The 115,343-nt window shown below is 52.8% G+C and carries 99 protein-coding genes, 1 other RNA gene and 2 pseudogenes (2 of these 102 cut by a window edge); 41 read left to right on the top strand and 61 right to left on the bottom strand.

What is annotated here, in order from left to right:
* The 6 genes from CBE72_RS17985 to CBE72_RS17960 form a co-directional block, all read right to left on the bottom strand.
* Positions 1-145, bottom strand: partial view of a hypothetical protein gene (locus CBE72_RS17985; RefSeq protein WP_045282675.1) — the 5' portion only. The gene continues 74 nt to the left of window position 1, outside the view; 145 of the gene's 219 nt are visible here — the first part of the coding sequence; the start codon lies at positions 143-145; the stop codon falls past the left edge of the window.
* Positions 146-271: 126 nt separating this feature from the next.
* Positions 272-586: a Rha family transcriptional regulator gene (locus tag CBE72_RS17980; protein ID WP_100145514.1), complete on the bottom strand. Its 315-nt coding sequence runs from the start codon at positions 584-586 to the stop codon at positions 272-274.
* Between the two features lie 40 nt (positions 587-626).
* Positions 627-983, bottom strand: a complete 357-nt coding sequence (locus tag CBE72_RS17975; RefSeq protein WP_100145512.1) for a BRO-N domain-containing protein — start codon at positions 981-983, stop codon at positions 627-629.
* Between the two features lie 56 nt (positions 984-1,039).
* Entirely contained in the window at positions 1,040-2,281 is a 1,242-nt protein-coding gene (locus CBE72_RS17970; protein WP_157929110.1) for a site-specific integrase, read from the bottom strand.
* A 71-nt stretch (positions 2,282-2,352) separates the two neighbouring features.
* Positions 2,353-2,449, bottom strand: an RNA gene (gene ffs, locus CBE72_RS17965) — signal recognition particle sRNA small type.
* A gap of 142 nt (positions 2,450-2,591) precedes the next feature.
* A complete protein-coding gene (locus tag CBE72_RS17960; RefSeq protein ID WP_100145508.1) occupies positions 2,592-2,900 on the bottom strand; it encodes a ComEA family DNA-binding protein in 309 nt (102 codons plus the stop codon).
* Between the two features lie 373 nt (positions 2,901-3,273).
* Here CBE72_RS17960 and CBE72_RS17955 point away from each other — a divergent pair, with 373 nt between their 5' ends.
* Positions 3,274-4,668: a DASS family sodium-coupled anion symporter gene (locus tag CBE72_RS17955; protein WP_100145506.1), complete on the top strand. Its 1,395-nt coding sequence runs from the start codon at positions 3,274-3,276 to the stop codon at positions 4,666-4,668.
* Positions 4,669-4,716: 48 nt separating this feature from the next.
* Here CBE72_RS17955 and CBE72_RS17950 read toward each other — a convergent pair whose 3' ends face one another.
* The 6 genes from CBE72_RS17950 to pspA all read right to left on the bottom strand — a co-directional run bounded on the left by CBE72_RS17950 (position 4,717) and on the right by pspA (position 9,987).
* A complete protein-coding gene (locus CBE72_RS17950; protein WP_100145504.1) occupies positions 4,717-5,910 on the bottom strand; it encodes a trans-sulfuration enzyme family protein in 1,194 nt (397 codons plus the stop codon).
* Between the two features lie 129 nt (positions 5,911-6,039).
* Positions 6,040-7,173 carry a TIGR01620 family protein gene (locus CBE72_RS17945; protein ID WP_100145502.1) on the bottom strand — a complete coding sequence of 378 codons (1,134 nt, stop codon included), beginning with the start codon at positions 7,171-7,173 and terminating at the stop codon, positions 6,040-6,042.
* A 3-nt stretch (positions 7,174-7,176) separates the two neighbouring features.
* Positions 7,177-8,613: a YcjX family GTP-binding protein gene (locus CBE72_RS17940; protein ID WP_100145500.1), complete on the bottom strand. Its 1,437-nt coding sequence runs from the start codon at positions 8,611-8,613 to the stop codon at positions 7,177-7,179.
* A gap of 54 nt (positions 8,614-8,667) precedes the next feature.
* Complete coding sequence (pspC, locus tag CBE72_RS17935) at positions 8,668-9,057, bottom strand: envelope stress response membrane protein PspC (RefSeq protein WP_100145498.1); 390 nt, start codon at positions 9,055-9,057, stop codon at positions 8,668-8,670.
* Positions 9,050-9,283, bottom strand: coding sequence for an envelope stress response membrane protein PspB (gene pspB, locus CBE72_RS17930; RefSeq protein WP_025011223.1), 234 nt, complete (start codon positions 9,281-9,283; stop codon positions 9,050-9,052). The genes pspC and pspB overlap by 8 nt, the downstream gene beginning before the upstream one ends.
* A 20-nt stretch (positions 9,284-9,303) precedes the next feature.
* Complete coding sequence (pspA, locus tag CBE72_RS17925; protein ID WP_039033897.1) at positions 9,304-9,987, bottom strand: phage shock protein PspA; 684 nt, start codon at positions 9,985-9,987, stop codon at positions 9,304-9,306.
* A 179-nt stretch (positions 9,988-10,166) separates the two neighbouring features.
* On the opposite strand from pspA, the gene pspF reads away from it, so the two are divergent.
* The 7 genes from pspF to fabV all read left to right on the top strand — a co-directional run bounded on the left by pspF (position 10,167) and on the right by fabV (position 18,083).
* Positions 10,167-11,249, top strand: coding sequence for a phage shock protein operon transcriptional activator (gene pspF, locus CBE72_RS17920; protein ID WP_100145496.1), 1,083 nt, complete (start codon positions 10,167-10,169; stop codon positions 11,247-11,249).
* Positions 11,250-11,475: 226 nt separating this feature from the next.
* A complete protein-coding gene (locus CBE72_RS17915; protein ID WP_229671960.1) occupies positions 11,476-13,080 on the top strand; it encodes an ABC transporter substrate-binding protein in 1,605 nt (534 codons plus the stop codon).
* On the top strand, positions 13,080-14,111 hold the full coding sequence (locus CBE72_RS17910; protein ID WP_100145810.1) for an ABC transporter permease: 1,032 nt from the start codon (positions 13,080-13,082) through the stop codon (positions 14,109-14,111). Before CBE72_RS17915 ends, CBE72_RS17910 begins: the two co-directional genes overlap by 1 nt.
* Positions 14,098-14,988 (top strand): ABC transporter permease subunit, encoded by an 891-nt coding sequence (locus CBE72_RS17905; protein ID WP_100145492.1) that lies wholly within the window; start codon positions 14,098-14,100, stop codon positions 14,986-14,988. Before CBE72_RS17910 ends, CBE72_RS17905 begins: the two co-directional genes overlap by 14 nt.
* 2 nt (positions 14,989-14,990) lie before the next feature.
* Complete coding sequence (locus tag CBE72_RS17900) at positions 14,991-15,998, top strand: peptide ABC transporter ATP-binding protein (RefSeq protein ID WP_100145490.1); 1,008 nt, start codon at positions 14,991-14,993, stop codon at positions 15,996-15,998.
* Positions 15,979-16,764, top strand: coding sequence for a peptide ABC transporter ATP-binding protein (locus tag CBE72_RS17895; protein ID WP_100145488.1), 786 nt, complete (start codon positions 15,979-15,981; stop codon positions 16,762-16,764). The genes CBE72_RS17900 and CBE72_RS17895 overlap by 20 nt, the downstream gene beginning before the upstream one ends.
* Positions 16,765-16,880: 116 nt before the next feature.
* Positions 16,881-18,083, top strand: a complete 1,203-nt coding sequence (gene fabV / locus CBE72_RS17890) for an enoyl-ACP reductase FabV (RefSeq protein ID WP_100145486.1) — start codon at positions 16,881-16,883, stop codon at positions 18,081-18,083.
* Positions 18,084-18,247: 164 nt separating this feature from the next.
* On the opposite strand, the gene cysS is transcribed toward fabV, so the two are convergent.
* On the bottom strand, positions 18,248-19,627 hold the full coding sequence (gene cysS, locus CBE72_RS17885; protein WP_100145484.1) for a cysteine--tRNA ligase: 1,380 nt from the start codon (positions 19,625-19,627) through the stop codon (positions 18,248-18,250).
* A gap of 144 nt (positions 19,628-19,771) precedes the next feature.
* Between cysS and CBE72_RS17880 the strand changes: the two genes are divergently transcribed.
* Complete coding sequence (locus tag CBE72_RS17880) at positions 19,772-20,266, top strand: peptidylprolyl isomerase (RefSeq protein ID WP_100145482.1); 495 nt, start codon at positions 19,772-19,774, stop codon at positions 20,264-20,266.
* 10 nt (positions 20,267-20,276) lie between these two features.
* On the top strand, positions 20,277-21,014 hold the full coding sequence (locus CBE72_RS17875; RefSeq protein WP_100145480.1) for a UDP-2,3-diacylglucosamine diphosphatase: 738 nt from the start codon (positions 20,277-20,279) through the stop codon (positions 21,012-21,014).
* Between the two features lie 153 nt (positions 21,015-21,167).
* On the opposite strand, the gene miaE is transcribed toward CBE72_RS17875, so the two are convergent.
* The gene (gene miaE, locus CBE72_RS17870; RefSeq protein WP_100145478.1) at positions 21,168-21,932 is read right to left on the bottom strand and encodes a tRNA isopentenyl-2-thiomethyl-A-37 hydroxylase MiaE; all 765 of its coding nucleotides are present in this window, start codon (positions 21,930-21,932) and stop codon (positions 21,168-21,170) included.
* A 187-nt stretch (positions 21,933-22,119) separates the two neighbouring features.
* Here miaE and CBE72_RS17865 point away from each other — a divergent pair, with 187 nt between their 5' ends.
* A complete protein-coding gene (locus tag CBE72_RS17865) occupies positions 22,120-22,716 on the top strand; it encodes a Yip1 family protein (protein WP_100145476.1) in 597 nt (198 codons plus the stop codon).
* A 60-nt stretch (positions 22,717-22,776) separates the two neighbouring features.
* Here the strand turns inward: CBE72_RS17865 and glnS are convergent, their stop codons facing one another.
* The 3 genes from glnS to CBE72_RS17850 form a co-directional block, all read right to left on the bottom strand.
* Positions 22,777-24,447 carry a glutamine--tRNA ligase gene (gene glnS, locus CBE72_RS17860; protein ID WP_100145474.1) on the bottom strand — a complete coding sequence of 557 codons (1,671 nt, stop codon included), beginning with the start codon at positions 24,445-24,447 and terminating at the stop codon, positions 22,777-22,779.
* Between the two features lie 163 nt (positions 24,448-24,610).
* Positions 24,611-26,905: a Fe(2+) transporter permease subunit FeoB gene (feoB, locus tag CBE72_RS17855; RefSeq protein WP_100145472.1), complete on the bottom strand. Its 2,295-nt coding sequence runs from the start codon at positions 26,903-26,905 to the stop codon at positions 24,611-24,613.
* Positions 26,898-27,137: a FeoA family protein gene (locus CBE72_RS17850; RefSeq protein WP_039033911.1), complete on the bottom strand. Its 240-nt coding sequence runs from the start codon at positions 27,135-27,137 to the stop codon at positions 26,898-26,900. The genes feoB and CBE72_RS17850 overlap by 8 nt, the downstream gene beginning before the upstream one ends.
* A gap of 429 nt (positions 27,138-27,566) precedes the next feature.
* Here CBE72_RS17850 and CBE72_RS17845 point away from each other — a divergent pair, with 429 nt between their 5' ends.
* The 15 genes from CBE72_RS17845 to panP all read left to right on the top strand — a co-directional run bounded on the left by CBE72_RS17845 (position 27,567) and on the right by panP (position 51,627).
* Positions 27,567-28,550: a DmsE family decaheme c-type cytochrome gene (locus tag CBE72_RS17845; RefSeq protein WP_100145470.1), complete on the top strand. Its 984-nt coding sequence runs from the start codon at positions 27,567-27,569 to the stop codon at positions 28,548-28,550.
* Between the two features lie 10 nt (positions 28,551-28,560).
* A complete protein-coding gene (locus tag CBE72_RS17840) occupies positions 28,561-30,672 on the top strand; it encodes an MtrB/PioB family decaheme-associated outer membrane protein (RefSeq protein WP_100145467.1) in 2,112 nt (703 codons plus the stop codon).
* Between the two features lie 19 nt (positions 30,673-30,691).
* Positions 30,692-32,623: an OmcA/MtrC family decaheme c-type cytochrome gene (locus CBE72_RS17835; RefSeq protein ID WP_100145465.1), complete on the top strand. Its 1,932-nt coding sequence runs from the start codon at positions 30,692-30,694 to the stop codon at positions 32,621-32,623.
* 95 nt (positions 32,624-32,718) lie between these two features.
* Complete coding sequence (locus CBE72_RS17830; protein ID WP_167387695.1) at positions 32,719-34,905, top strand: OmcA/MtrC family decaheme c-type cytochrome; 2,187 nt, start codon at positions 32,719-32,721, stop codon at positions 34,903-34,905.
* Between the two features lie 713 nt (positions 34,906-35,618).
* Complete coding sequence (locus tag CBE72_RS17825) at positions 35,619-37,751, top strand: OmcA/MtrC family decaheme c-type cytochrome (protein WP_100145462.1); 2,133 nt, start codon at positions 35,619-35,621, stop codon at positions 37,749-37,751.
* Between the two features lie 308 nt (positions 37,752-38,059).
* Positions 38,060-40,042, top strand: coding sequence for an OmcA/MtrC family decaheme c-type cytochrome (locus tag CBE72_RS17820; protein WP_100145460.1), 1,983 nt, complete (start codon positions 38,060-38,062; stop codon positions 40,040-40,042).
* A 67-nt stretch (positions 40,043-40,109) separates the two neighbouring features.
* Positions 40,110-41,099: a DmsE family decaheme c-type cytochrome gene (locus tag CBE72_RS17815; RefSeq protein ID WP_100145458.1), complete on the top strand. Its 990-nt coding sequence runs from the start codon at positions 40,110-40,112 to the stop codon at positions 41,097-41,099.
* Positions 41,100-41,111: 12 nt separating this feature from the next.
* Positions 41,112-43,199, top strand: coding sequence for an MtrB/PioB family decaheme-associated outer membrane protein (locus CBE72_RS17810; protein WP_100145456.1), 2,088 nt, complete (start codon positions 41,112-41,114; stop codon positions 43,197-43,199).
* Between the two features lie 188 nt (positions 43,200-43,387).
* A complete protein-coding gene (locus CBE72_RS17805; protein WP_100145454.1) occupies positions 43,388-44,476 on the top strand; it encodes a M35 family metalloendopeptidase in 1,089 nt (362 codons plus the stop codon).
* A 199-nt stretch (positions 44,477-44,675) separates the two neighbouring features.
* Positions 44,676-45,254, top strand: coding sequence for a hypothetical protein (locus CBE72_RS17800; protein WP_100145452.1), 579 nt, complete (start codon positions 44,676-44,678; stop codon positions 45,252-45,254).
* 78 nt (positions 45,255-45,332) lie between these two features.
* Positions 45,333-45,953 carry a uracil-DNA glycosylase family protein gene (locus CBE72_RS17795; RefSeq protein WP_100145450.1) on the top strand — a complete coding sequence of 207 codons (621 nt, stop codon included), beginning with the start codon at positions 45,333-45,335 and terminating at the stop codon, positions 45,951-45,953.
* An 8-nt stretch (positions 45,954-45,961) separates the two neighbouring features.
* Positions 45,962-47,110 (top strand): sugar diacid recognition domain-containing protein, encoded by a 1,149-nt coding sequence (locus tag CBE72_RS17790; protein ID WP_039033869.1) that lies wholly within the window; start codon positions 45,962-45,964, stop codon positions 47,108-47,110.
* A gap of 156 nt (positions 47,111-47,266) precedes the next feature.
* Positions 47,267-48,625: a GntP family permease gene (locus tag CBE72_RS17785; protein ID WP_025886739.1), complete on the top strand. Its 1,359-nt coding sequence runs from the start codon at positions 47,267-47,269 to the stop codon at positions 48,623-48,625.
* A gap of 54 nt (positions 48,626-48,679) precedes the next feature.
* The gene (locus tag CBE72_RS17780) at positions 48,680-49,840 is read left to right on the top strand and encodes a glycerate kinase (RefSeq protein WP_100145448.1); all 1,161 of its coding nucleotides are present in this window, start codon (positions 48,680-48,682) and stop codon (positions 49,838-49,840) included.
* A gap of 140 nt (positions 49,841-49,980) precedes the next feature.
* The gene (panP, locus tag CBE72_RS17775) at positions 49,981-51,627 is read left to right on the top strand and encodes a pyridoxal-dependent aspartate 1-decarboxylase PanP (RefSeq protein WP_100145446.1); all 1,647 of its coding nucleotides are present in this window, start codon (positions 49,981-49,983) and stop codon (positions 51,625-51,627) included.
* Positions 51,628-51,631: 4 nt separating this feature from the next.
* On the opposite strand, the gene CBE72_RS17770 is transcribed toward panP, so the two are convergent.
* The 8 genes from CBE72_RS17770 to CBE72_RS17735 all read right to left on the bottom strand — a co-directional run bounded on the left by CBE72_RS17770 (position 51,632) and on the right by CBE72_RS17735 (position 59,644).
* A complete protein-coding gene (locus CBE72_RS17770; protein ID WP_157929109.1) occupies positions 51,632-52,681 on the bottom strand; it encodes a hypothetical protein in 1,050 nt (349 codons plus the stop codon).
* Positions 52,682-52,816: 135 nt separating this feature from the next.
* Positions 52,817-53,914, bottom strand: a complete 1,098-nt coding sequence (locus CBE72_RS17765) for a hypothetical protein (protein WP_100145442.1) — start codon at positions 53,912-53,914, stop codon at positions 52,817-52,819.
* 2 nt (positions 53,915-53,916) lie between these two features.
* Positions 53,917-55,716, bottom strand: coding sequence for a lipase family protein (locus CBE72_RS17760; protein ID WP_100145440.1), 1,800 nt, complete (start codon positions 55,714-55,716; stop codon positions 53,917-53,919).
* On the bottom strand, positions 55,706-56,062 hold the full coding sequence (locus tag CBE72_RS17755; protein WP_096141319.1) for a hypothetical protein: 357 nt from the start codon (positions 56,060-56,062) through the stop codon (positions 55,706-55,708). The genes CBE72_RS17760 and CBE72_RS17755 overlap by 11 nt, the downstream gene beginning before the upstream one ends.
* A gap of 10 nt (positions 56,063-56,072) precedes the next feature.
* A complete protein-coding gene (locus CBE72_RS17750) occupies positions 56,073-56,363 on the bottom strand; it encodes a PAAR domain-containing protein (protein ID WP_025012114.1) in 291 nt (96 codons plus the stop codon).
* 1 nt (position 56,364) lies between these two features.
* Positions 56,365-56,892, bottom strand: a complete 528-nt coding sequence (locus CBE72_RS17745; RefSeq protein ID WP_093982729.1) for a DUF4123 domain-containing protein — start codon at positions 56,890-56,892, stop codon at positions 56,365-56,367.
* A gap of 4 nt (positions 56,893-56,896) precedes the next feature.
* Positions 56,897-58,969: a type VI secretion system Vgr family protein gene (locus CBE72_RS17740; RefSeq protein WP_100145438.1), complete on the bottom strand. Its 2,073-nt coding sequence runs from the start codon at positions 58,967-58,969 to the stop codon at positions 56,897-56,899.
* A gap of 156 nt (positions 58,970-59,125) precedes the next feature.
* The gene (locus CBE72_RS17735) at positions 59,126-59,644 is read right to left on the bottom strand and encodes an Hcp family type VI secretion system effector (RefSeq protein ID WP_025009852.1); all 519 of its coding nucleotides are present in this window, start codon (positions 59,642-59,644) and stop codon (positions 59,126-59,128) included.
* Positions 59,645-60,311: 667 nt separating this feature from the next.
* On the opposite strand from CBE72_RS17735, the gene CBE72_RS17730 reads away from it, so the two are divergent.
* The 5 genes from CBE72_RS17730 to CBE72_RS17710 all read left to right on the top strand — a co-directional run bounded on the left by CBE72_RS17730 (position 60,312) and on the right by CBE72_RS17710 (position 62,696).
* Complete coding sequence (locus CBE72_RS17730) at positions 60,312-60,776, top strand: hypothetical protein (protein ID WP_100145436.1); 465 nt, start codon at positions 60,312-60,314, stop codon at positions 60,774-60,776.
* Between the two features lie 308 nt (positions 60,777-61,084).
* Complete coding sequence (locus CBE72_RS17725; RefSeq protein ID WP_308419683.1) at positions 61,085-61,207, top strand: helix-turn-helix domain-containing protein; 123 nt, start codon at positions 61,085-61,087, stop codon at positions 61,205-61,207.
* Positions 61,204-61,974, top strand: coding sequence for an AzlC family ABC transporter permease (locus CBE72_RS17720; RefSeq protein WP_243891476.1), 771 nt, complete (start codon positions 61,204-61,206; stop codon positions 61,972-61,974). Before CBE72_RS17725 ends, CBE72_RS17720 begins: the two co-directional genes overlap by 4 nt.
* Positions 61,971-62,279: an AzlD domain-containing protein gene (locus tag CBE72_RS17715; protein ID WP_100145430.1), complete on the top strand. Its 309-nt coding sequence runs from the start codon at positions 61,971-61,973 to the stop codon at positions 62,277-62,279. The genes CBE72_RS17720 and CBE72_RS17715 overlap by 4 nt, the downstream gene beginning before the upstream one ends.
* A gap of 27 nt (positions 62,280-62,306) precedes the next feature.
* Positions 62,307-62,696 carry a hypothetical protein gene (locus tag CBE72_RS17710; protein ID WP_167387694.1) on the top strand — a complete coding sequence of 130 codons (390 nt, stop codon included), beginning with the start codon at positions 62,307-62,309 and terminating at the stop codon, positions 62,694-62,696.
* Positions 62,697-62,767: 71 nt separating this feature from the next.
* Here CBE72_RS17710 and CBE72_RS17705 read toward each other — a convergent pair whose 3' ends face one another.
* The 11 genes and pseudogenes from CBE72_RS17705 to CBE72_RS17660 all read right to left on the bottom strand — a co-directional run bounded on the left by CBE72_RS17705 (position 62,768) and on the right by CBE72_RS17660 (position 74,315).
* Positions 62,768-63,475: a helix-turn-helix transcriptional regulator gene (locus tag CBE72_RS17705; RefSeq protein ID WP_100145426.1), complete on the bottom strand. Its 708-nt coding sequence runs from the start codon at positions 63,473-63,475 to the stop codon at positions 62,768-62,770.
* A 228-nt stretch (positions 63,476-63,703) separates the two neighbouring features.
* Positions 63,704-63,979, bottom strand: a complete 276-nt coding sequence (locus CBE72_RS17700; RefSeq protein ID WP_229671932.1) for a VOC family protein — start codon at positions 63,977-63,979, stop codon at positions 63,704-63,706.
* Complete coding sequence (locus tag CBE72_RS20475) at positions 63,916-64,077, bottom strand: VOC family protein (protein WP_229671930.1); 162 nt, start codon at positions 64,075-64,077, stop codon at positions 63,916-63,918. The genes CBE72_RS17700 and CBE72_RS20475 overlap by 64 nt, the downstream gene beginning before the upstream one ends.
* A gap of 508 nt (positions 64,078-64,585) precedes the next feature.
* Positions 64,586-66,307, bottom strand: a complete 1,722-nt coding sequence (locus CBE72_RS17695; RefSeq protein WP_100145424.1) for a phospho-sugar mutase — start codon at positions 66,305-66,307, stop codon at positions 64,586-64,588.
* Between the two features lie 228 nt (positions 66,308-66,535).
* The gene (locus CBE72_RS17690; protein WP_025009827.1) at positions 66,536-66,841 is read right to left on the bottom strand and encodes a hypothetical protein; all 306 of its coding nucleotides are present in this window, start codon (positions 66,839-66,841) and stop codon (positions 66,536-66,538) included.
* A gap of 478 nt (positions 66,842-67,319) precedes the next feature.
* Positions 67,320-67,474, bottom strand: a pseudogene (locus CBE72_RS17685) (ATP-binding cassette domain-containing protein); the annotation flags it as partial.
* Positions 67,475-67,637: 163 nt separating this feature from the next.
* Positions 67,638-68,708 (bottom strand): 2-alkyl-3-oxoalkanoate reductase, encoded by a 1,071-nt coding sequence (gene oleD / locus CBE72_RS17680; protein ID WP_373289256.1) that lies wholly within the window; start codon positions 68,706-68,708, stop codon positions 67,638-67,640.
* 112 nt (positions 68,709-68,820) lie between these two features.
* Positions 68,821-70,647: an olefin beta-lactone synthetase gene (oleC, locus tag CBE72_RS17675; protein ID WP_100145420.1), complete on the bottom strand. Its 1,827-nt coding sequence runs from the start codon at positions 70,645-70,647 to the stop codon at positions 68,821-68,823.
* Position 70,648: 1 nt separating this feature from the next.
* Positions 70,649-71,635, bottom strand: a complete 987-nt coding sequence (locus CBE72_RS17670; RefSeq protein ID WP_100145418.1) for an alpha/beta fold hydrolase — start codon at positions 71,633-71,635, stop codon at positions 70,649-70,651.
* 88 nt (positions 71,636-71,723) lie between these two features.
* Positions 71,724-72,773, bottom strand: coding sequence for a 3-oxoacyl-ACP synthase III (locus CBE72_RS17665; RefSeq protein WP_100145416.1), 1,050 nt, complete (start codon positions 72,771-72,773; stop codon positions 71,724-71,726).
* 195 nt (positions 72,774-72,968) lie between these two features.
* Positions 72,969-74,315, bottom strand: coding sequence for a class I SAM-dependent methyltransferase (locus tag CBE72_RS17660; RefSeq protein ID WP_100145414.1), 1,347 nt, complete (start codon positions 74,313-74,315; stop codon positions 72,969-72,971).
* Between the two features lie 465 nt (positions 74,316-74,780).
* Between CBE72_RS17660 and CBE72_RS17655 the strand changes: the two genes are divergently transcribed.
* Positions 74,781-75,041 (top strand): DUF1289 domain-containing protein, encoded by a 261-nt coding sequence (locus tag CBE72_RS17655; protein ID WP_100145412.1) that lies wholly within the window; start codon positions 74,781-74,783, stop codon positions 75,039-75,041.
* 89 nt (positions 75,042-75,130) lie between these two features.
* Here CBE72_RS17655 and CBE72_RS17650 read toward each other — a convergent pair whose 3' ends face one another.
* The 4 genes from CBE72_RS17650 to CBE72_RS17635 all read right to left on the bottom strand — a co-directional run bounded on the left by CBE72_RS17650 (position 75,131) and on the right by CBE72_RS17635 (position 80,334).
* The gene (locus CBE72_RS17650; protein WP_100145410.1) at positions 75,131-76,657 is read right to left on the bottom strand and encodes a peptide MFS transporter; all 1,527 of its coding nucleotides are present in this window, start codon (positions 76,655-76,657) and stop codon (positions 75,131-75,133) included.
* A 361-nt stretch (positions 76,658-77,018) separates the two neighbouring features.
* Positions 77,019-77,378 (bottom strand): YajD family HNH nuclease, encoded by a 360-nt coding sequence (locus tag CBE72_RS17645; RefSeq protein ID WP_025009816.1) that lies wholly within the window; start codon positions 77,376-77,378, stop codon positions 77,019-77,021.
* A gap of 24 nt (positions 77,379-77,402) precedes the next feature.
* Positions 77,403-79,388, bottom strand: a complete 1,986-nt coding sequence (locus tag CBE72_RS17640; protein WP_221049453.1) for a BCCT family transporter — start codon at positions 79,386-79,388, stop codon at positions 77,403-77,405.
* 346 nt (positions 79,389-79,734) lie between these two features.
* Positions 79,735-80,334, bottom strand: coding sequence for a DUF502 domain-containing protein (locus CBE72_RS17635; RefSeq protein WP_100145409.1), 600 nt, complete (start codon positions 80,332-80,334; stop codon positions 79,735-79,737).
* 189 nt (positions 80,335-80,523) lie between these two features.
* Between CBE72_RS17635 and CBE72_RS17630 the strand changes: the two genes are divergently transcribed.
* Complete coding sequence (locus tag CBE72_RS17630) at positions 80,524-80,907, top strand: VOC family protein (protein WP_025009814.1); 384 nt, start codon at positions 80,524-80,526, stop codon at positions 80,905-80,907.
* 188 nt (positions 80,908-81,095) lie between these two features.
* Here the strand turns inward: CBE72_RS17630 and phoU are convergent, their stop codons facing one another.
* The 4 genes from phoU to CBE72_RS17610 form a co-directional block, all read right to left on the bottom strand.
* On the bottom strand, positions 81,096-81,800 hold the full coding sequence (gene phoU / locus CBE72_RS17625; protein ID WP_100145407.1) for a phosphate signaling complex protein PhoU: 705 nt from the start codon (positions 81,798-81,800) through the stop codon (positions 81,096-81,098).
* Between the two features lie 30 nt (positions 81,801-81,830).
* Complete coding sequence (gene pstB / locus CBE72_RS17620) at positions 81,831-82,649, bottom strand: phosphate ABC transporter ATP-binding protein PstB (RefSeq protein WP_025009812.1); 819 nt, start codon at positions 82,647-82,649, stop codon at positions 81,831-81,833.
* A 32-nt stretch (positions 82,650-82,681) separates the two neighbouring features.
* Positions 82,682-84,337 (bottom strand): phosphate ABC transporter permease PstA, encoded by a 1,656-nt coding sequence (pstA, locus tag CBE72_RS17615; RefSeq protein ID WP_039033926.1) that lies wholly within the window; start codon positions 84,335-84,337, stop codon positions 82,682-82,684.
* A gap of 62 nt (positions 84,338-84,399) precedes the next feature.
* Positions 84,400-86,658 carry an ABC transporter permease subunit gene (locus CBE72_RS17610; protein ID WP_100145405.1) on the bottom strand — a complete coding sequence of 753 codons (2,259 nt, stop codon included), beginning with the start codon at positions 86,656-86,658 and terminating at the stop codon, positions 84,400-84,402.
* Between the two features lie 175 nt (positions 86,659-86,833).
* On the opposite strand from CBE72_RS17610, the gene CBE72_RS17605 reads away from it, so the two are divergent.
* The 3 genes from CBE72_RS17605 to CBE72_RS17595 all read left to right on the top strand — a co-directional run bounded on the left by CBE72_RS17605 (position 86,834) and on the right by CBE72_RS17595 (position 88,997).
* Positions 86,834-87,337 carry a glycine cleavage system transcriptional repressor gene (locus CBE72_RS17605; protein ID WP_025009810.1) on the top strand — a complete coding sequence of 168 codons (504 nt, stop codon included), beginning with the start codon at positions 86,834-86,836 and terminating at the stop codon, positions 87,335-87,337.
* Between the two features lie 130 nt (positions 87,338-87,467).
* A complete protein-coding gene (locus tag CBE72_RS17600; protein ID WP_100145403.1) occupies positions 87,468-88,286 on the top strand; it encodes a DUF2797 domain-containing protein in 819 nt (272 codons plus the stop codon).
* A 141-nt stretch (positions 88,287-88,427) separates the two neighbouring features.
* On the top strand, positions 88,428-88,997 hold the full coding sequence (locus CBE72_RS17595) for a DUF1415 domain-containing protein (RefSeq protein ID WP_093982697.1): 570 nt from the start codon (positions 88,428-88,430) through the stop codon (positions 88,995-88,997).
* Positions 88,998-89,076: 79 nt separating this feature from the next.
* Here CBE72_RS17595 and CBE72_RS17590 read toward each other — a convergent pair whose 3' ends face one another.
* Positions 89,077-90,048, bottom strand: coding sequence for a nucleoside hydrolase (locus tag CBE72_RS17590; RefSeq protein ID WP_100145401.1), 972 nt, complete (start codon positions 90,046-90,048; stop codon positions 89,077-89,079).
* Positions 90,049-90,462: 414 nt separating this feature from the next.
* Between CBE72_RS17590 and CBE72_RS17585 the strand changes: the two genes are divergently transcribed.
* From CBE72_RS17585 to CBE72_RS17575, 3 genes are read left to right on the top strand one after another with little or no spacing between them, the layout of a single operon-like run.
* Positions 90,463-92,142: a carbon starvation CstA family protein gene (locus tag CBE72_RS17585; RefSeq protein ID WP_100145399.1), complete on the top strand. Its 1,680-nt coding sequence runs from the start codon at positions 90,463-90,465 to the stop codon at positions 92,140-92,142.
* On the top strand, positions 92,142-92,414 hold the full coding sequence (locus CBE72_RS17580) for a cory-CC-star protein (RefSeq protein ID WP_025009799.1): 273 nt from the start codon (positions 92,142-92,144) through the stop codon (positions 92,412-92,414). Before CBE72_RS17585 ends, CBE72_RS17580 begins: the two co-directional genes overlap by 1 nt.
* Before the next feature lie 26 nt (positions 92,415-92,440).
* A complete protein-coding gene (locus CBE72_RS17575; protein WP_100145397.1) occupies positions 92,441-93,448 on the top strand; it encodes an ArsA family ATPase in 1,008 nt (335 codons plus the stop codon).
* Between the two features lie 1,360 nt (positions 93,449-94,808).
* On the opposite strand, the gene CBE72_RS17565 is transcribed toward CBE72_RS17575, so the two are convergent.
* The 3 genes from CBE72_RS17565 to CBE72_RS17555 form a co-directional block, all read right to left on the bottom strand.
* A complete protein-coding gene (locus CBE72_RS17565; protein ID WP_100145395.1) occupies positions 94,809-95,021 on the bottom strand; it encodes a Blp family class II bacteriocin in 213 nt (70 codons plus the stop codon).
* A gap of 154 nt (positions 95,022-95,175) precedes the next feature.
* Complete coding sequence (locus tag CBE72_RS17560) at positions 95,176-97,323, bottom strand: peptidase domain-containing ABC transporter (RefSeq protein ID WP_100145393.1); 2,148 nt, start codon at positions 97,321-97,323, stop codon at positions 95,176-95,178.
* Between the two features lies 1 nt (position 97,324).
* A complete protein-coding gene (locus CBE72_RS17555; protein WP_100145391.1) occupies positions 97,325-98,572 on the bottom strand; it encodes an HlyD family secretion protein in 1,248 nt (415 codons plus the stop codon).
* Positions 98,573-99,150: 578 nt separating this feature from the next.
* On the opposite strand from CBE72_RS17555, the gene CBE72_RS20595 reads away from it, so the two are divergent.
* Positions 99,151-99,549 (top strand): RICIN domain-containing protein, encoded by a 399-nt coding sequence (locus tag CBE72_RS20595; protein ID WP_157929115.1) that lies wholly within the window; start codon positions 99,151-99,153, stop codon positions 99,547-99,549.
* Between the two features lie 97 nt (positions 99,550-99,646).
* Here the strand turns inward: CBE72_RS20595 and CBE72_RS17545 are convergent, their stop codons facing one another.
* The 4 genes and pseudogenes from CBE72_RS17545 to CBE72_RS20570 form a co-directional block, all read right to left on the bottom strand.
* Complete coding sequence (locus CBE72_RS17545; protein WP_025009796.1) at positions 99,647-101,239, bottom strand: ABC-F family ATPase; 1,593 nt, start codon at positions 101,237-101,239, stop codon at positions 99,647-99,649.
* 204 nt (positions 101,240-101,443) lie between these two features.
* Positions 101,444-101,830, bottom strand: coding sequence for a hypothetical protein (locus CBE72_RS17540; RefSeq protein ID WP_100145387.1), 387 nt, complete (start codon positions 101,828-101,830; stop codon positions 101,444-101,446).
* A 244-nt stretch (positions 101,831-102,074) separates the two neighbouring features.
* Entirely contained in the window at positions 102,075-104,264 is a 2,190-nt protein-coding gene (locus CBE72_RS17535; protein WP_229671953.1) for a heavy metal translocating P-type ATPase, read from the bottom strand.
* Between the two features lie 249 nt (positions 104,265-104,513).
* Positions 104,514-105,167: pseudogene (locus CBE72_RS20570) on the bottom strand (heavy-metal-associated domain-containing protein); the annotation flags it as partial.
* Between the two features lie 190 nt (positions 105,168-105,357).
* On the opposite strand from CBE72_RS20570, the gene CBE72_RS17530 reads away from it, so the two are divergent.
* Positions 105,358-105,756, top strand: coding sequence for a MerR family DNA-binding protein (locus tag CBE72_RS17530; protein WP_100145383.1), 399 nt, complete (start codon positions 105,358-105,360; stop codon positions 105,754-105,756).
* 3 nt (positions 105,757-105,759) lie between these two features.
* On the opposite strand, the gene CBE72_RS17525 is transcribed toward CBE72_RS17530, so the two are convergent.
* From CBE72_RS17525 to CBE72_RS17485, 9 genes are all read right to left on the bottom strand, one after another.
* On the bottom strand, positions 105,760-107,787 hold the full coding sequence (locus tag CBE72_RS17525) for a S9 family peptidase (RefSeq protein WP_167387701.1): 2,028 nt from the start codon (positions 107,785-107,787) through the stop codon (positions 105,760-105,762).
* Positions 107,788-107,896: 109 nt separating this feature from the next.
* The gene (locus CBE72_RS20460; protein WP_100145379.1) at positions 107,897-108,118 is read right to left on the bottom strand and encodes a hypothetical protein; all 222 of its coding nucleotides are present in this window, start codon (positions 108,116-108,118) and stop codon (positions 107,897-107,899) included.
* A gap of 153 nt (positions 108,119-108,271) precedes the next feature.
* The gene (locus tag CBE72_RS17515; RefSeq protein WP_157929108.1) at positions 108,272-109,165 is read right to left on the bottom strand and encodes a hypothetical protein; all 894 of its coding nucleotides are present in this window, start codon (positions 109,163-109,165) and stop codon (positions 108,272-108,274) included.
* A 162-nt stretch (positions 109,166-109,327) separates the two neighbouring features.
* Positions 109,328-110,083 (bottom strand): SDR family oxidoreductase, encoded by a 756-nt coding sequence (locus tag CBE72_RS17510; RefSeq protein WP_039032781.1) that lies wholly within the window; start codon positions 110,081-110,083, stop codon positions 109,328-109,330.
* Between the two features lie 10 nt (positions 110,084-110,093).
* Positions 110,094-110,993 (bottom strand): 3-hydroxyisobutyrate dehydrogenase, encoded by a 900-nt coding sequence (gene mmsB, locus CBE72_RS17505; protein WP_100145375.1) that lies wholly within the window; start codon positions 110,991-110,993, stop codon positions 110,094-110,096.
* Positions 110,994-111,034: 41 nt separating this feature from the next.
* Positions 111,035-112,147, bottom strand: a complete 1,113-nt coding sequence (locus CBE72_RS17500) for an enoyl-CoA hydratase/isomerase family protein (protein WP_100145373.1) — start codon at positions 112,145-112,147, stop codon at positions 111,035-111,037.
* A gap of 12 nt (positions 112,148-112,159) precedes the next feature.
* Positions 112,160-112,933, bottom strand: coding sequence for an enoyl-CoA hydratase (locus tag CBE72_RS17495; RefSeq protein ID WP_039032778.1), 774 nt, complete (start codon positions 112,931-112,933; stop codon positions 112,160-112,162).
* 37 nt (positions 112,934-112,970) lie between these two features.
* Positions 112,971-114,128: an acyl-CoA dehydrogenase family protein gene (locus CBE72_RS17490; protein ID WP_025009787.1), complete on the bottom strand. Its 1,158-nt coding sequence runs from the start codon at positions 114,126-114,128 to the stop codon at positions 112,971-112,973.
* Between the two features lie 123 nt (positions 114,129-114,251).
* A protein-coding gene (locus tag CBE72_RS17485; protein ID WP_025009786.1) for a CoA-acylating methylmalonate-semialdehyde dehydrogenase crosses the window boundary here: on the bottom strand, positions 114,252-115,343 show its 3' portion. Its footprint extends 402 nt past the window's final position; the window shows 1,092 of its 1,494 coding nt (coding positions 403-1,494); its start codon lies off the right edge, out of view; the stop codon is at positions 114,252-114,254.

The following is a 115,343-nucleotide window of genomic DNA, read 5'->3' as shown; positions in this document are numbered from 1 at the left end:
CTTCTTCTCGAGTGACCTCTTTCCAGTCCATGGCGGCTGGGTCTTTCTGTTTGACGTTGTGGGCCTCAGAGGTAAGCAAAGCTGGTAGCAGCTCGACCTCAGCAGCTAGTGGATGGGATTCATTAAAGATGTAGACCATAGTCATTGATTACCTCCTGTGTGTGTCTGTGGTGTTCATCTGGGCGGCAAACATACCACCGCAAGATCTCACCTGAGACAATCAAGTCGTATACGCATGGATTTTTCGTGACGGTCATCACGGGTATTCCGATCAACCGATCATCCCTTGATCGACAGTAAACCTTAGCAGCCCCGGGGTCATGTTGGGCAATTGGCGTTGCTTGGTCTCCAGCTCCAGCCAGCGGTCGATTACAGCAGCTCTGCGAACTACGTCATAGCCACATACCAGAATCTCGCACTCGCGGCGTGGCAGAAGATACTCGGTACGCTGTTGGTTATTGGCGTCAAAATAGCCCGATTCAAAACTGATTTGGGCTACACCCAGTTGTGTCAGCATGTTGCGAATATCGCGGCACACGTTGTCATGGCGCTTGCCTGTCAGTTCGGCAATCTCGCGGCTTGACATAGTTGGTACGTTGTTGGTTGTCTAGACCCGTGGACGGTCATCAGCCCCCCCTCATTTCCCGTTTATTCCCTTCTCCCATGATGTAGGCACCGTCCTTACGGATTGCAGGCAGCACTGTGCCACAGACCCAGTCTTGGAAGGCTTGGGCAGATGGGAGAGTGGAACACATTACCAGTCGGTAGACATCTGACTCTGGGATGAGGGTTATGGTGGCTTGGGTAGCAGAGGTGAACAGAGTACGTTCCATTTCGGAGCTTACTTCTCGCTTCTTCAAGGTCATCTTATCCTGACAGTGGGCATTATAGGCTCGTTGCGGGCTTCGGAAGCCCAGAGTCTCAGCGACATCTTTAGCCACGAAGTATGGCTGTCCGTCTTTGAAGTCTGGGACGACACGGATAGTTGTTACTTCCCTATTTTTTACTCAGGATGAGCTCAGCTTTGAGTCTACAGCCCTCACTCCCAATCCAGAGCCTCAACCACTCTGAGCAGGTTGTTTACCTTGTACTCCTTCCCGTAGCGGTCGAAGGTAATTGAACCATGGGAATGCCCCAATAACCCGGCGACCAAATCAGAGCTAAACTCCTTGCGTTTCAACTGGGTTGCCACCGCATGGCGTATACCGTGCAAGGTCTCTCGCTCTCCCCAGTCCAGTTTCCTTTTGAAGTTGTGGAACCACTTAGAAACAGCATGGGAGTAACCCCGAGCCTCCTGTTTAGGCAACTCAGGGAACAGGCGCTGATGACCTAGGCTTCGCTGTCTCTCAACAAAGTGCAGGAAGCCCAGAGCTATCAGCTTAGGGTGAATGGGGATGGCCCTCTCGCTGCTTGGGGTCTTAATTGATTGGTCTGGGTGACTGGCTCGGATAAGGATGCACGGATGACCATCAATTACCGTGAAATCATCCAGATACAACTGAGCCAACTCCCCGACTCTGGCCCCAGTGTACGCCGCAAGCCGAGGCACCCAGTACCTGTAGGCATACCTTTTGGCGTTGCCTATGGGCAGTGCTTGGAATAACTGCTTGATTTGGAATGGAGTCAGCGCCTCCCGCTCTTTAGACACCTTCACCTTTGCCGACACACGAATGCTCATTCCGGCCATGGGATTGGGTGTCCCATAGTGAGCTGAGGCCCACTGCAACAAGGCAGTGACCCGAGTCAGGTACTTGTTGATTGTCGCGACAGACAGGTCAGTCTTGGCACTGTAGTGCTGCTTATACCTCTGAGCCTGCTCCTTGGTGAACTGGTCAATCCTAAGGTCGCCCAGCAAGGCAATCATGTCTCTGAATGTCTTGCGGTTGACGCTCTCAGTATGTTTCGACCATGCACCACCCAAAACCTTTTCCCGGCTGTATTCATCCGCTATCTGACTCAACTTAGGTAACTGGGGGGATACGGGGGGAATCTCAGGAGGGACTGGAGCCGATACCACAGCACGGCCTTGAGAAGACTCCAAGCTGGCTGATGGGGATTGTATCGCCGATGCTTTGCCTTTAGCCAAGGCATGCAGAGCCTTAAGCACATCCCAAGACCTCAGGACAGCCTCGCGCTTGTCTTTAGTGGCAAGTGTCTTGCGGAGTTCACGTTTCCCTATGGCATCTCTACGATCTTCAGGAACGACTACACGGGCATACCAGACACCATGTCGGGATCGATACAGATAAGGAGCTGGATTAGAGGCTTTAGCTAGACTCAAAGTGGACCACCTTGTGGACCCCTTAGGTACTTTCAGAGCTAACCATTTGAAAAGGTTTGGAATTGGAGGTTCCCCCAGAGCCACACCCCGGCACATGAGTCACTTGCTACGGTTGCTCCCTTCCGGGCCTGGCCGGGTTCACAAGTTATCATTGCGGGGGGACCCTGGGGTCACCACAGATTTGCAGCCTTACTGCAACGCCGGGGATTATCCATCATGGTTCCGCTGGGATCAAGGGGAATTACCTCAGCTTCCCCTCAATAACGGCCAATTGACCATAAGATAAACAAAAACTTGCTTATCTTTATTTTCAAAGCACCAACAGATGCTTATTCTGCTCGACCAGTTTGGCGCCGATACCCGTGACCTGGGTCAACTCATCAATGGATTTGAATTTGCCTTGGCTGCTGCGATATTCAACAATCGCTTTGGCCTTGGCCTCACCTATCCCTTTCAGTAACTGCAGCTCAGATTCCGAAGCGGTATTAATGTTGATTTTATGAACCTGTGCTTGGCTGGCTTGCGGCGTTTGTGGGGTTTTGTCTTTAGTGGGCTCTCCGGCGTATAGGGGAGAACTCAGAGAGGCTGCGAGTAGCAAAGCATAGAATGGTGTTTTCATATAAGACTCCTTGTCATTGGTTAAGGCCGGTATTCCCTGGCCTTAAAGAAATGTAGCCCAGCGCACGAATATTGCCAAAATTATTACAATCAGACACCAAGACAATAACTAAATGTGACACACATCACCGTTTTAAACTTTCATTCTCTTTCAGTAATATAAAGAGCAAGCCTCAATGTTAACCGTTTGAAACAAAAAAACACATCAACGAGATCACGCCTGAGTGATCGCTCTCTCAATTTTCCAGCTTTCGTGATATGGTTCTAATACAAGCATGATGTACCAGGTAGTTAAGTTACCCAAAAAAGCCCTTTGATAAATGTGAGCCATGCCATAAATTGCTTGCCATAATAACAAGACGAGGAAGTTGAAAATGTCTTTAGAACAAACGGAAAGCTTACCCCCTTCGCAGACAGAGAAGAGCACCCAACAACGTAACATGTTGATCTTGGTGGCAGATATTCTGCTGCTTTTTGTACTGCACAACTTTTTACCCTTTGAACCCGGAGTGAATACCGGCCTGTCTATTTTGGTATTTGCCGCAGTGCTCTGGCTTACCGAAGCCATTCACCTGAGTATCACAGCGATACTCATTCCGGTTTTGGCAGTGACTTTTGGTGTGTTTGAAACCAAAGCTGCCATGAGCAACTTTGCTAACCCAATTATCTATTTGTTTTTTGGTGGCTTTGTCTTGGCCGCTGCCCTGCACCATCAAAAAATCGATACCCTTATCGCCCAAAAAGTATTACTGGCTTCCAAAGGCAAACTCAGCATCGCCTGTATGATGCTGTTCGGGGTAACCGCATTGCTGTCTATGTGGATCAGCAACACGGCCACAGCGGCCATGATGTTGCCTCTGGCACTGGGGATCTTGCAGCAACTGGATAAAGAGAGCCAGCACAACACCTATGTCTTTATGCTGCTGGGTATCGCTTATTCGGCCAACATTGGTGGCATAGGTACTCTGGTAGGCAGTCCGCCAAACGCCATTGCCGCTGCCCAGGCCGGCTTGAGCTTCAGCGACTGGCTGGAGTTTGGCCTCTTGACCGTGGCTTTGATGTTGCCAACCATGCTTATCGCCCTGTATCTGTATTTCAAACCGGATCTGTCGGTGGAATGTAAGCTAGATATCGAAGATCAAAAACTGAATTTCCAAGGAAAACTGACTCTGTTTATCTTCCTGGCCACAGTTTGCTGCTGGATCTTCAGTAAGCCCCTGTCAGAGGCGCTCGGTGGTATCAGCCAGTTTGACACCATAGTCGCGCTTTCTGCAGTGGTTTTGCTGGCAGGGCTTGGCTTGGTTGGCTGGAAGAAGATAGAAAAAACCACCGATTGGGGGGTACTGATACTGTTCGGCGGTGGTCTGACCCTGAGTGCCGTACTGAAAGCCACGGGTACCAGCGTCTTCATGGCCCACTGGATGACGGACATCTTCGGCAGTACCCATATGTCGTTGTTCGTGTTCGCGGTCATTTTCTTTGTGGTGATGCTGACCGAGTTTGCCAGTAACACCGCCAGTGCCGCCCTGCTGGTACCTGTGTTTGCCGCTATCGCCGAAGCATTGGGGCTATCGCCCGTAATGCTGTCGGTGCTCATAGGTATTTCGGCATCCTGCGCCTTTATGCTGCCGGTGGCCACACCACCCAATGCCATTGTCTATGGTTCCGGTTATATCAAACAATCTGAAATGATGCGCGTAGGCTTAATCATCAACGTCATCAGTATGTTGGTGCTCTATATCATAGCTCACACCTTCTGGGGCATTTGATTCTCGCAAGCCCGAAAAACAAGGCGAGCCATGCTCGCCTTGTCTCTTTTAACTGATCACTGTCAGTGCCTGCTCCAGATCGGCTATCAGGTCATCCACATCCTCGAGCCCGGCCGATATTCGCAGCAAGCTGTCACTAATGCCGGCTTTAAGACGCGCCTCTTGGGTATAGGGTGAATGGGTCATGGACGCCGGGTGCTGAATGAGCGACTCACAATCCCCCAGACTCACAGCAATTTTGAACAGTGCCAGTCGATTGACAAAGGCCATGGACTGCTCCAAATCAGCCTTAAGCTCAAACGCCAACACCCCACCGGCCCTGCGCATCTGCGAGCCGATAAACTGATGGCCCGGATGGGAAACCAACCCGGGATAATGTACCTTGGCCACGGCTTGATGGGATTCGAGATACTGCGCCAGGCGCTCGGCGTTATCACAATGACGTTCGAGTCGCACCGAGAGGGTTTTCAGGCCTCGCAAAATCAACCAGGCATCGAAAGGCGATAGCACGGCGCCAATATCTTTTAGCTGTTGTTGCTTGATGGCCGTTATCGCCGCCTGTGAGCCACAGATGATACCGGCAATAACATCGCCGTGGCCATTGAGATACTTGGTGGCGCTGTGAACCACAAGATCGATTCCCAACTGCAGAGGCTGTTGCAGCAGCGGGGTCATAAAGGTGTTGTCCACTATGCTGGTCAGTTGATGGCGCTTGGCGATAGCAGCTATGGCACGGATATCATATACGGCCAGATGCGGATTCACCGGGGTTTCGCAAAAAATCACCCGAGTGTTGGGACGAATAGCCGCCTCGACCGCCGCGAGATCGGCAAAATCCACCAGAGAAACTTCAATACCGAAGCGGGCAAACTGCTCTGTCATCAATGAAAAAGTGCAACCATAGACGGCCGAGGAAGCCAACAGATGGTCGCCACAGCTCAAGTATGCCAGCAAGGCCGCCGATACCGCGCCCATGCCGGACGCGGCAGCAGCAGCGGCTTCAGCGCCTTCAAGCAGCGCCAGACGCCGCTCAAGCTCGGCAACTGTCGGGTTACCCAAGCGGGTGTAGATATAGCCCTCTTCTTCACCGGCAAAGCGGCGACCACCGCTTTGGGCGGTATCAAAACAGAAGGTGGCACTCTGATATAAAGGCGACACCAATGCCCCGGAAGGCTCGCCCGAGTGGTCGCCATGAATAGCCAGTGTGGCTGAGTGCAGTGCTTTTGGTTGCTTGTGTTGCATGCTTAACTCCCCATGTCAGTCCGACCATCCCTTATATTATTATTCGGCTTCTCGCCCGGGATGATTCAGTTGTCCCGGCACCAACATACTGAGTCAGCAAGACTTGCCCAAATCGGCAAGCAAAAATCATTACTCCTTGGTTGTAAAATCTTTGTTACGCTCTGATTTCCTCACCAGCACAGAAGCGGAAAAATCCTTCAGCTCCAACAGGAGTTCTTTGTGGATCCGCGACAGTTTGGGCTTGCTGGCACTGGAAAATGCCAGCGGCCGACAAAGCGCCATCGCCTGATAGCCAAGTCTCGCCGTCAACAAACCGCCCCCCAGTCCCTGACCGAGCCGCGCCGAAAGCTTGCCGGACATCTCTACCGACAGCAATTGGGTGCCCAAGTCGGTGGCAAGCTCTGTGGTGCCGGCATAGAGAATATTAACCAGGATCCCGCGGATCAGCCGAATACGGCTCCAATAACCCAGCTCTACCCCATAACAGCGGGCGATATCCTGGATCATCTTCTGATTACGCCAGAGGATCAGCGCCATATCCAGTACCGCCAGCGGGCTGGCCGCCAACAATAGGGCCGATTCGGCCGCATAACGGCGCACCAGCTTCATACCAACCTTGTCACGCTCGGTCAGCACTACCTGATCAAACAGCTGCAACTGCTCGGCGTCATTCTGCTCCGGATTCAGCAGCGACTGCAGCCTGTCCTGTTCCGGCCCCTTGGGCATCTGCTTGCAAATACCATAGATAAAATCGCGCGCTTCGCCCATCTGCATACTGCCGAGCAGGCGTTGCCCGGTTTGCTGGGTATCTTCCACCTGGCGCAGGCGTTTGAGTTTGCGCCATTCCCCGAAACAAAGCTTGCCTACCCAGGCCAGCACCAAAGCAAGCACCAGGCTGTAAAAACCAAACAGCCAAGGGCTGTCGCGCCAGGCATCGACAAGACCGAGCAGTGTCTGCACCACGACCGCCGCCATCACGCCCAACAAGGCCAAACGCGCCAACCAAGACCAGCGTTTGGGCTTGAGGGAGATGAGTTGATCCGCCTTGGGCTGTGCACTCAGCACTTGTTCCAGTTCGGCTTCTGTGGGGTATTCAACAAAACCATCGCCTTGGAAATCCTTGGCCGCGGCCAATTCGGCGGCGGATTCCGGCTGATGACTGAAAATTCTTTGCGGCGCCAACTCTGTGGTTAGCGCCTCATCAGCGTGACTGCCGTTGCCGGCAGCATTATCAACATGCTTTTCTGAACTGTGTTTTGCCACGACTTACCTCAACTTGTCGCCCAAAAGAAACTCCAGCAGATGATCGAGCCGGATATGTTCATAGCCTTGTTCAGGTTGGCTGTCGGGCGGCGCAAACTCACAGAAATGAAATCCCTGCCTTTGCCAGAACGCTTTTTCAGGCAAGGCTCTTGGCACCTCGCCCGGATACAGGGTCACCTTCTGACCATCGCTCATGCGCCGGCCACAGACCACTTCCACCTCCACGCCATCGGCATCTTTGACCATACCGTGACGAGTCGCCTTGATGGCGCTGATAGCCATGGTTTCCACCCGACTGCCGGCAAATCCGGCCTGCTGCCGACTGGGTGCCAACATGGCGCTGAGCAGTGACAACACATTGCCCTGCTGATCCCGGGTCACCTGATCGACTTTACTGGCGGCAAACAGCAGAGTATCTATTCGGGGAGCAAACAAACGTCGCAGCAAATTGGACTGCCCATACTGGAAGCTGGCGCTGATGGCATTGAGAGCTTCGGCCATATCTTCAAACTGCGCCTTGCCACGATTAAGGGCGCTGAAACAATCCACCAGAATTAACTGACGATCGAAACCGGCAAAATACTCCTGGTAGAAGGGCTTGACCACCTTGGCCAGATATTGCTGATATCTGTGCCTGAGCACCTGATAATTACTGCGACGTCCGGCCGATGCCAGTTGCTGCTTGTCTTTGAGTTGCTCAGGTAACAGGGGAAAAAAGGCCAAAAGTGGCGTACCGGCCAGCTCTCCGGGCAGCAACATTCTCCCCGGCTGTGCCTGATAAAACCCCTGTTGATGCACCAGATCCAGCAGTAGTAACCGATAACTTTCGGCAATGGCGGCCAGCGCCTGATCGTCGGCATCGGCGTACAAATCCAGCGTCGCCAGCGCCGCAGCAAATTTAGGGTAAAGAGGCGAGGATTCCAGGGTTGATTGCCGGGCAAAGCGGGTTTCAGACCAGCGGTTAAAGTCCTGGCTCAACATGGGCAAATCCAGCAACCACTCCCCGGGATAATCGACTATGTCCAGATGCAGCTTGGCGCTGTCGGCCAATTTTGCCAACATCCCTTTGGTAGGCACATATTTGAGCGTCAGCCGCAGCTCACTGATGCTGCGGGTCGATGCCGGCCAACAGGGCCTAGCCGCGGTCAAACTGGCAATCGCCGCATCAAAATCAAAACTGGCTATGGTCAAATCCGGCTGCAGCTCCCGCCTTACCCCGAGTAACCGTCCGTCGCGGCACACCTGAAATAGGGGTAAGCCCCTGCCATCAGGCTCGGTGCCTGCGCGCAACAGTCTATCCACCAGCGCGGTAATGAAGGCCGTCTTGCCGGCGCCGGAAAGGCCGGTAACCGCCAACCTAAGATGCCTGTCTGTGGTGCGCTGTGCCAACTCACGAGTTTTGTGTTTGAGTTTGCCGAACTCTTGCCTGACGCTTGCCATAATTCTCCTGATACAAACAAACGGGGCGGTAAGCACCGCCCCTTGAACAAGGATTTATAGGTTGTTGAACTGTCTTTTCAACTCGAATTGCTCAGAGGTGACATGTTGTTCGAGTGCCCTGAGCCTATGCTCCAGCGATTGAAAGCGATTGCTTACATCTCTGAGCGCTTGCCCGGCGGGCTCCCCGGCTTGCCAGACCTTTTTCTTGACCCCAATGTCCTTATGGGTGTCTTTGGCTGTCCAAGGTTTGACATCCAGTATCATCCACAGCAGCAGATAGGTGATAATCACCATTCCATAGCCACCGAGTAAAAGGATTGAAACTGTAGCGACCCGAACCAACCAAGGTTCCAGATTAAAGTACTCGGCTACCCCGGCACAGACCCCGGCTATCTTCCTTTGCTGGGGAATGCGGTAAAGAGTACGCTTGCCTGATTCAGTCATGACGTTGCCTCCATTCCGGGGACTCGGCATCCAGGATGGCTTCCAGTGTTTCAATCCTTTGGCCCATCTTGTCAGCTGTGTCTATCAAGTCGTTAAGCTGTTTGAACTCTGCCTCGGTAAGCCCCTGGCTCACCTGACGTTTACTGCGGTAATGCAGAATCAACCAGATTGGCGCCACAAAGATCATGAAGATAATCAGGGGTGCCAGCAGTAAGTCCATATCCATAAATCACCTCTGAGTCTGTATTATTTTTTGGTTTTGGCGCTATCGCCCTTCACCTTGGCCTTCAAGGCTTCCAGCTCGGCGCTGACAGAATCTTCGGCCTTGAGTGCCGCAAATTCCTCTTCCAGACTGGACTTCTTGCCACCCAGATCATAGGACTCAACTTCAGCCTCCAGCCCTTCGATGCGACGCTCATACTGTTCAAACTTGAGCATGGCATTGTCGATTTTGCTGGAATCCAGCTGCTTTTTCACTTCCAGGCGTGAAGAAGCGGTTTGCTTGCGCATTATGATGGTCTTCTGGCGAGCCTTGGCATCGGCCAGCTTTTCCTGCAGTTGACCCACTTCCTCTTTCAGGCGGGCGATATGCTCTTCAACTACCTCGAGCTCTTGCTCCAAAGTTTGCGCCAGCGCTGCGGCTTTTTGCTTTTCAACCAACGCGGCCTTGGCCAGATCTTCCCTGTCTTTGGTCAGTGCCAGCTCGGCCTTTTCCTGCCAATCCTGCACCTGAAGCTGCACTTTGCCAATACGGCGGAGCAACTCTTTCTTCTCTGCCAATACTTTAGCCGAAGTAGAACGTACTTCAACCAGGGTATCTTCCATTTCCTGAATGATCAGGCGCACCATTTTTTCCGGATCTTCCGCCTTGTCCAGCAAGGCACTGATGTTGGCATTAATGATGTCGGCAAAACGTGTGAAAATTCCCATAATCCTGTCCTCTACATTTATTGTGGGTCTCGGTTCTTGTAATACAGATCCCGTGCCAACTTTTAATTTATCAACATTATCAATGATATAATATAAAACTTAACTTTTACTTTATTTATTTAACCTACCCGCATATTATGATTTTCACCAATTATTAGCGTTTAAGACTAACTGTTATCGTGGCCAATCCCTATCAACAAGACAACCTTATCGGTCAATCCAATGCCCTGTTGGAGGTGTTGGAGCACGTTTCCCAAATCGCACCTCTGTCCAAACCTGTGCTTATCATAGGCGAGCGGGGGACGGGTAAAGAGCTGATAGCCGAACGTCTGCACTATCTTTCCCAGCGCTGGGATCAGAGTTTTATCAAACTCAATTGTTCCTCTCTAAGTGAAAATCTACTGGAAAGTGAACTGTTTGGCCATGAGTCCGGCGCATTTACCGGCGCCAAGGGGCGTCATGAAGGCCGCTTCGAGCGCGCCGACGGCGGCACCCTGTTTCTCGATGAACTGGCCAATACGTCCGGCCTCATTCAGGAGAAGCTGCTGCGGGTCATTGAATATGGTGAATATGAAAGGGTGGGCGGCAGCAAGACCCTCAATGCCGATGTCCGCCTAATCTGCGCCGCCAATGAAGACTTACCCAGTCTGGCGGAAGCTGGCGAGTTTCGAGCCGATCTGCTCGACCGTTTGGCGTTTGATGTGATCACCCTGCCGCCGCTGCGCTGCCGCCGGGAAGATATTCTGCCATTGGCCGAATACTTTGCCGTGGGGATGGCGCGTCAGCTCAAGCTGGAGCTGTTTACCGGTTTTGCCGCCGCAGCCGTGGCGACCATGATGGATCACAACTGGCCGGGTAATATTCGGGAGCTTAAAAATGCCATAGAGCGCAGCGTCTATCGCCATGGTCATAACCCCGAACCGATTGAGAACATAGTGCTCGACCCTTTTGCCTCGCCCTACCGACCCACCAAGCGGGTCAAGACTCATAATCGCCAGTTAGCGACTGCTGAAGAAGTTGACAATCAAGTCCTTGCCGGCAGTGCCGCCGCACCGACAAACGATAGTCCGGAACCTTCGGCAAACCAGATACAGTTCCCGGTGGACTTCAAACAGTGCTGTGAAGACTTCGAGACCGACCTGATTCAACGTGCGCTCAGTGCCAGCCAGTTCAATCAAAAGAAAACCGCCGAACTACTGGGACTTAGCTACCATCAGCTCAGAGGCATACTGAAAAAATACAATTTGCTCGATAAGGCATAAGCCGATTGCCCAGGTAACGGCTGCACTGCTAAAATGTTCGGTCAACATCTGAATAACTAACGATTTTGCAATGAATCTGCTGACGTTACGCCCCGGGCGAGTCTCTGATGCAATGGCGCAAGTCTCCAGGAGCAAGCTCTACGGAAGCCTTGCCACTGGGCGTTTATTCCGCTCATGCCGGCGCCTGACGCTGACCGGAAGCATACTGACCGGCCTGGCTCTGACAATGCTGCTTGGCGGCTGTGGTCAACAGAAAGTGCCGTCCGGCCTGGTATACTGCTCCGAGGGCAATCCCGAGTCGTTTAACCCGCAGCTGGTGACCTCGGGAACCACTATCGATGCCACCTCGCACCAGATTTACAGTCGTCTGGTGGATTATGATCCTGAGAGCGGCGATATCATCCCGGCACTGGCAACCGAGTGGCAAATAAGTGAAGACGGCCTCAGTTATGAGTTTGAGCTGCGCCAAGGCACCCAGTTTCACGATCTGCCCTACTTTCACCCCAGTCGGCATTTCAATGCGGATGATGTGCTGTTCAGCTTCAATCGCATCATAGACAAACAGCACCCTTTCCATGAGGTAGCTCAGGATGGTTATCCCTTCTTCCAAAGCATAGACCTTGCCGGGCTGATAAAATCCATCAGTAAACTGAGCGAATACCGAGTCAGGTTTGAACTCACCCAGCCCGATGCCTCATTCCTGTCCAACTTGGCCACCGACTTTGCGGTGATCCTCTCCAAAGAGTATGCCGATCAGCTTCTCGCCAAAGGCAGCCCACAACAGTTAGACAACCAGCCGGTAGGAACAGGCCCCTTCATGCTGGTGCAATACGTTAAGAATGAATATATCCGCTATCGGCGCCACCCCGGTTACTGGGGCAATATGCCGCAGTCTGAAATGCTGGTGTTCGATATCACACCGCGAAGCACCACCCGTCTGGCCAAGCTGATCACCGGTGATTGCAGCGTCTCGGCCTTGCCCAAGGCCGGTGAGTTACCGGTTATTGAACAGCATGACAACCTGGTTTTGGAGAGCCGCCCGGGAATGAACGTGGCCTATTGGGCCTTCAACACCCAAAAACCGCCGTTTAATGATGTCAGGGTCAGACGGGCGCTGGCCTACGCCATCGACAAACAAAATCTGCTCAGAGCGGTTTATCAGGATACGGCCATCGAGGCAACGGGGATTTTACCCCCCTCCTCCTGGGCCTATTCCGACTCGGCCAAGAGCTATGAATATGCTCCTGATAAAGCCAGGGCGCTGCTGGATGAAGCCGGTATAGATAAATTGGAACTGGATATCTGGGCTATGCCCGTGGCACGAATATACAACCCCAATGCGCTAAAGACCGCCGAGCTGATCCAGGCCGATTTAGCGACCATAGGTGTCAAGGTCAATATCGTCAACTACGATTGGAGTGTGTTCACTCAAAAACTGGCGCGCAGTGACTATGACTCTGTGCTTATCGGCTGGAACGCCGACAACAGCGATCCGGATAACTTCTTCACCCCCTTGCTCAGTTGTGGTTCCATCGCCTCCAACAACAACCGTTCCCGCTGGTGTAACCCCAAGTTTGACGCCCTGCTCAACCAAGCCAGAAGCGTGACAGACAGAGAAAGCCGCAGTTTGCTGTACCACCAGGCCGAGGCGATTTTGGCACAGGATATGCCGTTGGTGAGTCTGGCCCATGCCAAACGTATGGCGCTGAAAAATGCCAGCGTGACCGAAACCAGCCTGACGCCTTTCGGCGGTATCGCCTTTGCCAACATAGGCCACAGCAATAAAGCGGCTGTTGATGCCCCAACGCCACCCGCCAAGGAGCAAGAATGATGGCTGCTTACCTATTGCGCAGACTAAACCTCTTTGTCGCCACCTCTTTGTTGCTGATTGGTGTGCTCTTCTATGCCACCAGTTTGTTTCCGGTCGACCGTATCTACGCCCTGACCGGGATCCAGGCACCGAGTGATGCCCAAGAGGCGCAAATCATTGCCGATTATCATCTCGATGGCGGCTCTTTGGCCCAGTTTATGGGTTATTTGACCCAGAGGCTCAGCGGCGATCTGGGTATTTCGGTAACCTCTCAAAAACCGGTAATGGAAGAGCTGCTGGCAGTATTGCCGGCGTCTTTCGAACTGGCCACTGTATCCGGTTTGTTCGCCATCATTCTAGGGGTACCGCTGGGGGTGCTGGCCTCGTTGAGTAAGCAAAAGCTGACCCAAAACGCCATTATGGCCATGACACTGACAGGATATTCAATTCCGGTATTCTGGCTCGGGCTGTCACTGTCTCTCTGGTTCGGCGTCAGGCTGGGTTGGCTGCCGATATCCGGGCAGATAAACCTGCTCTATGAAATCAAGCCCGTGACCGGCTTTATGCTGATAGATACCCTGCTGTCAGATTCACAATATCGCTTATCTGCCTTTAAGGATGCCGCTCTGCATATCATTCTACCGGCGCTGACACTTTCTATACTGCCCTTTACCGTGGTAGTTCGCATTACCCGCTCGGCGATGATGAATGTGATGAACCAGACCTATATCCGCGCCGCCGAAGCCAGAGGCTTGCCAACCAGCAAAATTGTATTGCGTCATGCCCTGCCCAACGCCTTGATCCCCTTGCTCAAACACCTGGGATTAATGTTGGGGCCCTTTGCCAGCTATGGCATAGTGGTGGAAGTGATCTTCAGCTGGCCAGGTCTGGGGTCCTGGCTGGTATCTGGCATCTACCAACGGGATTACACTGTGATCCAGGGCGGTACGCTGGCGGTGGCGCTGCTGATTATCTTTCTGAGCATACTGATTGAAGTGCTGCACACGGCCAGCAACCCTATCAGCAGGAAGGAACTCTATGCCTCAAATTAAAACTTACCAGGAAGACAACATCCCGTCTCCCAGCCTCAAGCTTTGGCGTACCTTTGCCGCCAACCCCTTTGCGCTTGCCGGGCTTTGGGGCGTACTCTGCCTGCTATTGCTGACGCTGTTCGGGCCGATGATTGCCCCTTATCCAACCAATTTCCAGGATCCGAATGCCCTACTATTGCCCCCTTCTTGGGACGACCTCGGCACGGTTGAGCACTTTCTCGGCACTGATGATCTTGGCCGGGATATTTTTTCCCGCCTATTGCATGGTGCACGCTATACCTTCGGCATGGCACTGGCGATTGTCGCCACCGCGCTCTTGGTCGGTTTTATTATCGGTTCAATCTCAGGGATGATGCGCGGCCTCAAGTCGAGTATCCTCGGGCACCTGCTCGATGCCTTACTGTCGATTCCATCACTCTTGATGGCCATCTTGGTGGTGGCGGTAATGGGCCCCGGGCTGATGAACGTATTCTGGGCCGTGGGTATCGCACTCACGCCTCAGTTTGTGCGCGCCATACATCAGGCCGTGCATGAAGAGTTGCAGAAAGAATATGTCACCGCCGCCAAGTTGGATGGCGCCAATGGTCTGCAAATATTCTGGTTTGTGATTATGCCTAATGTCTGGGAAACTGTGATTATTCAAACCACGCTGGCAATATCTGCGGCCATTTTGGATATTGCCGCATTGGGATTTCTCAATCTCGGCGCTCAGGCGCCCAAATCTGAATGGGGCGCCATGGTTTTTCAGGGGCTGGATAACCTGCTGACCGCCCCCTGGACTGTGACTATTCCGGGAGCCGCTATCCTACTGAGTGTGTTGGCCGTCAACCTGGTCGGCGATGGACTGAGATCGGCGCTTGCGCCCATCAGAAACTGATTATGCCGTTACTCGATATACGAAATCTCACCATAGAGTTAGACACGCCCCAAGGGCGAGTCAAGGCGTTGGAAAAAGTTAGCCTGACTGTCAATGCCGGTGAAATCCATGGTCTGGTCGGTGAATCCGGCTCGGGCCGTTCTCTTATGGCGCGGGCCATTCTCGGAATTCCCGGCCCCAACTGGACTGTCACCGCCGATCGCATGATGTGGGATGGCCGTAACCTGATGGAAATGACCCATGCAGAACGCCGTAGTCTGATGGGCTCTGATATGTCGATGATATTTCAGGACCCCTCCGGCAGTTTCGACCCGGCGCTGACCGTGGGCAGTCAGTTGATCGAAGCCATGCCGCTAAACAAGCAAGTCCCGTTCTGGCGCCGCAGTAAAGAACGACGTCTTACAGCACAAAAATGGTTGCACAAGGTGGGCGTCAAAGAGCCGCGGCGTGTACTGGCCAGCTATGCTTGGGAGCTCTCCGAAGGCGAATGCCAAAAAGTGATGATCGCCATGGCACTGGCCAACCGTCCCAAGCTGCTGATCGCCGATGAACCCACGGCTTCGATGGAACCCAGCACCCAGGCGCAGATATTCCGCCTATTGACCCAGCTCAATCAGCTGCAGAACGTCGCCATCTTGCTGATCAGTCACGAGCTGGACACACTGTCGAACTGGTGTAACCGGCTGACGGTGCTCTACAGCGGTCAGGTGATGGAGTCCGGCCCCACCACTGAATTGCTTGAACAGCCTTATCATCCCTATACCAAGGCGATGCTGGACAACATGCCGGACTATTCTAATCCGGCCGCCCACAAAACATTGATGCCGACCCTTCCGGGCTCGGTGCCGGCGCTGCAACATCTGCCGATAGGCTGTCGCCTGGGGCCTCGCTGCCCGGAAGCCCGTAAACAATGTGTGGTGCAACCTCAGCTGAGCCATCATAAAGACAGATATTACGCCTGCCATTTCCCCTACCAGAGTGAGCCTATTGATGACGACTCCCTTGCTTAAAGTCACAGACCTGAGCAAACGCTATTTCAGCGGTTACAAGGGCTTTCGCCGCCAATATACAGAGGCCTTGGCGCCCATCTCGTTTGAGCTTAACAGCGGTGAAACGCTGGCCATTGCCGGTGAAGCCGGTTCGGGCAAGAGCACTCTGGCCCGTATTTTGGTCGGTGCCGAATGCCGCAGCGGCGGACAAATACTGTTCAATGGCGAGCCACTCGACAGCCATGATCTGAAACAGCGCTGCAGACTTATCCGGATGATATTCCAGGATCCCAACACCTCACTCAACCCAAGGCTGACCATAGGGGAGCTGCTCAATGAGCCGCTGAGGTTCAATACCCGGCTGTCGGCCCATGCCCGCAGCGAGCAGGTGGTTGAGACTTTGCGTAAAGTCGGCTTGCTGCCGGAACATGTGGAGTTTTACCCTCATATGATTTCCGAAGGACAGAAGCAGCGGGTAGCTGTGGCTCGGGCCTTAATGCTCAACCCGAGGATCATTATCGCCGATGAAGCCCTGACGGCCCTGGATCTCTCGGTGCGAGCCCAGATCCTCAACCTGCTGCTCAAGCTGCAAAAAGAGATGGGACTTTCCTATATATTTGTGTCCCACAATCTCAATGTTATTCGTCATGTCAGCGACAAGATCATGGTGCTACACAAGGGGGTGATGGTGGAAAAGGCCGCTACCGAGACCCTGTTTAATGATCCGCAGCATGAATACACCCAAAGGTTGCTGCAAGAGCAGGCACAATTGACCCGCAAGCGTTGAGAATGAGTCAAACTGCTCCAACCACTACCCTGTTGGCAGGCTTTTTGAAAAAATCAGTACCAATTCAAGTTGAAATACTTATCCTAATGACAGTTTTCGGAAGAAGAAGCTAAGACATGATTATTAAACCTAAAATTCGTGGTTTCATTTGTACCACTACTCATCCTCTGGGCTGTGAAGCCAACGTGCTGGAACAGATCAACACCACCAAAGCCAAAGGCAAGATAGCCAACGGCCCCAAGAAAGTACTGGTGGTAGGTTCTTCCAGTGGTTATGGTCTCTCCTCCCGTATTGCCGCCGCCTTTGGTTCCGACGCTGCCACTATCGGGGTCTTTTTTGAAAAGCCCGGCACTGAGACCAAACCAGGCACAGCCGGTTGGTACAACTCGGCGGCGTTTGACAAGTTTGCCAAGGCTGAAGGCCTGTATTCCAAGAGCATCAACTGTGATGCCTTCAGCCATGAAGCCAAAGCCAAGGTGATTGAGCTGATCAAGGCCGATCTGGGCCAGATAGACATGATAGTTTATTCACTGGCCTCACCCGTGCGTAAACTGCCTGACAGCGGCGAAGTGATCCGCTCTGCCCTCAAGCCTATCGGCGAGTCATATCGCTCTACAGCGGTAGACACCAACAAAGACACCATCATTGAAGCCTCGGTTGAACCGGCGACAGAGCAGGAAATCAACGACACTGTGACTGTGATGGGTGGTCAGGATTGGGAACTGTGGGTAGATGCCCTCGACAAGGCAGGTGTGCTGGCCGATGGCTGCAAGACAGTTGCTTACAGCTATATAGGTACAGAGCTGACCTGGCCTATCTACTGGCATGGTGCTTTGGGTAAAGCCAAGATGGATCTCGACCGCGCCGCCGGCGAACTGAACCAAAGACTGGCCGCCAAGGGTGGCAGTGCCAATGTCGCTGTGCTCAAGAGTGTGATCACTCAGGCCAGCTCGGCTATTCCGGTAATGCCACTGTATATCGCCATGGTATTCAAGAAGATGCGCGAAGAAGGCCTGCATGAAGGCTGCATGGAACAGATTTACCGTATGTTCAGTGAGCGCCTTTACAAGGCAGATGGCAGTAAACCAGAAGTAGATGATGCCAACCGCCTGCGCCTGGACGATTGGGAGCTGAGAGAAGATATCCAGCAGCATTGCCGCGATCTCTGGCCACAAATCACCACAGAAAACCTCAGTGAGCTGACCGACTACCGTGAGTACAAGGCCGAATTCCTCAAGCTGTTTGGCTTTGGTATCGAAGGCATAGACTACGAAACCGATGTTAATCCAGCCGTCGAATTTGATGTGATGGAGCTCTAAGCAAGCTTTGCCGAACACCAAGTGCTGCTGCATCCAAGCCGCAGCATTTAAACCTGGCGTTCAAAGCATTGACTCAATAAAAACGCCGCTTAATCGCGGCGTTTTTATTGGTATTTAACTCCCAGAGCAACGCGTCATATGTTAAACCGTGCTCTGTTGCAGAATTACTTCTTGCGCCAACTGGTACCCTGTGGGCCATCTTCCAGCACCACACCCAGCTCATTCAGTCTGTCGCGAGCAACGTCAGCCGCCGCCCAATCCTTCTCGGCGCGGGCACGGTTGCGCTCGGCAATAAGCGCTTCGATCTCAGCCACCTCATCATCGCTGCCCTCACCTTTGAAGAAGGCTTCAGGTGTAGAGCTGACAATTCCCAAAACATCGGCCAGTTGTTTCAGTGACACGCCAAGGGCCGAGGCGGCCGCCATATCCACGCCCTTGAGGCGGTTGATTTCACGCACCATCTCAAACAGCACAGAGTAGGCTTCGGGAGTATTGAAGTCATCATCCATCGCCGCCTTGAAGCGCTCAACATACTCTTCGGCAGGCGCGGCTGTAACACTCAGGTCAAGGTCTTTGAGCGCTGTGTAAATTCGCTCAAGCGCGGCTCTGGCCTGTTTGAGGTTGTCTTCCGAATAGTTCAGTTGACTGCGGTAGTGGCCGGACAACAGGAAGTAACGCACTGTTTCGGCATCATAATGCGCCAACACATCGCGAATGGTGAAGAAGTTACCCAGCGACTTGGACATCTTCTCTTTGTCGACCATCACCATGCCGGTATGCATCCAGTAGTTAACATAAGGCGTGTCATGAGCGCAGCAAGACTGGGCGATTTCATTTTCATGATGCGGGAACTGCAGATCGCTGCCGCCGCCATGGATATCGAAATGCAATCCCAGGTGTTTGCTGTTCATGGCAGAGCACTCAATGTGCCAACCGGGGCGACCCGGGCCCCAAGGTGAATCCCAGGTAGGTTCACCGGGCTTGGACATCTTCCACAGCACAAAGTCCATGGGATCGCGCTTGTGCTCGTCCACCTCGACCCGGGCACCGGCCTGCAACTGCTCCAGGTTCTGCCCGGAAAGTTTGCCGTATTCAGGGAAAGAAGCGACGCTGAACAGCACATCGCCATCATCGGCCACATAGGCGTGACCACGGGCAATCAGCGCCTCCACCATTTCGATAATCTCGGCAATATGCAGAGTCGCCCTTGGCTCCATATCGGGGCGCAGCATGTTCAGGGCATCAAAGTCTTGGTGCATCTGGCCGATGAGACGCTCGGTAAGGCTATCGCAGCTCTCGCCATTTTCATTGGCGCGCTTGATGATTTTGTCATCCACGTCAGTGATATTGCGCAGGAAGTTAACCTGGTAACCTGCGTAACGCAGGTAGCGTACTATCATGTCAAAGGAAACAAAGGTCCGGCCATGACCGATATGACACAAGTCGTATATGGTGACACCACACACATACATACCCACTTTACCTGGGTTAATCGGTTTAAATTCCTCTTTTTGGCGGCTCAGACTGTTGTATATCTTCAACATCGACTTTCTCTTCAACAATATAGGATTAGTGGGTAAAACGAATCTGGCAGTTTAGCATTGCCACAAGCTCTTGAATACTGCCCTTTATAGCCGGAGTCGGATAAGTTAGAATCCGCCAACAAAATTTATCCTGAGGATCTAATCATGATTACATTGCACACCAACCACGGCGACATCAAACTGGCGCTGGATAGTGAAAAAGCCCCTCTGACTGTGGCGAACTTCATCAAGTACGCTCAAGAAGGCTTCTATGATGGCACTATCTTCCACCGCGTTATCGATGGCTTTATGGTTCAGGGTGGCGGCTTTACCGAGCAGATGTCACAAAAACCTACCAATGCCCCTGTGCGTAACGAAGCCAACAATGGCCTGTCAAACAAGACAGGTACCATAGCCATGGCCCGCACTTCCGATCCTCACTCCGCCACCGCGCAGTTCTTTATCAACGTCAACGACAACACCTTCCTGGATTTCAAAAACGAGTCAATCCAAGGCTGGGGTTACTGTGTATTCGGTGAAGTGGTAGAAGGTATGGACGTGGTTAATGCCATCAAAGGCGTAAGCACTGGCAACCGCGGGATGCACCAGGATGTGCCTCTGGAAGCCGTGATCATCGAGAAAGTGACCATAGCTGACTGACAACTTCTGAATGCGCACTCTCTTTATCGGCGATCTGCACCTCAGTGCCGATCGCCAAGATATTCTCAACGCCTTCTATCACTTCCTCGATACCGGTCTTGAACAGGTCGACGCCCTCTATATTTTGGGGGATCTGTTTGAGGTTTGGGTCAGTGATGATCTGGCCGAGCCCTTTGCCCTGGCGCTGGCCGAGCGTCTCTATGAAGTCAGCCGCAGCCTGCCGGTGTACTTTATCCACGGCAACCGCGACTTTATGTTGGGGAAAGAATACGCCGCCAAAGCGGGGATAACCTTACTGCCTGAGGTGTATCGACTGGATCTCTATGGCCACAAGACAGTGCTGCTGCATGGCGACAGCCTCTGCACCCTGGACAAGGCCTACCAGCGTTTTCGGCGGTTTCGCAATATGGCATTACCCCGCTGGATATATCGCCATCTGCCGAAAAAGACCCGCAGCAATATTGCCGCCAAGCTCAGGCAAAACAGCCAGATGCAGAATCAGCTGAAAAGCATTGAGATAATGGATGTTGAGCCAAGTGCGGTTGATGAACTGTTTGCCAGTACGGACGCCGAGTTGATGATCCACGGTCACACCCATAGACCGGATATCCATCAATTAGCGGGAAATAAGCAGCGCTTGGTGGTGGGAGACTGGTATGAGCAGGGAAGTGTCTTGAGTATCAGCGCCGATAACGTAGCACTGACTAGCCTGCCTTTCATAGAGAAAAGCCCGCAGACCCGGCTGTAACTGAGCTTATTCGGTTCGGGTTTTATCTGTTTGGCTGTGTCGGCCCGTATTGAATCTGACCAGCCCTGATAACCGATAAAACCCTCCCAATCCAGCAGTTGCCGACACTGTCGGCATCTGCATTTACCTAGTATTGGCGCAACATCGAGTAGCTTAAAGCGGCGCGCCGCTGTGAAACCTGAATTCATCATCCGGCGCTAGAATAAGCTCGGCTTCCACCTTGGCAAAATAAGCCACTCTGGCGCTGATATCCTCGCCGGCAATCGCCTCGGCCAATGAAAGATAATCCTGATAGTGGCGCGCTTCAGAACGCAGCAGTGAAATATAGAAACGTTTAAGCTCATCATCGAGCCAAGGCGCCAGCTTGGCAAAACGTTCACAGGAGCGAGCCTCGATAAAGGCGCCCACTATGAGTTTATCTATCAGAGTCGCAGGCTCATGGGTGCGAACATGCTTCATCATCCCCTTGGCATAACGACCGGCGCGGATGTTGCTGTATGGGATATTGCGCGCCAACATCAGCTCCAGCACCTGTTCAAAGTGGTGGAACTCCTCTTTGATAAGGCGGATCATCTTGGCGATGAGCTCAAAGCCATGGGGGAACCCCGCCCTGGGTGTCAACTCACCAAGCAACTCGTTCTTCTTCACCTCTCTGGCCAGAAAAGCCGCCATATCCCTGTCGTTGTGATAAACAAACTCTTCGTAGGGCTTGGCCCAGGTTAGCAACTGCTCGCCACTTTGCTTGTCCACCGCATACTTGCGTACCAAAAACATTGCCGTCTGTGCCGCCTTAAGCTCACAATTACAGTGATCTATCAGCAATTCGGCCAGTCTATGCTCCTCTTTGGCAGCTGCTATCCAGCTGTCAGGGGTTTCACAGGCCAGGAATTCTTTTACAGGGGCGAGTAACTGCTGCATTGAGGTCAAGCTTCCACAAGAGTTTTCAAGGCCGCCAAGTCTACCAGCAAGCCAATGCTATGCCCACAACCTCTCGGAGCGCAAACTTGACGCCCCGCTGTTTTTGTTCAATAAATAAACGCAGAGCGGTAAAACGCTCGTCTGCAGTTTGGCGAGCAAAAGTCAAAGCGGAATAAGGATAATTATAATGGTATTGAATCACTTAATGGGATTGTATACCCATCCTAAACAGGAATGGCAAACCATAGAACAAAACCATGAGGCATTGAAAAGTTGTCTCAGTCACCTGCTACTCATTGCGCTCATCCCTTCTATCTGCAGTTATATCGCCGCTGTGCATATCGGCTGGAATCCTGGTGCCGGAGAACCCTTGTTTCTAACGGCTCAAAGCGGCTTCATCATGTGCGCCGGCATGTATTGCGGCCTGGTTTTCGGTGTGTTCGCCCTCGCCTACCTAGCCTATTGGATGGGACAAACTTTTGATGCCCATCCGGACTTTACCCAGTGCCTGGAACTGGCTTCCTACACTGCCACCCCACTGTTTATGGTGGGACTGGCGGCGCTTTACCCTGAACTCTGGTTTATTATGGTGATAGGCCTGATAGGTCTTAGCTACTCGGTATACCTGCTGTATACCGGGGTCCCTATCATAATGAACATTCCCGAGGAAAAAGGCTTTATCTATGCCAGCTCTGTGGTGACTGCAGGTTTAGTACTCCTGGTCGCTCTGATGGCCGGCAGCGTGATCCTCTGGAGCATGGGACTCGGCCCAATACTGCAATAGTAAGCGCTGACATGAAAAAGGCGCTCAATGAGCGCCTTTTCTATCTGTATCCTCGAAGCATTAAGCGAATGAATCTCTTAATGCCACTGTGCGGTTAAATACCAGCTTATCTGGGCTTGAGTCCTTGCTGTCAGCGCAGAAGTAACCTTCACGCTCAAACTGATAAGCCTTCTCGGCCTCAGCTTGTACCAAACCGGCTTCAACCAGACCATGCTTAACCACCAAAGATTCCGGGTTCAGCACTTCATCCACAGTTTCTGCCGCGGCCGGATTGGCATCGACAAACAGGCGATCATAGAGACGGAACTCGGCAGGCACAGCGCTGGTGGCTTCGACCCAGTGGATCACGCCCTTGACTTTGCGGCCATCGGCAGGGTTTTTACCCAGAGTCTCAGGGTCATAACTGCAGTAAATGGTGGTGACCTTACCGTCGGCATCCTTGTCGCAACGCTCGGCTTTGATCACATAGGCGTTGCGCAAACGCACCTCTTTGCCCATCACCAGACGCTTGTAGTGCTTGTTAGCTTCTTCACGGAAGTCGGCCGCATCGATATAAAGTTCACGGCCAAAGGCCAGCTCACGATTACCCAGCTCTTCCTTGTTGGGATGCACCGGCGCACTGACATGCTCCAACTGCCCTTCTGGATAGTTCTCAATGATCACCTTAACCGGGTCAATAACCGCCATGGCTCTCGGGGCATTGTCGTTGAGCTCTTCGCGAATGCAGGCTTCGAGCATACCCACTTCCACCAGGTTATCCTGTTTGGTCACGCCGATGCGATCACAGAACTCTCGGATGGAGGCCGGGGTGTAACCGCGGCGGCGCAGACCGGCGATAGTCGGCATGCGAGGATCATCCCAGCCATTGACCAACTGACGTACCACCAGCTCGTTGAGCTTACGCTTGGACATCAGGGTATATTCCAGATTCAGGCGTGAAAACTCATACTGACGGGTACGGTTGGGGATCTTGAAATCATCCAGATTATCCAGTACCCAGTCATAGAGGCGACGGTTATCCTGGAACTCCAGCGTACAAAGGCTGTGAGTGATATTTTCCAGCGCATCAGAGATACAATGGGTAAAGTCGTACATGGGATAGATGCACCACTTATCACCCGTCTGATGGTGATGAGCGAACTTGATCCGGTAGATCACCGGGTCGCGCATACACATGAAAGGTGATGCCATGTCTATCTTGGCCCGCAGTGAACACTCGCCTTCTTTAAACTCACCGGCGCGCATCTTTTCAAACAGCGCCAGGTTTTCTTCAACGCTGGTATCACGATAAGGGCTATTCTTGCCGGGCTCTTTCAGAGTGCCACGATACTCGCGCGTCTGCTCGCCATTGAGAAAACACACATAAGCCAGACCTTTTTTGATCAACTCAACGGCATAACCGTAGAGGCTATCAAAGTAGTCTGACGAGTAATGAATATCACCGGCCCACTGGAAGCCCAGCCATTGCACGTCCGCTTTAATGGAATTTACATAGTCAATGTTTTCTTTTTCCGGGTTGGTATCGTCAAAGCGCAGGTTGCACTGGCCCTGATAGTCCCTGGCAATACCGAAATTCAAGCAGATAGACTTAGCGTGGCCTATGTGCAGGAAGCCATTAGGCTCCGGTGGGAAACGGGTGTGCACATTGGTGTGCTTACCGCTCGCCAAATCTTCATCTATGATATTGCGAATGAAGTTACTTGGACGTACTTCGGTGTCCACATGACTCATGAAATTCCTCTTTGCGAACAATGGCTGTCTAACGAAAAGAGGCATGATCCTACAGATCATGCCCGGTTACAATCCTTCTAGAATAAAAACTGCGGCGCACTTCGTCAAACCCGGCGCCATGATCAAAAAAGCAGCCACAAGAGCTGCTTTTTTATCTGCAACCTTACTCGGTCACTATCTTAATGCCTGGAATAATCTCCTGGGTCTTGCGGCCTTTGCGCTTCAGCCACATATAGAAACCAATCAGGGCGAGGACAAAGAAGCTTATCCAGGCGCTGGACTGCAATGGATGCTCGGCAAAAGTCGCGCCTTGGTAGACCACAGTGGCGCTACCGTAAGCCAGAGCAAAGGTCCAGGTAGCGGCAAAGGTAGCCCAACGACTGCCAAACTCATTCACCAGTGCACCCATAGCGGCCACGCAAGGGGTATAGAGCAGAATAAACAACAGATAGGAGAAGGCCGCCAATTGTCCGCTGAATCCTGCCTGCAGCGCACCGAATGTAGACTTATCAACCCCCTGTTCTTCGGCAGCCAGGTTTTTATCTTCAACATGACCCACAGACAACTTAAGCGGATCTTCCATCACTATGCCGAACAGGTTAGCTGGAATGGTCGCCAGCGCCTCGGAGAAGCTGTCCATCAAAGGCGTAAGCTCGCCATCACCACTGGAGGTTGTGCTATACAGGCTATTGAGTGTGCCAACAACCGCTTCTTTGGCGAAGATCCCTGTCACTATCCCAACCGTAGCCGGCCAGTTATCTTCCTCTATCCCCATGGGCGAAAACACCGGGGTGATCTTCTGACTGGCGACACTGAGCAGCGACTCCTGGCTGTCTTCATGGCCAAAACTACCATCAACCCCTATGGCATTGATAAAGTTGAGCAGTGTTACTACCACAACAATGGTCTTGCCGGCGCCGAGAATAAAGCTCTTGGTGCGCTTACCTGTGCGGGAAGCCACCGCTTTAAGTTTGGGCATTTCATAGCTTGGCAGTTCCATCACCACGGCACTGCTGTTTCCTGGCAACAAGGTCTTGCGCAGCAGTAGGCCTGTGCCTATCGCCGCAACAATCCCGATGAGATAGAGACCGAATACTAGGTTCTGACCTGAATCAGGAAAAAAAGCCGCCGCAAACAAGGCATATACCGGTAGTCTGGCACCGCAGGACATAAAGGGCGCCATCATACCTGTGACGATACGTTCACGCTCACTGCCCAGTGTGCGGGTCGCCATGATGGCAGGCACTGAGCAGCCGAAACCGACAATCATGGGCACAAAGGCCTTGCCGGGCAGGCCGATGCGACGCATCAAACCGTCAACCACAAAGGCGGCTCGGGCCATATAGCCAGAGCCTTCCAGTACAGACAAAGCCAAAAACAGCGCCGCGATAACCGGAATAAAGGTCGATACCGTCTGGATCCCCTGACCTATACCACCGGCCAGCAGAGTCACCAACCAGGCTGGAGCGCCTATGTTAGCCAACCAAGCTCCGAAGTGATCAACAAACAGCGCGCCGACACTGATATCGAAGAAGTCGATAAAGGCACTGCCCACGTTGATGGCAAACATGAACATCAGGTACATCACCAGTAAAAATACCGGGATACCCAGCACAGGATGCAATACCAATTTATCGAGCTTATCACTCAGCGTCAGTTGGCCATCGGCATTGACCGAGCCCTTGTAAACGCACTCAACAAAGTCAAATCGAGTGGTGGCGACCATGATCTCTATGTCTTTGCCCTCAAGTGCCAGTTTATCTGTCACTCTGGAGACTTGTTCATCGAGTGAGTTGTTCTGGCAAGAACCACAGCCCAGACCATTGGCCAACATGGCCAAGGCACGGCCACGACTCAGTTGAGCGTCACTGCTCATAATCGCTGCCACGCCGGTTTCAATGGTGGCATCATACTGCAGCATCAAAGGCGACTCGGAAACCCGCCCTTCCAGCAGCGCTATCACTTGCTCCTTGACCCGCTCGACATCCTTGGCTTCTCTAGAAGTCACTCCTATCACAGGGCAACCCAGCTCACGGCTCATGGCTTGAATATCGACTCGAATGCCGCGCTTGACCGCCGCATCCATTTTGTTGAGCACCACAACCATGGGAATACCCAGCTCGCGTAGTTGTACCGTCAGGTACAAGTGACGCTCGATATTGGTGGCGTCCACCAGGTTGATAATGCCATCTACTTTCTGGTTGGCCAGATACTGCTGAGCAATCTGCTCATCTAGCGAGCAATCGCAATTGCTACCGGCGGGAAGCAGATCATAAATGCCGGGTAAATCGGTTAGAAATACGTCATCGCCGTTAAGCGAAAAATGGCCGGTCTTCTTTTCGACTGTCACCCCGGACCAATTGCCCACCTGTTGATTGGCACCTGTCAGGGCATTGAATAATGTCGACTTACCGGCATTAGGGTTGCCGACAGTGACGCAATGAAACTGCTTAGTCATTGGCCTTTTCCACCTCTATAATCTGTGCCAGGTCTTGACGCATGCACAACTTGCTGCCACGAATATCCAGCTCAAGGCCAGATCCCATAGGGGCCCTGCGGATCAAAGAAAAACGGGTATTTGGGGTGATCCCCATGGACAGGAGCTTGCGCTTAACCACTGCGGGCAGATCCAGGTGACCCACTTCGGAAATCATGGCGCGATCACCGGGTTTCAATTCACTTAACTTCATTGCCTCTACCACAGAAAACGGCATGTAAACATGCGGGTAATGTTCCGATTCTACCTGAAACCGTCAAATAATAACTTTATCTGGATCAAGCTTTTCAACTGGTAACGATAATAGTTTTCAATTGTGTTGGGTATTATGGGACAAAAGTTCGCGCGAATAAACCGTTTGGCCGCAAATAAAGGTGTTCAAAGTCACTGTTTTTAAATCCGGTACATCGATTGTACCGCCGGGGGGCAATCCACTCAAAATGAGGTAAAGATCACAATTTATAGGTTTTCTATTTTAAATCAGTCTTTTTCTCCCCGCATGTCATCAAAAAGTTAGCATCTTGTCATTTTTTTGCTCTATTCTTATTCATTAGTAATTTAATAAATTACTGAAAGATACATATAACTATAAGTCGGCATAGACTGTGCTCAGGATGGAATGATGAAAATGGATAACTCGAGTAGACCAAACCTTTGGAGGTTGGGTTGTGCTCTCCCCTTATTGTTTTTGTTAGCATTTGTGGCCGAAGCCACCCCTTGGGACAACCAGGATCCGGCCGAAGTTGAAGCCACTCTGGATGCCAAGTTTGCCGAAGGCAAATACTCCCCCAAGGGCGCCGACAGCTGCCTGATGTGTCACAAAAAGAATCAGAAGGTGATGGCGCTTTTTGATGGTGTCCACGGCAACCCTAATCTCTCTCAGTCTCCGATGGCCGATCTGCAATGCGAAGCCTGCCACGGTCCCATGGGAAAACACAACCGCGGTGGCAAAGAGCCGATGATTACCTTCGGTGCCGACTCGCCGGTACCGGCCGACAAGCAGAACAGCGTCTGCCTCAGTTGTCATCAGGATGAACAGCGCCTGGGCTGGAGTGCCAGCCATCACGACACCGCCGGAGTTGCCTGTGCCAGTTGTCACCAGGTACACACAGGCCAGGATCCCATCCAGAGCCGTGAAACCGAAGTCGCCGTTTGCAGCAGCTGTCACTCAGAGCAACGTGCCGACATTCATAAGCGCTCCGCTCACCCGATACGCACAGAGCAGATGGTTTGCAGCGACTGCCACAATCCTCACGGCAGTCTGGGCGACGCCAGCTTGAAACAGATGACGGTCAACGAAAACTGTTACAGCTGCCACGCCGAAAAGCGCGGACCCAAGCTGTGGGAACACGCCCCGGTTACAGATAACTGCGCCAGCTGTCACAACCCTCATGGCAGCGTCAACGAAGCCATGTTGCTGGCCAAACCACCTCAATTGTGTCAGCAGTGCCATGCCTCCGATGGCCATGCAGCCAGAGCCTACTTCCCGGCCAATGAGCAAACCGGCTTGATGCCCAACGCCTATAACGCCGGCAACTCCTGCCTGAACTGCCACACCCAGGTGCATGGTTCCAACCATCCATCCGGCAAACTCTTGCAGCGATAAGGAGCTGAGTATGGTTATCGAGAAACAGACACAGATGAAGCTGTCACTGCTGACGCTCACCATAGCCTGCGTGATGCAGCCTGCCTGGGCCGGTGGCTATTCGCTGCAACAGGTCAATCGCACCGAGCTCAAACAGGACAAGTGGAGTTGCGGCCAGTGCAAGTTGCCACAGGAAAGCCGCGGCACGCTCGAAGCCGGTGTGGCCTACAATGATGGCGACAATGCAGTGTTTGCCAACACTAGTGGCACAGATGCCGATGGCGCCACCGGGCACCTTGGCGGCGATGTCGTCTTTTATGGTAAGCAGGGTTATCGCACTCACATTGAAGCCGATAAACTGGGCTATGACACCGGCAGTGCCAGCCTGAGCATGGGAAGACCCGGCCACTTTGATATCCGTCTGGGTTATCGCGCCTTGGCCAACTTCGGCCCGGACAATGGCATGAGCCCCTATACCAATCAGGCCAACAGATTGATGTTGCCAGACAACTGGCAAGCAGCTGCCCTCACCTCACAAATGCCTGGGCTTGATGACAGCCTGACAAGCCAGCGACTGGAAATGAAGCGGGATCGCTTCACGCTGGATGCCCATTACCTGGGCAGCTTTTATAAGGCGGGGCTCAATTACCGTCACGAGCAACGCGATGGCACCCGCCAAACCAACGGCAACTTTCTTACCAACTCCACGGCATTGGCCACCCGAGTGGATGACAGTACCGACGAGCTTGAAGCCAAACTCTATTTCAAAGGAAAAGGCTGGCTGGCCGGATTCAATTCGACCCTAAGCCAATACAGTAACGACTATCAGGCACTCTATTGGGAAAACGCCTTCTTTCCCACATTCGGGGCCGCCTATAATGGCCAACTCGCCGACAATCCGGATAACAAGGCATTGAGGGTCGGCGCCGATCTGCAGTTATCCGAGGCCGGACATCAAATATTGATGCACACGGCATTCACCCGCATGACTCAGGATCAGGCGCTGTTACCGGCCACCATCAATGGTCCTTCACCTCAGTTGCCCGCAATCGATGGCGACATGCAGGTCGATGTGCTGGAACTCAAACTCAAGTATGCCGCTCGCCTCAGCAGAGGCTTGTCGGTTCGCGGTGGTTATGACTATCGCGATCGGGAAAACAAGACACAACTTAAAGAGTGGCCACTGGTGAGCAGTGACAGCTGGCACCAGGGCAGTGCCACACCCGCGGCCTATGACCACACCCGCCAAAGCGCCGATATCGCCTTCAACTACCGTTTTACCCGCGCCCTGTCTCTTGACGCAGGTTACGAGTATGAACACCACAGCTATAGCGATCTGGCGCGCGAATCCCTGTTCCAATCCAGCGTGTTTGCCAAGCTGAACCTGCGTGCCAGCCGCGATTGGCAGTTGTGGTTAAAAGGTGAACTCAGTGAGCGCAGTGGCGGCAGTTATCAAGCATCCGAGCTGAGCCAAAGCCCCAATAATCCCTGGATGCGTCAGTATTGGCTGGCGGATCGCAAGCAAACCCTGTTGCGACTGCAAAACGATTACCGCTTCAGCGAGGCCCTGTCGTTCAGCCTGGCGCTGAATCACAAGCAGCAAGACTATGATGAAACGTTTATCGGCCTGGATGAAGTCAACAGTTGGGGCTACAGCCTCAGTGGCAACTATCAATTCTCAGCCCAGTTTGGCCTCAATGCTTGGCTCAATCAGGACTGGCAGGATACAGATCAAACCGGCTCAGCCTCTTTCGGCCCCAGCGGTTGGTACAGCCGTGCCAGCGACAGCAGCACAGTCGCCGGGTTCGGCATCTACTATAACGAGTTGCTGGATAAACAACTGGATCTGGGCTTCGACTGGCAATATTCAAAAGGCGAAAGTGAGACGGACGTCAGCCAGGGGCTCACTCTGGATTACGGCGATTACTATTCACGTCGTCATACCTTCAACGCCTTTGCCAAGTATCACTTCAGCGACAAGATGGCATTGAGGCTGGATTGGTTGTTTGAACACTATCAGGACAGTGACTGGCTCAATCAGGGATTAACCCCGGATAGCATCCCCAACGTACTCAGCTTTGGAGATCTTGGCCAGGACTATAACGCCCACTATCTGGGGCTGACACTGAGTTACTCCCTATAAGAGCAAGAGGCGAAGAGCGATGTCAAAGGAATACACCCCAAAAACTCCCCTGTTTTACCTAGGCGCGCCCCTGCTGACCGCCATGTTGGCTCTCTCAGGTTGCGGTGGTGATGATGGCAACCCGGGAACCCCCGGCGAACCGGGCGGCGAGCCGGCGATGAATATCAGTAAGCTCAATATTGAGGTCAAGGAAACGGCCCTCGAAGAGGGCATTACCCGGGTAGATTACCGGGTCACCAATCAGGATGACGAGCCGGTAGTCGGTATCCCCTCAGGGCGCTTCATTGCCGCACAGCTGTTGCCGGAAGGCAGCAGTGGGGCCGGCAACAGCAGTGAGTGGCAGTATTTCACTTCAGAGACCTGCTCCAGCAGCTGTCCGGGCACCTATGTTGACCATAAAAATGGCAACTACTCCTACAGTTTCAGTGCCCCTTTCGACGGTATGAATGAGATAGCTGAAATCACCGGTGCCACTCACAGAGTAGTGATCAAACTCGGTGGTGATACGCTGGCAGATGGCACCGCATTGCCGGTAACCAATGACCATTACGACTGGCAGCCACCTGCGGGTGCTCCGGCCTACAGCCGCAACATTGTCTCCATCGACACCTGTAACAGCTGTCACAATGACCTGGCATTTCACGGCGGTAACTATAACCAGGTGGAAACCTGTGTCACCTGCCACAATGCCACTCGGGTTAGCAATCCGGAAAACATCTTCCCGCAAATGATCCATGCCAAGCACCTGGCCGGATTCCCCAAACCCTTGTCTGACTGTCAGACCTGTCATAAAGAGGACGAAACCCTCAGCGAACAACACAACTGGTTCCGGGTGCCAACCATGGAGTCCTGTGGCAGCTGTCATAACGATATCGACTTCGTCAAAGGCGAAGGTCACCCGGCGCAAGCGGATAACAGCAATTGTGTCGCCTGCCACAATCCGGATTGGACCCGAGAAGTCCACGCCAATCAGGAGAACCTGGCGGCCCTTGGGCAATTCAAGGCCGAGGTCACCAACGCCAGTGTCAGCGGCAGCAGTTTGAGCTTCTCGCTCAAGCTGAGTAACCCGCAGACAGGTGCAGCCTATAACGACAGCGCCGAAAAACAGGTGTTTGTCAGCGATCTCAGGGTCTACGCCAACTGGGGCACCAGCTTTGATTACGCCACCCGCTCTGCCCGCTCAATTAGGGTACATGAAGTGGCGCCGCTGTCCGGCAGTAATGGTGTCTATCAGTATCAGTTGGATGGACTGACCATTCCCGCCGGCAGTGAAGCCGATGCAGGTACCCTGGCGATTCAGGGTCGCGTCTGTGCCAGCCAAGGCATGCTGGTCGACTGCAGTGACAGCGCCGCCAGTGTGCTGGTTATCAAGTCGAGCCACCAGTCATTCAACATGGCCGGGCTCACCACGGCCGGGAGGCGCCAGGTGGTCAGCAATGAAACCTGTGGCAGCTGTCATGGCGATCAGCAATTGAACTTCCACGGTGCTCGCAACGACTTGGCCGGTCAGTGTCAGCTGTGCCACAACCCCAATATGCAAGCCGATGCCACTGCTGCCAATCCATCAGCGAGCAGCGCCGACTTCAAACAGCTGATCCATGCGTTGCACTCGGCACGCTACGAAGGATTCGAGACGCTGCAGTTCCCGGGGAACATAGGCAACTGTGCTCACTGCCACAGCAAAGATGAAAATGGCGTGTTGAGTATGGCGCTGCCGCTCAAATCGGCAGTGCAACCCTTGAGCCTGAATGACGGCAGCTTCACCAGCCCCACGGCGGCAATCTGCAGTAACTGCCACCAGAGCGACAGTGCCCGCAACCATATGACACAACAAGGGGCCGTGTTCCAAGGCACTGAAGCCGATGCCAAGGCAGGAACGGAAAGCTGCGCCACCTGTCATGGGCAGGGTGGCCTGGCCGATGTCACCAAGGTGCATCCTATCGCGCAGTAACAACAATAAGCCGCCCTTTGAGGGCGGCAATAACAGGAAAGAGCCGGTCTTTAAACACTGGCTCAGTCGTGCAATCAAAGCAATGCAGGGAAATAATGATGAAAAGCTCAAGACTGGTTAAAGGGCATACCCGCCTGGCATTGGCCACTCTGATGTCGCTGACGCTCATGGCATGTGGCAGTGACGGCAAAGATGGCGAAGACGGTAAGGACGGCGTGATCGGAGTGAATATCGATGCCACTCCCACACTCAAGGTCAAGTTTACCGACGCCAAAGTGGAAGCAGGCAAGGTCACGGTCGACTTTATGTTGACCAACGCCAATGGTGTGGCAGTGCTGGGTCTGAACAAAGATTATGACCTCAGATTTGGTATCGCTCAGCTGACTCATGTGACCGAAACCATAGGTGAAGGTGAGGAAGCCAGAGAAGCCGACTGGGGATTCCAATGGCAAGCCTATATCAATAGCCTCAAACAACCATCATCGGTTCCCGATGGGGTGGACAACCTCATTCCATCGCCTCAGTATCAGGCTGGAGTCGAAGCCGCCAGCGCCTGCGAGACCTGCCTGGTCGACAATGGTGACGGCAGTTATAGCTATAGTTATCAGGTCAATATTGCCGAAGTCACAGAGCCGCTGGCCATAGCTTATGATGCCGATGCCACTCAAAGGGCCACGCTGGAACTGAAACTGCCTCAAATTACCGCCAATGCCCATTATGATTGGCAACCGTCCAGCGGCAAGACAGAAGGCATTCAGACCCGCAATGTAGTCACCATAGATGCCTGTTACACCTGTCACCAACCGGACAGCCTGGAGCTGCACGGCGGACGGCGGATAGCGCTGGAAAACTGCGCCTCCTGCCATACTGCGACCTCAGGAGATCCTGAGTCCGGTAACAGCGTGGAGTTCACCTATCTGATCCACGCCATTCACCGCGGCGCAGAACGTCACACCTATGATGCCGACGGCAACGAAGTGCCGGCGCCATACAAGATTGTCGGTTATGGCGGCAGCGTCCACGACTATGGTGTGGTCGGCTTCCCCCGTAAGCCGGCTTCAGACTGTAGCGTCTGTCACCAGGAAGGCAGTGGCGCTCCGGACAATGCCGACCTATTCAAGGCCGAGAAGAGCAATACTGCCTGTGTCGCCTGTCACACAGAAAAACCTTCATCCCACCACTCCAGCACTGATTGTATGGCTTGCCACAACACTGACAATACCTATCACGGTACCGGCAGCGCAGCCAAACGCCACGGTGATGTGATGCAAGCTTACACTCTGGCGGCAGAGCTGAGCGTCAAGGTGTTGGAGGTCAGCAGCAACGCCGGCAAGATGACCTTTAAAGTGCAGGTGTTGGATAAAGACGGTAACGCCATGGAGCAGAGTTTTATCGATCAGAGCAGCCGTATGATAGTCGGCTGGGATATAGACAAGGACTACCCTGCCTATAACGAAGCCTCCTACAGCCAGCGCCGTATTCGTCTCAGTGAAGGCAGCTTTGATGCCACCAGCAAGAGCTATACTCTGACTCCGGCGTTTGATATGCCGACAAGTCCGGATGGCAAGAGCTTTGAAATCTGGTCGGCACTGGAAGCTTGCTTCAATAACGGCGGTTATGGTGTTGCCGATATTCAATTGACAGACTGCGCAACCGATGGAGTTCGCTCTGTGGCTATCCAGCAGGAACCCTATCGCTTTGTCTGGGGTAACAATGGTGTCGACAGCGGTATGGATGCCGTGGCCCGCCGCGCCATTATAGATCCGACCAAGTGCCAAAGTTGTCATGGCAAGGAGATCCATCACTATGACAATGGTGTCAACTGCCAAACCTGCCATACACCGGATAAGACACTGCGTAATGACGCCGATTATCCCGGTGGCAAGATCCCCTCAAGCTTTGCCTGGAAGGCACACGAGCGTGAAGGCCACTTCCTCAAGTATGCAGGGCTTAAGTCCGGCACTGTGTTGAAAACCGATTGTGCCACCTGTCATGCCGAGTCCTCCGGCAGCGTCACAGGTATCACTCTGGGTCGGTCAGCGGATCGCGTCTGGCGTTATGGTGACATCAGCAATGGCGGCGCGGATATCTGGGTATCCTCAGATGCCGGCTCCTGTTTAAGTTGTCACCAAAAATACCTGAGTGATGCCGCCAAATCGCATATTCAAGCCAACGGCGGTATTCTGGATGGCATGGATGAGGCCGATGTCCGTAATCGTGCCAAAGAGGCCTGTGCCACCTGTCATACCCCGGCTCAGCTGATGCAAGTACACGGAAACTAACAATCTGCGGTGGCTAAGAGCTAACTATTGTTTGATACCTTGGACTCAGGAAGAATAAGAGTTAACCACCAGAGTCCATGCATCAAACACTTCATAAAAAAAACATTCCCGCTTTAAGGCGGGAATGGTTTTTTATGCCAAAAGAGCCAAGGCATACACCTTTATGTATAGAAGTTTGGCGATTATCACAGGCTTAAAAGACCAACAATGAAAACCGGAGGTTACCAACAAGTTGCCACTATTCTTCCGGGAAGAGTTTCTTTATGTGCGTAAACTTTCTACTTAGGTGTTATCCAATGGTTCGACTTTAGCTCAGTGACGTACAAAACGCGCTACACCATGCATTTCGACTCATTATCCAGCCTATCCTAAAAAAGATGTTTCCAATATAATGGCATACCCCCGTCCGATGAAGGCTGGTAATTTCAGTTACACGAGACTGAAATAGTTCACTTTTCCCAAGCCATTAAGCTGTAACAATTTGCAACATAACCAAAATTCAACCAAATTTACATAGTAAAAACCAAGTTAACTACCACTTAAGAAATAGTCCGATCTCAGTCACATATCCGAGTGAAAGCGGCTGCTTATTCCTTAACTCTTGATTAGCCTTGCCTTGGAAACATAATTCCACACATTAGCCAAGGTTAATGACATTTGTTTTTATTTAACCGTTGGTTAGTGATAATTAAAAACACTTGCAGGGAAATATCATGATGAAACGGTTTAATTTCAATGCCGCAACCACGGCAATGCTGGGAGCCGGTTTACTATCGTTAATGCTGACCGGTTGTGGCAGCGATGGAAAGGATGGCGAGCCAGGAAAACCAGGCCCGGTTGGAACCCCCATAAGTAAAGTCAATACGCTAAAATCCAATATTAATTCAGCATCTGTCGACACCGATGGTTTCCTGACTATCAACTTCAGTTTGTCTGATGCCAACGGCGCCGCCGTATTTGGTCTGAAGAACACTGATATTGGTGCAGTCTCCTTCGGCCGCGTCGGCAGCGAAGATGAGATTGAAGGCCTGACTGATGTAGAAGGCCAAGCCAGAGAGATCTGGCTAAGCTACTTTAACAAAGACAAAGGCGACGGTCTCTACACAGGTTCTTCCTACTTCCAGGGAAAAAACTGTGAAGATTGCCTGACTGACAATCAGGACGGCACCTACACACTAAAACTGAACAAAGCCATAGATACTCTGGGTAAATACGACTATAAGGCCGATATGGTCAATGGTATTTATCTGGGTATCAAGACAGCCAACGCGGCCAACGTCAATCTGGTTAACAACAGCTTCTTCTACTGGCAGCCCTCCTCTGATACCACTCAGGCCAAACCCAAGCCGGTTATCGCCGATGAAACTTGCCAAAGCTGTCACAGACCCGGTCATGATGGTGAACTGGCATTCCACGGCGGCAAACACGTCACGCTGGAAAGCTGTACCTTCTGTCACACCGATTACAACAGTTACATGAAGGAAGACAAGGACGAAAATGGCCAGGTGATTAGCAGTCACAAATTCGATGGTTCCATCAAGGGAATGGCACACGAAATTCACAGCCATGCCTTCTACAACGGTATCTATCCGCAATCAGCCAGCAATTGTCAGACCTGTCACCAGCCAGATGACAACCTGGCCCTGGCCGATGCTTGGAAAGGCGACAAAGATTCCGCAACTTGTCTGAATTGTCACAACAGCCCATTTGCCGTACCTTCCTGGCACTGGGATGCAGAAAACAACCAGATCCAGGAGAAAAAACAAAACTGCGTTTCCTGCCACAATGACCCTGATGGAGCCCGTGGTGCCGAGCGCGCTCACTACAGCAACAACGACAGTGCCCAAGCCGCCAAGACCCGCGTCATTTTCAATAGCATGACCTATGATGAGACGAACAAGGCAGTCACGGCCAATATGACAGTCAAGCATGGCGACACCAATGTGACGCTGGCGCAGATTGACTCCAGCCCATATAAATATGGTGGTGACACCAGCGCCATCGTCTTCAACGGCGTAGTCAAAGACGACTTCCTGGTTAATTACCAAAAAGTGGGCTATCGCTATTTCAGTGCAGGCGCCGACGGCAGCATTAATGTCACCTTCAGCGATGGCGCTTTCAAAGTCGCCGAAGTCATGGCTACGCCAGAAGTGAAAGTGGCTCTGAGCAGCCAGTTGCATGTCTGTTTTGACGGCACAGGAACCGTGGCCGATTGCGAATTTGATGCTGATGGAAAAATTACCAACTCCGGCCCTTATGTACCATCCGATACGACTTACTTCAATATCGATGGCAGCAAAGTCGATGCGACACCAAGGGTTCAACATGCCGAAATGGCTGCATGTCAGCAGTGTCACACCACGGCTATTACACACCGTTTCTCCAACGACATCGATGGCTGTGCCTCCTGCCACAATGGTACCCGTGACAAGAAGGGTGACGGTTCATCCAACCTGGCGTATATAGTGCATTCCAAGCACTATCTGTATGACAGCTCAGGCAGCGGCTTCTTCAAGAAGACAGACTGTCAAACCTGTCACGGTAAAGACGGCTTCTCACTGAAGAAAATTGCCGCCGATGCCGCGCCGGTAGCCTTCGGTAAGACTCAAGATGGCACAGAGCAGACTCTGGTATCGCCACAGACTGCCGCTTGCGCCAGCTGTCATCAACCGCCATACGGCCTGAATGAAACCACTATCAACCACATAGTTTCCAACGGTGGTGTGATAGGTACAGGCCACGGTGTACCTGCAAGTGAATACCCACAAGTCAAGGAAGCCTGCTCTACTTGTCATACGGATTCACAACTGTTGGAAGCACACGCCAACTGGAGATTCGGTTACTAATTCCTTCCCTTTGAAGAGAGGCTTCGGCCTCTCTTTTTCAGTATTTCAAATTCTTGAAATTGGATGAATAAAACAACATTTTTTGATCCAGATCTTGTTTTGTGAGCCACTCGAAAAACCATAGTATTAACATGGAGATCCATATCACACATTAGTGCCCGTTATACAGCTTTTCGGCACCGCTTGGGGTAGCCTTTGCGCAGGAAATGCTATTTCCGGTGTCGGGTTAAGGGCCAATTACATAATCAATGCGGTTGAGACAACTCAACCCACCATAACCAGGTACTTAAACTATTGCAGGGAACAAGATGATGAACGCACAAAAAACCAGACTCGCACTGCTGCTGGCAGCCAGTGCAGCCACTCTGGCCTTAGGCGGCTGCGGTGGCGATGATGGCAACGATGGTAATCCAGGTAACCCTGGCGGCGAGCCCGCAGGGGAGATCAAAGCGCTGCATTTCAACTTTGAGCAGGCCATTGTCAAAGGCGGAATCCCAACGGTTGAATTTACCGTGACCAATGAAGAGGATATGCCGGTAGTTGGCCTGCAGCGGTTCCGCTTCGCCGCCGCTCAGTTGTTACCAGAAGGCGCAACCGGTGCCGGGAATGCCTCTCAGTGGCAATATTTCGGCAACGAAGACTGCACAGTAAACAGCAGCTGTGCAGGCACTTTCATCGACCACAAGAACGGCAGCTACAGCTACACCTTTAGCAAGACCTTGAGCGAGCTGAGTAACGGCACAATCAACTTCAATCCTGAGTTGGCTCAGCGGGTGTTGCTGCGTGCTTACAACACACCACTGCCTGACGGCACTCTGGTCCCCAACAGCAACGCCTTCGTCGACTTCAATGCCAACTCAGGTGCTGCCGCCGATTATAGCCGCAAGCTAGTGAGCACAGAGAGCTGTAATACCTGTCACGGTGATTTAGCTGATGTCATACACCGCGGTGGCTACCCTGATGTCAACTATTGCGCCACTTGCCACACTCTTGGTCGGGTTGGTGAAGGAAAAGAGTTCAATGTCCTTATTCACGCCAAGCACAAGGACCTAGGGCTGGATGCGCTTAACAGCTGCCAATCCTGTCACAACGACACCAATGTCGAGCTGACGCCCGATTGGGGCAACTGGTCCAAAGTGCCTACTGCGGCAAGTTGCGGTAGCTGCCATAGCAACATCGACTTTGCTGCCGGCCAGGGCCACAGCCAACAAACCGACAACTCCAACTGTATCGCCTGTCACAATAGCCAGTGGACTGAAGAGCTGCACACAGGTGTAACCGCTGATAAGCGCGCCGTTATCGCTCAGCGCGGTCTGGCCGCAGAGATGACAGGCAACGCCGACAACAGTGCCACTCTGACTGTGACCCTGTTGGACAAGGCTGGCAATGCTCTGGATGCCAACAAGGATCTGGCCAAGATCAAGCGTCTGGAAACCATCACCAACGTGGGCCCTAACTTCCCTGTCATGGGCTACAACAAAAGCCCTGGCAGCGATAAAGCCAAGGTCGCCAAAGATCTGGTTAAAGACGGCCAGCTGCAAGATGCCGTGACCCTGGTTGACGGCAAGCTGCAATTCACCGTTCAGGACCTGCCTTTCGGTGCCGGTGATACCGATACCGCCTTTAGCTTTATCGGTCTGGAAATGTGCAGCCAGGGCAGCGAACTGATCGCCTGTGCCGATGGCGTTGCCACCACCAGCATGAAAGCTCAACTGGCCTTTGCAACCAAGTCAGGTGATGCGCCTAGCTACCGTCATATCGACTCAGTGGACTTTGCCACCTGTGAAGGCTGCCACAGCGACACCTTCGAACTGCACAAGGGCCACCATGCCGGCTTTGTGATGACAGACCAGCTTGCTCGCGAAGTGAATGGCAAGCTCACCGTCGGTGTGGATGCTTGTGTGACTTGTCATACTCCAGATGGGACATATGCCAGCGGTGCCAACAAGGGCGCACTGGAGATGAAGCTACACAAGACCCACAGTGAGAAAGCCTATTCGCTCATCGGCGGTAACTGTTCAGCCTGTCACAGTAAGCTGAATCTGGACGCCTTCAAGAACAAGGGCGCTCTGGCAACCGCAAAAGAAATGTACACCACGCCTATCACGGCCACTTGTACCTCCTGCCACGTTGTGGGTAGTGACTACATGGTACATACCAAGGAGCAACTGGAAGCCTACGGCGCTGTGGTAGATGGTGATTACACCGCTGCCAACCAGGCTGCGCAGCTGGAAACCTGTTTCTACTGCCACAAGCCAACCGCCGCAGATCACACTCAGGTGAAGATGTAATTTGCCCAGGCCGGGGGAGTTATCTCCCCCGTCTTTCAAGGGTTTGGACAAATTAAGGATGCCTAATATGAGAATCAGCAAAAACCTACCTTCACTGCTAAACGCCCTGCTGGCGACGGCAGTGTTATCTTTTGGCGCCACCCAGGCGGCCCATGCCGCAAAGTGGGACGCCCAAATGACTCCGGAAGAAGTGGAAGCCACCTTGGATAAGAAGTTTGCCGAAGGCAGCTACTCTCCCAAAGGCGCCGACTCCTGCTTGATGTGCCACAAAAAGTCAGAAAAAGTCATGGACCTGTTCAAAGGGGTTCATGGCGCCATCGACTCCAGCAAGAGTCCCATGGCAGGACTCCAATGCGAAGCCTGTCACGGCCCCATGGGTAGCCACAACCGCGGCGGAAAAGAACCCATGATTACCTTCGGTAAGGGTTCTACCCTGGCAGCAGACAAGCAGAACAGCGTCTGTCTTTCCTGTCACCAGGATGACGAGCGTATGTCCTGGAACGGCGGTCACCACGACAACGCCGATGTTGCCTGTGCTTCTTGCCACAGCGTGCATACCGCCAAGGATCCTGTGCTCTCCAAGAACACTGAGATGGAAGTCTGTACCAGCTGTCACACCAAGCAAAAGGCTGATATGAACAAGCGTTCCAGCCACCCGCTGAAGTGGGCACAGATGGTGTGCAGCGACTGTCACAACCCTCACGGCAGCACCACAGACGCCGATCTGAACAAGGCATCAGTCAATGACACTTGTTACAGCTGTCATGCGGAGAAGCGCGGCCCAAAACTCTGGGAGCATGCACCGGTCACAGAGAACTGTGTCACTTGCCACAATCCCCACGGCAGTGTAAACGATGGCATGCTTAAGACCCGCGCTCCGCAACTGTGTCAACAGTGTCACGCCAGCGATGGCCACGCCAGCCGTGCCTATCTGGGTAACACTGGCATGGGTTCTCAGGTCAACGACAACGCCTTTACCGGTGGTCGCAGCTGCCTGAACTGTCACAGCCAGATCCATGGTTCCAACCATCCATCCGGCAAGTTGTTCCAACGCTAAGGAGGCGGGAAGATGAAATTCAAACTTAATTTGATCACCCTGGCTCTGCTGGCTCCTGCCAGCCTGGCGATGGCCGCTGACGGTTATGACTTGGCCAACGCCAATACCGAAAAGGTCAAGTTTTCGGCCTGGAGCTGTAAGGGTTGCGTCAGTGAAACCGGTGTATCCGGCACTATTGGCGCCGGAGTTGGCTATAACGACTCTGACGATATCCGTTCTGCCAACGCCTTTGCCGCCGAAGATGACTTTGCCGGCAAGGTGGACGCTGACCTGAGCTATCGCGGTGAAAACGGCTATCGAGCCAGTATCGAAGCCGATAACCTGGGTATGGAAAACGGCCGGGTCGATATCAATGCCGGTAAACTCGGGCAGTACAACATCAACCTGAACTACCGTCAGATCCACACCTATAAGACAGACTCAGCCATGAGCCCTTATCTGGGAGCAGGCAGCGGCAACCTGACACTGCCGACTAGCTGGCAGACAGCCGGTGGCAGCAGCGAGATGCCCATGCTGTATGACAGCCTGAGCCCACTGGAGCTGTCGCTCAAGCGCAAGCGCGCAGGCCTAGGTCTTGAATATCAGGGGGAAGAGCTGTGGAGCACCTATGTCACCTATATGCGCGAAGAAAAAACCGGCCTGAAAACCGCGTCCGGCAGCTTCTTCAACCAGTCAATGATGCTGGCCGAGCCTGTGGACTACACCACAGATACCGTCGAGGCCGGGATCAAACTCAAGGGTGACAACTGGTTTACCGCACTCAACTACAATGGTTCATTCTTCAAGAATGATATCCAGACCTTGAGATTCGACAACGCCTTCAACCCAACCTTTGGTGCCCAAAGGGTAGGCTATATGAGCCTAGATCCGGATAACGAGTCTCACACTGTGACCTTGAGCGGCCAATTTGCCCAGAAAGGCGCCGTGGTCAGCGGCCGTTTGTTTGCCGGACAGATGACCCAGGATGAGGCCTTTATCACCTCGGGTTACGGCTATCAATTGCCGCAGGAATCCCTGGACGGCAAAGTAGATATCCTGGGGATGAACCTCAAGGCGGTCAAACGCGCCACCCGCAATCTGCGGATCAGCGGCAGTTATGATTACTACGATAGGGACAACCAGACCCAGATCCAGGAATGGACCCAGATCAGTATCAATAACGTCAGTGGTCGTGTGGCTTACAACACCCCTTATGACAACACCAGTCACAAGGCCAAGTTGGCCATGGATTATCGGATTGCCAACGGCATGAAGTTGGACGCAGGTTATGACTACCGTCGTGATGAACGCAGCTATCAGGACAGGGAAATCACCGACGAGAACGGCGTTTGGGCCCGTTTCAGTCTCAACAACTTTGAACACTGGAATATGTGGATCAAGGGCAGCTATGGCAAGCGCGATGGCTCAGAGTACGAAGCATCTGAGTGGACCTCTTCCGAGTCCAACAAGTTGCTGCGCAAGTACAATCTGGCCGACCGCAAGCGCACTCAGATTGAAGCTAGGGTGACCCACAGCCCTATCGACACTCTGACCCTGGATTTCGGTGCCCGCTATGCGCTGGATGACTACAACAACACGGTTATCGGTTTGACTGAATCCAAAGACCTCAGCTATGACGCCAGCATCAGCTATTTGCTGACAGACGATCTCAGCCTGAGCGCCTTCTACAACCATCAGACCATCGACTCAGATCAGGCCGGCAGCAGCAACTTCAGCACTGTCACCTGGACAGGAACCGTGGAAGACAAGGTGGACGTCATAGGTGCCGGTTTGGCCTACGACAACCTGCTGGAGAAGAAACTGCGTCTGGGACTGGATTACACCTACTCTGACTCGGACTCCAGCACTCAGGTACGCCAAGGCATCACGGGCGACTATGGCGATTACTACGCCAAAGTGCACAACGTTAACCTCTATGCCCAGTATCAGGCTACTGAGAAAATGGCGCTGCGTCTTGACTACAAGATGGAGAAATACGAGGACAACGACGCAGGTAACGATATCGCCCCGGATGGTATCTGGAACCTGGTCAGCTTTGGTGACAACAGCCATGACTACACGGCTCACCTGATCATGTTGAGCGTCAACTACCGTCTGTAACTCTCACTCTTAACGTTCAAAAGCCCGCTTTTCGCGGGCTTTTTTATCTCTTCCCGCCTTCACCTCAAACCAATAAGCATTCGGTAAAATTCCTCTTGCCAGCGGCCCTTTTTGCAGCTTACACTGCGAAACGTTACATCCTTGTAACAATTATAACAATTAAGATTATATGACCTGAGGACAATGGCATGAGAATCACTCATACACTACAAGGAATAGCCTTGCTCGCGGCCCTTTCCAGCACCAGCGCGCTGGCCGATGGTATTCGCGCCAGCCTGGAGATGAGCCAGCAGAGCTATAAGGCCAGTGATAACGTGTTGGTCACTGTGACCCTGACCAATGACGCCAACCAGCCGGTTAAACTGCTCAAGTGGTACACCGCCGCTGATGGAGTGGAGGAATCCCTGTTCAAAGTCAATGCCGATGGCCTTGACCGTCACTATCTGGGTGCCCATTTCAAACGCCCGGCGCCCGGCAAACAGGACTATATCAAGCTCAAAGCCGGTGAGAGTGTGTCCTATCAGGTAGAGTTGTCCTCACTTTACGACATGAGCAGCAGTGGCAACTACGAGATAAGCTATGATGTCAGTTCGCTGCAACTCTTCTCCCCCAACCCGGGCCAACAAAAGAAGCTGGCCCGCTTAGGGATAGAAGGGATACATTCAGATCCGGTCAGCTTCTATGTGGAAGGCAGTGAATTCAAGTCCGGCGTCAACAAGGGTAAACCCGGCAGCGGCGATGGCAACGCGGCGCCCGACGGTATCAGCTTTACCGGCCGTTGCAGCAATTCCCAACAGAGCGATATTCTGGCGGGACTGGACGCCGCCCGCACCATGGCGGCCGATAGCAAGCAATACCTCGCGAGCAACAACAATCCCTCAAGCTCAGTGCGTTATGCCACCTGGTTTGGCAGCTACAACAGTAGTCGCTGGAATAGCGTCAGCAGCAACTTCAGTGCCATAGACTCAGCCTTGAACAATCAGCCGCTCACCTTCGATTGCAGCTGCAAGAAGAGTTATTACGCCTACGTTTACCCGACTCAGCCCTACAAGATCTACATGTGTAACGCCTTCTGGAGCGCGCCGGTATCGGGCACCGACTCCAAGGGCGGCACCATAGTCCATGAAATGAGTCACTTCAATGTGGTGGCGGGAACCGATGACATTGTCTACGGCCAAAGTGGCGCCAAATCGCTGGCCCTGAGTAACCCGGCCCAGGCGATTCAAAACGCCGATAGCCACGAATACTTTGCTGAAAACACTCCCTTTCAAAACTAAGAAAGCTACAGCAGATTAGTTTACCTTTCGTGGGCCGGTTCCCCCGGCCCACCTCCCTGTTACCTTGTGAGCTTGGGCGGACGGAACTGCCCCTTTTTTCCTCATTGTCTCAGAGCCATCCCATAACGGCCATCAAGCACTTGCAAGCCTTTCGCCTTTAAGCCAATGTAAGGCCAGCCTTTATGATGAGAATCTATTGATGAAGTTGAAATATCCTTGTGCCTTGGTCGCCCTTTTTCCGCTATCGGCCATGGCCGCACAACCCGACGGTTTAATGGCCGGGGTGTTTACTATACTGGTGCTGGGTGGTTTTACTCTGGTTAACCTGCTACTGCAGCTATTTTTTTACTTCAACGGCCAATATAGCCGCCCTGGGTTTGTCCGCAGCCATATCTATTGGGCCTTGCCCATTCCGCTCATGACCCTGTTACTTGTCCTCTGGGATCATGCCTCTGTTGCCGATCTCAGTATGAACTTCGGTCTGGTGTTGATAGCCGTGGCACTGGCGTTGCTGCCACTGCAACTGAAAAACTCGGCCAAGGTCGCCGGGGCTCAGGCCGGTTGGCGCTTGCTGGCAACCTCTGCCTTATTGTTGCTGCTGGCCAATATCATCTGGCCACTGACTATCCCGGCGATGCTTATCGCCTGGAGTGCTAGCGATTGGCAACAGCGTAAAGAAAACGGCTTTAAGCTCAGCCGGATAGTGTTACTGCTGACGGCGCTGGGGCTGACACTGTATGAAGGCTTTCAGGCCTGGCAACACTTTTTTGGTAGCTGATTTTCGAAGCCTGATTTTCGGAGCCAAGTTTTCGAAGCCTAAGTAGGGTCTGATATCCATCAAAAACCAGGAAATATAATGAAAACTGCCGCTCTGCCCAGTGATTTTCCGCTACTCGATGAGGTGCGAGCCTGCACCCTGTGCCGGGATAAACTGCCATTGCCGCCCAAGCCGATACTGCAGGCCCACCCTGACGCCAGGATTTTAATCGCGGGGCAAGCGCCCGGCAGAATAACCCATGAACGTGGCCTGCCCTTTGACGATGCCAGCGGCGACCGGCTAAGGCAGTGGCTGGGGGTGAGCCGCGAACAGTTTTATAATCCTCGGCTGTTTGCCGTCATTCCCATGGGATTTTGCTATCCGGGAACGGTTGAAAAACAGGGCCGCAAACAGGGAGATATGCCGCCGAGGCCAGAATGCTCAGCCACCTGGCACCCAAGGCTTTTTGCCGCCTTGCCCAATATTGAGCTGACACTGATCCTTGGCAAATACGCCATGGCCTGGCACCTCAAGGGCAGTCCGCTGGCCAAGGCGCCTGTCAGTACCGCCGTGGCAGAAGCTGATTCGCTGTGGCCGACAAAACTGGTGCTGCCTCACCCGAGTCCGCGTAATCGCCTCTGGTTTAAACAGCATCCCGAATTTGAGCAAAACCTGTTACCCAGGCTCAGGCAGAGAGTCACCGAGTTACTCGCACATTAGAGGCCCACATGTATTTTCTCGACGCCGCGACCGCGCAGCAGATAGTGGATCGCACCATGAACATCATCGACCACAATATCAATGTGATGAACAGTCAAGGGGTGATCCTCGGCTCTGGCGACAAACAGCGACTCAACAGTGTCCATGAAGGCGCCCTTCTGGCCATAGCCCAAAACCGCACTGTGGTGATAGATGAAGGCAGTCGCCACAGCCTGCACGGCGTCAAACCCGGGATCAACCTGCCGCTGCACTACCACGGCAAGATAATCGGCGTTGTCGGCATTACCGGTAATCCGGCAGAGCTGCTGCACTATGGTGAGCTGTTGAAAATGACTGCCGAAATGATGGTCGAGCAAGCCAACTCCCTCGAGCTGGATCTCTGGCATAAACGCCAGCGGGAAGAGTTTATTCTGCAACTGCTGAAACGTGACAGTTATAGCGAAAGCGATTTTTGTGCCTGGGCCGCCCAGCTGCAGATAGATCTGCAAAAACCCAGAGTTGCCGCCGTGATAGAACTCGCCAAAGGCGAAAGCAAGGCCACTGATCTCAAGGAGATCCAGCGTTTACTCGAGTATCCGCAAAGGGACAACCTGGTGGCCATGACCGCCATGGATCAGTTGGTGATCCTCAAACCCGCCTTTCTCGATGGTCGCAGCTGGGATCCGGCGCTTGAGGATCTGCGAATCGAGAAACTGCTTGCCCGTTTGCCCGCCGACACCCAGGGCCGACTCAAAATCGCGCTGGGGCATTTCTTTCCCGGTGAAGGCGGTATTCGGCGCTCATATCAAACCGCGCTGGAAACCCTGAGATTAGGGAAAAAGCGCGCGCCGGAAAAGACCAAGTACCTCTATCAGGATCACGCGCTGGCAGTATTGTTGTCCGGGCTGGTTAATAGCTGGCGCGGTCAGGAGCTGGCAGCGCCCTTTCGCAAACTGCAGCAACATGACAAAAAGGGGCTGTTGCTGCGTACACTGAGCGCCTATCTGCAACACTTCGGTGACCAGCAACAATGTGCCAAGGCATTGTTTATTCACCGTAATACCCTGAGATATCGCCTGGAACGTATCAGTGAGATCACCGGCATAGAGCTGCAAAGCCTGGATGGATTGCTGCAACTCTACCTGGGAGAGGTCCTCAGTCGTCTGGAACACAAATAATTGTGCATACGCACAAAAAACTAGCCACTTTCAGGGGGGAATTCCGTATTTTTCCCTAAAGCCATCACGGCGCGGCAACTGGGATAATAATCGCCAGCCCGCCTTCGCGCCGGCGCCCCAACCCCTACATAAATAACGACCCAATAAGGGACACTTATGAGCCTGGTACTAGTACTATTGGCGGTGATCATCTTTATTGTCATCGCCACCTCAACATTTAAACTACACCCCTTTTTGACGCTACTGCTGGCGTCATTTATCGCCGCCTTCGGATTCGGCCTGCCCGCCGGGGAAATCGCCAAAACCATCAGTGGTGGTTTTGGAGGTATTCTTGGTTATATAGGTCTGGTGATAGTCCTGGGAACTATCATAGGCACAGTGCTGGAAAAGAGCGGCGCGGCCATCACCATGGCCGATGTGGTCATCAAGGTGCTCGGGCAGCGCTTCCCGACTCTGACCATGTCCATCATAGGTTATATCGTTTCCATCCCAGTGTTTTGTGACTCGGGCTTTGTGATCCTCAACAGCCTGAAACAGTCTCTGGCCAATAGAATGCAGGTTTCCAGCGTTGCCATGAGCGTTGCCCTGGCCACCGGCCTCTATGCTACCCACACCTTTGTGCCGCCCACTCCCGGCCCGATTGCCGCCGCCGGTAACCTGCAACTGGAAGCCAGCCTGGGGCTGGTGATTGCAGTAGGTATTCTGGTTTCTGCCGTTGCCGCCTTCGCCGGTTTACTCTGGGCCAACCGCTTTATGAACACTGAGCCGGATGGCGAAGGCGCCGAAGAGCTCAAGGCTTCTGCCGAAGAATTTGAAACACTCAAGGCTGCTTATGGCAAACTGCCAAGCCCCTTGGCGGCGTTCTCACCTATTTTTGTTCCTATTTTGCTGATCTGCCTTGGCTCTATCGCCGCCTTCCCCTCCAAGCCCATGGGTGAAGGCATGCTGTTCAGCCTGTTCCATTTCCTCGGCCAACCGCTCAATGCCTTGATGATAGGCCTGGGGCTGTCACTCTTGCTGCTCAAGGGCGACAACAAGGTCAAAGAGTTTTCCGATCGTATCTCACAGGGCCTGGCTGTTGCCGCCCCCATACTGCTGATTACCGGGGCCGGCGGCGCTTTTGGCGCTGTGATCAAAGCCACGCCTATCGGTGACTTTATCGGTACTTCACTGTCGGCTCTGGGTATAGGTATCTTTATGCCCTTCCTGGTGGCAGCGGCACTGAAGTCGGCTCAAGGCTCCTCCACAGTGGCGCTGGTAGCCACTTCGGCTCTGGTGGCCCCCATGTTGGGTGATATCGGCCTTGGCAGCGAAATGGGCCGGGTGCTGACCGTCATGGCCATAGGCGCCGGAGCCATGACAGTGTCCCACGCCAACGACAGCTTTTTCTGGGTGGTTACTCAGTTTAGCCGTATGAGCGTAGCCCAGGCCTACCGGGCTCAGACTATGGCGACCCTAATTCAGGGGATCACCGCCATCATCTTCGTCTGGCTGCTTAGCCTGGTTCTGCTCTAAACTCTTCCCTTGCTGCTGCCGGTTTCACCGGCAGCCCGTTGTACAGGAAATCAGATGAAAATAGTGATAGCACCGGATTCCTTCAAGGAAAGCCTGAGCGCTCTCGAAGTGGCCAATGAAATTGAAGCGGGCTTTAAACTCAGGCTGCCGGATGCCGAGTACCTCAAAGTGCCGGTGGCCGACGGCGGCGAAGGCACAGTGCAATCTATGGTCGATGCGACCAACGGTCACCTGGTCGAGCTTGAAGTCTGTGGCCCACTCGGACAAGCTGTGAAGGCCCATTACGGTATTCTGGGTACAGAAGGCACTCATGGCGCCAAAACTGCAGTTATCGAAATGGCGGCCGCCTCCGGGCTGCATCATGTCAGCCCGGCGCTTCGTAATCCAAGGCTCACCACAAGTTACGGCACCGGCGAGCTAATTATCGATGCCATAGAGCGTGGCATTCGCCACTTCATCATCGGCCTTGGCGGCAGTGCCACCAATGATGGCGGCGCCGGTATGGCCAAGGCGCTGGGCGCTAAACTATTGGATAGTGCCGGGCTGGAGATAGGCCCGGGCGGGGCGGCGCTCGCGGCCTTGGCAACACTGGACTGCAGCCAACTGCATCCGGCGCTAACTGACTGCCATTTTGAAGTGGCCTGTGATGTGGACAACCCTTTATGTGGCGAGCGCGGCGCTTCGGCGGTATTCGGGCCGCAAAAGGGAGCCACTGAGGAAATGGTCGCCGAGCTTGACGCCGCCCTCGGCCACTTTGCCGATATCCTGGCTCAGAGCGGCTTTGAAGATAAGCGCCTGCAAAGTGGTGCCGGCGCCGCCGGTGGCATGGGACTTGGGGTGATGGCATTTCTGGGCGCCGAGCTGCGCCCCGGTATCGACATAGTCATGCAGGCCGTCGGGCTTGATGCCAAACTCGAAGGCGCTGCATTGGTTATCACCGGCGAGGGACGCATAGATGGACAAACCATCTATGGCAAGACACCCATGGGAGTTTTGCGCCTGGCAAAGGCGCGCAATATTCCCGTGATTGGTATTGCCGGCTGTCTAGGCGTGGGTTCAGAGCTGGTGCTGGAGCAGGGAATGAGCGCCATTTTTGATATCATTCCCTCGGCCTGCGACTTGCCCAAGGCGCTGGCCGAAGCCAGAGCCAATCTGCAGCGCACCTCAAGCAATATCGCCGCGCTGCTGGCTCTGCAACTGAATAACGCCAATTGATTTTTCGCGGGTCAACCTCTGTGGCCCGCCGCTTTTTCGTTTCAGTTTCAACTTGTCTGACCGCAATCCTTGCAGTAAAGTGAGCTGCCATTTCAAGACCTGTGCAGACACAGGCAGATACAGTGTGAGACCAAAGCCCCATGACCGCCAGCAAGCAACGCCAGGCCACCGCCTCAGAAAACTCTCTGATGCGTATCTTTACCGTGCCCGAAGCACCGGAATCGACCCTGAGCCGCATAGAGCAGGCATTGTCTCAAGATCTCGCCGGTTTCCTGACCCAGAATATCGCCGCACTGGAAAAGCCCCTGAGTGAAATCGAAAAGGATTTCCAGGTCTTTGAAATCCCGCGTCAACCCAGATTTGTTTCTGACTACACTGAAGAGATGATGCAAAATTTGGTGGCGCATTCAGTACACACCGCCGCCCCCAGCTTTATCGGCCATATGACATCGGCGCTGCCCTACTTCGTGTTGCCCTTGTCGAAAATGATGGTGGGCCTGAATCAGAATCTGGTCAAAATCGAAACCTCCAAAGCCTTCACGCCCTTGGAGCGGCAGGTGCTGGGGATGATGCATCACCTCATTTATGGTCAAACCACCGACTTCTACCACCAGTGGATGCACAGCGCCAATCATGCTCTGGGAGCCTTCTGCTCCGGCGGCACTGTAGCCAATATCACCGCCCTGTGGATTGCCCGCAACCAACTGCTCAAGGCTGACGGTGAATTTCGCGGCATCAATCGCGAAGGCTTAGGCGCGGCGCTCTGCCACTACGGTTGGAAGAGCCTGGCGATACTGGTGTCCGAGCGCGGCCATTACTCCCTGGGCAAAGCTGCCGATCTGTTGGGCATTGGCCGGGATAACATAGTTTCAATCGCGACCGATGCCAACAATAAGGTCGATGTTGACGCCATGCGCGAGGCGGCCACCAAGCTGGCCCGGCAGGGCATCCGAGTCATGGCGATAGTTGGCGTCGCCGGCACCACAGAAACCGGTAACATAGATCCTCTACCTGAGCTGGCCGAGTTGGCAACCGAGCTCAATTGCCACTTTCATATTGATGCCGCCTGGGGCGGGGCCAGCTTGTTATCCAGCAAATATCGCCATCTGCTCAAAGGGATAGAACTGGCCGACTCAGTGACCATAGATGCCCACAAACAGATGTATGTTCCTATGGGTGCCGGTATGGTGCTGTTCAAACAGCCTGAACTGGCGCGGGCGATAGTGCATCATGCCGAATATATTTTGCGTAAAGGTTCCAAGGATTTGGGCAGCCAGACTCTGGAAGGTTCCCGCCCCGGAATGGCCATGCTGGTGCATGCCTGCATGCAGATAATCGGCAAGGAAGGCTATGAAATACTGATCAATAATTCGCTGGAAAAGGCCCGCTTCTTTGCCGGCTTGATTGAGCAACACAGCGAATTTGAACTGGTGAGTGCGCCCGAGTTGTGCCTGCTCACCTACCGTTGGTGCCCCTCTTGGGCACAAACTGCTCTGAGCCGGCAATTGGCCCAGGGCAATCTTGAAAAGGTCAAAGAGATCAATGGTATTCTTGATGACCTCACTCGTGCCATCCAGAAGAAACAACGTGAACAAGGCAAATCTTTTGTGTCCCGCACCCGGATCCAACCCGCCCGTTATCACAGAGAAACCGTGACTGTATTCCGGGTGGTGCTGGCCAACCCGCTGACCACAGACACCATACTGGCAGATGTATTAAACGAACAAACTGAGCTGGCAGCTTCTGAAACCGGGCTACTGCAGGTGCTAAAGCAAGCCTGCAACTAAACATTTATTGAGGGCGATGCTGAGCCACGCCCTGCATGCCGTTTTCCCGCACCCGCACGCCTTTGAGCAGCCCCACTATCATCTCGGTGGCATTCAAGGGCGCCATCTGCGGAAAGTCCTTGATCTCTATCTTGCCGCTGATCTCCATATGAGCGTAACGGACACTGTTGATTTTGCTGTCAGTGCTGACCCAGGTGAACTCCCGCTGGGTATCCGAGTACTTACCATCACTGATAAACAGCCGCCCTTCCCGCCCGGCCACCTTGGTCTTGCTGCTGGCGAAAAAGGCCATCATACCGCTGTAGCGGCTCAGTTCCTCTTTCAAGCCCTTTTCTTCGCCTTTGCCATACACGTTTACGATGATCTCAAACAGTGAATCTTTTCCGTTAAAAAACTCCGCCTGATAGTTTTCGTGATAAGAGCCTTCCTTATACGCGCTCGTTGGATAAGGCCCTGAAGGGGTAATCGGTGGCTGAAGATTGGCGATCAAGATATTTCTTTGCAAACAGACACCCGCCTGCTTATGCGGCCAGGGCTGATATTCAATCTTCTCTATCGCCTGACGCATCCATTGCAGCCGCTGCTGCAATATCTCATCCACATTGGGGGCATTACGGGCAATGAATTTGTTAGCACGGCCATCAATGCTGAGCCCCAACTGCTGCTCCGGAAAATCCTTGAAAAAGAAGCTGGCAAAAAAATGCTTGGCGTCTGGATCTTTGTTTAACTTTCTGCGGTCTTTATAGTACACCACCGTTTTCAAGTTCGGCTCCAGGTCTTTAATTACATACTCGGTGGGTGAATGCTTTCCATCTTTACTACGCAATTCCTCCACATACTCCAGCCATTGCTCAAGCCTATGCTCACCGGTGATCACCCCTTGCTTTTCTGCCTTATCATCCTGATGATAGATATCGATAGAAAACTGCGGTTGACCATAACCCGAGGTGAGCAGTTGCATCTCTTGGGGTAACTCAAACTCAAAACGGCCCACACAGTGTTTGGTAAACACCATACCGGCCGGTCTTGGCGGTATCTCCTCGGCGTAAGTCAAAAGCGGAAAACCCGCACAAACTAGGCAGCAGGGCCACAGCTTTCGCCGCAGTAAACTTAAGGACTTCTGGCATGCTCTTATCAAAGGTTTCTCCCTTTCGCTCCTATCAATAGTTCCAACCTTTCATTCTTATAGCTAGTCCTTCACTCCGACCATGCCGTTTTCTCTAACCCGCACGCCTTTGAGCAGCCCCACTATCATCTCGGTGGCATTCAAGGGCGCCATTGCAGGAAAGTCCTTGATCTCTATCTTGCCGCTGATCTCCATATGGGCATAACGGACACTGTTGATTTTGCTGTCGGTGCTGACCCAGGTGAACTCCCGCTGGGTATCCGAGTATTTGCCATCACTGATAAACAGCCGCCCTTCCCGCCCGGCCACCTTGGTCTTGCTGCTGGCGAAAAAGGCCATCATCCCGCTGTAGCGGCTCAGTTCCTCTTTCAAGGCTTTTTCTTCACCTTTGCCGTACACATTCACTAACACCTTAAACATTGAGCCTTTGTCTGCACCATTAAAAAACTCTGCCCCATAGTTTTCGTGATAATCTCCGAGTTCGTCTTTGAGTGGCTGAAGATTGGCAACTAATAAATTTCTTTGCAAACAAACGCCCGCTTGCTTATGCGGCCAGGGCTGATATTCAATCTGATCTATCGCCTGACGCATCCATTGCAGCCGCTGCTGCAATATCTCATCCACATTGGGCGCATTGCGGGCAATGAATTCATTGGCACTGCCTTCAACACTGATCCCCAACTGCTGCTCCGGAAAATCCTTGAAAAAGAAGCTGGCAAAAAAATGCTTGGCGTTTGGATCTTTGTTTAACTTTCTGCGGTCTTTATAGTACACCACCGTTTTCAAGTTCGGCTCCAGATCTTTGATAACATATTTGGTCGGATAGTGTTCGGCGTCTTTAATACGCAACTCCTCCACATAAGCCAGCCATTGCTCAAGCCTATGCTCACCGGTTATCACCCCTTTCTTTCGGTCGGTATTGTTCTGATGATAGATGTTGATAAAAAACTGCGGCTGACCATAACCCGAGGTGAGCAGTTGCATCTCTTGGGGTAACTCAAACTCAAAACGGCCCACACAGTGTTTGGTAAACACCATGCTCGCCGGCCCTTCCTGCATTTTTTCCGATTGCGCCATCACAGCTTCTCCCTGCCAAAAACAAACCATTGCCAGACTGCCGAGCAGCCCGCGTTTAATCATCTTGCGATAACCCTCAGCCATCTCTACCCCTTGAATTTTTGGTGAATATCCGGCAGCCAAGACTGAAGCACACCGACCATAAGCTCCCTGACATCGGGGCAATTGTAAAACCCTTGGTGATCCTGGGTCGCCACCAAGCCGATAGTCTGCACCCCTTTGGGATACTTGCCCGCGCCTTCATGCACAGTACCATCACCCTTAGCCGTCTCGCTACCCAACCTGAAGCTGGCACTTTGAGCCCTAGGCGGCATGTGGGCATGCTGATAGCCATAGCGGTTCTGCTCCATCCAGCTCTTTAACTTGTCTTGATGCTCCGCCAGTTCACTGCGGCTCAGCAGCTTGACTTCGCCCTTGACAGAGAGCCAGTCATGGTTTTCATCGCCTATGACTTGCCAGCGCTCCACCGCCGCCGTCTCCAGCCCCGGGGTCAAGCTGTTCTGCAATTGCCACTCACAGGTATCAAACGCCTTGGTGTCCGGGTTATTGCTGTAGAGTAGTGTGGTCGTTGCGTGAAAGTTAGCCGCCAGTTGGTCATGAAATTTCTCACAATCAGCGATGCGCTCCCTAAATGCATCCTTATGTTTTTCCAGCTGCTCATCGGTTGGATTGGCCAGCTCAGGTGCCAACAAGGGAGGCTGCACCAGGCTGTACCAGGTATCGAAACGGCGGTAGAAATCATAAATGCCACTGCCATAGCCTATCTGCAACAGTTCTCGTTTTTCCGGCTGTTTCGCCGGATCCTTATTGACAAACAGCCACTCCCCCTTATTGGCCGCATCCACATAGAGCTTATTGGGCATCAACTCCAGTCCGCCCTGACAAAAGCCCAGTATTGCCGTGGTATCGGCGGCGTTCTTGCCCAGCACCATTTTGACGACCTGCCCCAAAGCACCGTGGCCGACGGCGCCGCAGCGAAACTGAAAATAGGTGGAGGGGCTGCCGTGGGTTGGCATAGCGCCATGGATAACAGCTTCGACTTGAGATTCCAGGCCGCTTAAGATAAAGCCGGCGCGGGAGGCGTACCCACCCATTGAGTGGCTGATGACCACAAACTTAATATCGTCCCTGGTCAGCCCCAGGTTATCGCCTTCTTTATCTTCCTTGAGTAACTGCGTCCTGAATTCCTCAAGTTTATCCTTGAGTCGCTCTCCGGCCACTTTATTGCTGAGCATCCAGTTATAGCCCACGGCAAATACCGGAAATTGCAGCCCGGGATACAGGCGTTTAAATAATGGCTCCTTCGACTCAAGATATCGAAGCAGCGGGCCGTAACTGTCCCACAGCACTTCGCCCCAACCCCGACGCTTTTTGAGTTCCATCTGCGACTTGGGTACTGAGGTATAGACCCTGAAATACTTATCGGTGCCAGGATCAACCTCCAATAAACGATCATCCCGATCGATAATCGGCCTTTTTTTATACTCCGTGTTACCATCAACCAACAAGGCCTTACGTTGCACTGGTCCGGCAAAAATCAAATCTTTGATCCGAGGCCAGGCGGCGGCTTTGGTTCGGTACTTACGGCCGGTTTCCGCTATTTCGCGTCCCTTTTCCTTTATCCCTATCCACTTTCGATTAAACCATTTACCTATCCCCTCAAAGAAACCATCATCATCGTCCGCCTGCGCCGCAGCAAGCTCGGCTTCACGTTCGGCCTTCAGCTCCATGGCGGTACTGCTGGGACCACTGAACTTTCCCCCGGCAGCAGGATCCCATACTGAGTCGCCACTCTTTTTATTCATCAATCGGGTGCCCATAATGCCGGGGACGAACACCAGCGCCACAATACCCTTGCGGCATTTACAATCAGCGTTACAGCTCATAACCAGACTCCATGGTAGAAGATTGCTGTTCCTTGGCCCACTGCAACAAGATAGCCGCTCGTCCTGAAGGCAAGCCGGTCTTGGTGACTATGGCACTCACTTCCGGGTCATCGAGTGACACTTGTGCCAAAAACAAGGCCTCGGCCACCAAGCGCAGATGGCCCAGCTCGGTGAATCCATATTGATAAGCCTGACTCACTTGCTGCTCGAGCCAGTCATAGCATGCCTGCCCATCTGTTGGTGGACTTTCCAGTGATAACAGGTGACGTGCGAGGGCATGGATCTGGTTTCGCCTTTGCCAGTTTGGCATCGCATCCATGATTTCCTGACTCAATTCCCAGCTCATTCGCTTCTCCTTAAGACACTGTCAAGGCAGCATCTCCCTGAATGACTTTGCCGCCATGGGCCGTGGACGCACCCTGCAATACCACGGCGATGCCATTGACGGTCAAACTCGGATGTCCCTGAACCAGGGTATCTGGCCCGCCAACCTGGCAGTCACACTTGTGCCCGGTTAAGGCCACAGGAATACCGTTGACCGTCAGAGCACTTTCTCCCTGGTTTATCGGTCCACCAACATGAGGGGTATTGCCGCTGAACATAGGGCAAATATGTTGATGTCCTTTCAAAGCAACCGGAGTCCCCATATTAATCCTCCTTAATCGATATCGCCTGGCAGCCGTATCCGTCCGGCTCCCTTTGCCAATTCAGCCAATGGCTATTGAAACGAAAGGGGTTAAGCGATGCATAGAGCACTGACCCCAAAGGCTCAAGAAATGCATCTCTTCTGGCCTGCGTTTCTTCGGTTAAATAATGATGTAAGACCCTGGGGTCGTAGAAACGAAAACGAGTAGTTTCACCATCAGGCTTGACGGCATACAACCTTTGCCCCAGTGCTTCTTTCAGTGACTGCAGGGCTAGCTCACTCTTGCACCACAGCGCGCTGTGGCCATGGGTGTCTTTCTCCAGCATCAGTTGTATCAGCTCATCCTGTCCCGCAAGATGGAGTAACCAAGGGCCGTTATCCACCAATGCCTGATCCCGGTAATCAAACAGGCTATGACACTCGGCTCCGGCCCCTTTGGCAAACCACAGGGGCTCTGGGCATAGCGCTGCATCCAAGACCAAGTAGTTGGGCCCAAACGCCTTGAGGCTATTTTCCTTCACCATAGTCATACTGTTATTCTCCGCAATCGGGACAAAGATCGACTATCGGGTTGCCCTCTTCTGCGGCACTCTTCAGCGTCGCCAATTGGGGCTTGGCCCCGGTTGTCACAGCCACTGGCCCCTTGAGCTTGATATTGGGAGCTTCGAGAGTGATCCCGCCGGAATCTATGAGTATCTTGCCTCCTGGCCCCTGAATAGTGACTTTCTCCGAGCCATTGAGGGTGAGCGACTTGGTGTGCACCAGTACACTTTCACCGGCTTCCAATAACACCTTTCCCTCAACCTTCTGGGTGTAATGGCCGCCCACTTCCAAATCGTGATTGGCTCTGGAGTACTCGTGACGACGATCCATGACTTCGAGGCGATAATGACGCTTGATCAGGGTTTGCCTGTCTCTGGTCACTTCCAGCTTTTGATCCTGACCAATCAATGCCTGCTGATCTCGACCTATTTCCAGAAACTCATCCTGCCCCACGTTCAGGCGCTGATCCCGTCCTATGTGCTTTTCTCTATCGTTACCCACCTGATAGTGCTGGTCGTGGTTGATTTCCAGCTTATGGTCTTTCTGGGCATGCAAATAGATGAGCTGATTTTCGGCGGCATCCTCAAAACTCAACTCATTGAATCCCGGCCCCTTGTGGGTTTGGGTCTTGAGCACGGTTTTGGTTTTGTTGGTCGGCAATACATAGGGCACAGGATTGGCAGCATGGTATGTGCGACCGGTAATGATAGGTTGGTCCGGATCGCCTTCAAGAAAAGAGACTATGACCTCATGACCAATGCGTGGAACCGCCATAAAACCGTACTGACCACCGGCCCACCCCTGGCTGACACGAACCCAACAGCTGCTGTGCTCATCGGCCCGGCCATATCTGTCCCAGGGAAACTGCACCTTGACCCGGCCAAATTCATCACAAAAGATCTCTTCATTATCCGGCCCCACGACAATAGCCATGTGTGGCCCTGTCACCAAGGGTTTGGTGGCCGGAAGCGGTAACCAGGGAAGGTGCCCTTCAATGGCAAGTAATTCATTATCATATTGGGTCGGGGTGGTACTGTTACCTTCTTCTGCTGCGGCGCCCTGTACACCATGGTGTTTCACGGCAACCAGCAACCAATCACGGTTAAACGCCGCTTCTGGATGTTCGCCCAAGTTGAACTTGATACCGGCACCGGCATCAACAATATCGGACATTGCCGATGCCATTTGGGTTTCATTCCGTAACGCCTGCAATCTGGCGCGCGTGAAAAGCTCTCCCTGGGCGTCATCCTTGTAACGCCCAGGATAATCATAGTGCTCATAAAGCACTTCAGATCCCGCTTGCTGGAAGTCGAGCTGATTGGCAATATCATCCTGTAAAAAGCTATAAGCGGGCTTTTTGAAGCTGTAATCCTTGAGTTCGGTCTTGGCACTCGCCAGTTGCTTGGCGTAACTGAAGCTGCGGACAAAAGGCACTTCGCTGTCACCGCCGCTCAAGGCGTTATAGGGGAATAGTTGTTTGGCCGCTGGCAGCTTGCTGGTGGCATCACAGAAAATCAGCGTATGTTTGTCGTCACTGAATTCGAAATACCAAAACACCCCGGCCTCAGCCGCAAGACGGGTGATAAAGTCAAAGTCCGACTCCCGATACTGAACACAGTATTCGCGCTTTTCCGACTCGTAGCGTGCATCCCAACTGAAGGCATAATCACTGATACCCATTTCATCAAGCAGGGTGCTGAAAATCTGTTTGAGGGACTTTTCCTGAAAGATACGGCTGTTTTGTCTCAGCCGCAGCCGCGCCATGGCAGGTTCCATGGTCAGCTTGTATTGGGTCTGTTTATGGCCCGAGTCTTCCTTGGCAAAGCGACTGATTATGCCGTGAAAACTCCTGACTCGAACACCGTCCTGCCAAATACTCAAGACGCCATTCTTATCGACTATCTGCTCGGCAGTAATATCATCCCTGCGGCTCAGTAATATCAACTCTCCCTTGAAGGGCGAGGACAACTGCTCATCAAAATCAAACGACAGCAGGTTGAAACTATCGTCCGCCTCCGCTTCTGCCTTGAAATGAAACCGCAAACCACTGCCAAGATAAAACATAGCCGGTATCCTTGTTCGAGTTCGTCCTGACTCTAATCCGATAGAATCACTCTTTTAATGTCATCGAAAACCTATTTGCAAAACCTTTACATCAGATAACAAGAGGCGCCCGGCTATCAGCCGGAACACCTCTTAGAAAAACAGTTGCTGAATGAATTATGCTTCGATGGGCTTGCGCCAATCGTCGGCTCCAGAGGTTCCGGCGCTGACGTGATCCCAGTCTATCTTGCGATAAGCCATGGACACTTCAACCAACTGAGTAAAGTCAGCCTTATTGGGATCCTGGCAGTGAGGCATATTGCAGTTGATATCTATGATAGTGGCGCCTTCCAGCTTGGTCGTGAAGAAGTGCTCTTGCTTACCTTCGATAGAAGTGCGGTACCACTTGAGCTCAACCTTGGTCAGTTTCTCACCGGAAGAGAGCGAGTTGTACATCAAGGGAACAGCTTTGTTCAGCGCGACGGTGAACTTGAACGGCTTGTGCACACGCTGACCGGAAGGCATGCCGGACTGAGGGTCGGTTGGCACAGTCACAATGTGATTGAACTCCTGAACCAACATCTCGTCTTCATGACCTTCCACAAAGATGTCACCGACAGATTCCGCAGTAAAGGCGCCGGCAGTTAGGTTGCCCTGAGTTTGGCCTTCGATAGAGATATAACATGGTGTTGGCATGATAAATTCCTTTTTAAAATTCACTGAGGTTTGGATTAACCTTCCTAGCTAAGGCAACCTTCGTGCCAAAATTTAATCAATTGATTTCGTTACTGTTTAAAAAATAGCCTAATTGGCTGGGCAAAAAATTGCCCGAACTTGAGCAAAAAATTGCCCGGCGGGCAAGAAATTGCCCAATCAGTCAGTCATACCTTAAAAACTTATTTTTTGCTGCTTTATGGCGGACAAGATTGACCGTCGCAATCCCTCTCTTACCGGCACGGGTATGTGTACAGAATATCCAACGCAAGGTCCCGGGTTAATATGCCGGATAATATGCGAAATAGAGAGCCCGGCAGAGGAATAATGATGAGCGCCATAGACATAGGTCTGACCTTGGTGAGCCTTGAACACTGGAGCCTCACCTGCCTCATGGCAACTCAATAGTATCTGTATCAAGTCAATCATATTTGTCGTGTTACCTCTCTGTCTCGGCCAGTTGATAAGTTAGATGGAAGTAGGAGATTGGACATTTTCATGAACCAAGATTTGATAATCAGCGGACTTTGGCTATCTAATCCATCATCATGGCCCCTGCAACTGCCGTGCTAAACTGCCGATTCGCATTGACATTTAGCGAGAAATATAATTCCATACCAATAATCCATCCAATTGTTTTTAAAGAAAAATGATAGAAGTAAAATGTTTTACATTTTTTGCCACACAGAAGTTACGCGCATCGGATATAACAAAAATAGTGGAGGATAAACATTACCCAATCATAGAAATTGGCGGTTTAGAGCTATCTCCAAGCATAAGACTCACATGTACCAACCCTAATATAAACGAGTTTGATGCTGATGATATGTTAGGAGGGTTCTTTTCGGATCTATTCGACTCTATCAATAATGAAATAATAGAAGAGAATGGCAATGTAATTATAAAATCCATTTTTGTCCTACAATTCGATGTTGATTGTCCTATATCACTACATGGCGACGAAATAACCTACAAAGAAGGAGAAAGAGATTACTCATATAAAGTATCACCTTCTTTCTGTAGAACAGACTTTCCACCATTGACCGATTCGATAGAGATTAAATCAGAAAAGAAACTCACAATAGAAGAAGCAGTTAAAGAATTGATAATGTAATGAATGGGTTGATGCGCTTATTACCGGGTAAAGACATCTGTAATGAGGTCGCCCTGAGTTTGAGCATCGATATAGGTACAAGATAGAGTTGGTTTGATAAATTTCTTTTTAAAATTTACTGGGGTTTGGATTAACCTTTATATCCAAAGTGACCTTTGCGCAAAACTTAACCAATTAATTTAGTTACAGTTTAAGACTTGGTCTAACTGTGTGGGCCCCTTTTCACTCAATCATACCTTAACACTTATTCTTGTTGTTTCATGGCGGCCAGGATTGGCCGTAACAATCCCCGGTAGTCCCCCATCCAGGTGGCGCAAGACTCAGGATTTTGCGACCAAAGCCATTTGAACCGTCAATTCAAACGGGCATTCGGCACCACTCCGGGCCAATTTGTTCAAACAGAAAAATCATCAAGATGGAGTCAAGATTGACCATACACAATCAGCAATCATCATGCGTTCAGGAACTTAACCGGGGCCGCGAATTTTTACGGGGTACCCTGGCGGTAATGCCACTGACTTTAGCTGTTATCCCCTGGGGAATATTGGCCGGCTCGCTGGCACTAGAAACCGGCCTCAGCGCCGTAGAGAGTCAAGCCATGAGCCTATTTGTTTTCGCAGGCTCGGCGCAATTGGTCGCCCTCGGAATGATAAAGGCAGGTTCAGGCCTACTGGCCATTTTGGTTACCACGGCATTAATCACCTCGCGTCATCTGCTGTATGCCATGGCGATGCGTCCAGCCATCAGCCCCTTGCCACTGCGCTGGCGCCTGACACTGGGTTTTCTGCTCACGGATGAACTCTTTGCGGTGGCCAATCAAAGCAAGGAAAGTACCCTTAGGCCCTGGTACGCCCTGGGAGCTGGTTTGAGTTTTTATCTTGGCTGGAATCTGGCAACCCTGGCCGGAATTCTCGCCGGCAGCTCTATGGATAATCTCGGCTCTTTGGGACTGGATTTTGCCATCGCAGCCACCTTTATCGCTTTGGTGGTGCCGAGGATAGTCAATGTTGCCACCGCCTTATGTGTGCTCACTGCCATGTTGCTGAGCGTCCTGTGTGAAGCACTGGCAATCCCGGGAGGCCTGCTGATCGCCGCCGTAACCGCCATGGCTGTGGGGTATCTCTATCAAAGCCTCTTGGGCAGCAGTCCAGTTAAACCGGTTGAGACAACACAAGATAAAGGCGAGGAGCAGGCATGATTTGGGTAACCATATTGACCATGGCGCTGTTGGTAATACTCAGCCGTTATTTACTGCTTGAGCCCGGGCTGCCGATACGGCTTGGCAAGAAAACCCTGGCTTTCCTTGGCTTTTCGGCACCGGCGGTATTAAGCGCCATCTTTGCCCCCATAGTGTTTCTGCGAGACGGCGAGTTGCAACTGAGCCTGAGCAATCCCTACCTCAGCTGTGCCCTGCTGGCGGCCTTACTGGCACTGCTGACCCGCAACACCCTGCTGACCACTATCGTCAGCATGGCGGTGTTTTTCTGGATTTATACCCAATAGCATCAGCGCTGTATGAGGACGAACATTTTGCTCGATACGCTAAAGAAGCACCAAGACGATTTATACTGCAATCCACCGGCAACGGAGGCGCAAATCGATCAGTTGCTTAATGTCTGGGAATCTATTCCACCAGGTTCACTGCCCCGCGACTATCTGGATTTACTCAGGTATGCCAATGGCATCCAAATTAACAATGTCATCCTTAACTCAATCGACGAACTATTGCACTGCAGCCTGGAGCAGGATGACTTTTTACAGCTGGGCCATGAAGGCAACCTGGACAGCATAGTGTTTCACCTCCCCAGTGCCGAATACCGGGTAGTGAATTTTTTCGACTTACGGGAAACCTTTGAAAGCTTTGATTACCTGAAAGATTTGATAGCTTACCTGTTGCAGGAGCAAGGAATAATGTCTTAGGGGAACTGACATTTTGAATGTTCAAAGTTGGCTTTTCACGCCAGCGCCCTGTCGGTCAAGCGTCAGTAAGATCAGCTTTCGCCCTGGCTTTGCTCCTGTCTTTGATAGTCATCCTCCATACGGCGGACAAAGTCCTCCATCTCCTGGCCCGGGGTAATGGGGAAACGCTCCGGCAACTGTGACAGATTAACGATACGGTCGACCCGAAAGGAGCGAAAGTCGTCTCTCAGTTCACACCAGGCCAACAAGGTCCAGGTGCCGCGCCAAAAGTAGATAGCCAGCGGCCTTATTTTGCGCTGACTGGCAATACCTTTTACATCCTGATAGTCGAGCAACACAAAGTGGCGCAGCCTGGCGGCAATACGCAGTGGGTCAAGATAAACAAACTCTTGCTGATCCAGATAGAAGTCCGGTGAGAACATCAAACTCTGCAGCGCCCGCAAACGCTCAGGCACCACGGCTTCAACCTTGATAAGCGCCTGTTTTGCCGCCTTGCCCAGCTCATTGCCGCCCCAGGTCTGCACCATACGGATCCCCAATTGAATCGCTTCCAGTTCGGCCTCATTGAACATCAACGGCGGGACACTCACCTCCTGACGCAGCAGATAGCCAAGCCCGGCCTCCCCTTCGATGGGGATACCACTGAGACAGAGATCCTGAATATCCCGATAGATGGTTCTAACAGAGACTTCCAGGCGCTCGGCCAATACGGCCGCAGTGGTCAAACGGCGGTGGCGCAGGATCTGCACTATTTGAAACAAACGGTCGGCGCGGCGCATGACTTAATACCATTCCTTATAGATGTTTGATTTGACTTCCAAAGTTTGGCTTGAAACGCCAGGCTTACAGCGCTGACCAATGACGATTTATCCCAATACACCATGCATTGCCCTACTAGCCTGCCACCCTTTCATTCTTGCTAACTGAGTAAACGCCTATGCGCTATGGTATTCATTCAAGCAAAGACCGACATTGCGTCGGTCCCGATAAAGATAACAGCGCTGAGCTTACAACTGCATGGCCCACAAGCCAAGTCGGTTGCCTTCGGAATCGGCTATTTGGGCACAATAGCCGCATTCACCTTCCTTGATGGGCATAGGTGGCAAGAGGATTTGCACACCCTGTGCTTCCAGCTGACCTATGGTGGTACCCAGCTTGTCACCCAGGTGGAGGTAAACCACGGATACCGTCATTGAAGGGGCCATCTGCGGGTGTTTAATCAGCCCAAAGCAAGCGGTATCACCACTGGTGCGGCTGACGCTGACATACTCACACTCAGGCATAGGGTCTGCAGCCCCAGCACCTCTTGATAAAAACGCTTGGCGCGAGCCATATCGGCAACCGGGATCTCACTCCAGACCAAAGGGATTTCTGCTGACATTTTCACATCTCCATGTTGATTCAGTTGTGGCAGGAGGACCATCCTCCGCCGTCCTGACAAGCTTGGCTCTCAGGACGAAAACAAGTATGCACTGGTGCTGCTGACAACCTGTTGTCAGTAGTCTGAGCGAAAACATCAATAAAATTCGCATGGGAATAAGCATGACCTAAGGAAGGTGCGAATAAGTCCTCGTGGCATTCTCTTGATGTAGAGAGTGGCTTGCACAGCAATTGGCGCTCAAGGCATCTGACTGAAGGCATGCCGGGGCCTGTCAAAGTCGGATAACGCAGAGAGCCTGTTGCTGTGAAAGCCCCAAAGGGCGTGGCTTACAGACCTGCCTGCTGTGTTCTGCTTCTTGCAAAGGACTAGGGCCATTTGCCACAAACCACGCCTTGCATCCAGGTACGTAAGCCGACGCAGAGCACACATGGGACTTGTTCGCACCTTCCCTAAAAGGCCCGCAGTGCGGGCCTTCATCTATCTTCTCAGCGGCTTTCCGGGCAGTAGGTTACTTGGGCAGTGACGCCTGATGGCCGCTGACGAAGGCATCCAGCGCAGCTCTGGCCCGGCTTTCGGCATCTGCCAGGCTGTCGCTTGCCTGCATAGGCTCAACCACCTCGTAATAACACTTGATCTTGGGCTCGGTTCCCGAGGGCCGCACTATCACCCGGGCACCGCCTTCAAGGTGGAAGGTCAGCACATCACTGGCCGGTAATTCAATGATCTCCCGCCGCCCATCGGCGTAACGTCGCTCGGCCGATTTGAGATCCTCGGTCACCAATACTGCCATGCCCGCAATAGACTCGGGGGGATTGGCCCGCAGATGGGCCCCGATATCCGGCGTTCCCGGCTTGAGCGCTATGCTCACCTGAGTATTAAGGTGCAAACCATAGTCGCGATAGATCTCTTCCAGTCTGTCCCAGATGGTTTTGTCCTGCGCCGCCAGCTCGGCTGTCAGCTGGGCAAAAGCCACCAGCGCCGACAGGCCGTCCTTATCCCATACCATGCTGCCCACTGTGTAGCCCAGCGCCTCTTCATAGGCGAACAGGAATTTATTGCTGTCGCTCTGGCGCTGCATACCAACATTGGTGAGCCACTTGAAACCTGTGAGCGTGGTATAAAACTCACCGCCCTTGGCCTTGGCGATTTTGGAGAGCAAGGTTGAAGAGACTATGGTGGTTCCCAGCAGACGCTGATTGGCCGGCGCCTTGGACAACAGATAGTGGCCCAGCAAGGCCCCCACCTGATCGCCGGTGAGCATTTGGTATTCGCCATCATCACGGCGCACTGCTACCGCCAGCCTGTCGGCATCCGGATCGTTGGCACAGGCCAGCAACGCCTGATGCTGCTTGGCCTCGGCGATCACCAGATCCATGGCGCCCTTCTCTTCCGGGTTGGGGAACTTAACCGTTGGGAAGTCTCCGTCCGGTTTTTCCTGGGCAGCGACAGAATAAACCTGAGTAAAACCGGCATCCTTGAGCACTGTCTTAGCCATTTCTGCGCCAACACCATGCATGGCGGTATAGGCCAGGCTCACCCTTTCGGGCGCCGTTTTGTGCTGCAAGACTTCGGCATGGAACACACCGCGGCGATAGTCCTGATAGAAATCATCCTGCAGCCAGATGAGTTTACCCTGCTTGGTGGCTTCACTCTGCTCCAGCCAAGGCAGCTCTTCGTTGGCAGCCTTGTCGATGCAGGCTGCAATACCTGAGTCGTGTGGCGGAATGATCTGCGCGCCGTTACCCCAATAGACCTTGTAGCCATTGTATTGCGGCGGGTTATGGCTGGCGGTCACTACGATACCGGCGGCGGCTTCAAAGTGTTTCACCCCAAAGGCCACCAGTGGCGTGGCAGCTACTTTGGCGGTGAGTCGCACCTTAATTCCCATGGCGGTCAACACACTGGCGGCATCATGGGCGAAGGTACGTGAATCATGACGACCATCGAAACCTATCACCACACCGCGGCTGGCGGCATCCTTGACCTGGGCGAGCAGATACTGCCCTAGGCCCGCGGTGGTTTGACGGATAACCAAACGGTTCATCCGCATGGGACCGGCGCCAACCACGCCCCTGAGACCGGCGGTACCGAAGGCCAAGCGACCGGCAAAGCGAGCGGACAATTCAGTTTCATTGCCTTCGGCTTTAAGACTCAACAGCTCATCCCGGGTTTTAGGGTCGGGATCTATCTCCAGCCAATGTTTCAGTTGCAGCTCCAGATGAGTATTCATAGGTGGCCTCTTTGATAATCAGTTTCATTCCAAAGTAAGAAAAACTCGGGTCCGCGACAAGTGAATTTGCATTAATTTTATGATTTTGTTCGGACTTTAACGTAGGCCCTCCTACTTAAGTCAGCCCTTTGCCATCCGTATGGGGTGTTTGCAGCGGCAATGAGAACTCTTGTAGAGCGGGCTCCCTTCATAACACCTGTGACTTACAAACAGATAGGTGCAACTATTTCAGCGGGACATATTGATGGAGATAACGTTATTGAAGATCTCCTTGTCAAATTGCTGCTCCAGTTGTTGCCGCCAGGGCATGGGACAGACACGCACCAGGAAGAACTGTTCCCGGGAGGTATCTGTCACAAATGCCATGCCGTGTTGCATCAATTCATAGTGGATATCATGGACAAACACCATGGAGAAATTCTGCCTGCCGGTAAGCTGGTTGATATCCTCACGGCTCATGCTAACCCCATGCTCTACCTGCTCGAAACGCTTATAAAGCCAGTCGGCAAACTCTTTGGCACTGACCATAGACATAATCCCATTCCTTATAGAAGTTTGAGTCACTCAAAGCGCTGTCAGCCGTTCGAGTACCAGCGGAATTGGCGAAAGCATAGTGATTCTATGGCGAGTCAGGTGAGGCGGTCATCGACTGGCCATATCCATAAACTATAGTCGAGCCCGGAGTATCGGGGAGATGAATGGCAGCCTGTCTGCGACAGTCGCTGATTTCACTGACAAAGCCTAAATGTAAAAACGCCAAGTAGGCCGTTAAAGATCAGAGCTTGAAAATATTGTCTTTCGAGTCCCGGTCCACCAGTTTGATGAAGGGATCGACCCCGACATAGGCAGGCTTTTCGCTCAGCACAAGTTCAAGATGATTCTCGCCATTCTTGAGCCAGTATTTCTGCAGCGACAACACCTGTTCATCCTGTTTGGGCTTGTCCGGGTAGATCTTAAAGGCGCCAATATCAATCCACTCATCCGGCGGTACCTTCTGCTCGGCGCCCTTCTTTATCATGGGATAAACGTTAAAATCCTGCGGTAGATACCCCAGGTACTGGCGCAATTTTTGCGGCTGTTTGAGTAACCTATACCGTCGAAACTAATGCTGCCGCTATCGGCACTTTGCAATGCGGCTATGGCGCGCATCAAAGAGGATTTGCCTGCATTGCCACCTCAGGAAGGTGCTCAAGGCTGACTTGCCCCAGGCTAAGGCGACTGTCGGCAAGAGGGAAGCTGATGTGTTTAGCCTTGAATTCGATATAAATAAACACAGGTTTTGTACCGGGCAACCGCGACAACATATCATTTGCTTATGATGTTCTTGAGCTTAGTTCGAGTGGCCAAGAGAGCGCCTTAGCTTATTCATCCCCTGCTCCATACTGACGATAACCCTGTAATCCAAGTCGCGCTTGGCGGCTGAGATGTCGTAGTAGTGGCTGCAGGAAAGCTGTTTGGCGACAAAGCGGGTCATCAACGGCTCCTGCTTGATAGCCAGCAGTCGGTATAGTCCTTCAAGCATGGCACCAATGGCGTAGGCCAGAGTGGCCGGTACCCGCTTTTCCACCGCGGGTAAGTTGTCACAGGCAAGAATGCTGTCGAGCATGGCCGCCATAGTAAGGGGCTGATCGTTACTGACAAAATAGGCCTTGCCATTGCAGCGACAAGGTTCGGCCAGCAGGCTCCTGGCCGCGCTCAGGTGGGCAAAGGCGGCATTGTCGATATAGATGGTGTCCACCAACTTATCGTCACGGCCCACCAACTTGAGCCGGCCCTTGCGACCTCGTTCCAGCACGCGGGGCACCAGATGAGGATCGCCAGGCCCCCAAATCAGGTGCGGCCGAATGGCCACTGTCTTCAAGCCGTTTTGGGCAGCGGCCAGCACCAACTCTTCCGCTTCCGACTTGGAGGCGCCGTAATGGTTGAGATAACGCCTGGCGTAGGGAACGGATTCATCGATACCAGCCTCATCCTTGCCATCGAAGGTGACACTCGGCGTGCTGGTATAGACCAGATAACCAATCCCCAATTCACGGGCGCAGGCGATGATGTTTTCGGTCCCCAACACATTGGGGCGAAAATAGCTTGCTCTGCTGCCCCAGACTCCAGCCTTGGAGGCAACGTGAAAGATAAGCTCACAGCCATCGAGGGCTTGTTTCAATGCTTGCTTGTCGCAAATATCGGCGCGCACCATGGTGGCGCCCATGGCCTCGAGCGCCGGATAATGGCCCCTGGCCACCCCCACTACTTGAATACCGGCGGCCAGCAGCGGCCGACATATGGCTTCTCCCAAAAAGCCTCCGGCGCCTGTCACCAACACCCGCTTGACTCGGGTCGCGAGTTCCCGGGCCAGCGCCAACAGCTCGGGATGAAGTTCATCATGCCCTGTCTCTTGTGACAAAGCCGCAGTCTCTTGTAATAAAGCCGCTGGCAAATCCTGCGACGAGGCTATTGACTCAGGTGATTGAGATTGTGGTGCAGATGTGGCCATAGTGGGTTTCTGTCTCTGTTATCTATTTTGGCTTCCAGCCGTTTCCAGCCAACTGTTTTTGCGCCCAAACGGCAAGTTGCTCGCGAAATATCTTGGCATTGTGGCGCACATCCATGGGAAACCCCGGATGCAACATAAAATGCCTGATGCCCCGGGTCAGTGGCTGCTTGTCGGCAAGTTCCTGCAACTCGGTAAACAGCTGTTGCTGCTCGGCTGGCGACAGGGATTGCTCAAGCTCGACGCAGATAAGCGGCGCTTTTTCGGGCACAGTGCTATCAAGAGAAGTGCTATCAAGAAAAGCGCTCTCTTGGACTGTCCCCCCGCCGCCAGGCTTATTCTGCGTCAGTTCAACGCCAACCAGTGCCGAACGTTTAACCTGAGGATGGGTATTGAAAATCCGCTCACAGGGAATAGACAGATAGCGTTTTTGCAGCTCACCGTCCTTAATGACATCCACTCTGTGGGCCTTGCGGCCACACATCCACAAGCGACCCTCGGCATCAAGATAACCGAGATCGCCCATCCGGTGCAGTTGCCGGCCTTCATAGGCAATCTTGGCCTGCTTGTTGGCGCCTTCACGGCGATAGTAGCTTTGGTTGACCACTGCGCCGTCAACGACGATTTCGCCTATCTCCCCCGTCGCCAACTCGAGAGTCGGCGACCAGCTGTCGATGGCCTCTTCACTGATCCCTATGATACTGACCCTTATTCCGGATACCGGCTTACCGACACAGATGCCGCCGCCCTTGTCGGTGATGGCGGCGGTAGCGCCAAGCGCCTTGCTGCCAATCATGGAGACAGGCAGGGATTCGGTAGCACCATAGGAGTTGAGCACTTCGACATCCTCGGCCAACATGGCGGAGAAACGCGCTATCGCCTTGGGGTCGGCCGGCGCACCGGCGGATATCACCCGCTTCAAGCTGTGCAGCTGGCGCCCGTTTCCGCCGCGTCCCAAACGGTCGAGCAAGGCGGGATTCACAAACATATTGCTGCAGGCATAGTGCTCTATGGCGGCAAACAGGTTTTCCGGTCTGGCAATTATCGGTTTGCTGGCATCCATTTCAGGCACAATTGATGCCATCCCCAGCGCCGGACCAAAGAGGGCAAACAGTGGGAAGGTAGACAGATCCCGCTCGCCGGGACGAATGCCATAGTCATTTCGCAGCGCGGTTATCTGCGCCTCAAACATGCCATGGCTGTAGACCACGCCTTTTGGAGTGCCGGTGCTGCCACTGGTAAACAAGATGGCCGCCATCTGCTGCGCGCCTAGCTGTGCCATGGGAAATGTGACTGACTCGGGTGCCCTAGCCAGCAAACGGCTGACACTGCTGCCCCCCCAAGGAGGGTTACGGCCAAGAAAGCCTTCACCTGCCGTCAGCAACAAGCGGATACTGGGTTTGCCCCAACCGAACAGCAATCTGGCCACATGGGCCTTGGGGATCCCGATAAAGGCGTCGGGTTCGGCTTCCGCCAGACACTGCTTGAGCTTGGCGATCCCCATACCTGGGTCCACCATCACAGGGATAATACCCGCCTTGAACAGGGCAAAGGTAAGCACAAAAAACTCTATCCCAGGAGTCACCATAAGCACGGCTTTCATCCCGGGCTTGAAGCCATAGTCGAGCAAGGCCCCGGCAAGCCGATCGCTGTCGCTGTCCAGGGTCTTGAAATCAAGCTCCTGGTAACTGAACTTGCCACCGCGGCGGCGCTGCACTGCAACCGCCAGGTCTTCACTCTGACTAATGGCCGCCTGCTTCAGGTGGCGACACAGGTTGTGCCCCTTGGCAGAGTTTGCCTCTGGGGCCGGTTCATTTGCAGCCGCTTGCGAGTCTTCGGCGGGTGGGAGCATCTCAGTCAGCGCTCCCGGCTGGGGTGATTTCCGCCGATGCATTTTCTTCAGGGTTAGATGCTTGTTCGTCGGCGCTTTGAGCCACGGCTGTTTCAGCGATAAAGCGGCGAATATGGGCTATCACCTCATCACTGGCGTCTTCAAGAATATAATGGCCGCAGTCGGCAAAGGCGTGCAGCTCGGCTTTTGGCAAACGCTGCTGCCAACCTTCAAGGAAGTGCCGGTCAAAGACAAAGTCCTTGAGGCCCCAAAGAATAATGGTCGGCACTTGGGTAAACTGCTGCAAACTGGCATCAATCGACTGCACCAAGTCCCAGTTTCTGTCGCCGGGCTTGAGCGGAATATCCTGTACAAACCTCAAAGTCGAGATTCGATTTTGCCAGGAGTTGAATGGTGCCACATAAGCGCGGCGCACATCCGCAGCCATGGGCGCACGTTTGACGCCTACATAGGAAGCGGCGGACGAGAAAGCATTGAAGCCCCGTACCAGCAGGGTGCCAAGCGCGGTATCGCGGCAGATTTTCAGCGCCAGCGGTAAGGGCTTGCTCTTTGGCAAACCGAAGGCGGCGGTATTGAGCAGCACCAGGCGTTTAATCCGCTCGGGATAGCGGGCGGCATAGCCCATGCCTATCATGCCGCCCCAGTCATGCAGCACCAGTGTGATATTGCTGCGAATATCCAGACTGTCCAGCAGTGCTTCTAGATCGTCGATACGCTGCGCCAGAGTGTAGTCATAGGCATCATCGCCCGGTTTGTCGGACAAGCCGCAGCCGATATGATCCGGCACCACACATTCATATTGGTCGCTTAACGCCTGCACTAGGTTACGGTAGTAAAAAGACCAGCTGGGGTTACCGTGCACCATCACCACGGCATCGGGGCGTCGGCCGTTAATCCCGGCGGTTTTTTCATGCACATAATGCAGTTTGTGGCCGCCGAGCGTGATGAAATGACGCTTGAACGGGAAGAGTGTATCTAGGGTGGCCATTGGCTATCCTGTTGTTAATTTTGGTTATTTAGGCACTATTCTAATGGGCCCTGTCGAATGGGCATTGTCTAAAACCTGTATCAAGGGCTTACCAGCGCAGCCCCAGCATCATGCAGTTGAGCCCAGAGCCTATGCCAAGAAAGCTCACCCGGTCGCCTGCCTGCAAAAAGCCTTCACCATGGGCCAGCGCCGCCGACACAGGCAAAGAGACAGTGCCCATATTGCCAAGGCGGGCAAAGGTGGGAAACTCTTTGTGCTCGGCAATGCCCAGGGCGCCCAGTACTTGCTTACGGTTGGCAGCCCCCACCTGATGACAGATAACCTTATCCACCTGTCCGGCAAGCCACTGGCGCTGATGCAAAAACTGCTCCCAGGTCTGGCGTGCCAGCTCCACCCCCTCCTTCAAAAGGGCAACGGCATCTGTGCGCATTACCTCGCGGTAGAGGCGGTTACCGACCTCGACAAAGCCCCACTGACACATCTGATGATGCTCCGGCGCCGCCAACTGACTGGCACCGAGCAACTGATGCTTGCGGGAGGTGGTAAGCGGCAAGCTGCCATCTGTGAGGATAACGGCCACGGCACCCGAGCCGCCGGTCAGGGTGGCCAGAGACGCCGCAAAGTTTGCCATGCTGGGTTCGGCCAGCATCTGCTCTATGGACGCCTCGACTATCTCCCGGGATGATTCACAGGACACCACCATACCGGCGCGGATCTGCCCCAGCTCAATACGGTTGGCCACATCCAGAATACCGGACAGGACTCCCAGGCAGGCGTTGCTGATATCAAAAACGGCGCAGTCGCGCCCGATACCTATGGCAGAAGCCACAGCACAGGCCGTAGCCGGCTCATGCTGGTCACGGCACACGCCGGTGTAAACCAAGGCGCCAAGCGCTTTGGGATCCAGCCCAGTCTCGGCCAGCGCCTTTTGGGCGGCGCACACTGCGCCTTGGGAAACCTTGAAGCCCTTGGGCCACCAACGACGCTCCTCAATGCCTGTCAGGGCAGCGAGTTGCCCAATGGGGATACGAAACTTTTGATAAAGCGGCGCAAGCCGGGATTCCAACTCGCGGCTGGACACCATTTCCGGCGCCAACTCATAAGCCAGACTATTGATATACACACGGGAATAATTCATGAAAAGCCAATCGCTCTCTCGGGCGCTCTGTGCCCTTGTTATCTTTTGGGGTCGTGATAATTAAGTCTTATGCCCCAGGCTGGCGCCATTTGAACAAGAAATGGCGGGGTATTCAATAAAAACTGCACTCAAGGGGTAATAGCACGGATCTTCCGCCACTCGATGGGCATCATCGTCCCTTAGGTCAAAGTCGCTTCAGTCACCCATATCCGGTAACCAGGCATGGATCAAGGCGTTGCGCGGCGTGGTGGCCTGTTCGCAAAAGGCGCCGAGCTGCACCCGGTAACCGGCCTCCAACAGGAAACACACCCTATCAAGCAGCAGATACCGTTCAATAACCGGCCGAAACAGATGTGCCGCCAAGTCAATACGGGCGGTTAATCTGCGCCTTTGCTCCCCCAAGTGCTGATAGGCGGCAAAATCCACCGCTTCAGGCAATAGCACTCCCTTTTGCGCCGCGGCCCAAAGACAGAACTCCTTAAAGTTGCCGGACAGCTGACTCTGCCGCACCGCAGGCAGTGGCAGATAAGTGTCCCGAGCGCGCACTTCACGCTGCAGACTATCAAATCCGAGCCGCCAACTGACCTCTTTGAGCCTGTCGGCGCGCGCCTTTTGATTGGCAATAACACTGTGATTAAGCGGCAGTTGCAGCGCCGCCTTATCCAATCGCAGCACCTGCTCTTGGGCACCTAGACTCAAGGGGGTGATATCGCCGGAGGGCAAGAGGTGATAACAACAAGGGGAAACCGAGACCACGGCGGTACCACTTGCAACCGCGCGGCGCAGCAGCGTCAGGTGCAGCTCACCGCAGGCATGCAGCGCAATGGCATGCTGTTTGGGCTTAAGATAACAAGGCTCGGCAACAAAGGCATCGGCGCAGACAAATTGCTGCGGCAAGTTACGTTTTTTTGCCGCTAGCTCGCCGGCTTCACACAAAGATGCTTGCCACTCCAGGCTCAATACCGCCTTGCCGCTCAAGGCGCTGAGCAGGCGCCCGAGATGCCCTTTCCCGGCGCACCACTCCAATAAAGGAAAGGGGTTGTTATGGGTGGCTATGGTATTGGCAAAGCGGCTTATCTGCTGCCATTTTCGGCCCTTGATACCGGCGCTGAGCCGAGCCTCAGTTGCCGCGCAGAGCTTAGGTTGGTCGTTATCCTTTTCAGGTACCGGATAATCAAAGAGCTGCCAGGCAAAGTGTCTCTTATCCCACAGGGCCAATTCCTGCTCGCTCAAATCTGCAGCCAAGGCCGGCCAAAGGGTTGCCAACAACAATGACTGACTGGCATCGACAGTCTCGAGCGCATCGTCATCCAGTGCCCAAAGCGCTGCGGCCAGCTTGGCAAAACGCTGCTGCCAGGGAAGCTTTTGGTGCTCGAAACTCCTGACACTCCAAAGCGCGCGGCTTGAGAGCAACAATTGACTGAGCTGTCGAAGCTCTGCTTTCACCTCGGGCAAACTGCAATCAACTGCCGTCAGCCGGGTTCCAACCCTGCCGACCACTGGCTCGGCTTGCCGGGGGGAGTTCTGTTGGCAGTCACACATTTTACTGGCCCGATTAACTTAAAAGGGTCGCATTATAGCCCCTGGCTGCCTTTGAGGAAAATAGCGACCCAAAGTAGCAAACAGGGGACAACACCTTTGCGCAAGCTGGGGTTGAGTCTCCCGCTTACTGAGAGCTTTACAGCCAAGGGAGGAAACCAGCCGTAAAGACAAATTCACATAACAAATTGATTAAAAATGGATAATTATTTCAATAAACTATGCCTAAAGCCCGAGTCATCATTTTTCCTAGCGGCCTGGCAACGAAAGCTGCCACCGTTTTCAGGTATAAATCCGCTCAAAGCTGTTACCTTTGCACCTGCCACAATAGACTGGTGCATTCAAGCTGACAAAACAATCAAACGATATGGTCGAGTGAAATCGGTCGAGCGAAATCAATCGCGCCAATTCGCGGCGCTACCCTCCGCCGCTGAACAGAATACAGAATATTGATAAGAAGGATGTTGAATGCTCCAATCTCCCTGCGTGGCGCGCTGCGGCCTCAATGAAGACGACTTTTGTATGGGTTGCCTGCGCCATATAGATGAAATCGTCAATTGGAGCCGTTGCCCGGATGAAGAGAAACGCGCCATTATTGCCCAACTCCCGGAGCGAAAACACACCTTTTCGGGCATGGAAAACAGCGGCATTATCAGTAGAGCCAAATACCTTGAGGCAGAGGCCAGGCTTGGGCATAGCGACAAGAGCAATGCAAGCAAAAAAGAGTGATATAGCTTAAGCGTTTAAGGCAACCCAGCCTTTAATAAAGAAAAAGACCGCGATTGCGGTCTTTTTTGGGTTTATGGGTCACTCAGTCATTACTGCGCTGAGTCGGCAGAGCCATTTCCGTTATGGGAATGGTGAGTTTCAGTCAAACGACGCATCAGCGGCAATACCGCCAGTGCGATAAAGGTACAAACCAGCGCCGCTATACCCAACTTGTTGAACAAGCCGGTGTAGATAGGCAGAGTCTCAAGCGGATCTGTGATGTTCTTCGGCACACTGGCGAAGTTGGCCACCACACCACCCAGATACTGAGAGATGCCCGAGGCGACAAAGTAAGCCCCCATCATAAAGCCACCCATGCGCTCAGGTACGTAACGGGCTATCATCGCCAAGCCCAAACCACTGACCAGCAGCTCACCGAGTGAGTAAGCGCCGTAACCCCAGATCATCACCCAGGAAGAGGTCTTGCCATCAACGGCGAACATGCCGGCGAAGCTGTAGATGAAGAAACCCAGTGCCACTACAGCAAAGCCCAGTGCGAACTTGGCGGCGATGGAAATATCCTTGTTGTTACGTCCGGCAGAGGCATAAACCCAGGCCAGCACAGGACTGAGCAACATGATCCAGATAGGGTTCAAGGCCTGGAACTGCGCTGGTGACCAGGTCCACAGATCGACACCGAACGCCTGGAAGTTCCAGTCAACGTTACGCAGGGCAAACAGCGCCAGCGAGGTAGACATCTGTTGGTAGAAAATAAAGAAGAAAACGGTTTGGATAGTGAGCACCGCGGCGGCAATCAAACCGGCCCGCTCACTAACATCACTGTTTTTAATCAAATAGATAAAGATACCGAGTACAGCAACACCTGCGGTGTAAACAAAGGCGCGGGCCACATCTTCATATTCAAGGATAAAGGCCGAAGCTACTACAGAAAGCGCCGCCAGACCGAGCACCGTAAACAGTTTATTCATTTCCACCGGACGGGTATCCGGCTCCGAGCCATAGTTGGCCAGGGTTTTGTGCATTATGGCGTAGTTACCCAGGCCTACCAACAGGCCCACACAGCAGACGGCAAAGGCCGCGTGCCAACCGAACTCGTTGCCATAGTTGGCATTGACGTAATCTTTAATCCAGGGAGTCAACAACATGGAGAAGGTGGAACCTACGTTCACCGCCATGTAGTAAATAGTAAAGGCGCTATCTATCTTGGAGTCGTCCCCTTCATAGATTTTGCGCACTAGGTTACCGGCGTTGGGTTTGAACAAACCGTTACCAACAACGATTACCCCCAGAGCCGAAAACAGGAACCAGGTGTTTTCAGTTGGTACTGTCATCAAGGCATAACCCAATGACAGAATACCGGCACCGAGCAGCATGGTGCGCTTGGTACCGAGTATTTTATCCCCGACCCAGCCACCAATCGCCGGCGACACATAAATCAATGCGGCACAGGCACTCCATACCAGGTTGGCGCGACTGTCCTCAAACCCAAGACGCTGTACCATGAAGTACACGATAAGCGCCTGCATACCGTAATAACCGAAACGTTCCCATAACTCGATAAGTGACACAGTCATAAATGAATGCGTCTTGCTTACCTTAGGAGACCCTAATGTCATTTTGCTTGCTTCCATCTTGATTTGAAATAATTGTCAGACGAGTATAAAACTGCGCGCCGCACAATCCAACGCAAACTCTGGGGCAAAACACACTTTGTCGCAATTCTTCCACTCAGCTCAAATTCCATTGACCAATTTTTCAGCAAAACATTTATTATCAGTGATGGAAAACGGAGCAAACCCAGCTGCAACAAGGGTTTACATTAGTCAATGGTAATTTTTGTCAGTATTAAAAGCACAGATAAGCCAAGGTTAGAATCGCTTTTATCAACGCCTTTGAGATTAAAAAACCGCCCTTTGATGGACGGTTTTTTCGGTCTCAGTTATTGAGGTCTTTTGAAGTTCCCCGAGAAAGAGGTCGTCAATCTTTGGCCGCCATTCTCGCCTTGAGATCGGCAAAAGGATTGAAGGTGGCCGGCGCCTGTTTGGCCTCACTGGTGTCGCCGTACTGCACCAGCTCTTCAAACCTCGAATGCTCGTTGTCATGACAGTAGAGACACAACAGCTCCCAGTTGGAGCCATCTGAGGGGTTGTTGTCGTGATTGTGATCTCTGTGATGCACAGTCAGCTCGCGTAGGTTCTTGTGGGTAAACTCCCTGGCACAGCGACCACAGACCCAGGGATAAAGTTTGAGAGCCTGCTCCCGATAACCCTTTTCACGACTCGCCTGATACTCACGGGCCTGTGCCAGCACCCGATCCAATTTACTCTGTTCTGCCATCTTTCTTTTCCGGTGAACGGGCCCTTAAGGGCCCTCTACATATTCTGCGCTGGACAGATGCAGATAGTGCAGGTGTTTCTCATATTGAGTCACCACATCTGCCTGGATCTGCTCTTCCGTATAACCCATCACATCATAATACTGTCCACCGTGTTCGAGAAAGACTTCAACCCGGAAGTAGTTATTTTGTGATTCATCCTCACCTTCTTCCTGAGTCTGATGGGTCACAGGCAGCGTAAAGGCGCGGATCCGCAAACCATAGACAAAAGTCTGCCCCTCTTCATTTTCGATAACCAACCTCACCCTGTCTTCATCGTATTGGAGATCGGCATTGATACCGCGGGACAAGAAGCCCTGAGAAACCTTGGACAGCGCCGGCGTTGCCACGTTGTCGACAAAGTGCCGCGCCTGTTCATAGGAGGGATGCGACACCAGCACATCTATCCTGTCTTCCCAAGACACGCTGGTTCTGGCGTACTGCACGCTGGTGGTATGTAGCTGCACGCTGTTGATTTTGAGCCAATCATCCTGCAGCGCCTTGAACAGGCCAAAGCAGATAAGCAGCATCACCAACAAGAACGGCATGGCACTGGCAATCGCTGCCGTTTGCAGCGCCTGCAAGCCACCGGCGAGCAGCAGCACAGAGGCAACCACACCTTGCATCAGGGCCCAGAAGATCCGCTGCCATACAGGCGCATCGGCATCGCCGCCTGAGGTCAGGTTATCGATCACCAAAGAGCCTGAGTCCGACGAAGTCACAAAGAAGGTTACCACCAGACACACGGCGATGACTGATAGCAAACTGGAAAGCGGCAAGTGCTCGAAGAAAGTAAACAGGGCGACCGACACATCGGTGGAAACTGCAGTAGCCAGATATTCGGCGCCGTGATTCATGATGGCATCAATTGCCGAGTTACCGAAAACTGTCATCCACAGGAAGGTGAACCCACTGGGAACAAACAAAATCCCTACCAGAAACTCTCGAATGGTGCGGCCACGGGAGACCCGGGCGATAAAGGTACCGACAAAAGGTGACCAGGAGATCCACCAGCCCCAATAGAGCAGAGTCCAGCCACCGAGCCAGTCATTCTTCTGCTCGTAGGCGTAGAGGTTAAAGGTCTTGCTCACCAGCTCACTCAAATAGCTGCCGGTGTTTTGCACGAAAGACTGCAGCAGAGCGACTGTTGGCCCAAACAGCAACACTATCATCATCAGCACAAAAGCCAGCCCGAGGTTAAGCTCACTTAAACGCTTCACCCCTTTATCCAGGCCGGAAAACACAGAGCCGGTGGCGATAAGAGTAATACCTATGATCAGTGCCACCTGCACAGTGCTGCTAATAGGGAAAGAATCACCCAACAGATAGTTGAGTCCCGAGTTAACCTGCAATACCCCGAAACCCAATGAGGTAGCCACACCAAACATGGTACCCAACACCGCAAAGGTGTCGACGCAGTGACCTATGGGGCCATAAATACGTTCACCAATCAGAGGATAGAGGGCACTTCGTGGCAACAGCGGCAACTTATGCCGATAGCTGAAATAGGCCAGACTCAGGGCGACTACCGCATAGATGGCCCAGGCGTGAATCCCCCAGTGGAAGAAGGTGATCTTCATCGCCTCTTTGGCGGCTTCAACTGTCTGGGGATCCGCATCCGGCGGCGCCAGATAGTGCATCACAGGCTCACCGACCCCAAAGAACATCAAGCCTATGCCCATACCGGCGGAGAACAGCATGGCAATCCAGCTCTTGTAGCTGTAATCCGGCTCGGCATGATCCGGCCCAAGCTTGATATCACCGAAGCGACTCACCATCACAAAGATGATAAATACCAGAAAAATGGCCACGCCCATGATGTAGAGCCAGCCGGCCTTCAGCTCCAGCCAGGACTGAGCTGACTTAAATAGCTCCTGCGCCTCATTCGGCCAGACGGCACACACCAACACCATGAAGGCGATACAGATTACTGACGAAAAAAACACCGGAGGATTAATACTCGACTTAATCAAATTTTGCGCTCCTTTTAACGGATAAAACGACGCAACCTACGGCAAGCTCATCAAGACCACTGAACTCGGCCGGGGACAACGTTTATCCAAAGCCACACCAAAAGCTTATAGGATATTTATGTGCAGCGTGTGACACCCTTCCGCGGACAAGCTCTCGGCTTGATGAAAATAGAAGAGATAAGGCCCTGCCGGGATTGAATATTTGGCGGGACAGACAAGATTACCGTGGCATAGTGAATGGCAATCGACTCAGACACAAACTGCTACTTTTGGCAACAATCGGCGCTGATTATACACAAAAACGGACAAAATGGGGAGTCCATGACGACTCCCGCTTAAAAAAGCATCATTTTCTGACTTCGTTGTCCTTGGGTGTCTGCGAGATCCCTGCGGTCAGATTAAAACGCATCGCCTCCTCGAATGACCAATCCACCATGATCAAATCCTCCCGTCTGACCAGGCTGGTGACTCCGGCCATCTGATAGGAGAGTTGAAACAGCACGGGCACCCAGTCCCCTTCGGGCAAGGCATCGAGCAGCGGCTGAGGCGGCTTGTCTGTCATGATAAAGCCGACCACAAAACCGCCGTTGGCCTGACGCACCAATACCGTTTGCTGTGACTTGGGCTTACTGCCATCTCGGTTCATCAAAGAAGCAATATCGCGGATACTGCCATAGACAGACTTGAACAGAGGGAAACGCATCAACTGCCGTTCAATCCAGCTCCAGAGCCAAACGATGGGACTGACGGAAAACAGTAAACCGGCCACAAATACCAAGGCTGTGACCAATATAAAACCAGCTCCGGTGAACATAGTGTCCATGCCCAGCAGAGAGAAGAGTAACTTGCCCAAGCTGTCGAGAGATTCAAACAGGGACCAGAACAACCAGAGACTAAGTGCCATGGGCAGCAGATTAAGCAAGCCGCGGATCAGGGTTTGTTTCATTGAATTCCTCTTGATATTGAAGACTGTATAAGGCGCAGGACAGAGGCTCAAAGGAAGGTTTCTCGGCTGCCCCTTCCCCAACAGGCGCTCAACTCTGTATCCTGACAGAGACGCAAATCGATAGCAAAATGTTGTGCATTATCCCGGGAGACCGCAGAGTCTCCCGGGGGCGACAAGGAGAATAACAGCATGCGCGTAACCCGACTGGACCACCTGGTGTTGACCGTCCGCGACATAGAGCAGAGTGTTGCCTTCTACCAAAAACTGGGCATGAAACGCCAAACCTTTGCCGATAACAGAACGGCGCTGCAATTTGGCGATCAGAAAATCAACCTGCACCAGCTTGGCCGCGAATATTACCCCAATGCCGCCAAAGCCCAAAGTGGTTCGGCGGACTTGTGCTTTATCACCTGTGGTTCACTCGAGGATGTTATGGCGCATCTCAGTGCCGTGGGTATCGACATCGAAGAGGGCCCCGTCGCCCGTACCGGCGCCACCGGCCCGATAGACTCAGTCTATATTCGCGATCCTGACGGCAACCTGATCGAGCTGGCAGAATACCGCGTGGACTAGGCTGGGCTTTGACTAAGTCCTCTGTTGACTAAGTGCTCTGTTGACCAAGTCCCCCGTAGACCAAAAGCTCCGTTGACTAAGTACTCCGTTGACTGGGCGGTGCAGCTAACCGAGCTGTACCAGCCTGCACAGGCACAAAAAAGCCGCTTGACTACAAGCGGCTTTCTCTAAGGCTCGCGGATAAGAGCTTACAGCTCTTTTTCCATCTCCTCGTAGGAGACATGGCGTACGTCTTTACCCTTGACGTAGTAAATCACGTACTCACAGATGTTTTTGCAGCGGTCCCCTACCCGCTCAACCGCGCGGGCAGCCCAGAGCACATCCAGCACACCTGGGATAGAGCGGGGATCTTCCATCATGTAAGTCATCAACTGGCGAATAATGCCTTCATATTCCTTGTCCAGCTTGGCATCTTCCTTATGCAGCTCCAGCGCCGAGTCGGCGTCCATCCGCGCCAGCGCATCCAGGGTCGAGTGCAACATGCGGGTGGCATGGCGTCCCATGGACTCGATGCTGACCAGCAGCGGCTGCTGATTATTGCTGCGCTTTTCCAGCGCCGCCTTGGCGATACGCACGCAGGCATCACCGATGCGCTCAAGATCGGCAATCGTCTTGGAGATGGCTATCACCAGACGCAAGTCGCTGGCCGCCGGCTGACGCTTGGCAATGATGCGAGTACACTCTTCATCTATCATCACCTCCATGCCGTTGACCTTGTGATCGCCCTCGATCACCTTCTGCGCCAACTCAGTATCCAGGCTGCCCAGGGCATCCAGCGCCTGTTCCAACTGGCGCTCCACCATGCCGCCCATGGCCAGCACCCGGTTGCGGATATCTTCCAGTTCTGCATTGAACTGGCCTGATATATGTTTATTCAGGTTCTTGTTTTCCATTTGCTTCCCCTTGCTCGGACGCAGCGTTTATCAACCGTAGCGGCCGGTAATATAATCTTCGGTCTTACTCTGTTTTGGCGTAGTAAAGATAGTGTTGGTATCCGAGTACTCAATCAGCTCGCCCATATACATAAAGGCAGTCTGATCCGACACCCTGGCCGCCTGCTGCATGTTGTGCGTCACTATCACCACAGTGTACTTGGACTTGAGCTCGGTGATCAGCTCTTCGATAGTCAGGGTCGAAATAGGATCCAGCGCCGAAGTCGGCTCATCAAGCAGCAAGACTTCCGGCTCGATGGCTATCGCCCGGGCAATCACCAGACGCTGCTGCTGACCACCGGACAACCCGAAGGCGTTGTCATGCAGCCTGTCTTTCACCTCGTCCCAGATGGCGGCGCCGCGCAGTGAACGCTCACAGGCTTCATCCAGCTCACGGCGGTTACTCACGCCCTGCAGGCGCAGGCCATAGACGACATTTTCATAAATGGACTTGGGGAAAGGATTGGGGCGCTGGAACACCATGCCCACATTGCGTCTCAGCGCCGCGACATCCACTTTCTTGTCGTAGATGTTTTGACCATGGAGCAAGATTTCCCCGTCGATATGGCAGTTATCCACCAGATCGTTCATCCGGTTGATACAGCGCAGCAAGGTGGACTTACCGCAACCACTGGGGCCGATGAAGGCGGTGACCTTCTTCTTAGGGATCTTCATGGAAACATCAAACAGCGCCTGCTTGTCACCATAGCGCAAATCCAGGTTACGGATCTCCAGCGCCGTCTCTTCGGCAGGCAGGTTCGCCAGATCCAGCGTCTCAGTATTCATTACCGATGAGTCTATCGAAATCATATTCTGTCCTATCACTTCAGGATAATCGTCAATTAGTGTTCAAGCGAGCGGTACTTTTCACGCAGATGGTTGCGCACGCTGATAGCCGTCAGGTTGAGTGCCACGATCACAGATACCAGCAGGAACGAGGTGGCATAGACCAAAGGCCTGGCAGCTTCTACGTTGGGGCTCTGGAAACCAACATCATAAATATGGAACCCGAGGTGCATAAACTTACGCTCAAGATGCACGAAGGGGAAATTCATATCCACAGGCAAGGTAGGCGCCAACTTGACCACCCCCACCAGCATCAGTGGTGCCACTTCACCGGCGGCGCGGGCAACAGCCAGAATAAGCCCTGTCATAATCGCCGGACTGGCCATAGGGATAATAATCCGCCACAAGGTTTCGGCCTTGGTGGCCCCCAGAGCCAGGCTGCCCTGACGCACTGAGCTTGGAATACGTGACAAGCCTTCCTCGGTGGAAACAATCACCACAGGCAGGGTCAGAATCGCCAAAGTCAGTGCCGACCAGATAACCCCGGGAGAGCCGAAGGTCGGCGATGGCAACGCCTCTGGATAGAACAGCTGATCCAGCGAGCCCCCCAGCATATAGACAAAGAAGCCCAGACCAAACACCCCGTACACAATCGAAGGCACACCGGCGAGGTTGATTACCGCGATACGTATCATCTTGGTGATCGGCCCTTTCTTGGCGTATTCGTGCAGATAGATGGCGGCCACCACACCGAATGGTGTCACTATTACGGCCATCAGCAACACCATGAATACTGTGCCGAAAATCGCCGGGAACACCCCGCCCTCTGTGTTGGCTTCGCGGGGATCGTCACTGATAAAGCGTCCCAGTCCAACAAACCAGTGGCCTACCTTGTCGATAAAGCCCATGCGGTTGACATAGCTGACATCCAGCACCGAATCCAGACTGAGGGTCACTTCTTCGCCGCGCATGTCGCGTACTATCACAGAGTCGCGCCCGGCTTGCTCACGCAGAGAGAACAGCTGCTTTTCCAACCCTTGGTAATGCTGATCCAGTTGTTGACGCTTGGACTCAAGCTCGGCTTTACGCTCAGGCGTCAGGGCATCGTCAAGCTCATAGCCACGTTCTTTGAGGCGCAGACGTTCGAGCTCATAGTTAACCGCGCCTATGTCCTGCTTCTGCAGTGTCATCGCCTGATCGGCCAGGTCCACTGCGCGCTCGATATGCTCCTCGAGTGAATTCTGCACATCGCCGCCGAGCTCCAGCCGCTGGCCCTTCTCAATCACCGCCACAGGGTAGCCGTAGAAGTTACCGTTCTTGGTACGCTCTATCATGGCCAAGCCTTCCGGGGTGGAGCGCGACACAATATCTGTCTCCAAAATCCAGCGGAAATCCAGGCCAACAAACTCACGGTTACCCGTCTTGACCAGATAACGGGTCACAAACTCACCCGGCTCTGAGTTGAAGTGATAACCGGCGGATTTCAACCGCTCGGTCGGCACTTCTTCTCTGTCGTACAGTTCACCTATCAGGGTGTAGCGCTGGCCTTTGTCATCCTGCATCTCCCACTGATAGATATCCGCGGGCCAGAAATAGCTCAGGCCACGCCAGGCGATGAGTAACAATAGCCCCAACACCGCAATCAAACTCAGGCTAACGGCGCCCCCTGTCATCCAGATCCAGGGAGAGCCTGATTTAAACCACTTACCCATTGCACAAACCCCTTAAGGTGATTGGCGAAACATCTAGTGTTCTATTCATAATTTCTCTCCCGTTACAGTGAGCTGTAGCGGTCGCGCAAACGCTGACGCACCACTTCGGCCACAGTGTTGAACAGGAAGGTAAAGATAAAGAGTACAAAGGCTGCGAGGAACAATACCCGGTAATGGGAGCTGCCGATGGCCGACTCCGGCATTTCCACCGCGATATTGGCCGCCAGGGTCCGCATCCCTTCAAATACGCTCCACTCCATGATGGCGGTGTTCCCCGTGGCCATGAGTACAATCATGGTTTCACCCACGGCGCGGCCAAGGCCCATCATGACTGCCGAGAATATCCCCGGGCTTGCAGTCAGCAACACGACCCGGGTCAGGGTCTGCCAGGGGGTAGCTCCCAAGGCCAGGCTGCCGTTCGACAGGTGACGCGGCACAGAGAAGATGGCGTCTTCGGCAATGGAGAAGATGGTTGGAATGACGGCAAAGCCCATGGCAATACCCACCACCAGCGCGTTACGCTGATCGAAGGTGATCCCCAGTTCATTGGTGATGAACTGGCGGGTGTCGCCGTGGAAGAAGGCCACTTCGATTGCCGGGCTGATGGCAAAAGAAAACCAACCGACAAAACAGATAACCGGGATCAGCATCAGTTCCTGATAGGTTTCCGGCAGTATCGCCTTGATGCGCCCCGGCAGCTTGGACCAAGCATAGGCACTGGTCACTATGCTTATCGGCAACAACAGCAGCAAGGCCAGAATGCCGGGCAGATGCTCTTCAATCAGCGGTGCCAGCCAGAGACCGGCCAAGAAACCGAGGATCACTGTCGGCAGGGCTTCCATGATTTCAATGGTGGGCTTGACTATGCTGCGCACCTTGGGCGACATGAAATAGGCGGTATAGATAGCGCCGGCAATCGCCAGAGGAACGGCAAACAGCATGGCATAGAACGCCGCCTTGAGCGTACCGAATGCCAGCGGCATCAGACTGAGCTTGGCTTCGAAATCATCCGAGCCGGAAGTGGACTGCCAGACAAACTGCGGCTCAGGGTAACCTTCGTACCATACCTTGTTCCACAGAGCGCTCCAGGAAACTTCCGGGTGGTCGTTATCAACCGCGTACAGGTGCAGCTTGCTGCCATCTTCAATGATCAAAGCATTGGAGCGGGGGCTGAAGCCCATAACACCCGGCGCCTTGAGATCGAACTTCTTGTCGAACAGCTCACGCTCACTCGTGGTGTAAAGCAAAGACAGTTCACCCTCGGGGCTTACTGTGGCAAAGCTCTTGCGGTAAAACTCAGAGGCTATAGTGTCCACCTTACCCAAACCGCTAAACTCGCGGATCTCCTGATAGACACGGCCGCGGTCGCTGGCCACCTGAAAATACTGGGCCACCACACCGCTGTCGTAGCCTACCAGCAGTGAACTGGCGCCCGCCAGCAGGCTCAAACTGGTGACCTTGGCCTTGGCTTTCTCGACATCTATCACCTGTTGCAGCGAGATTTCATCCACATACTGAATGTTGTAGACAAAAATCTTGTTGCCGGACTGCAGCAGCAGTTGGCGCTGATCCGGGGTCATGAGTTGATGTTCAGTACGGGAAGGCGCATCCGGCAGTGGCCTGGTTTGTGTAGTCCACTCCACTTCTTCGGTCATCATGTTCTCTTCGCCGACCATCTTGGTCAGCTGCCAACGATTCTGGCTGTCCTGGTAGGCAAAACTCATGCTCTCCGAGCTATAGCCAAAGGCGAGATTCTTGAGTGGCGAGCCATCCTCGGCAACCGTCAGCGCAGACTCCCCCAGTGGATACTTGACCTTGGGCGTGATCAGGCGTTGGTTATTGGGATAGCTGACACCAAAATCCACCCCGGCCAACAAGAGTTGACCATTATCCAGTCCGAGGGCAAACAACTGCTGGCTTGGGGCACTGACTGCGCTGCTGACCACTTTGCTCGAATCTGGCACAGGCAGTTTCACCTGTTGGTGCTGCTGTTCGCCTTTGACCCTGAAGAAATCCACCACGCCTTGGTCACCGACCCGATAGAGCAGTTCATTTTGCTCGTCACTGCCCACCATCAGCGTCTTGTCTGAACTGGCCGGCAGGCTCACTTCGGTGACGGGTTCAACACTGGCGCCGTCAAACACCGGCTTAATCACGTAAAGCAGATAGAAAAAGATCAACAAAAGGGCGACGAACACCATGGTTCCGCCCACTGTTACCCCTATCTGCGCGGCCTTATCCTTGAAGGCTCTGCGGCCGGAGCCCTTGCTCACCAACAGATCTTTCGACGCAGAAGCAGGCTGAATGACCTGACTTTCCATTAAGAACCTCTATTATTAATAGCTGTTAGGCTTTTTTACCGAATTAACCGTACGTTATTGCGTTTCGGCCAACCCAGGTAAGACCATCCCTTATCGAGTGGCTGGGATTATATGACGCAAAAATGACAATAGTGTTACATAGCTTTTTTTAACATTATTCAGGAGTCTGTCTACCATGCTTCGTTACCTTATCACACTGCAAGTCCCTGACAGAAAAGGATTGGTTGAGCAGATTGCCCATGCGGTCAGCCGCCACGGTGGCAACTGGCTCGACTCGGAATTACGTCATATAGACGGGATTTTTGCCGCTATTTTGCTGCTTGAGGTTCCCAGCGAACACTGGGATGACCTACTTGATGCCCTGGAGTGCATCGATGGTATGGCGCTCACCAGTGCCAGGGCCGGCCAGCAGCAGAAATATATCAAACGCCTGAGTTTCAACCTGGTGGCCTACGACAGGCCCGGGCTGGTGCTGGACATTTCCAACAGGATCAATGCCCTGGGCATCAATATCGAGCAATTCAGCAGCAAGTTTGAAACCGCGGGCCATACCGGCATCGCCCTGTTTCGGGCCACCATCAGCCTGGGATTGACCGACCCTATGCAGGAGGAGCGCCTGACCGAATCTCTCTACAGCATAGGTGATGATCTGGTACTGGATAAGCTGAATCTGACCTGAGCCCGATACTGCCACTGCCCGACCTCTGACTCTTGAGTGCCTGCAAAAGCAGCAACCGATGTGCAATCGATAATTCCTATTAGGAAAACTGATACACTGGCGAAAATCACAAGAACAGAGTTTTGTCGTTATGCTTGGAACACTGGATAAGATGGCCGTCGCCCTGGACGAGAACCATCTGGCACAATACACCCTCAGAGTGGCTGAACAGCGCCTGGCGTTGAACCCTTTGATCGGCAAGAGTTTAACCCTGAGTCACACGGGTAACATCTTCTGCTGCAACTGCGGTAAGAAGACCAAGAAGAGTTACTCTCAGGGCCACTGTTATGTCTGTATGCAGAAGCTCGCCAGCTGCGATCTCTGCGTGATGAAACCGGAAACCTGTCATTATGATCAGGGAACCTGCCGCGAACCCGAATGGGGCGACACCCATTGCATGGTGCCCCACTATGTTTACCTGTCCAATACCTCGGGAATAAAGGTCGGTATTACCCGCCACAGCCAGCTGCCCACCCGCTGGCTGGATCAGGGAGCCACCCAGGGGCTGCCGATATTCAAAGTCAGCAGCAGGCAGCTTTCCGGCCTCATCGAAGTCGAACTGGCCAAACTGATTGCCGACAAAACCAACTGGCAGGCGATGCTCAAGGGCAACAACGACGAGATAGATCTCAAGGCCAAGGCCGAAACGCTATTGCCGAGTATCGAAACCCGCCTGCACGAGCTGGCAATGAGCCGCGGTGATTACAAGATAGAAAGATTGACCGAGACAGAGACGCAAATTCACTACCCGGTCAGTGAGTTTCCGAAGAAGATCAAGTCCCATAACTTTGATAAAGAAGCCGTTGTCAGTGGCACTCTGATGGGCATCAAGGGGCAATACCTGCTTTTCGATACCGGAGTAATCAATATCCGCAAGTTCACCTCTTATGAAGTGGAAGTCAGCTACTGATTTTTTTAATTTGAGCAAACAAGCGGCGCCACTTGGATGGGCGCCGTATTTCATCCCTCAGTACCTTTGGTGCTTGCCAGTACCCCAGAGGCTGCCTATGATGGCCGCCAATAACGCCCTTACACAGAGACAGAGCAGAATATGGCCACAGACTCCATGATGGGATCCCAGACTATCGCCGCCCAGACCCAGGCTTGGGTCAAGGAGGTGATCATGAAGTACAACATCTGCCCCTTCGCCAGGCGGGAAGTCGAGCGCGACTCGATTCGTTACACAGTTTGCGAAGAAAGCCGCATGGATACTGCCTTGCAGGCGTTGCTGGACGAGTGCCAATATCTGGATGAGCACCCACAAGCGGAAACCAGCCTGTTCATTCTGCCGAGGGGCTTTGAAGGTTTTCACCTCTATCTGGATCTGTTGGCCTTTGCCGAGCAGCTGTTGTTCGAAGAGGGTTATGAAGGGGTTTACCAGTTGGCCAGCTTTCACCCCGACTATTGTTTCGAAGGGGAGGCCCAGGATGATGCCGCCAACTATACCAACAGAGCGCCCTATCCGACCCTGCACATCATACGTGAAGCCAGTATGGAACAGGCCCTGGCCGAATATGATGATCCTGAGTCGATTCCCGAGCGCAACATCGCCTTTGCCCGCCGCAAGGGCAGCGAGTTCTTCGCCAAACTGCTGCAAAACTGCCTGAGCCGCAAGCCCTGAGTGGTAAAGAGCAAATGCCCAGAGGTACCGTTTCGGCCAAATCTCACAAATAAGCCGAAACGGTGATCCTGGAAGATAATTACCGACGACCGAAATCTATCAGGGTGTTGCGATACAGTTCGAGCAGCGCCTCGTTGCGCACCCCTACCCCAACACTCTGTGGCGGCATATCACTCCAGTCATCGTGGGGATGGCGCCGCTCATAGGTTTTCTGCATTGTGTGACCTATAGCTGGCCCGGAGCAGACCACCCGCACAGGCCCCTTTCTCAGGGTAAACAGGCTGGGGTCTATCACATAAGCAATCGCCGAGGGGTCGTGCACGTGGCAGCCGGAAATTCCCAGGCTACGCTGGTAAAAGTCGAGATAGAAACGGCTTATCTGGTGAATAAAGCGTCCCGGCTCACCGGCTTCATCGCGCAGCTTATCCAGATACTCGGGCGTAAAGAAACTCTCATGGGTCACATCCAGACCGATAATCACCACGGGCCAGTCGGCGGTAAATACGATATCGGCCGCCTCGGGATCGTCATGGATATTGGCTTCGGCAAACGGGCTGACATTGCCCTGATGGCCGTTAACCCCAAAGGCCCCCCCCATGATCACCACTTCTTTAACCAGTTTGGTGATCCCGGGTTCATGCTGCAGTGCCAGTGCCAGATTGGTCAGAGGCCCAACAGCCACCAGAGTGATCTCCCCCGGCTGCGCCTTGAGCTGCTCGACAATATATTGCCAAGCCGGACGGGGATCGGCGCTCAGGCTGACATCGGCGGCGCTGACTTGCAGATCGCCAAAACCGGTTTCACCATGAACTATGGTGGTAGGGCCGACAGGAGGGCGCGACAGCGGCTTATCCGCCCCCATGGATACGTCTGCCTTCATGCCGTATTTCTGTTTCAGATACAGGGCATTACGAGTGCTGTTTTCAATGGTGGCGTTGCCAAATACTGTGGTGATACCGATAAGATCCACGGCGGCATGGCCTTCGGCAAACAGAATTGCCATTGCATCATCAATACCGGGATCTGTATCCAGGATAATTTTCTTCGTCACAATCCAGCTTCCTTTGTGATGTTATTGATATTATCTGCGCCACTGGATGCCGGTGGCGCAGGCCCATTTTAGCCTCAAAGCCAAGCCTTCGCGCCCCGCTTTGCCATACTAAATGTCAAAAATGAGCTTCGATGGTCGGTATCTGTTCACAAACTGGCGATAATCGCCGCCCTCGCCTCAATTACTCGTATCAGAATAAAGGCCATGGGTTCGCAGCTTGCGCTCCTCATCGGTGCTGGACATGCCGGGAAATCATCCACAGCGGTATTGCAGGCAATTATTGCTTTACTGACAAATGCCTACAGCAAAAATGCTGTTCTTGATAGCCGCGAGCGAATAGGACTTTAGTCTGATATCAGCCACAACCACCTTCCATTAACATCGACATATCAAAACAACAACAAGAGGTGTCCCATGAATGCTGTGCTGTTGATGTTAATGGGCCTGGGCGCGATGGCGGCTGGCTATTTTGTCTACTCCAAATTCATCTGCGAAAAAATCTTCAAAGTCGATCCCAACTTCGTGACTCCTGCGCACGAGATGCAGGATGGTATCGACTATGTGCCCACCAATAAATATGTACTCTGGGGCCACCACTTTACCTCTGTGGCCGGAGCCGCGCCAATTATCGGCCCGGCCATTGCGGTTATCTGGGGCTGGGTACCGGCCTTCCTCTGGGTGGTGTTCGGCACCATCTTCTTTGCCGGAGTGCACGATGCCGGCGCCATCTGGGCCAGCAACCGCAACAAGGCCAAATCCGTAGGTGCGGTCACGGGTGATGTTATCGGCGAGCGGGCCCGCAGCATCTTTATGGTGGTGATATTTTTGGTGTTGCTCATGGTTAACGCCGTATTTGCCGTTGTCATTGCCAAGCAGTTGATCAACTTTCCCAGCGCCACCCTGCCGGTTTGGGGCGCCATAGTGGTGGCACTCATCATAGGCCAGCTCATCTACCGTCGTCTTATCAACCTCTTGGTGGTGTCCATTGTCGGCGTGGCGGCACTGTACGCGCTGATCTATATCGGCCCATCCATGCCGCTGGCATTGCCGGAAACCCTAGGGCCGCTGTCAGATAACCAGAGCTGGATCATCCTGCTGTTTGTCTATGCCGCCATCGCCTCGCTGCTGCCGGTATGGATGCTGCTGCAACCGCGGGACTATATCAATGGTATTCAGTTGTTTATCGGCTTAGGCTTGCTCTACGGCGCCGTGCTTCTGGGCGCGCCTGACATAGTGGCACCGGCCTTTAATGCCGATGTACCCGAAGGCACTCCATCCCTAGTGCCGCTGCTGTTTGTTACCATTGCCTGCGGCGCGATTTCCGGCTTCCACGGCCTGGTTTCCAGCGGAACCACCTCAAAACAGCTGGATAAAGAGCCAGATGTGCGTTTTGTCGGCTACTTTGGCGCCATAGGCGAAGGCTCTCTGGCACTGGCGGCCATCATAGCCGCCACCGCGGGTTTTGCGACCCTGGCCGACTGGCAGGCCATCTATCACGCCTTTGGTCAGGGGGGCGTCAGCGCCTTTATCAAGGGCGGCGCCAATATCCTCGAATCCGGGATAGGTATGGATGAAACCATGGCACAAACCCTGCTGACGGTAATGGTAGTGCTGTTTGCCGGTACCACTATGGACACTGGCTTGCGGCTACAGCGTTACATCTTCCAGGAATGGGGCAGCATCTATAACCTCAACTGGATGCAAAATGGCGCCGTCGCCACTCTGCTGGCCGTGGGTACCTGCTTGCTGCTGGCCTTCGGTGCCGGCGGTGACGGCTCGGGTGGCATGCTGATCTGGCCGCTGTTTGGCACCACCAACCAGTTGCTGGCTGGCCTGACACTGCTGGTAATCACAGTGATGCTGGTGAAACTGGGTCGCCCCATGTGGTATACCCTGGCTCCGCTTATCTTCCTGCTGGTGATGACCACCATGGGCCTACTTATTCAGCTCAAGGGCTTCTACGACAAGCAGGATTGGTTCCTGTTCACTCTGGACTTGGTGGTACTGATCGCCGCCATAGTCATTTCACTGGAGTGCAGTGCCACGTTGAGCCGCTCGCTCAAGGCGCGTAAAACCGCAGCGGAGAACGACTGATGAAGCTGGCGAAGATCAAGGCATTGGTCAAAGACCTGAGCCACCTGGCGGAAGAGGCGTATAACGCCCCTTTTCGCTCGGCAGTCGCCCGCGCCCGCAGGGAGCAGGACGATCTCTTTATGCTGCTGATCTTCTCCGAAATGATGGGGGTACCCAACCCGGCCAGTTACTACACTCTGGAGCTGCAGCCCTTGATGCTGGAAAAGTTCCATGACTGGCACCTGCGTATGGGTATGCCCCACTCACCGCTGGATCAGTTCAGATGCTGTTGAAACAAGATGTTAATTAAGGACGGGCTATGGCGCAGCTGACCGACAAACGTATTCTGTGGGTGGGTGGCAAAGGCGGTGTCGGCAAGACCACTGTCTCCTCCTCACTGGCCCTGTTGGCGGCCGGACGCGGCAAGAAAGTCCTTTTGGTGTCCACAGATCCGGCCCACAGCCTGAGCGATGCCTTTGCCAAGCAGATAGGCGATCACTACACCCGGCTGGCACCCAATCTGGATGCACTGGAAATCGACCCGGATGAGGAAGTGCGCCAACATCTCGACCGGGTCAGCCAACAGTTGAAAAGTTTTACCCGCCCGGAGATGTTCGCTGAAATTGAGCGGCAGATGCGTCTCACCCGACAGTCTCCCGGTGCCCAGGAAGCGGCTTTGCTGGAGCGGATTGCCAAGACTCTGGAAAGCGGCCTCGGTGAATACGATCTGATTATTTTCGATACTGCGCCCACCGGCCATACCCTTAGGCTGCTGAGCCTGCCTGAGGCGATGGCCGCCTGGACCCAAGGTATGCTGAGCGCCAATCAGAAATCAGAGAAGCTCGGCGCCATGCTGTCGCACCTGACACCCGGGCGAGGCCGTGATGTCGATAACCCCTTCGACGATCCGGCCGAGCACGCCACCGCCGGAATGGCACCGCGCAACAAGGCCATAGCCGAAACCCTGTTGGCGCGCCAACGGCTGCTGCAGCGCACCCGCGAGCTGATTAAAGATCCGCAGCAAACAGGGCTGCTGTTTGTCCTGACCCCAGAGAAGCTGCCTATTCTGGAAACCCGCCGCGCCGTGGCCAGTTTGCAGGCCGAGCAGTTACCGCTGGCCGGTTTGGTAATCAATCGGTTGCTGCCACCCGAGGCCGATGGCAGTTTTCTTGCCAAACGCCGCCAGCAGGAAGCCGTGCACCTCGAAGAGATAGACGCAAACTTTAGCAAACTGCGCCGCTTTCGACTGCCACTCAAGGAAACCGATATCCAGGGCCTGAGCGGCCTTGAACAGATGGCGACCGAACTGGCCAAAGCCGGGCTGTAAATTCTCTTATTTGTTCAACCAAACTTGCCTCCAAAGCTTTGCCTGTTCCCTTTCCTAAATCGAGAATTTCTATTGGCAACAGATGATGGTTAATTTATGAAGAAATCCACAAAGAAAAAACACTAACAAACTAAATAACTGCTCCAAAAGTAGATCACTGAACCGATATCGTCTCCAAGTAGTAACTTGACGCAGTTAGAACACCAGCCTAATGAGGTGGGCTTCAGGATCACATATCCGGAAACTCTTGCGCCACAATGGTTCAGCAAGATGCAGCACAAATAGGATCAGTTATTTAGTATTAAAGTTAATCCAATGGAAATAAATAAAAACCCTAAAAATAAACCTTTTGTGTTCGTTCTAAAATCTAGTTTATGCCTAAAGCCTATTATAGTTAAACCTACCACTACAAACCCGATTAAAATAAATTTTAACATCTTATATCCTGCTGAGGAGAGTCCTCCTCCGCTAACTAATTTAATCGTTGCATTACTGAGAATAAGCGTTTCCTTTCGTGATAGAACCCACCGCGAATTCAACTTCAGCAGTAATCATATTAATTTAAAAACAACTTTACAATAACAAAAAGAATAAAGCCAAGCCAAGAAAATGCTACGACAAAAATGATTAACTTAAAAATTATGCTCAACCCAAATGAATCCACCAAAGCGTACTCTGTAGGGAATAGATCTTCTACCTTCACTTTACTTAACCACTTCATTTCCACCTCCAACACTCAATAATGTATGACATGTAAACTCTGGCTAAAATAATTACTAATATTACCAATAAAAACAACCTATGGAATAATGGATGACAACGACAGCTAACATTAACTTTTTCAAAAACTGAAATATCGCAAGAGGAATACTAAAATCCTAAAGCTATAGAAAACTCAATATATAAAAACATTAAAAAACTAGCAAAATCCTAGAACATAATTTCTACTTACCTCTTTTAAAAATGTAAGCTAGCAAGATAACAACGTGCCCTACAATAAAAATTACAATCTTAGAAAGAGTGCCAATTGGGAAAATCAAAATAAAAACAAGTAAAACATACGCTAATATAATATATAAGTTTATATCTTTCATAATTAACTTTATCTGTTAATGGAAGGGGTTCCCCCCTTCCCATAAGATTATCTATAGCACACCGCAGCTGCTACAAATCCTCCGAAAAAGGCACCAGCCGATGCCCCACCAGTGAACCCTAGACCCAGAGAGAAGTATCCAGCAGCTATGCCGCCGGCAAGTGCAGAGCCTGAGACAATTGCAGCTGAACATACTCCAGAATTTATTCCACCATTCACTATCTCTGTATCTTTAACTGTTAATTCTTGCATTTTTCTCTTCCCCTCTTATAACATCGAACACATTGCCAAACCGAACCTTTGCCCTGTTGTAGCACCAAAAACACCTCCAGCAACCATACCTGCAGGCCCAAAAATTCCTCCAGCGATTACCCCAATAGTTCCTCCCATAATGGAAGTACTAGCAGAGAGAGTAAAACATCCTGCCCCACTAATTCCCCCATTTATTATTTCCAACTCTTTATCATTTAGTTCTTGCATAAAATTTCTCTCTCACTAAAATTTTGAAACTGTGTTTACTTGATGCTTTCATCAAGCGACCTTTCAAAGGCACGGTCGGCCGCAAAACCTTGACCGTGCCTTTGACTTAAGCAGCTTTCCCATTGAGGTTGACTTAAACTGCCTAAGTACCAAGTTACGCTCCTTGCTGCTGTAAAGATTCAGGCGTATGAAGTTGCCCCATATGCATCACCAATACCCTATCTGCCTGTTTAATAGTTTCTGGGCGATGTGCAACGATAATTCTGGTCATGGCAAGTTGCTTTATCTGCTCCCCTATACGTATTTCATTCATCACATCCAAATGACTGGTGGCCTCATCCATAAACAACAACTTAGGACTTTTATAAAGGGCTCTGGCAAGCAATAGTCGCTGAACCTGACCACCAGAAAACTGATTCCCCATATCACCTACCAGGCTGTTGTACCCCATTGGCATCCGATTGATATCTTCATCAATTGCTGCTAAATGTGCACACTGCTGTACTTTAAGCAGGTTCGGCTCCGGGTCAAAGAAACATAAATTGTCCAGTACAGAACCTGATAACAAGGTGTCGTTCTGCATAACAGCTGCTATTTGCTTCCTGTATTGTATTAGCCCAACCTTGCTAACTTCGATACCATCAAGCAATACTTTTCCCTCAGTAGGTTTCAGCAAGCCAAGCATAATTTTTACTAAAGTACTCTTACCACAACCAGAGGCACCAATAATGGCCAGAGATTCACCCGATGTTACTTTAAGATTGAGATCTTTTATGATCCAAGCTTCATTATCGGCATAGCGAAAACTGACGTTTTTTAATTCGAGTTCCCCCTTGGCTTCTGGTAGTTGAAATTTGGCATCACGGTTAGCCTCGATATCACTCATCGCGATATCGGAGATCCGCTCCAGATGCAATCTTAACATCCGAAAGAGGATAAGCTGCTCTATAAAGTTTGTCATTCTTTCGGTTAATTGGTTCTTGTATGCGATAAAAGCCAAAATCATACCGACGGTTAAACTGCCAGCCATTACGGCCATTGCCGCCAAATAGATAACAATAACATTTTCCAATCCAAACAATAATTTATTAACCACATCAAAGCTAATCTTAAGCTTACCTAGACGGATTTCACTATTAATCACCTCCGCATAGTGATTTTGCCAAAGGCTCTGCCTTAGATATTCAGAGGTAAAAAGTTTAATTGTTTGGACACCCCTAATATTTTCCAAAAAGTTGGTTTGTTCTTTGGCTTGGGATTGAATAGTTTCCTCTGTGGTACGTCTCAATGGTTGATATAATGCCAGCCTCAATAGGGTGTATAAGAGTATGGCAACAATAACGACCAAGGTTAGTTTAACTGAATAGAACAGCATCATTACCAATACTGCCAGTGACATAATCCCATCGACCAGCGTTTCTGTTAACCCCGTAGTTAGTCGCTCGCGGATTTGTGCCAATGAACCAAAGCGCGATACTAAGTCACCAATATGTCGTTTTTCAAAATAACTCATTGGCAACTTGAACAAATGCCTTATCAGATTAACTCCCATTTGAATATTCATCATGCTGGAAAGTCTGAGTACTAAATAGCTGCGGACCCCTGTCGTTACAACATTCAAAATAACCAGCAAACCAAACCCCACAGCCAATACAAATAACAATGGTTGGTCTCGACTAAGGAGAACTTCATCAACAACCCACTGCATATAGTAAGGTGCTACCAGGGAAAATAGTTGCAAGATAACCGACAATACCAATAAGGCCAGTAACCCCTGCTTTAGACCTGTCATACGACTCCAAAGCTGGCTCAACTTCATCCTTACGCGTAAATCTTGTTTTTTAAACTCAGCACTTGGCGCTAATTCCAGCGCAATACCGGTATAATGCAGGCTAAATTCCTGCAGAGTCATTTTGCGTTTACCCTGCGCTGGGTCATTGATACAGATGTAACGCTTGGTCACACCGGTCAATACCACAAAATGGTTCATATCCCAATGTAAAACGCAAGGTAAAGCTAGCTTACCCACCTCTTCAATAGGACATTTCAGTGCTCTGCTGGATAGTCCTATTTTGTCGGCTAGTGCAATCATCTGTTGCAGATTTATTCCACTTAAGCTGGCGTTGAAGCTTTGCCTTAAAGATGATAAATCCTGCTTGTGACCATGAAAACTGGCAACCATTAACAAGCATGCAAGACCACATTCTGCTACTTCAGTTTGCATAACCAATGGCACATGTCTGGTACCGGAAAACTCCAGCAAAGACAAAGGATCTTGAGTTGTATCTGTATAGGTTTGCATATTAACCGACTCTTCCTCTCAAGCTGTAAATAGGATCCAATAACCAGTCAAAGATTGAACGTCGATCAAGCACTATATCGGCTTCAAGCAACATGCCGCTTTTTAGGTTAAAAGATTCACCATAAGCCTGAACACTCTGAGCTGAGAGTATTGTCCTTACACGATAGACAGGCTCATTTAAAGTTATAGGTAGACTCGCCTCACCCTCTACAATCAATGCCTTATCAATACGTGCAACCTGACTTTCCAAAAAACCAAACCTTTGATAAGGAAATGCATCAAATCTCAGCCTGGCTTCATCTCCTTCGCGGACAAAACCGGCAGAACGCGTCGGTAATAAGAGCTCAGCGACTAACTCAGCTCCTTCGGGAATAATACTGACTAAGGGCCGGGTCACTGCAACAAACTCACCCTGAACAATGGAGACTGCTGCAATTACACCTGACTCTGGAGCTGTTATCACAAATCGGTAAGTATTATTAATTTCATCTATCTGCCGTTGTAGCTCTATCAGCTGTTTTTCAAGTGACACAATAGTTAGCTCAAACTGTATTGGATTAGAGGCTAACTCCGCATTTATCTGATTCAACTCAGATGAAACTGACGCCTTATTGGCATTGACCTCTTCCAAGTCTTGCTCAGCTATCAATAGTTTTTGCTTTTGTGCTCTGTAATCAATGTCTGATAAATAACCTTTTCCATGTAAAGTTGAATATTGTTCAGATTCCGTCTTCAGCAGAGTAAGTCTACTCGTCATTATTTCTGATTGGCGATTAAATACTGAAAGTGAAATTGCAAGATCAGTTTTACGCTGTTTAAGGCGTGACAATTCGCTCTGGTGAAGCTGTCTTTGTTGCTGTTTTTCTTCCAGTAGAATGGCTTTTTGTGATAATAAAGAAGATACTATTTTTTCACCAATCTCTTCGCCAGACGCTGTGCCACTTTGAACACTAATGACCGCGATTGGTTGGCCAGAAACAACATTGTCACCCTCCTTGACATGTAATTCGGTTACGATTCCACCTTTTACAGGGTATGTTTTTATTATTCCAGCATCCGGAAGCAAGTAACCTCTCACCGTTTCCTTTCTGGCATATTCTGAAAAATAAAGGAATAAAATTATGGATAAAACACTCAAAAAAACAGTGAAAACCCAAAAGTGAACAGATAAAGGTTGAGCTAGAGAAACACTCCCCAACAACCTTTTATTGGAATAATCAAGAGCTTCCTTTCTGAAGAGTCCATTCATTTATAACTATAATTCCATTTTGAAATGCTATACGCCAAAATTACTTCGAAATGCCATACGTTAAAAACGTATTCAAATCATTAAGAATAAACACAAAAATACACACAAAAAAAATAATGTCAACACGCTTTTTTCAACAGAACAGATAAAGCTACAGTCATCACAAATGAGAAACTTTAAAAACATCTATCATATCAATACCCCCAACTTAAAAGTAATTTGTATCAAAAGGTTTCTAAGGTTACTAGTTAATATTCACCCAGTAAGAGTAATCATTCACAGATATAAAGAGATACAGAAGCTGATTAAAAATCAATATTGAATAAGCTGAAAATGCTATACATTGGATTTCAAGCTCAGATATTCGCTGACAATAAACAGCGGATCCTGAGATTAACCTGGATATATACGCTCAACACAATGAAACATAGTGTTACATTTATCGTATGCGATTATTCTGGAAAACCAAATCGAAGAGACAATATTTCTTAACAAGATTTAAACAATCGCTTAATTAAAACCAGTGTTAGCCATATACATGAGGGTGCAGAAGTTTAGCAGTTGCGAAATAAACCTACATTAACCAGCAACTTCGTGGACTAACCTATGAAAAGCTAATCGGACATGGAGATTGGCCCAGTGCCAAAAGTCCGTTCTCTGCCCTGATCCCCGGCCTGTTTGCGCTGGGAACCCAACCCCTAGCTGCAGCTGAAACGCAAACCAGTATCAAACTGGCTGGTGACGCGGGACTGTGCCTGCACATTCCGGGTGGCAATACCCAGGATCATAGCCAGTTGGCACTGGTGCCCTACGATGCTTCCAATCCGGCTCAGGCATTCGATAAAGACGGCAGCGTGTTCTCAAGCCGAATGGCACCCAATCAGGTGCTTGATGCCTCGGGAGAACAAGCCGGCGCGGCTCTTATCCTCTACCACCACCATGGCGACAGTAATCAGAAGTGGAAGTCCAGCCTCTGATCCAAGCCTTTAAAAAACAGCAAGGCCGGTTCAATGAACCGGCCTTGTTTATTGTGATTTTTTTACTTGGTGTTACACCAAGCCTGCCATAAAAGACTTAGGCTTCGATGCCTTTGCTGGCCAGGAACTCATCATAAGTGCCCTTGAAGTCGCTCACGCCATCAGCGCTTATCTCTATGATACGGTTGGCCAGAGATGACACAAAGGCGCGGTCATGGCTGACAAACAGCAAGGTGCCTTCATAGAGTTCGAGGGCGTTGTTCAACGACTCAATCGATTCCATATCCAGGTGGTTGGTCGGTTCGTCCATCACCAGAATATTGGGCTTTTGCAGCATCAACTTGCCAAACAGCATACGCCCCTGCTCACCACCGGACAGTACTTTGACAGATTTCTTGATGTCATCGGCGCTGAACAACATACGGCCCAGCACTGAACGCACCGCCTGATCGTCATCACCTTCCAGACGCCACTGACCCATCCAGTCAAACAGGTTCATATCATTTTCAAAGTCGCTGGCATGATCCTGGGCGTAGTAGCCGATACGATGGTTTTCAGACCACTGAATGGTACCGCTCTTTTGTGGCAACTCGTGGATCAGAGTACGCAGCAAGGTGGTCTTACCCACACCGTTTTCACCCAGAATCGCGATACGCTCGCCCACTTCGGCGATAAAGTTTACATCCTTGAACAGCAGCTCATCGTAACCATTACTCATGTTCTCAACAATCAAAGCGTTACGGAACAGTTTCTTCTCCTGCTCGAAACGAATGTAGGGGTTAACCCGGCTGGAAGCCTTGATCTCATCCAGCTTGATCTTGTCGATTTGACGGGCACGGGACGTGGCCTGTTTGGCCTTGGAAGCGTTGGCAGAGAAGCGTGCCACGAAGGTTTGCAGCTCGGCAATCTGTGCCTTCTTCTTGGCGTTTTCAGCCACCAGGCGCTCGCGGGCCTGTGAGGCGGCTGTCATGTATTCATCATAGTTGCCCGGATAGACCCGCAGCTCACCATAGTCCAGATCCGCCATATGGGTACAGACAGAGTTGAGGAAGTATCTGTCGTGGGAAATGATGATCATGGTGCTGTTACGCTGGTTAAGCATCTCCTGCAGCCAGCGAATGGTATCGATATCCAAGTTGTTGGTCGGTTCGTCGAGCAGCAATACATCGGGATCAGAGAACAAGGCCTGTGCCAGCAGCACCCTGAGTTTCCAACCCGGTGCCACTTCACTCATGGGGCCAAAATGTTGTTCCAGCGGAATACCCACCCCGAGCAGCAACTCACCGGCGCGGCTCTCTGCGGTATAACCGTCCATTTCGGCAAACTGCATCTCAAGATCGGCCACTTTAATGCCGTCTTCTTCGCTCATTTCCGGTAAGGAGTAGATGCGATCGCGCTCCTGCTTCACCGCCCACAACTCTTTGTGACCCATGATCACTGTGTCGATAACGCTGTGCTCTTCATAGGCGAACTGATCCTGATTCAGCTTACCCAGACGCTCGTTGGGATCCAGCGACACATTACCCGAGGTTGGCTCCAACTCACCGGAAAGGATCTTCATAAAGGTAGACTTACCGCAGCCATTGGCGCCGATAAGGCCGTATCTGTTGCCTTCGCCGAATTTAACCGAGATGTTTTCAAACAGCGGCTTGGCGCCAAACTGCATGGTGATGTTAGCTGTCGTTATCACTGTATGATTCCAAAATATCCAGATGCGGGACCGGGCTATGTAAAGCCGCGTCCAAGAGCCCAAGGCCTATGATTGGCCGGGTAAATAAAGCCGGGCACTATAACATTCCTGCGTGAATTATCAACCGAACTCGCGGTCGTTCATTGAGATAAAAAAGTGCAACCAGCTGTTTATAAAAGACTTTAAAAATCTTCTGCTAGCAGATTAAAAATCCAGATCGCGGCCACAAACCAAGGTAGTTTCCGCCTTGTTTGTTGCAAAAGTGCTGTAACAGCCAAGTTCAGTGCGCAAAATATCCGCAGGCAAGGCATATCCCGGCTCACCATTGATAGTGATGCTCTCGCTGTCCTCGGTGTAATCCGTGCTCAGCGTGGTGCCATCGGCCAACTGCCAGCGACTGAGAAATGAGTGCACATTGGCACAAACCGTGATTTCACACTCCAGGGTCTTTTGGCTGTCACCCTTGATCACTATGCACTCAGTGGTTTTCTCGCCGCAGCCCGCCTGAGCAGGCACAGAGACGGCGCTCAGCAGCAAGACACCGCCTAGCAGACTCAGCTTAGCTGCCGCGGTTAATTTTCTGGATTGCATTTTCCTACTCCTTTCCCATTCCTTTTCTCATTCCCCATTTTTTCTTATTCCCTATAGCCCTGCTGTGACTCACTTGGCCAGCGATATCCAGCCCCAAGCTTATATTGACCAAAGGCTGCGTTTTTCGGCAGGCATTGGTGCTGAGCAAAGGCAAACCCCTTATTTAAACAGGAAAAACAAGGCGATAAAACAAGAAAACAATAAAAAGCCGGGGCAATTCCCCCGGCTCGAACGCTGAACAAGCTTAATCCAAAGACTGACGCCGCAAGCGGTTGGCGTTGGTCACCACAGTCAATGAAGACAGCGCCATTGCCGCGCCGGCCACCACAGGGCTCAGCAAGATCCCTGTCAGCGGGTACAGCACCCCGGCTGCAATCGGGATCCCCAGAGTGTTGTAGATAAAGGCGCCGAACAGGTTCTGCTTGATGTTACCAAGTGTCGCCCGCGACAGGGCAAATGCCCCGGCCAAGCTGCCCAGTCTAGGGTTAAGCAAGGTCAGGTCGGCACTCTCTATGGCAATCTCTGTGCCCGAGCCCATGGCAATGCCGACATCGGCGGCCATCAGCGCCGGGGCGTCATTGATCCCATCACCGACCATGGCCACCACTTCACCCTGCGCTTGAAACTTATTGACCCAGGATTGCTTTTCATCCGGTAACACCCCGGCGATGACTTCCTCTATCCCCACCTGACGCGCCACGGCTTCGGCGGTGGCCTGGTTATCACCACTGAGCAATACCAAGCGCTTGCCCTGGGCCTTGAGCGCGACCATGGCTTCCTTGGCATCGGCTTTGATTGGGTCACTGATCCCCACCAACGCCAGCAGTTGATTATCTCGGGCCACCAGCACCTGGGTGTGTCCAAGCGCCGCCCCCTGCTCCAGCCTTGCCTGATGCGCCTCGGTCAGCCTAATGCCCAGTGCGTCCATTAGCTTGCTGTTGCCGACCGCCCACTGCCGGCCTTCAAACTGCCCCAGCAGACCTTGCCCCTGGCGATAGTCAAACCCCTGCGGCTCACTCAGCACAACCTCTTTGGCTTTGGCGGCATCCAGCAGCGCCGCCGCCAAGGGGTGACCCGAGTGTTGCTCAAGGCTCGCCACGGCGCGCAGCAGCTCGCGCTCATCAAAGGCATCATCGAAAATATCCACCTGGGTGACGGCGGGCTTACCTTCTGTGATGGTGCCGGTCTTATCCAGCACCACACAGCTAACCTTGCTGGCGGTTTGCAGCGCCTCACCGTTTTTCACCAATACCCCCATGGAAGCGGCGCGGCCGACAGATACCATGATGGACATAGGCGTTGCCAGCCCCAAGGCGCAGGGACAGGCGATGATCAGCACACTGGTCAGCACCACCAGCGCATGAGACAGCGCGGGCTCTGGGCCGGCAAAATACCAGATGATGGCCGCCAGCAGCGCAATCACCACCACCACAGGCACAAACACGGCGGCTATCTTGTCTGTCAGTCGCCCTATGGGCATCTTGGAGGTCTGGGCCTCCTGAACCAGGGCGATAATCTTCGCCAGGCGGGTATCGGCAGGCCCGGCAGTAACTTGGTAAATAAGGCTGCCGTTTCCATTGACTGTGCCGGCGCTCAGACTGTCGCCCACCGATTTAGCCACGGGAATGGGTTCGCCTGTGAGCATAGACTCATCGAGCAGCGAATTGCCTGAAAGCACTTCACCATCGAGCGCCACTCTGTCACCCGGGCGCAGTCTCAGCTTGTCGCCCACCACCAGCGTTGCTATGGCCACGGTTTCATCGCCGTTTTCGGTGATCTTGATGGCCGTATTGCTCTGCAGGCCAATAAGCTTCTGCACCGCTTCACTGGTCTTGCCGCGGGCTCTCAGCTCCAATGCGTGCCCAAGGTTAATCAAGCCGAGGATCATCACACTGGCTTCAAAGTACACATGACGGGTGCCGTCGGGGAAAAAGCCGGGAATAAGCACCACCAGCATGGAGTAAAGCCAGGCCGTGCCCGTACCCAAGGCGATCAACGTATCCATATTGGCACTCTTGGCCTTGAGTGAGCGCCACATACCACTGAAAAAATGCCCCCCGGTGGTGACCAGCAGCAACAAGGTCAACAGCCCCATGGCGCCCCAGATAAGTTGGCTTTGGCTATCGTGGATCATCATGTCACCACCGGCCAGGCCCCAGATCATCAAGGGGATCCCCAGCCCAAGACCGGCAATGGCCTGCCTGATCCGGGTGCGATATTCCCTGGCATCATGCTCGGCCTTGTCGGCCATGGCACTGGCGGCATCCGTTATCGGCTCGGCGCGATACCCGGCCGAGAGCAGCAGCGCAACGGCTTCAGCCACTAGCAAACCTGCGGCTACGCTCACCTGCTTATCGGCCAAGTTGACTCTGGCCTCGACCTCTTTGGCGGCAAAGGCTTTTTCTATCTTGGCCACGCAGCTGGCGCAGCTCATATCTGGCACAAACAGTAGTGTGGGGTTGGCAGGGTGAGCCGTGGCGGCCTTCTGCTTGACGGCTTTATCGGCATGCTTGCCAGTTTCAGCTTCAGTTGTAGTTGCGGCCACTGCCGATTTCGAAGCGTCAGCCTGAGCTTCTGTCTCAGTATCAGTCTCAGTATCAGTCTCGGTATCAGTATCAGTATCAGTATCAGTATCAGTATCGGCATGCTCATCGCGCCAAGGCTCGGCAGTAAACCCAGCGGCCTTTAACAGCTCGGTCAACTCGGCGGCGGTTTTATGGCTTTTCAGTGCAAGCCGTTTCTGGTTAAGATTGACCGTCACTTCGGCTTCATCGCTGAGCGCCTTACGAATACTGGCCTCACAATGGCCACAGGTCATATCGCCAACATAAAAGCGGAAGTTTTCCGGCACACTTGTATTGCCAGCTTCCAGCGTTTGCGGGGTAAAGCCTGCGCCGGTTATCAATTCGGCCAGTTCGGCCGCGCTCTTGTGACTTTTCACCCGTAGCTGTTTGTCTTTAAGGTCGACGTCTACCTCAAGCTCATCAGCCAGCGCCTTGCGAAGCTTACTCTCACAGTGGCCGCAATTCATATCGGCAACATGGAAACTAAAGCTGCCAGGGGCCTCAGGGCTGGGTTCAGGACTGGGCTCTTGCGCGCTGTCACCGGCGCCGGGAGCGGCAATCTCGGCCTGCTCGGCGTCATAACCTGCGTCTTTCAGCCTCGCCAGCGCCGTGGCGGGGGTGAGCTCAGCGCTAGGGGCGAATGTCAGCGTCAACGACTTATCTGCCACCTCGGTAGCGGCTTCTACGCCGGTATCATCGGCGAACAGGGCCTTTATCTTGCGGGCGCAGCCGCCGCACTTCATATTCGCTATGGTGAATTGTATCTGGTCCATTGGAAACTCCCATCTTTGCCCCTCGCAAGCGAGGCTGGCTCAACACTGAGATAAAGGTTAAAGTCTCCCGTAACAGGAGAGTCAAGCCCGGATAATTATCCATAATAGAAAAGGTGCCCTGACTCTCAACAATGCGCTTGCGGCGCGACAAAATAGCCCACAAGAGTCCCAACAGGGCAGGAGTTCAGCGATGAAAATAGGCGAAGTGGCCAAGGCAACGGGTCTGAGTATCAAGAGTATCCGCTATTACCATGACATAGGCTTGGTTGAGGCCCACAGAGGCGCCAATGGGTATCGAGTGTACCGGGCGGCTGAAATCGAGGCGCTCAAGTTTTTGCAGCACTGCCGCGAGCTGGGCTTTACCTTGGATGAATGCCGGGATCTGTTGCAACTGAAACACAATCCCAAACGCTGCGCCGAGGATGTCAAACGTCTGGCCAAGGGGCACTTGCAGGCGTTGGAAGAAAAGATGGCCAGACTGGCCTCGCTGCATGCCCAACTGAGCGAGCTGGTATCCCAGTGCCGCGGCGGCAACCAGTCTGAATGCGCCATCATAAATGGCCTTTCGAGTGAGGCCCAAAAGGTCTGAGGATCAAGACTCAGGCGCTTGGGCTTGCAGTCTGGCTCGCGCCAGTGCTTCGGCATTATCCAGCGCCAACGTTGGCAACATGCCCGCCGGGGTGAAGTCAAACACCATGCCGTAAAATACCAGCTCTGATTCCAGCGCCAGTATCTTGTTGTGGGGTTGGCGAAAGCCGTGCCCCTCTCCCTCCAGACCGATAAACGCCGTGGGCACGCCCTTGTCTTTCAGCGCCTTGTAGATATGTTGCGACTGATTCGGTGGCACCACCTTATCTTCGAGCCCTTGCAACAGCAGCAAGGGTTCATTGAATCCCTGCAGATGATACAGGGGCGAGCGTTCACGATATACAGCCTTCATTTTGGGGTAAGGGCCTATCAGTTGATCTAGGTATCTTGACTCAAACTTATGGGTTTCCTTGCCCAGCACCTCGATATCACTGATCCCGAAATAGCTCACCCCGGCCTTAAACTTATCATGGAAGGCTAAGGCCGAGAGCACGCTCAAGCCACCGGCACTGCCGCCGCGAATCGCCAGTTTGTCAGCACTGACCCAGCCTTGGTCAACTAAAAACCCGGCGGCCCAGACAGCATCCTCGACATCGGCCTTACCCCAGTTGCCATAGAGACTCTGGCGATATTGGCGACCAAAGCCGGTACTGCCGCGGTAATTGAGCTCAAACACGGCAAAGCCGCGACTGGTCCAATACTGAATGGCGCTATTGTAAGCGCGGTTGGCCTTGGCGGTCGGGCCTCCGTGCAACATCATTAAAAGAGGTGGCCGGGTGTCCGGCAGAGGTTGGTAGTCACCATTTACCGGCGGATAAAAATAGCCATGAGCCTTGTCTCCCCCCTTGGTGGTGAACTCCACATTGATGGCGCGGGAGATGTATCTGGGATCCAGACCACAAATTTTAGGAGCATACACAAGTTCTGTGCCGCGGCCGGAAACCTTATAGATGCCGCGCTCGGGTGTTGGCCTACTGCCAACAAAATAAACCCCGTCGGCCCCCTGCACCACCTGTTTGATATCGGCAAAGTCGGCAGCCAGCACTTCAATGACGCCGGTCTGCAGATCCAGTCGCAACAATCCGGCATCGCCTTCCTTGTTGAAGCTGGCTATCAGGGTGTTTTCATTCTCAAAGGCGTAAGCGTGCTGCCCCAACTTCCAGGCAGGGCCGCCGATTTCAGCCTTGAGTTGGGTAACCTGTTCGATATCGCCTTTGGCATCAAGCCGATAAAGGTTCCACCAGTTGTCATAGTCGGCAATAAAGTAAAGCACGCCGTTTGGGCTGAACAGGGGTTGCATCAGCGCGCCCTTATGCTCAGGGGCGATTTGGCGAATATTGGTCAACTGCCCCTTGCGGTTAAGATCCCCAAGCCACAACCGGGTATTATCCCAAGGCATGTTGGGATGTTCCCAGGTGATCCAGGCAAGCTGTGTATTGTCGGCATTGATTGCCGGAGAACTGATAAAGTCGTGTCCATCGACAAAGATATCCCCTTCACCGGAGAAATTCAGGTTAATGGTCACTAAACTGGCCTTGGGCTCTCCCGGTTGACGATGATCTTCCCGGACACAGATAATCCGTGAGCCCTTGGGATAAGAGATACAGTCGCCATGGCGGGTGCCATTGGGCGTCAGTGCCAGCGCCTCTTGATTGGGCGCTATCCGGTAAAACAGCTGATCCTGCCCCTTGGTGACAAACAGACTCTGGCCTATGCCGAGAAAGTCGCCACCGCCATATTCATGAACGCGGCTGCCGATACCAAAGGCCGGCGCTACCACACCGGTAATGCTGCCGTCTTTTTCGAGACGCTTGATCCCCACCTTGCCGCCTTCGGCCGGGCTGGATTCCGAGAAGTAAATCGCATCACCGACACTCTGCAGCTCGCCTATTACCGAGGCGCTGCCGTAGACTTCGGCGGCCCCCAAAGGAGAGACCCAACTGCCATAAGCGGCGCTAATCCTCTGCTCATTATCGGCAGGCGCTTGTTGCTCCTGCGCAGGCTGACCACATCCCAGCAGCACTGAAGCCATCAGCGCTGCGGCCAGAATTTGCTTTCCGGGATTGAAAATCATGGTTTCGTTTCCCCCAACACCCGCCCACTGGGCAGGTTGAAACTACTACAACTTAAGTCTTGTATTGTTATTTAAATTTGGCGCAGAACCACTGCAAAACCCTGTACTGCTGCATACTGGATAATCCAAAAAAGATGCAGATCCAAGGTGAAAGCAAATAGTACCAGGTGATGGGTTCAGTGGAACGACCGCTGAGAAGCAGGTAAAAGAATCCAAAGTAAATTACCGTGACACCCACGACTCCCACCAACAAAAGCAGGCGCTTGATTTGTTTCTCCAGCCAGTGCATGGGTGAGTGTTTATACCTCTGGTGCTTTTACCTTTTAGTAGGGGGATTGTTCAATCCAGGACAAGAATTGTCAACGTCTGTGATACAAAGCGGACAAGTATCTGACACCCTGGATTGCAGAATGATAACTTTTGAGAGACTTAGACGCGCGGCTCAACCGGCGTTTTTGGGCAAATAACGCTCGGCGTCCCTGGACCAACGAAAGTCCACTTTGCTGCCATTGTCGACATTTTTCAGGCGCAGATCATAGTATCCCTGATGTTTACGCCCAAGAAACTGCAGCAGATTTTTGCCTTCATCAATAACCCGGGCGCGGACGCCGGTTTCATCCCGCTCACCGGCTAGATCTTTATAGAAATACATGGGTTCAGAGAAGATATTCACCAGCTTATCGCCATCGATCACATAGAGCTGCAGCGCTTCATAGAAGGCTCCCCCGCCGGCAAAGCCTTCACTGAAACCAACTCGGATCCCTATGGCGGTTAACTGATCATTGACCTTATAGGGTGCCAGATCCAGCTTTTTGACCGATTGAGGTACTGTATCAGAACCGCCATCCACTGTGCTCTCCAGATTGGAGTCGTTCCAGTTGACCGAGGTATTGAGTGGGCCATCGTGGGTAGCAACAGCTTGGAAGCTCCCCTGGTCCAGCTTAAATACGGCAAAGTAAAAATCATGGGTCTGACGCTCGGCAAAGTTCTCACTGCATAGATCGCTGCCATCCGTATATTTAAGATCCGATCCTTCGGCAACCACGCAGGCATAGCCCAGATACAGGCCCTGGTTACCCCAAGGTTTGGCGCCTATGCTTGCCAGCAAGTCCGGGGAACGTCCCGGCGCCAACCAATCGAGCAACGTCTTGGGCGCAACGCCCTCTGGCAAGCTCTGGCCATCTTTGGCGAGCAGTTTTCCTTCCATCTGCTCGGCATAAATCTGCCGCCCTTCCTCGTGACGTATGGCAGCTTTGGCTTCACTGGGGTGAACTGTCTGAGTAGTGTGTAAGGTTTGGCTGGCGTTGGTTTGGCTAGCATTGGCTTGTGAGCTCACAAGAGCACAGGAGAGCGAAGCTGTCAGCACTAGCGAGGTTGACAACAATAGAGGGTTAAAGGAAACCTGCCTGGTGGAAGAAAACATCATCCCTGTCCTTGTTTGAAACGCGGTAAAGAACAGGGATGATATCTATTTGAGCCTTGATCTCAAAGCATTGAATTACAGGCGGATACCGCCGTCAATTTCAAATACCCGGCCATTGACATAGTCGTTTTCAATGATGAATTTAACTGTCGAGGCGATTTCAGCGGCATCACCCAGACGGCCGACCGGTACCATTTTCTCCAGGCGCTCCAGCGCTTCCGGTTTCATGGCAGCGGTCATTTCGGTGGCGATAACCCCGGGTGCAACAGCAGCGGCCCGGATCTTGTAGCGCGCCAGCTCTTTGGCCCAGCCCACCGCCATGGCAGCGACACCTGCCTTGGAGGCGGCATAGTTGCTCTGCCCCACATTGCCGGCCCGAGCCAGGCTGGAGATATTGATAATCACCCCTTCCTGACCAGAGCTTATCATGGCAGCGGCGGCTTCTCGGCCACAGAGGAAACTGCCGCTCAGGTTTACATTGATAACCGACTGGAACTGCTCCAGCGACATACGGTCTGTCACCTGGCCCTCTTTGGCTTTAATCAACATGCCGTCACGCAAAATACCCGCGTTGTTTACCAGCACATTGAGCTGACCAAAATCTTCCAGAATGTACTGAAAGGTTGCCATCACATCTTCTTCATCCGTGATGTCCACCGCATAACCCTGCACTTCGGTCTCGCCCAGCAGAGCACAGGCTTGCTCCAGACGGTCCTGATCCACATCGATCAGCGCCAGACGGGCACCGGCTGCGGCCAGCTCCTGCGCCATGGCCAGACCCAGTCCACCGGCTCCACCTGTGATGGCGACTACCTTACCTTTTACATCCATTGGGTTATCCTTATTTCTCTTGCTTGAATTGTTCAAAAATACTGGAAAAATCGCGACGACCGTTACCCTTGCGGGCATGATTGACATAGAGGCTGCGCGCCAGTGCGCCCATGGGGGTGCTCGACTGACTGGACAGCGCTGCTTCCTGGGACAGGCCGAGGTCCTTAACCATAAGATCCACCATAAACCCGCCCTGATAGTCATTGGACGATGGCACGCTTGGCATCACCCCGGGACAGGGGTTGTATTTCTCCAAGGTCCAGTTGCCGCCGCTCGAAACTTTCATGATATCTGACAGCACCTTGGGATCCAAACCATTATCTATCCCCAGACTCAGCGCCTCGCTGGTACCTACCATCAAGACAGACAACAACATGTTGTTGCAGATTTTGGCAACCTGACCGGCGCCGGCACTGCCTGCATGGAAAATATTGGCGCCCATGCACTCGAGAACGGGTTTGGCCTTGGCAAAACCTGCGTCGCTACCGCCGCAGATAAAGGTCAGCGTACCGGCCGCGGCCCCGGCGGTGCCACCGGAAACCGGCGCATCAACAAACTCAAGCCCTTTGGCGGCCGCCGCAGCCGCCACAGTGCGGGCGCTGTCGGCATCTATGGTCGATGAATCGATAAGCAAGGTCCCCTCGGCCACAACATCCAGCAGCCCTTGCTGCTGCTCACTACCGAGGTACAGGCTACGCACATGCTTGCCGGCCGGCAACATGGTTACCACCACATCGGCACCCGCCGCTGCGCCACAGGCGCTCTGGGCAGTTATAGCCCCCTGCTCTGCCAGACTCTGCATCGCCGCCGGCACCAGATCGAATACCCGAACAGTCATCCCGGCCTTGATCAGGTTGACCGCCATCGGCCCACCCATGTTGCCCAAACCAATAAAAGCCACTGTTGTCATCTGTTTGCTCTCCCTGTTGGAATCTTGTTTACCGATATCTGTTACAGATCGGCCAATGGGTGTTCATGTTCAAATGGCGACTCAAGCAAGGCAGATACCGCTTCTTGCGGTGCTATCTTGCCCTTGCCGTAACGCCAGTTGGGATTACGGTCCTTGTCGATAAGCAGCGCCCTGACACCCTCACAAAAATCACCTATGGCGCAGCAGTTGAGGCTGAGACCCAGCTCGAAGCGGAAACAATCCGCCAGGCTCATATCGGTCCCAAGCCTTGACTGCTCGTAGGCCAGCGCCCAGCTAAGTGGGCTGCCGCTCAGCATGGTGTCACGGGCGCGCTGCAACCAGCTCTCTTGGGTTTCCAGGGCCTGCATCTTGGCGAGAATGTCGCCCATATCTCCGGTCATCAGCTCATTTATCTGAGCCTGATGGCCCTTCAAGCGGCTACTGCCGGGACGCTCTTCACTCTGAGTTTCCAGTTCATTGAGCAGATCATGCAGCTTCTGCTGGTTGAGACTGGTGTTATTGCCCCAGTTAACCGTCGCCATGGCATCGAGCATGCGCTCTTTATCCGTTGAGGCCAGAAAATGATTGCCAATGCCGGTATAACGGGCATCGGCCGCATTCATATTGTAGGCGGTCAGGCCGAGAAACAGCCCTGCCTTACCCGGCATGCGGCCGAGAAAATAGCTGCCGCCGACATCCGGGTAAAGGCCTATGGTGACCTCAGGCATGGCGATGCGCGAGCGCTCGGTCAATACCCTGTGGCTGGCACCTATCATCAGCCCAAGACCACCACCCATCACAATGCCGTCACCCCAAACCAATACAGGCTTACCGAAGGTATGCAGCTGAAAGTCGAGCCGATACTCCTCTTCGAAAAACACCCGGGCTTCCTGGGTGTAACTGCCGGGATTGGCCTGCTGCGCCTGATACAGCGCCCGCACATCACCACCGGCGCAGAAGGCTTTGTCGCCGCTGCCGTCGAGGATCACGCAGGCAATCTGTTCATCCTGTTTCCAAGCAGCCAACTGCTTAGCCAGCAAACGCACCATATTGAGATTCAGTGCATTGAGTGCTTTTTCCACATTGAGTGTCGCCACACCAATCAACTTGCCGCTGGCGGTTCCCAGGGTCTGAAATACCACTTCATGACTCATATCAGCGCCTCCTTATGCGTTTTTCCAGTTGGCTGCACGCTTCTCCAGGAAGGCATTGACCCCTTCTTTCTGATCTTGGGTGTCAAACAGAGCCACAAACAGCTCACGCTCCAGCGGCAGTGCCTGAGCTCTTGGCATATTACGTCCGGCCTGGATCAACTGCTTGCAAACGGTCACGCTCGATGGGCTCTGCTTGGCGGCCTTGGTCGCCAGCGCAATGGCAGCGCTCAGGGCCTCGCCCTTACCAACTACCTCTTCGACCAGGCCAATCTCACGGGCCTTGGCGGCATCGATTCGCTCACCGCAAAGGATCATCCGCTTGGCCCAGCCCTCACCGACCAGAGCGGTCAGATTCTGGGTGCCGCCGGCACAAGGCAGCAGGCCAACTGTGGCCTCGGGTAATGCCAGCTGCGCCTGCTCTTCGGCGATACGGATATCACAGGCCAGTGCCACTTCCAAACCGCCGCCCATGGCATAGCCGTTAATGGCGGCAATAGACACACCACGAAAGGCGCTCAGGGTTTCAAATGCTTCGCCAAAACAGCGTGCCATGGTGGCGGCATTGCCTTTATCACCATCGGCAAACAACTTGAGATCGGCGCCGGCCGAGAAGAATTTCTCCCCTTCCCCTGTCAGTACCAAGGCATAGATATCGGGATCATTGTTGAGCTCTTCCACCTTGAGACGCAGTTCATTGAGGCTCTCGGCTGTCCAGGTGTTGGCCGGTGGATTGTTGATGGTCAGAACAGCCGTGTGGCCTTCGATATGCTCAATCAAAAAAGACATGAATGACTCCTTGCAATTCGGTTAAATGGGTTTGGCCTTAGAGGATCTCGCCGGCATGCTCATCCAGCAGGCGGCGGGCGATGATAAGGCGCATAATCTCATTGGTTCCTTCCAGGATCTGGTGTACCCGTACATCACGGAAATGTCGCTCCAGCGGGTATTCGCGGATGTAGCCGTAACCACCGTGAATTTGCAGCGCGCTGTCACACACGGCAAACCCTATATCTGTGGCAAAACGCTTGGCCATGGCGCAATAAGCCGTGGCTTCGGGATCGCCGCTGTCCAGCTTAAATGCCGCCAGACGCACCATCTGCCGCGCGGCGACCAGTTCTGTGGCCATGTCGGCCAGCTTGAACTGCAGCGCCTGGAAGGCGGCCAGTGGTTTGCCGAACTGCTTGCGCTCATGCATATATTCGGTGGCGCGCTCAAGTGCAGCCTGAGCGGTACCCACAGAGCAGGTGGCGATATTGATACGGCCGCCATCCAGGCCCTTCATGGCGAAGGTAAAGCCCTGGCCTTCCTCACCCAACAGATGATTGACCGGCACCCGCACGTTTTCAAAAGTAATGAGTCTGGTTGGCTGGGCGTTCCAGCCCATCTTGTCCTCGGCCTTGCCGTAGATAACGCCCTTGGCATCAGCCGGGATGGCAATGGCCGAAATGCCCTTGGGGCCGGCCTCACCGGTGCGGCACATCACCACCAAAAGCTCGGTGGCGCCGGCGCCCGAGATAAACATCTTGGAGCCGTTAATCACATACTCATCGCCGTCACGCTCGGCGCGGGTAGCAAGTGAAGCGGCGTCACTGCCTGAACCTGGCTCGGTCAGGCAGTAAGAAGCCAGCTTACTGCCTGTGGTCAGCGCTTCAGACCACTCGGCCCGCAGACTTTGCTGGCCCCAGGTCGTCACCATCCAGGTAGCCATGTTGTGAATGGTCAGCATGGCTGTGGTGGCCGTGCAGCCCTTGGCCAGCTCTTCAAAAATAATCGAGGCATCCAGACGCGACAGGCCCATGCCGCCTTCAGACTCGGGAGAATAGAGTGAACAGAATCCCAGCTCCCCGGCTCTTTGGATCACGTCTTTGGGAAAGTGATGCTCCTCATCCCATTTGGCGGCAAATGGGGCCAGTTCATCGGCGGCAAACTGACGGGCCAGCTCGGCGAATTGGCGCTGATCTTCGTTGAGATTGAAATCCATGCTTGACTCCTGTGCGCAGATCTCTGCGTCTTGCGGTGATCCGGTGATGCCGGATCTCTTGTTATTTACTGTTGCGATTAAAAAGGGGCACCGGCCATTGCCGGTGCCCTTGGGCTCACACTGTTACTTGAGTGCGATAGTCATGTTGGGACCAGAGGCGATATCAGACTCGAACCAACGGCTGGTGATGGTCTTGGTTTCTGTGTAGAAACGCACCGCCTGCTTGCCGTAAGCGTGCTGATCGCCGTAGAAGCTGCCCTTCCAACCCGTGAAAGAGAAAAATGGCAGCGGCACGGGAATGGGCACGTTGATACCCACCTGACCCACTTCAATTTCATGCTGATACTTACGCGCCGCGGCGCCGCTGGCGGTAAAGATAGAGGTGCCGTTGCCGTAAGGACTGGCGTTAACCAGCTCAATGGCATCTTCCAGCGACTCGGCTTCCATACAGCAGAGCACAGGGCCGAAGATCTCTTCCTTGTAGATGCTCATGTCCGTGGTTACCTTGTCGAACATGGTCGGGCCGACCCAGTTGCCTGACTCATAACCGGGTACAGTGCAGTCGGAACCATCGAGCAGACACTCGGCGCCTTCGGCCTTGCCCTCGGCGATAAGCTTGAGCACACGCTCTTTGGCGGCCGGGCTGATGAGCGGGCCGTAACCGGCTTCCTTATCATCCCAAAGACCGGGACGCACCTTGGACAGGGCTTCTTTCAGCTCAGGGATCCACTCTTTGGCGGCACCGACAAACACAGCGACCGACAGCGCCATACAGCGTTGACCGGCAGCGCCAACCGAGGCGCCAACCAGGTTATTGATCACTTGCTGCTTGTTGGCATCGGGCATGATCACGCAGTGGTTCTTGGCACCGGCAAAGGCCTGCACCCGCTTGAGGTTGTCAGTGCCTGTCTTGTAGATGTACTGACCCACGCCCACAGAACCCACAAAGGAAATCGCCTTGATATCCGGATGAGACAGCAGTACATCAACCGCCGTCTTGTCACCGTGAACCAGCTGCAGCACGCCCTTGGGAGCACCGGCCTGTTCAAAAAGCTCCACCAGACGCTGCGGCGTCATTGGATCCTGCTCGGATGGCTTGAGGACGAAGGTGTTGCCGCAGGCGATAGCAAGCGGGAACATCCACAGCGGGATCATCGCCGGGAAGTTGAATGGCGTAATCCCGGCGCAGACACCCAGCGGCTGAGTGTAGGAGTA

This window comes from Shewanella carassii (assembly GCF_002777975.1).
GTDB classification, from domain to species: domain Bacteria; phylum Pseudomonadota; class Gammaproteobacteria; order Enterobacterales; family Shewanellaceae; genus Shewanella; species Shewanella carassii.
This window is presented reverse-complemented; position numbering and strand designations above follow the sequence as displayed.

What these genes read in the sequence shown, in the direction of transcription:
- CBE72_RS17780 (WP_100145448.1), top strand. Translation starts at nt 48,680, where the DNA reads ATGAAAATAGTGATAGCACCGGATTCCTTCAAGGAAAGCCTGAGCGCT.
- CBE72_RS17600 (WP_100145403.1), top strand. Translation starts at nt 87,468, where the DNA reads ATGCTTGGAACACTGGATAAGATGGCCGTCGCCCTGGACGAGAACCAT.
- CBE72_RS17700 (WP_229671932.1), bottom strand. Translation starts at nt 63,979, where the DNA reads ATGCCTGAGTGTGAGTATGTCAGCGTCAGCCGCACCAGTGGTGATACC.
- CBE72_RS17645 (WP_025009816.1), bottom strand. Translation starts at nt 77,378, where the DNA reads ATGGCAGAACAGAGTAAATTGGATCGGGTGCTGGCACAGGCCCGTGAG.
- panP (WP_100145446.1), top strand. Translation starts at nt 49,981, where the DNA reads ATGACCGCCAGCAAGCAACGCCAGGCCACCGCCTCAGAAAACTCTCTG.
- CBE72_RS17500 (WP_100145373.1), bottom strand. Translation starts at nt 112,147, where the DNA reads ATGAGTCATGAAGTGGTATTTCAGACCCTGGGAACCGCCAGCGGCAAG.
- CBE72_RS17510 (WP_039032781.1), bottom strand. Translation starts at nt 110,083, where the DNA reads ATGGATGTAAAAGGTAAGGTAGTCGCCATCACAGGTGGAGCCGGTGGA.
- oleC (WP_100145420.1), bottom strand. Translation starts at nt 70,647, where the DNA reads ATGCTCCCACCCGCCGAAGACTCGCAAGCGGCTGCAAATGAACCGGCC.
- CBE72_RS17730 (WP_100145436.1), top strand. Translation starts at nt 60,312, where the DNA reads ATGATAGAAGTAAAATGTTTTACATTTTTTGCCACACAGAAGTTACGC.
- CBE72_RS17755 (WP_096141319.1), bottom strand. Translation starts at nt 56,062, where the DNA reads ATGAGCTGGGAATTGAGTCAGGAAATCATGGATGCGATGCCAAACTGG.
- CBE72_RS17880 (WP_100145482.1), top strand. Translation starts at nt 19,772, where the DNA reads ATGATTACATTGCACACCAACCACGGCGACATCAAACTGGCGCTGGAT.
- CBE72_RS17745 (WP_093982729.1), bottom strand. Translation starts at nt 56,892, where the DNA reads ATGACTATGGTGAAGGAAAATAGCCTCAAGGCGTTTGGGCCCAACTAC.
- CBE72_RS17800 (WP_100145452.1), top strand. Translation starts at nt 44,676, where the DNA reads ATGAAGTTGAAATATCCTTGTGCCTTGGTCGCCCTTTTTCCGCTATCG.
- glnS (WP_100145474.1), bottom strand. Translation starts at nt 24,447, where the DNA reads ATGAGTCATGTGGACACCGAAGTACGTCCAAGTAACTTCATTCGCAAT.
- CBE72_RS17865 (WP_100145476.1), top strand. Translation starts at nt 22,120, where the DNA reads ATGGTATTGAATCACTTAATGGGATTGTATACCCATCCTAAACAGGAA.
- CBE72_RS20475 (WP_229671930.1), bottom strand. Translation starts at nt 64,077, where the DNA reads ATGTCAGCAGAAATCCCTTTGGTCTGGAGTGAGATCCCGGTTGCCGAT.
- CBE72_RS17960 (WP_100145508.1), bottom strand. Translation starts at nt 2,900, where the DNA reads ATGAAAACACCATTCTATGCTTTGCTACTCGCAGCCTCTCTGAGTTCT.
- CBE72_RS17790 (WP_039033869.1), top strand. Translation starts at nt 45,962, where the DNA reads ATGTATTTTCTCGACGCCGCGACCGCGCAGCAGATAGTGGATCGCACC.
- CBE72_RS17980 (WP_100145514.1), bottom strand. Translation starts at nt 586, where the DNA reads ATGTCAAGCCGCGAGATTGCCGAACTGACAGGCAAGCGCCATGACAAC.
- pspA (WP_039033897.1), bottom strand. Translation starts at nt 9,987, where the DNA reads ATGGGAATTTTCACACGTTTTGCCGACATCATTAATGCCAACATCAGT.
- CBE72_RS17540 (WP_100145387.1), bottom strand. Translation starts at nt 101,830, where the DNA reads ATGCAATCCAGAAAATTAACCGCGGCAGCTAAGCTGAGTCTGCTAGGC.
- CBE72_RS17530 (WP_100145383.1), top strand. Translation starts at nt 105,358, where the DNA reads ATGAAAATAGGCGAAGTGGCCAAGGCAACGGGTCTGAGTATCAAGAGT.
- CBE72_RS17665 (WP_100145416.1), bottom strand. Translation starts at nt 72,773, where the DNA reads ATGAATTATTCCCGTGTGTATATCAATAGTCTGGCTTATGAGTTGGCG.
- CBE72_RS17845 (WP_100145470.1), top strand. Translation starts at nt 27,567, where the DNA reads ATGAAAATGGATAACTCGAGTAGACCAAACCTTTGGAGGTTGGGTTGT.
- CBE72_RS17735 (WP_025009852.1), bottom strand. Translation starts at nt 59,644, where the DNA reads ATGCCAACACCATGTTATATCTCTATCGAAGGCCAAACTCAGGGCAAC.
- pstA (WP_039033926.1), bottom strand. Translation starts at nt 84,337, where the DNA reads ATGGGTAAGTGGTTTAAATCAGGCTCTCCCTGGATCTGGATGACAGGG.
- feoB (WP_100145472.1), bottom strand. Translation starts at nt 26,905, where the DNA reads ATGACTAAGCAGTTTCATTGCGTCACTGTCGGCAACCCTAATGCCGGT.
- fabV (WP_100145486.1), top strand. Translation starts at nt 16,881, where the DNA reads ATGATTATTAAACCTAAAATTCGTGGTTTCATTTGTACCACTACTCAT.
- CBE72_RS17795 (WP_100145450.1), top strand. Translation starts at nt 45,333, where the DNA reads ATGAAAACTGCCGCTCTGCCCAGTGATTTTCCGCTACTCGATGAGGTG.
- mmsB (WP_100145375.1), bottom strand. Translation starts at nt 110,993, where the DNA reads ATGACAACAGTGGCTTTTATTGGTTTGGGCAACATGGGTGGGCCGATG.
- CBE72_RS17815 (WP_100145458.1), top strand. Translation starts at nt 40,110, where the DNA reads ATGAGAATCAGCAAAAACCTACCTTCACTGCTAAACGCCCTGCTGGCG.
- CBE72_RS17940 (WP_100145500.1), bottom strand. Translation starts at nt 8,613, where the DNA reads ATGGCAAGCGTCAGGCAAGAGTTCGGCAAACTCAAACACAAAACTCGT.
- CBE72_RS17820 (WP_100145460.1), top strand. Translation starts at nt 38,060, where the DNA reads ATGATGAACGCACAAAAAACCAGACTCGCACTGCTGCTGGCAGCCAGT.
- CBE72_RS17565 (WP_100145395.1), bottom strand. Translation starts at nt 95,021, where the DNA reads ATGCAAGAACTAAATGATAAAGAGTTGGAAATAATAAATGGGGGAATT.
- CBE72_RS17750 (WP_025012114.1), bottom strand. Translation starts at nt 56,363, where the DNA reads ATGGGGACTCCGGTTGCTTTGAAAGGACATCAACATATTTGCCCTATG.
- CBE72_RS17635 (WP_100145409.1), bottom strand. Translation starts at nt 80,334, where the DNA reads ATGAAACAAACCCTGATCCGCGGCTTGCTTAATCTGCTGCCCATGGCA.
- CBE72_RS17875 (WP_100145480.1), top strand. Translation starts at nt 20,277, where the DNA reads ATGCGCACTCTCTTTATCGGCGATCTGCACCTCAGTGCCGATCGCCAA.
- CBE72_RS17595 (WP_093982697.1), top strand. Translation starts at nt 88,428, where the DNA reads ATGGCCACAGACTCCATGATGGGATCCCAGACTATCGCCGCCCAGACC.
- CBE72_RS17830 (WP_167387695.1), top strand. Translation starts at nt 32,719, where the DNA reads ATGATGAAAAGCTCAAGACTGGTTAAAGGGCATACCCGCCTGGCATTG.
- CBE72_RS17835 (WP_100145465.1), top strand. Translation starts at nt 30,692, where the DNA reads ATGTCAAAGGAATACACCCCAAAAACTCCCCTGTTTTACCTAGGCGCG.
- CBE72_RS17560 (WP_100145393.1), bottom strand. Translation starts at nt 97,323, where the DNA reads ATGCAAACCTATACAGATACAACTCAAGATCCTTTGTCTTTGCTGGAG.
- cysS (WP_100145484.1), bottom strand. Translation starts at nt 19,627, where the DNA reads ATGTTGAAGATATACAACAGTCTGAGCCGCCAAAAAGAGGAATTTAAA.
- CBE72_RS17840 (WP_100145467.1), top strand. Translation starts at nt 28,561, where the DNA reads ATGGTTATCGAGAAACAGACACAGATGAAGCTGTCACTGCTGACGCTC.
- CBE72_RS17955 (WP_100145506.1), top strand. Translation starts at nt 3,274, where the DNA reads ATGTCTTTAGAACAAACGGAAAGCTTACCCCCTTCGCAGACAGAGAAG.
- miaE (WP_100145478.1), bottom strand. Translation starts at nt 21,932, where the DNA reads ATGCAGCAGTTACTCGCCCCTGTAAAAGAATTCCTGGCCTGTGAAACC.
- CBE72_RS17495 (WP_039032778.1), bottom strand. Translation starts at nt 112,933, where the DNA reads ATGTCTTTTTTGATTGAGCATATCGAAGGCCACACGGCTGTTCTGACC.
- CBE72_RS17610 (WP_100145405.1), bottom strand. Translation starts at nt 86,658, where the DNA reads ATGGAAAGTCAGGTCATTCAGCCTGCTTCTGCGTCGAAAGATCTGTTG.
- CBE72_RS17660 (WP_100145414.1), bottom strand. Translation starts at nt 74,315, where the DNA reads ATGTGTGACTGCCAACAGAACTCCCCCCGGCAAGCCGAGCCAGTGGTC.
- CBE72_RS17810 (WP_100145456.1), top strand. Translation starts at nt 41,112, where the DNA reads ATGAAATTCAAACTTAATTTGATCACCCTGGCTCTGCTGGCTCCTGCC.
- CBE72_RS17655 (WP_100145412.1), top strand. Translation starts at nt 74,781, where the DNA reads ATGCTCCAATCTCCCTGCGTGGCGCGCTGCGGCCTCAATGAAGACGAC.
- phoU (WP_100145407.1), bottom strand. Translation starts at nt 81,800, where the DNA reads ATGGAAAACAAGAACCTGAATAAACATATATCAGGCCAGTTCAATGCA.
- CBE72_RS20460 (WP_100145379.1), bottom strand. Translation starts at nt 108,118, where the DNA reads ATGCACTGGCTGGAGAAACAAATCAAGCGCCTGCTTTTGTTGGTGGGA.
- CBE72_RS17900 (WP_100145490.1), top strand. Translation starts at nt 14,991, where the DNA reads ATGCCGTTACTCGATATACGAAATCTCACCATAGAGTTAGACACGCCC.
- CBE72_RS17695 (WP_100145424.1), bottom strand. Translation starts at nt 66,307, where the DNA reads ATGAATACTCATCTGGAGCTGCAACTGAAACATTGGCTGGAGATAGAT.
- CBE72_RS17690 (WP_025009827.1), bottom strand. Translation starts at nt 66,841, where the DNA reads ATGTCTATGGTCAGTGCCAAAGAGTTTGCCGACTGGCTTTATAAGCGT.
- CBE72_RS17850 (WP_039033911.1), bottom strand. Translation starts at nt 27,137, where the DNA reads ATGAAGTTAAGTGAATTGAAACCCGGTGATCGCGCCATGATTTCCGAA.
- CBE72_RS17715 (WP_100145430.1), top strand. Translation starts at nt 61,971, where the DNA reads ATGATTTGGGTAACCATATTGACCATGGCGCTGTTGGTAATACTCAGC.
- CBE72_RS17630 (WP_025009814.1), top strand. Translation starts at nt 80,524, where the DNA reads ATGCGCGTAACCCGACTGGACCACCTGGTGTTGACCGTCCGCGACATA.
- CBE72_RS17525 (WP_167387701.1), bottom strand. Translation starts at nt 107,787, where the DNA reads ATGGCTTCAGTGCTGCTGGGATGTGGTCAGCCTGCGCAGGAGCAACAA.
- CBE72_RS17575 (WP_100145397.1), top strand. Translation starts at nt 92,441, where the DNA reads ATGGCGCAGCTGACCGACAAACGTATTCTGTGGGTGGGTGGCAAAGGC.
- CBE72_RS17910 (WP_100145810.1), top strand. Translation starts at nt 13,080, where the DNA reads ATGGCTGCTTACCTATTGCGCAGACTAAACCTCTTTGTCGCCACCTCT.
- CBE72_RS17825 (WP_100145462.1), top strand. Translation starts at nt 35,619, where the DNA reads ATGATGAAACGGTTTAATTTCAATGCCGCAACCACGGCAATGCTGGGA.
- CBE72_RS17670 (WP_100145418.1), bottom strand. Translation starts at nt 71,635, where the DNA reads ATGGCCACCCTAGATACACTCTTCCCGTTCAAGCGTCATTTCATCACG.
- pspC (WP_100145498.1), bottom strand. Translation starts at nt 9,057, where the DNA reads ATGACTGAATCAGGCAAGCGTACTCTTTACCGCATTCCCCAGCAAAGG.
- CBE72_RS17580 (WP_025009799.1), top strand. Translation starts at nt 92,142, where the DNA reads ATGAAGCTGGCGAAGATCAAGGCATTGGTCAAAGACCTGAGCCACCTG.
- CBE72_RS17555 (WP_100145391.1), bottom strand. Translation starts at nt 98,572, where the DNA reads ATGAATGGACTCTTCAGAAAGGAAGCTCTTGATTATTCCAATAAAAGG.
- CBE72_RS17785 (WP_025886739.1), top strand. Translation starts at nt 47,267, where the DNA reads ATGAGCCTGGTACTAGTACTATTGGCGGTGATCATCTTTATTGTCATC.
- CBE72_RS17605 (WP_025009810.1), top strand. Translation starts at nt 86,834, where the DNA reads ATGCTTCGTTACCTTATCACACTGCAAGTCCCTGACAGAAAAGGATTG.
- CBE72_RS17740 (WP_100145438.1), bottom strand. Translation starts at nt 58,969, where the DNA reads ATGTTTTATCTTGGCAGTGGTTTGCGGTTTCATTTCAAGGCAGAAGCG.
- pspB (WP_025011223.1), bottom strand. Translation starts at nt 9,283, where the DNA reads ATGGATATGGACTTACTGCTGGCACCCCTGATTATCTTCATGATCTTT.
- pstB (WP_025009812.1), bottom strand. Translation starts at nt 82,649, where the DNA reads ATGATTTCGATAGACTCATCGGTAATGAATACTGAGACGCTGGATCTG.
- CBE72_RS17535 (WP_229671953.1), bottom strand. Translation starts at nt 104,264, where the DNA reads ATGAGCTGCGCCAGCTGCGTGGCCAAGATAGAAAAAGCCTTTGCCGCC.
- CBE72_RS17650 (WP_100145410.1), bottom strand. Translation starts at nt 76,657, where the DNA reads ATGACATTAGGGTCTCCTAAGGTAAGCAAGACGCATTCATTTATGACT.
- CBE72_RS17765 (WP_100145442.1), bottom strand. Translation starts at nt 53,914, where the DNA reads ATGGCTGAGGGTTATCGCAAGATGATTAAACGCGGGCTGCTCGGCAGT.
- CBE72_RS17705 (WP_100145426.1), bottom strand. Translation starts at nt 63,475, where the DNA reads ATGCGCCGCGCCGACCGTTTGTTTCAAATAGTGCAGATCCTGCGCCAC.
- CBE72_RS17895 (WP_100145488.1), top strand. Translation starts at nt 15,979, where the DNA reads ATGACGACTCCCTTGCTTAAAGTCACAGACCTGAGCAAACGCTATTTC.
- CBE72_RS17760 (WP_100145440.1), bottom strand. Translation starts at nt 55,716, where the DNA reads ATGAGCTGTAACGCTGATTGTAAATGCCGCAAGGGTATTGTGGCGCTG.
- CBE72_RS17805 (WP_100145454.1), top strand. Translation starts at nt 43,388, where the DNA reads ATGAGAATCACTCATACACTACAAGGAATAGCCTTGCTCGCGGCCCTT.
- CBE72_RS17950 (WP_100145504.1), bottom strand. Translation starts at nt 5,910, where the DNA reads ATGCAACACAAGCAACCAAAAGCACTGCACTCAGCCACACTGGCTATT.
- CBE72_RS17490 (WP_025009787.1), bottom strand. Translation starts at nt 114,128, where the DNA reads ATGGATTTCAATCTCAACGAAGATCAGCGCCAATTCGCCGAGCTGGCC.
- CBE72_RS17585 (WP_100145399.1), top strand. Translation starts at nt 90,463, where the DNA reads ATGAATGCTGTGCTGTTGATGTTAATGGGCCTGGGCGCGATGGCGGCT.
- CBE72_RS17905 (WP_100145492.1), top strand. Translation starts at nt 14,098, where the DNA reads ATGCCTCAAATTAAAACTTACCAGGAAGACAACATCCCGTCTCCCAGC.
- CBE72_RS17915 (WP_229671960.1), top strand. Translation starts at nt 11,476, where the DNA reads ATGCTGCTTGGCGGCTGTGGTCAACAGAAAGTGCCGTCCGGCCTGGTA.